General features: G+C 64.3%; 97 protein-coding genes and 1 riboswitch (1 of these 98 only partly in view). Of the genes, 50 read left to right on the top strand and 47 right to left on the bottom strand.

What is annotated here, in order from left to right:
* The 4 genes from HY019_RS20060 to HY019_RS20045 form a co-directional block, all read right to left on the bottom strand.
* Positions 1 to 720 carry the 5' portion of a 1-phosphofructokinase family hexose kinase gene (locus HY019_RS20060; RefSeq protein WP_290695603.1) on the bottom strand. The gene continues 222 nt to the left of window position 1, outside the view, so the window shows 720 of its 942 coding nt (coding positions 1-720); its start codon is at positions 718 to 720; the stop codon falls past the left edge of the window.
* Positions 721 to 730: 10 nt separating this feature from the next.
* Entirely contained in the window at positions 731 to 1,399 is a 669-nt protein-coding gene (locus HY019_RS20055; RefSeq protein WP_290695601.1) for a hypothetical protein, read from the bottom strand.
* Between the two features lie 138 nt (positions 1,400 to 1,537).
* A complete protein-coding gene (locus HY019_RS20050) occupies positions 1,538 to 2,140 on the bottom strand; it encodes a PEP-CTERM sorting domain-containing protein (protein ID WP_290695600.1) in 603 nt (200 codons plus the stop codon).
* Positions 2,141 to 2,325: 185 nt separating this feature from the next.
* Complete coding sequence (locus tag HY019_RS20045; RefSeq protein ID WP_290695598.1) at positions 2,326 to 3,204, bottom strand: NAD(P)-dependent oxidoreductase; 879 nt, start codon at positions 3,202 to 3,204, stop codon at positions 2,326 to 2,328.
* A 255-nt stretch (positions 3,205 to 3,459) separates the two neighbouring features.
* On the opposite strand from HY019_RS20045, the gene HY019_RS20040 reads away from it, so the two are divergent.
* A complete protein-coding gene (locus tag HY019_RS20040) occupies positions 3,460 to 4,458 on the top strand; it encodes a sensor domain-containing diguanylate cyclase (protein WP_290695596.1) in 999 nt (332 codons plus the stop codon).
* A 321-nt stretch (positions 4,459 to 4,779) separates the two neighbouring features.
* On the opposite strand, the gene HY019_RS20035 is transcribed toward HY019_RS20040, so the two are convergent.
* Positions 4,780 to 5,118, bottom strand: a complete 339-nt coding sequence (locus HY019_RS20035; protein WP_290695594.1) for a cell division protein ZapA — start codon at positions 5,116 to 5,118, stop codon at positions 4,780 to 4,782.
* Positions 5,119 to 5,135: 17 nt separating this feature from the next.
* Positions 5,136 to 5,375 carry a hypothetical protein gene (locus HY019_RS20030; protein WP_035039483.1) on the bottom strand — a complete coding sequence of 80 codons (240 nt, stop codon included), beginning with the start codon at positions 5,373 to 5,375 and terminating at the stop codon, positions 5,136 to 5,138.
* A gap of 71 nt (positions 5,376 to 5,446) precedes the next feature.
* Positions 5,447 to 5,706: riboswitch (cobalamin riboswitch) on the top strand.
* 79 nt (positions 5,707 to 5,785) lie between these two features.
* Between HY019_RS20030 and HY019_RS20025 the strand changes: the two genes are divergently transcribed.
* Genes HY019_RS20025 through HY019_RS19955 form a run of 15 tightly spaced genes read left to right on the top strand, consistent with a single transcriptional unit; the run spans position 5,786 to position 21,759 of the window.
* On the top strand, positions 5,786 to 7,762 hold the full coding sequence (locus HY019_RS20025) for a TonB-dependent receptor plug domain-containing protein (protein WP_290695591.1): 1,977 nt from the start codon (positions 5,786 to 5,788) through the stop codon (positions 7,760 to 7,762).
* Positions 7,763 to 7,769: 7 nt separating this feature from the next.
* A complete protein-coding gene (locus tag HY019_RS20020; protein WP_290695589.1) occupies positions 7,770 to 9,647 on the top strand; it encodes a TonB-dependent receptor in 1,878 nt (625 codons plus the stop codon).
* Positions 9,648 to 9,669: 22 nt separating this feature from the next.
* Positions 9,670 to 10,233 (top strand): bifunctional adenosylcobinamide kinase/adenosylcobinamide-phosphate guanylyltransferase, encoded by a 564-nt coding sequence (gene cobU / locus HY019_RS20015; protein ID WP_290695588.1) that lies wholly within the window; start codon positions 9,670 to 9,672, stop codon positions 10,231 to 10,233.
* A 13-nt stretch (positions 10,234 to 10,246) separates the two neighbouring features.
* A complete protein-coding gene (locus HY019_RS20010) occupies positions 10,247 to 11,140 on the top strand; it encodes an ABC transporter substrate-binding protein (protein WP_290695586.1) in 894 nt (297 codons plus the stop codon).
* A 20-nt stretch (positions 11,141 to 11,160) separates the two neighbouring features.
* Positions 11,161 to 12,120: an iron ABC transporter permease gene (locus HY019_RS20005; RefSeq protein WP_290695710.1), complete on the top strand. Its 960-nt coding sequence runs from the start codon at positions 11,161 to 11,163 to the stop codon at positions 12,118 to 12,120.
* Positions 12,117 to 12,908, top strand: coding sequence for an ABC transporter ATP-binding protein (locus tag HY019_RS20000; RefSeq protein WP_290695584.1), 792 nt, complete (start codon positions 12,117 to 12,119; stop codon positions 12,906 to 12,908). The genes HY019_RS20005 and HY019_RS20000 overlap by 4 nt, the downstream gene beginning before the upstream one ends.
* The gene (locus tag HY019_RS19995; RefSeq protein ID WP_290695581.1) at positions 12,901 to 14,214 is read left to right on the top strand and encodes a cobyrinate a,c-diamide synthase; all 1,314 of its coding nucleotides are present in this window, start codon (positions 12,901 to 12,903) and stop codon (positions 14,212 to 14,214) included. The genes HY019_RS20000 and HY019_RS19995 overlap by 8 nt, the downstream gene beginning before the upstream one ends.
* Before the next feature lie 23 nt (positions 14,215 to 14,237).
* Positions 14,238 to 14,807: a cob(I)yrinic acid a,c-diamide adenosyltransferase gene (gene cobO / locus HY019_RS19990; RefSeq protein WP_290695578.1), complete on the top strand. Its 570-nt coding sequence runs from the start codon at positions 14,238 to 14,240 to the stop codon at positions 14,805 to 14,807.
* A gap of 7 nt (positions 14,808 to 14,814) precedes the next feature.
* Positions 14,815 to 15,777, top strand: a complete 963-nt coding sequence (gene cbiB / locus HY019_RS19985) for an adenosylcobinamide-phosphate synthase CbiB (RefSeq protein ID WP_290695576.1) — start codon at positions 14,815 to 14,817, stop codon at positions 15,775 to 15,777.
* The gene (locus HY019_RS19980; RefSeq protein ID WP_290695574.1) at positions 15,777 to 16,853 is read left to right on the top strand and encodes an aminotransferase class I/II-fold pyridoxal phosphate-dependent enzyme; all 1,077 of its coding nucleotides are present in this window, start codon (positions 15,777 to 15,779) and stop codon (positions 16,851 to 16,853) included. The genes cbiB and HY019_RS19980 overlap by 1 nt, the downstream gene beginning before the upstream one ends.
* The gene (locus HY019_RS19975) at positions 16,850 to 18,358 is read left to right on the top strand and encodes a cobyric acid synthase (protein ID WP_290695572.1); all 1,509 of its coding nucleotides are present in this window, start codon (positions 16,850 to 16,852) and stop codon (positions 18,356 to 18,358) included. Before HY019_RS19980 ends, HY019_RS19975 begins: the two co-directional genes overlap by 4 nt.
* Positions 18,355 to 19,173, top strand: coding sequence for an ABC transporter substrate-binding protein (locus tag HY019_RS19970; protein ID WP_290695570.1), 819 nt, complete (start codon positions 18,355 to 18,357; stop codon positions 19,171 to 19,173). The genes HY019_RS19975 and HY019_RS19970 overlap by 4 nt, the downstream gene beginning before the upstream one ends.
* A gap of 20 nt (positions 19,174 to 19,193) precedes the next feature.
* Positions 19,194 to 20,264: a nicotinate-nucleotide--dimethylbenzimidazole phosphoribosyltransferase gene (gene cobT / locus HY019_RS19965; protein WP_290695569.1), complete on the top strand. Its 1,071-nt coding sequence runs from the start codon at positions 19,194 to 19,196 to the stop codon at positions 20,262 to 20,264.
* Between the two features lie 7 nt (positions 20,265 to 20,271).
* Positions 20,272 to 21,141, top strand: coding sequence for an adenosylcobinamide-GDP ribazoletransferase (locus tag HY019_RS19960; protein WP_290695567.1), 870 nt, complete (start codon positions 20,272 to 20,274; stop codon positions 21,139 to 21,141).
* Between the two features lie 15 nt (positions 21,142 to 21,156).
* Positions 21,157 to 21,759 carry a histidine phosphatase family protein gene (locus HY019_RS19955; protein ID WP_290695564.1) on the top strand — a complete coding sequence of 201 codons (603 nt, stop codon included), beginning with the start codon at positions 21,157 to 21,159 and terminating at the stop codon, positions 21,757 to 21,759.
* Positions 21,760 to 21,801: 42 nt separating this feature from the next.
* On the opposite strand, the gene clsB is transcribed toward HY019_RS19955, so the two are convergent.
* The 10 genes from clsB to HY019_RS19905 form a co-directional block, all read right to left on the bottom strand.
* Positions 21,802 to 23,121, bottom strand: coding sequence for a cardiolipin synthase ClsB (gene clsB / locus HY019_RS19950; protein WP_290695562.1), 1,320 nt, complete (start codon positions 23,119 to 23,121; stop codon positions 21,802 to 21,804).
* A 2-nt stretch (positions 23,122 to 23,123) separates the two neighbouring features.
* On the bottom strand, positions 23,124 to 23,933 hold the full coding sequence (locus HY019_RS19945) for an endonuclease/exonuclease/phosphatase family protein (protein ID WP_290695708.1): 810 nt from the start codon (positions 23,931 to 23,933) through the stop codon (positions 23,124 to 23,126).
* A 142-nt stretch (positions 23,934 to 24,075) separates the two neighbouring features.
* Positions 24,076 to 24,543, bottom strand: a complete 468-nt coding sequence (gene nudB, locus HY019_RS19940; protein ID WP_290695559.1) for a dihydroneopterin triphosphate diphosphatase — start codon at positions 24,541 to 24,543, stop codon at positions 24,076 to 24,078.
* The gene (locus HY019_RS19935) at positions 24,540 to 25,355 is read right to left on the bottom strand and encodes a CsgG/HfaB family protein (RefSeq protein ID WP_290695556.1); all 816 of its coding nucleotides are present in this window, start codon (positions 25,353 to 25,355) and stop codon (positions 24,540 to 24,542) included. The genes nudB and HY019_RS19935 overlap by 4 nt, the downstream gene beginning before the upstream one ends.
* Positions 25,356 to 25,478: 123 nt before the next feature.
* Positions 25,479 to 27,278, bottom strand: coding sequence for an aspartate--tRNA ligase (gene aspS / locus HY019_RS19930; RefSeq protein WP_290695553.1), 1,800 nt, complete (start codon positions 27,276 to 27,278; stop codon positions 25,479 to 25,481).
* Between the two features lie 72 nt (positions 27,279 to 27,350).
* The gene (locus tag HY019_RS19925; RefSeq protein ID WP_290695551.1) at positions 27,351 to 28,013 is read right to left on the bottom strand and encodes a DUF502 domain-containing protein; all 663 of its coding nucleotides are present in this window, start codon (positions 28,011 to 28,013) and stop codon (positions 27,351 to 27,353) included.
* Between the two features lie 27 nt (positions 28,014 to 28,040).
* Positions 28,041 to 28,379 (bottom strand): FmdB family zinc ribbon protein, encoded by a 339-nt coding sequence (locus tag HY019_RS19920; RefSeq protein WP_290695549.1) that lies wholly within the window; start codon positions 28,377 to 28,379, stop codon positions 28,041 to 28,043.
* Positions 28,380 to 28,487: 108 nt separating this feature from the next.
* Positions 28,488 to 29,936 (bottom strand): sodium:solute symporter family protein, encoded by a 1,449-nt coding sequence (locus HY019_RS19915; protein WP_290695547.1) that lies wholly within the window; start codon positions 29,934 to 29,936, stop codon positions 28,488 to 28,490.
* 170 nt (positions 29,937 to 30,106) lie between these two features.
* Positions 30,107 to 31,669, bottom strand: coding sequence for a ubiquinone biosynthesis regulatory protein kinase UbiB (gene ubiB / locus HY019_RS19910; RefSeq protein ID WP_290695545.1), 1,563 nt, complete (start codon positions 31,667 to 31,669; stop codon positions 30,107 to 30,109).
* 20 nt (positions 31,670 to 31,689) lie between these two features.
* Complete coding sequence (locus tag HY019_RS19905) at positions 31,690 to 32,274, bottom strand: hypothetical protein (protein WP_290695543.1); 585 nt, start codon at positions 32,272 to 32,274, stop codon at positions 31,690 to 31,692.
* A 215-nt stretch (positions 32,275 to 32,489) separates the two neighbouring features.
* Here HY019_RS19905 and HY019_RS19900 point away from each other — a divergent pair, with 215 nt between their 5' ends.
* From HY019_RS19900 to HY019_RS19885, 4 genes are read left to right on the top strand one after another with little or no spacing between them, the layout of a single operon-like run.
* Positions 32,490 to 33,884 carry an undecaprenyl-phosphate glucose phosphotransferase gene (locus HY019_RS19900; protein WP_290695541.1) on the top strand — a complete coding sequence of 465 codons (1,395 nt, stop codon included), beginning with the start codon at positions 32,490 to 32,492 and terminating at the stop codon, positions 33,882 to 33,884.
* Between the two features lie 32 nt (positions 33,885 to 33,916).
* Positions 33,917 to 35,152: a hypothetical protein gene (locus HY019_RS19895; RefSeq protein WP_290695539.1), complete on the top strand. Its 1,236-nt coding sequence runs from the start codon at positions 33,917 to 33,919 to the stop codon at positions 35,150 to 35,152.
* A 15-nt stretch (positions 35,153 to 35,167) separates the two neighbouring features.
* A complete protein-coding gene (galE, locus tag HY019_RS19890) occupies positions 35,168 to 36,199 on the top strand; it encodes a UDP-glucose 4-epimerase GalE (protein ID WP_290695537.1) in 1,032 nt (343 codons plus the stop codon).
* A 52-nt stretch (positions 36,200 to 36,251) separates the two neighbouring features.
* Positions 36,252 to 37,706: a mannose-1-phosphate guanylyltransferase/mannose-6-phosphate isomerase gene (locus HY019_RS19885; protein WP_290695535.1), complete on the top strand. Its 1,455-nt coding sequence runs from the start codon at positions 36,252 to 36,254 to the stop codon at positions 37,704 to 37,706.
* An 841-nt stretch (positions 37,707 to 38,547) separates the two neighbouring features.
* On the opposite strand, the gene HY019_RS19880 is transcribed toward HY019_RS19885, so the two are convergent.
* The 3 genes from HY019_RS19880 to HY019_RS19870 all read right to left on the bottom strand — a co-directional run bounded on the left by HY019_RS19880 (position 38,548) and on the right by HY019_RS19870 (position 42,042).
* A complete protein-coding gene (locus HY019_RS19880) occupies positions 38,548 to 39,285 on the bottom strand; it encodes an HAD-IA family hydrolase (RefSeq protein WP_290695534.1) in 738 nt (245 codons plus the stop codon).
* Entirely contained in the window at positions 39,261 to 39,968 is a 708-nt protein-coding gene (ubiG, locus tag HY019_RS19875; RefSeq protein ID WP_290695532.1) for a bifunctional 2-polyprenyl-6-hydroxyphenol methylase/3-demethylubiquinol 3-O-methyltransferase UbiG, read from the bottom strand. Before ubiG ends, HY019_RS19880 begins: the two co-directional genes overlap by 25 nt.
* Before the next feature lie 109 nt (positions 39,969 to 40,077).
* Complete coding sequence (locus HY019_RS19870) at positions 40,078 to 42,042, bottom strand: sigma-54-dependent Fis family transcriptional regulator (protein WP_290695530.1); 1,965 nt, start codon at positions 42,040 to 42,042, stop codon at positions 40,078 to 40,080.
* A gap of 343 nt (positions 42,043 to 42,385) precedes the next feature.
* On the opposite strand from HY019_RS19870, the gene adh reads away from it, so the two are divergent.
* From adh to HY019_RS19855, 3 genes are all read left to right on the top strand, one after another.
* Entirely contained in the window at positions 42,386 to 43,906 is a 1,521-nt protein-coding gene (gene adh, locus HY019_RS19865) for an aldehyde dehydrogenase (protein ID WP_290695528.1), read from the top strand.
* A 335-nt stretch (positions 43,907 to 44,241) separates the two neighbouring features.
* Positions 44,242 to 44,868: a hypothetical protein gene (locus HY019_RS19860; RefSeq protein ID WP_290695526.1), complete on the top strand. Its 627-nt coding sequence runs from the start codon at positions 44,242 to 44,244 to the stop codon at positions 44,866 to 44,868.
* 110 nt (positions 44,869 to 44,978) lie between these two features.
* On the top strand, positions 44,979 to 45,332 hold the full coding sequence (locus HY019_RS19855; protein ID WP_290695524.1) for an ArsC family reductase: 354 nt from the start codon (positions 44,979 to 44,981) through the stop codon (positions 45,330 to 45,332).
* Positions 45,333 to 45,372: 40 nt separating this feature from the next.
* Here the strand turns inward: HY019_RS19855 and HY019_RS19850 are convergent, their stop codons facing one another.
* Both HY019_RS19850 and HY019_RS19845 read right to left on the bottom strand, forming a co-directional pair.
* A complete protein-coding gene (locus HY019_RS19850; protein ID WP_290695522.1) occupies positions 45,373 to 46,281 on the bottom strand; it encodes a triacylglycerol lipase in 909 nt (302 codons plus the stop codon).
* A 92-nt stretch (positions 46,282 to 46,373) separates the two neighbouring features.
* Entirely contained in the window at positions 46,374 to 47,522 is a 1,149-nt protein-coding gene (locus tag HY019_RS19845) for a DNA alkylation repair protein (protein WP_290695520.1), read from the bottom strand.
* A 128-nt stretch (positions 47,523 to 47,650) separates the two neighbouring features.
* Between HY019_RS19845 and HY019_RS19840 the strand changes: the two genes are divergently transcribed.
* The gene (locus HY019_RS19840; protein WP_290695518.1) at positions 47,651 to 49,096 is read left to right on the top strand and encodes a hypothetical protein; all 1,446 of its coding nucleotides are present in this window, start codon (positions 47,651 to 47,653) and stop codon (positions 49,094 to 49,096) included.
* A 25-nt stretch (positions 49,097 to 49,121) separates the two neighbouring features.
* Here HY019_RS19840 and acnA read toward each other — a convergent pair whose 3' ends face one another.
* Entirely contained in the window at positions 49,122 to 51,854 is a 2,733-nt protein-coding gene (gene acnA, locus HY019_RS19835) for an aconitate hydratase AcnA (RefSeq protein ID WP_290695516.1), read from the bottom strand.
* A gap of 165 nt (positions 51,855 to 52,019) precedes the next feature.
* On the opposite strand from acnA, the gene HY019_RS19830 reads away from it, so the two are divergent.
* A complete protein-coding gene (locus HY019_RS19830; protein WP_290695514.1) occupies positions 52,020 to 52,976 on the top strand; it encodes a bile acid:sodium symporter family protein in 957 nt (318 codons plus the stop codon).
* Between the two features lie 13 nt (positions 52,977 to 52,989).
* Here HY019_RS19830 and HY019_RS19825 read toward each other — a convergent pair whose 3' ends face one another.
* Positions 52,990 to 54,549 carry a PAS domain-containing methyl-accepting chemotaxis protein gene (locus HY019_RS19825; RefSeq protein ID WP_290695512.1) on the bottom strand — a complete coding sequence of 520 codons (1,560 nt, stop codon included), beginning with the start codon at positions 54,547 to 54,549 and terminating at the stop codon, positions 52,990 to 52,992.
* Between the two features lie 125 nt (positions 54,550 to 54,674).
* On the opposite strand from HY019_RS19825, the gene HY019_RS19820 reads away from it, so the two are divergent.
* Entirely contained in the window at positions 54,675 to 55,373 is a 699-nt protein-coding gene (locus HY019_RS19820; RefSeq protein WP_363302797.1) for an RluA family pseudouridine synthase, read from the top strand.
* Between the two features lie 41 nt (positions 55,374 to 55,414).
* Here HY019_RS19820 and HY019_RS19815 read toward each other — a convergent pair whose 3' ends face one another.
* From HY019_RS19815 to HY019_RS19805, 3 genes are read right to left on the bottom strand one after another with little or no spacing between them, the layout of a single operon-like run.
* A complete protein-coding gene (locus HY019_RS19815; protein WP_290695510.1) occupies positions 55,415 to 55,945 on the bottom strand; it encodes a cytochrome b/b6 domain-containing protein in 531 nt (176 codons plus the stop codon).
* A complete protein-coding gene (locus tag HY019_RS19810) occupies positions 55,945 to 56,217 on the bottom strand; it encodes a PepSY domain-containing protein (protein ID WP_290695508.1) in 273 nt (90 codons plus the stop codon). The genes HY019_RS19815 and HY019_RS19810 overlap by 1 nt, the downstream gene beginning before the upstream one ends.
* 26 nt (positions 56,218 to 56,243) lie before the next feature.
* Complete coding sequence (locus tag HY019_RS19805; RefSeq protein WP_290695506.1) at positions 56,244 to 59,672, bottom strand: response regulator; 3,429 nt, start codon at positions 59,670 to 59,672, stop codon at positions 56,244 to 56,246.
* A gap of 260 nt (positions 59,673 to 59,932) precedes the next feature.
* Here HY019_RS19805 and HY019_RS19800 point away from each other — a divergent pair, with 260 nt between their 5' ends.
* Positions 59,933 to 61,054: a beta-ketoacyl-ACP synthase III gene (locus HY019_RS19800; protein ID WP_290695504.1), complete on the top strand. Its 1,122-nt coding sequence runs from the start codon at positions 59,933 to 59,935 to the stop codon at positions 61,052 to 61,054.
* A 3-nt stretch (positions 61,055 to 61,057) separates the two neighbouring features.
* On the opposite strand, the gene HY019_RS19795 is transcribed toward HY019_RS19800, so the two are convergent.
* From HY019_RS19795 to HY019_RS19785, 3 genes are all read right to left on the bottom strand, one after another.
* A complete protein-coding gene (locus HY019_RS19795) occupies positions 61,058 to 63,100 on the bottom strand; it encodes an ATP-binding protein (RefSeq protein ID WP_290695502.1) in 2,043 nt (680 codons plus the stop codon).
* Complete coding sequence (locus HY019_RS19790) at positions 63,097 to 63,612, bottom strand: YfiR family protein (protein ID WP_290695499.1); 516 nt, start codon at positions 63,610 to 63,612, stop codon at positions 63,097 to 63,099. The genes HY019_RS19795 and HY019_RS19790 overlap by 4 nt, the downstream gene beginning before the upstream one ends.
* Positions 63,613 to 63,683: 71 nt before the next feature.
* The gene (locus HY019_RS19785; RefSeq protein ID WP_290695497.1) at positions 63,684 to 65,582 is read right to left on the bottom strand and encodes a TonB-dependent receptor; all 1,899 of its coding nucleotides are present in this window, start codon (positions 65,580 to 65,582) and stop codon (positions 63,684 to 63,686) included.
* A gap of 166 nt (positions 65,583 to 65,748) precedes the next feature.
* Between HY019_RS19785 and sbcB the strand changes: the two genes are divergently transcribed.
* Together sbcB and HY019_RS19775 are read left to right on the top strand one after the other, a co-directional pair.
* A complete protein-coding gene (gene sbcB / locus HY019_RS19780) occupies positions 65,749 to 67,200 on the top strand; it encodes an exodeoxyribonuclease I (RefSeq protein WP_290695494.1) in 1,452 nt (483 codons plus the stop codon).
* 25 nt (positions 67,201 to 67,225) lie between these two features.
* The gene (locus HY019_RS19775; protein ID WP_290695491.1) at positions 67,226 to 67,810 is read left to right on the top strand and encodes a M48 family metallopeptidase; all 585 of its coding nucleotides are present in this window, start codon (positions 67,226 to 67,228) and stop codon (positions 67,808 to 67,810) included.
* Here the strand turns inward: HY019_RS19775 and HY019_RS19770 are convergent.
* A complete protein-coding gene (locus HY019_RS19770) occupies positions 67,767 to 68,588 on the bottom strand; it encodes an alpha/beta hydrolase (RefSeq protein WP_290695488.1) in 822 nt (273 codons plus the stop codon). The two genes, HY019_RS19775 and HY019_RS19770, sit on opposite strands and share 44 nt — an antisense overlap.
* Positions 68,589 to 68,693: 105 nt before the next feature.
* Here HY019_RS19770 and HY019_RS19765 point away from each other — a divergent pair, with 105 nt between their 5' ends.
* Positions 68,694 to 69,212, top strand: coding sequence for a helix-turn-helix domain-containing protein (locus HY019_RS19765; RefSeq protein WP_290695485.1), 519 nt, complete (start codon positions 68,694 to 68,696; stop codon positions 69,210 to 69,212).
* 54 nt (positions 69,213 to 69,266) lie between these two features.
* Here HY019_RS19765 and HY019_RS19760 read toward each other — a convergent pair whose 3' ends face one another.
* The 4 genes from HY019_RS19760 to HY019_RS19745 form a co-directional block, all read right to left on the bottom strand.
* Positions 69,267 to 70,157 (bottom strand): NAD-dependent epimerase/dehydratase family protein, encoded by an 891-nt coding sequence (locus HY019_RS19760; protein WP_290695482.1) that lies wholly within the window; start codon positions 70,155 to 70,157, stop codon positions 69,267 to 69,269.
* Between the two features lie 135 nt (positions 70,158 to 70,292).
* On the bottom strand, positions 70,293 to 72,674 hold the full coding sequence (locus HY019_RS19755; RefSeq protein WP_290695479.1) for a PBP1A family penicillin-binding protein: 2,382 nt from the start codon (positions 72,672 to 72,674) through the stop codon (positions 70,293 to 70,295).
* A 181-nt stretch (positions 72,675 to 72,855) separates the two neighbouring features.
* Positions 72,856 to 75,447, bottom strand: coding sequence for a bifunctional aconitate hydratase 2/2-methylisocitrate dehydratase (gene acnB / locus HY019_RS19750; protein ID WP_290695476.1), 2,592 nt, complete (start codon positions 75,445 to 75,447; stop codon positions 72,856 to 72,858).
* 288 nt (positions 75,448 to 75,735) lie between these two features.
* A complete protein-coding gene (locus HY019_RS19745) occupies positions 75,736 to 76,272 on the bottom strand; it encodes a hypothetical protein (protein WP_290695475.1) in 537 nt (178 codons plus the stop codon).
* 233 nt (positions 76,273 to 76,505) lie between these two features.
* On the opposite strand from HY019_RS19745, the gene HY019_RS19740 reads away from it, so the two are divergent.
* The 5 genes from HY019_RS19740 to HY019_RS19720 all read left to right on the top strand — a co-directional run bounded on the left by HY019_RS19740 (position 76,506) and on the right by HY019_RS19720 (position 82,000).
* A complete protein-coding gene (locus HY019_RS19740) occupies positions 76,506 to 77,198 on the top strand; it encodes a response regulator transcription factor (RefSeq protein WP_290695473.1) in 693 nt (230 codons plus the stop codon).
* A gap of 67 nt (positions 77,199 to 77,265) precedes the next feature.
* The gene (locus HY019_RS19735; protein ID WP_290695472.1) at positions 77,266 to 79,131 is read left to right on the top strand and encodes an ATP-binding protein; all 1,866 of its coding nucleotides are present in this window, start codon (positions 77,266 to 77,268) and stop codon (positions 79,129 to 79,131) included.
* A 188-nt stretch (positions 79,132 to 79,319) separates the two neighbouring features.
* On the top strand, positions 79,320 to 80,051 hold the full coding sequence (locus HY019_RS19730) for a PEP-CTERM sorting domain-containing protein (protein WP_290695469.1): 732 nt from the start codon (positions 79,320 to 79,322) through the stop codon (positions 80,049 to 80,051).
* A gap of 99 nt (positions 80,052 to 80,150) precedes the next feature.
* Positions 80,151 to 80,936 (top strand): PEP-CTERM sorting domain-containing protein, encoded by a 786-nt coding sequence (locus HY019_RS19725; RefSeq protein ID WP_290695468.1) that lies wholly within the window; start codon positions 80,151 to 80,153, stop codon positions 80,934 to 80,936.
* The gene (locus HY019_RS19720; RefSeq protein ID WP_290695466.1) at positions 80,933 to 82,000 is read left to right on the top strand and encodes an OmpW family outer membrane protein; all 1,068 of its coding nucleotides are present in this window, start codon (positions 80,933 to 80,935) and stop codon (positions 81,998 to 82,000) included. The genes HY019_RS19725 and HY019_RS19720 overlap by 4 nt, the downstream gene beginning before the upstream one ends.
* A gap of 13 nt (positions 82,001 to 82,013) precedes the next feature.
* Here HY019_RS19720 and prpF read toward each other — a convergent pair whose 3' ends face one another.
* From prpF to HY019_RS19685, 7 genes are all read right to left on the bottom strand, one after another.
* Positions 82,014 to 83,201, bottom strand: a complete 1,188-nt coding sequence (gene prpF, locus HY019_RS19715) for a 2-methylaconitate cis-trans isomerase PrpF (protein WP_290695464.1) — start codon at positions 83,199 to 83,201, stop codon at positions 82,014 to 82,016.
* A 139-nt stretch (positions 83,202 to 83,340) separates the two neighbouring features.
* A complete protein-coding gene (acnD, locus tag HY019_RS19710) occupies positions 83,341 to 85,953 on the bottom strand; it encodes a Fe/S-dependent 2-methylisocitrate dehydratase AcnD (RefSeq protein ID WP_290695462.1) in 2,613 nt (870 codons plus the stop codon).
* 197 nt (positions 85,954 to 86,150) lie between these two features.
* Complete coding sequence (prpC, locus tag HY019_RS19705; RefSeq protein WP_290695459.1) at positions 86,151 to 87,314, bottom strand: 2-methylcitrate synthase; 1,164 nt, start codon at positions 87,312 to 87,314, stop codon at positions 86,151 to 86,153.
* A gap of 51 nt (positions 87,315 to 87,365) precedes the next feature.
* Positions 87,366 to 88,250: a methylisocitrate lyase gene (gene prpB, locus HY019_RS19700; protein WP_035039537.1), complete on the bottom strand. Its 885-nt coding sequence runs from the start codon at positions 88,248 to 88,250 to the stop codon at positions 87,366 to 87,368.
* Between the two features lie 269 nt (positions 88,251 to 88,519).
* Entirely contained in the window at positions 88,520 to 89,179 is a 660-nt protein-coding gene (locus HY019_RS19695; RefSeq protein ID WP_290695456.1) for a cytochrome b/b6 domain-containing protein, read from the bottom strand.
* Between the two features lie 26 nt (positions 89,180 to 89,205).
* Positions 89,206 to 89,658, bottom strand: coding sequence for a cytochrome c (locus HY019_RS19690; RefSeq protein WP_290695455.1), 453 nt, complete (start codon positions 89,656 to 89,658; stop codon positions 89,206 to 89,208).
* A gap of 10 nt (positions 89,659 to 89,668) precedes the next feature.
* Complete coding sequence (locus tag HY019_RS19685) at positions 89,669 to 90,700, bottom strand: hypothetical protein (protein ID WP_290695453.1); 1,032 nt, start codon at positions 90,698 to 90,700, stop codon at positions 89,669 to 89,671.
* A gap of 255 nt (positions 90,701 to 90,955) precedes the next feature.
* On the opposite strand from HY019_RS19685, the gene HY019_RS19680 reads away from it, so the two are divergent.
* The 6 genes from HY019_RS19680 to prpR all read left to right on the top strand — a co-directional run bounded on the left by HY019_RS19680 (position 90,956) and on the right by prpR (position 100,353).
* Positions 90,956 to 91,780 (top strand): response regulator transcription factor, encoded by an 825-nt coding sequence (locus HY019_RS19680; protein WP_290695452.1) that lies wholly within the window; start codon positions 90,956 to 90,958, stop codon positions 91,778 to 91,780.
* Positions 91,781 to 91,843: 63 nt separating this feature from the next.
* On the top strand, positions 91,844 to 92,209 hold the full coding sequence (locus HY019_RS19675) for a response regulator (RefSeq protein WP_290695449.1): 366 nt from the start codon (positions 91,844 to 91,846) through the stop codon (positions 92,207 to 92,209).
* A gap of 22 nt (positions 92,210 to 92,231) precedes the next feature.
* A complete protein-coding gene (locus tag HY019_RS19670) occupies positions 92,232 to 92,768 on the top strand; it encodes a chemotaxis protein CheW (protein ID WP_290695447.1) in 537 nt (178 codons plus the stop codon).
* Positions 92,769 to 92,776: 8 nt separating this feature from the next.
* Complete coding sequence (locus HY019_RS19665; protein ID WP_290695445.1) at positions 92,777 to 94,594, top strand: methyl-accepting chemotaxis protein; 1,818 nt, start codon at positions 92,777 to 92,779, stop codon at positions 94,592 to 94,594.
* 35 nt (positions 94,595 to 94,629) lie between these two features.
* Positions 94,630 to 98,259, top strand: a complete 3,630-nt coding sequence (locus HY019_RS19660) for a response regulator (protein WP_290695443.1) — start codon at positions 94,630 to 94,632, stop codon at positions 98,257 to 98,259.
* Between the two features lie 69 nt (positions 98,260 to 98,328).
* Positions 98,329 to 100,353 carry a propionate catabolism operon regulatory protein PrpR gene (gene prpR, locus HY019_RS19655; RefSeq protein ID WP_290695441.1) on the top strand — a complete coding sequence of 675 codons (2,025 nt, stop codon included), beginning with the start codon at positions 98,329 to 98,331 and terminating at the stop codon, positions 100,351 to 100,353.
* 1 nt (position 100,354) lies between these two features.
* Here prpR and HY019_RS19650 read toward each other — a convergent pair whose 3' ends face one another.
* The gene (locus HY019_RS19650) at positions 100,355 to 100,735 is read right to left on the bottom strand and encodes a hypothetical protein (RefSeq protein WP_290695439.1); all 381 of its coding nucleotides are present in this window, start codon (positions 100,733 to 100,735) and stop codon (positions 100,355 to 100,357) included.
* A 50-nt stretch (positions 100,736 to 100,785) separates the two neighbouring features.
* Between HY019_RS19650 and HY019_RS19645 the strand changes: the two genes are divergently transcribed.
* Positions 100,786 to 101,097: a YkgJ family cysteine cluster protein gene (locus HY019_RS19645; RefSeq protein WP_290695438.1), complete on the top strand. Its 312-nt coding sequence runs from the start codon at positions 100,786 to 100,788 to the stop codon at positions 101,095 to 101,097.
* Between the two features lie 201 nt (positions 101,098 to 101,298).
* The gene (locus HY019_RS19640; protein WP_290695437.1) at positions 101,299 to 102,843 is read left to right on the top strand and encodes a methyl-accepting chemotaxis protein; all 1,545 of its coding nucleotides are present in this window, start codon (positions 101,299 to 101,301) and stop codon (positions 102,841 to 102,843) included.
* Here HY019_RS19640 and HY019_RS19635 read toward each other — a convergent pair whose 3' ends face one another.
* Positions 102,844 to 103,860: an aldolase/citrate lyase family protein gene (locus tag HY019_RS19635; protein WP_290695436.1), complete on the bottom strand. Its 1,017-nt coding sequence runs from the start codon at positions 103,858 to 103,860 to the stop codon at positions 102,844 to 102,846.
* Positions 103,861 to 104,056: 196 nt separating this feature from the next.
* Positions 104,057 to 105,043, bottom strand: a complete 987-nt coding sequence (locus HY019_RS19630) for a malate dehydrogenase (RefSeq protein ID WP_290695433.1) — start codon at positions 105,041 to 105,043, stop codon at positions 104,057 to 104,059.
* A 359-nt stretch (positions 105,044 to 105,402) separates the two neighbouring features.
* Here HY019_RS19630 and HY019_RS19625 point away from each other — a divergent pair, with 359 nt between their 5' ends.
* From HY019_RS19625 to gltA, 7 genes are all read left to right on the top strand, one after another.
* Entirely contained in the window at positions 105,403 to 106,146 is a 744-nt protein-coding gene (locus tag HY019_RS19625) for a GntR family transcriptional regulator (RefSeq protein ID WP_290695704.1), read from the top strand.
* Positions 106,147 to 106,293: 147 nt separating this feature from the next.
* Entirely contained in the window at positions 106,294 to 106,731 is a 438-nt protein-coding gene (gene sdhC / locus HY019_RS19620) for a succinate dehydrogenase, cytochrome b556 subunit (protein ID WP_290695431.1), read from the top strand.
* A 30-nt stretch (positions 106,732 to 106,761) separates the two neighbouring features.
* Positions 106,762 to 107,124 (top strand): succinate dehydrogenase, hydrophobic membrane anchor protein, encoded by a 363-nt coding sequence (gene sdhD, locus HY019_RS19615; protein WP_290695430.1) that lies wholly within the window; start codon positions 106,762 to 106,764, stop codon positions 107,122 to 107,124.
* Positions 107,125 to 107,128: 4 nt separating this feature from the next.
* A complete protein-coding gene (sdhA, locus tag HY019_RS19610; RefSeq protein ID WP_290695429.1) occupies positions 107,129 to 108,901 on the top strand; it encodes a succinate dehydrogenase flavoprotein subunit in 1,773 nt (590 codons plus the stop codon).
* A 31-nt stretch (positions 108,902 to 108,932) separates the two neighbouring features.
* Positions 108,933 to 109,643 (top strand): succinate dehydrogenase iron-sulfur subunit, encoded by a 711-nt coding sequence (locus HY019_RS19605; RefSeq protein ID WP_290695428.1) that lies wholly within the window; start codon positions 108,933 to 108,935, stop codon positions 109,641 to 109,643.
* A 68-nt stretch (positions 109,644 to 109,711) separates the two neighbouring features.
* Positions 109,712 to 110,002 (top strand): succinate dehydrogenase assembly factor 2, encoded by a 291-nt coding sequence (locus HY019_RS19600; protein WP_290695425.1) that lies wholly within the window; start codon positions 109,712 to 109,714, stop codon positions 110,000 to 110,002.
* A gap of 125 nt (positions 110,003 to 110,127) precedes the next feature.
* The gene (gltA, locus tag HY019_RS19595) at positions 110,128 to 111,438 is read left to right on the top strand and encodes a citrate synthase (protein ID WP_290695422.1); all 1,311 of its coding nucleotides are present in this window, start codon (positions 110,128 to 110,130) and stop codon (positions 111,436 to 111,438) included.
* A 100-nt stretch (positions 111,439 to 111,538) separates the two neighbouring features.
* Here the strand turns inward: gltA and HY019_RS19590 are convergent, their stop codons facing one another.
* The 3 genes from HY019_RS19590 to HY019_RS19580 all read right to left on the bottom strand — a co-directional run.
* The gene (locus tag HY019_RS19590) at positions 111,539 to 113,014 is read right to left on the bottom strand and encodes an ATP-binding protein (protein ID WP_290695420.1); all 1,476 of its coding nucleotides are present in this window, start codon (positions 113,012 to 113,014) and stop codon (positions 111,539 to 111,541) included.
* Entirely contained in the window at positions 113,011 to 113,937 is a 927-nt protein-coding gene (locus HY019_RS19585) for a hypothetical protein (RefSeq protein ID WP_290695417.1), read from the bottom strand. The genes HY019_RS19590 and HY019_RS19585 overlap by 4 nt, the downstream gene beginning before the upstream one ends.
* Before the next feature lie 39 nt (positions 113,938 to 113,976).
* Positions 113,977 to 115,017: TonB-dependent receptor (locus HY019_RS19580; RefSeq protein WP_290695415.1), on the bottom strand; the 1,041-nt coding region annotated here is incomplete at its 5' end.

Genomic DNA, 115,017 nt, shown 5'->3' with positions numbered 1-115,017 from the left:
CCAGGCTTGTGTGGCCGACACCAGCAGTGCACCGTCTTCACCCAGCGACAGGGCCACGATCTCGGCCTGCCCTTGTGCAATCAGGGCCCTTGAGGCCGTGCACCAGTCGGCTTCGGTGTTCAAGGGGCGGCCGGTCAGCTCACGCAATTCGCGCAGGCTGGGTTTGATCAGGTAGATGCCGCCGGCCTGCAATGCCGCGCTCAAAGCCGGCCCGGACGTGTCGAGCACCATCTGGCAACCTTGGGCGCGCACTTGCTTGGCGACCTGGGCGTAGAAATCATCGGGGATGCCGGGGGGCAGGCTGCCGCTGGCGATCACATGGCGGGCCGATGAGGCCAGGTCGGCAAGCTGGCGCAGGCTGGTGGCGCCTTCGTCCGGGCTCAGGGTAGGGCCGGGCAGCACAAACCTGAAGTCCTGCTGGCTGCCGGTTTCATGCACGGAGAAGCTCTCGCGCGTTTCGCCCGCGATGTCGATGGCCTGTGCAGGGATCTGTTCGGCTTGCAGCAAAGCCCGCAGCACCTGGCCTGTGACCCCGCCCGCGGTGTAGAGCGCGAGCACATCGCCACCCAGCCGGTGGATGACCCGTGCCACGTTGATGCCGCCGCCACCTGGGTGGGTCTGGGCGGCCGCGCAGCGCAGCTTGTGATTGGGAACAACCTTGTCAATCGACGTGTAGATGTCGATCGCGGGGTTCATCGTCAGGGTCAGGATGTCGGCCATGAGGCGCAGTTTATTTCGCTCCTGGCGATTTGGTGCCGATATCGGGGCGCAGGGCCTTGAGCATGTCTGCTGGCACTGTGCCTTGCAAGACACAACCGAAGCGGGTCAGCGAGGGGTCTTTGTCATCGGCCTCGATGCGCAGGATGCGTTCGACCGCGTCTGGCGAGGATTCGGCACCGCCCGGCGTCATGACCTTCTGCCAGCCATTGGCCACCTGCGCCGGGTCCCACAACTCGGTGCGCGTGTACGCCTGGCCATCCTGCAACAGGCGCTCCTTGTCCCAGATCAGGTGCTGGGTGGCTTTGATGACCGTTTGCGTGTCAGCTCGCAGCAAGAAGCCCCAGGCGATGAAGCTGTCGTCTGCGCTCAGGCGCATGTGAGCATCGAAATAGCCCAGTACGTCCAGTTGGTCGATGGGCAGCGGCGCGCTGAAGCGGCGCACGCTGTGCTCGGGGGCGGTGCGGTCAGCGACTTTGAAATAGGCCAGCTCGGCGCCTTTGATGGTGAAGTGCGGGTTGGCTGACAACTCGCCCGCATGGCGTTGCAAGCTGGCGAAGAAGCGGCCATCGCAGCGCGACAGCTCGGCCAGGATGCTGTCCGGCGCTGGCGCGCTGCCTGCACATGCTGCGGTGGCCCACGCCACCATGGACAGGATGGATACGGATTTCGTCAACTTCATCGAAAGGGCCTGTGTGCTGGTTCGGGTATCGCGGGCCGTCAATTGGACAATGAATATGTGTCGCTGCGTTGTCAGGCTGGCCGGAAATGATGAAGGCGGGCCGCACCGTTGCAGCCCGCCTTCATGTGGTGGGGGCGATCAGTGGTGGCGGCGCTGGCGCTTTGCACCGACAGCCACGGCGGCCAGGCCCAGCAGCATCAGGCCATAGGTGCCGGGCTCGGGTACGGCCGCAAAGGACTCGGGCTTGGCCCAGACGCTGCCATTGTTGAAGTCCAGGCGCAGATCGGTCCAGTCTGCACCGCCGGGATTGGCGGTGGCCGAGGCGAAGTCATTCAGCGCGGAGGCCACATCTGGCGAGGTCTTGTCGGTAAAGAGGTTGAACGACAAGAAGTTGAGGGTGTCGTTGCGCATGGAAACGGGCCAGATGTTGATGGCATTCAGGCCCGAACCCGTGGCAGACAGGTAACCCTGGGCATCGGACGTTTCGCCATGGAAGCTGAAGTTGACGACGGCACCGGAGAAAAAGCCAGGGATGGTCGTATCAGAGGGGGTCTGTGTGTCGATGGTGTAGTCCACCGTGAGGGTGCTGCCCAGACTGACGTAGTCCGGCAGCGCATCCTCGGCAGCTTGCTTGTAGGCCGTGGCGGTCAGGCGCCAGGTCTGCAGTTCGGCGTGGGCCTGAACGGCGAGGGTACTGGCCGCGGCCACGAGGGCCCATTTCAATGTGCTGATGTGACGCATGTTCACTCCTTGATTTGTGGTGGTGGATGCGTTGTCGCTCGCCTAGGCGAGGGCAACGATGTGGCTGCATCGAGGCAAGCCACGGGCCATCGTACAAGTCGCCTTCCCGATGGGGGAGCCCCCGGAATCAAGGATATTGTTGAACGTTAGGCATGTGCGCCACAGTTGCGCTGCTCAAGCGGCGATCAAGGCTGCTGACGGCGCTGCAGTTCCCGGTAAAGCCCGGACTGGTCCAGCTCGGCAAAGCCATGCTCGGCAGCGTCCTCGTACAGGGCGGCCAGGTGGCGGGTGATGGGGGCGTCAAAACCCAGGCCGGCCGAGGTGTGCAGGGCATTGCGCAAATCCTTGAGCTGGATGGCCAGTGAGCCGCGCTTGGCAAAGTCCCCCTCGACCATGCGCAGGCCATGCACCTCCAGAATGCGGCTTTCGGCAAAACCGCCTCGCAAGGCCTGGCGAACGCGTGCGGGGTCGGCGCCACCGCGTTCGGCCATCAGCAGGGCCTCGGCCACTGCGCCGATGGTGATGCCCACGATCATCTGGTTAGCCAGTTTGGTCAGTTGGCCCGCGCCGGCCGGGCCCACATGCACGGGGCGCCCCAGCACTTCCAGAACGGGCCTGGCGCGTTCAAAGTCGGCTTCAAGGCCGCCTGCCATGATCGCCAGGGTGCCGGCTTCGGCGCCCACCGTGCCGCCCGAAACCGGGGCGTCCAGGGTTTGCACCCCCTGCTGGGCCAGCTTGCTGGCGTGCTGCTGAGCCTGCTCGGGCAGGATGGAGCTCATGTCGATCACCAGGGTGCCGGGCCTCAGGGTGGTAGCGGCACCGGGCAAGGCCGGGTTGAACAGCACGTCTTCGACCACGCCGCCGTGCTCCAGCATGGTGATGACGATGTCGGCCTGCGCCACGGCTTGGGCGGGGGTGTGGGCCACCCTGGCGCCGTCGGCAATCAGGGCGTCTGCCTTGGCCCGTGTGCGGTTCCAGACCGTCAGCGGGGAGCCGGCAGCCAGAAGGCGGCGGGCCATCGGGGTGCCCATCAGGCCGCAGCCCAGCAGGCTGATCTGAGTCATGTTGGTCGTCATGGTGAAGTCTGAAAGTGGGGTGTTCTGGTCACGGTTGGTGACCGGTTGCTGTGGTTTGCTTGCAAATACGGGGGGTCAAGCTTCGGCGCGTGTGCGAAAAACCGCATATGTCGCAGAAACTCGGTGCACATCCCTTGTTTGAAGGACAGCCAGGCAAGTTATTTTCGGCGAACATTCGATGACTTATGCTTGGCAACAGGGAGGGCCGGGTGCCGGTCGACTCCATAAAACAATCCAACTCATATGGCCCAAACCACAGAAGCTGACACGCTCCAGAGCGTGGCCTTGAATCAGAAGGTCTTGCATGCGCTGGACCAACTGGGGTTGGCGGTGCTGGTCAAGGACGTGGCCAGTGGCCGGTACGACGTGGCCAATGAAGCCGCAGCCAGGTTGCTGGGCCTGACGGATCGCCATGTCGTGGGGGCGGTGGATGCCGAACTCTTTGACGCGACCCAGGCCGTGGCCTTGCGTGCGGCAGACCAGCAAGCTCAGGCTGCGCCTGATGGCGTGCGGGCCGAACACAAGCTGGAGCTCAGCACGGGGCGCCACGAGTTCGTGACCTGGCGCCAGGCCTTCACTGATGAGGCCAGCGGTGGCAGCAAGCTCCTGTCTGTCTGGCAGGACGTGACCGAATCCCGCCGCCGCGAAACCCAGTTGCAGACGGCACTGGCCCAGCTGGAGCAGCAACAAAAAGCCAATGACTCACTGCGCCGCGATGTGGAGGACAACCAGGTCCGCGATGCCGTGTCCGGTCTGTATCACCGCGCGCACTTCGAAGAGCAGTTGCGCCGCGAGGCCGATCTGTCCAGCCGCGAGCAGCGCGAATTCGCCCTGGTGTCGGTGTCCATCGACAACATTGACGAAATCCGCCGCATGCACAGCGTCGAGGGCTGCGAGCGCGTGGTCGAGGCGCTGGGCCGTTTGCTGCGCGCCAACACCCGTGCCATGGACTCCCCATGCCGCCTGGGCGGTGACCGATTTGTCGTTTTGCTGTCCGGTGTGGGCCTGGCCACGGCACACTCCAGGATGGAGCAGTTGCGCCGCCAATGCGCGCAACACATCGTGCCTTACAACGGCCAGCAGATCCCGTTCACGGTGGCCATGGGTGTGGCCAGCTTCCCGCATACCGCCGGTGGCATCGACGAGCTCATGCGCAGTGCAGACCGCGCCATGGCTTCTGCGCGTGAGAAGGGTGGCAATCGCATCGTGCTGGCCAGCATCCAGTTCGTGCCGGCCAACTGATCAACTCAAGCACAAAAGAAAACGGCCAGATCCCGAGAGGGGTCTGGCCGTTTTGCATGAATCAAAGGCCCGCCGCAGACTGGTTGCCGCATTCCTGAACCCAGGTGGATTCAGGTGGGCGAGGTCAGTTGCACTTCGGGTTCATCTGACGCGAGACGATCACACCAGCACAACGATATTCCAAGCCCTGGCTCTAAGAGCATCGGTTCAAGGAAATAAAAACAACCACGAACGCGACGGACGATTTCATTCTACGTGCTCTCGCCGGATTTGGTTGTGCAAATACGCCGTCTTGAGGGGCTTCTTGACAAGATCGCCTGATCAGATCAAGTGGCCGTCGCTGTCGAGCGCCTGGTCCAGCCTGTTGATCAGCTTGTCGATGTATTCGGCGGTGGGCAGCGCCGGGTCATCGTTGGCAGCTTGGGCGTGTTTGGCGGGTGTGCTTTTGGCCTGTTCTGTGGGCCGCTCCGTCAACATATAGGCCAGGTTGAGCGCGGCCAGCACGGCAATGCGCTCGCGCGCCTTGAGCTTGCCGCTGTCACGGATGGCGCACATCTCGCGGTCCACCTGGTGCACGGCCTCTTTCAGGCGCTCTTCACCACCTTCCGGGCAACCCAGCAGGTAGCTCTGGCCCATGATGGAAACTTCAATCTGCTTCATGCGTGTGGGGCCTCGTGTCAGGCGTCAGGGTGGGCGCTGCCGTCGTGGCCATCGCCCGCTTCGCCCGGGTGCTGGGGCAACTTGTCGATCAGGGCATCGATGCGGGCGCGGGCCGCAGCCAGGCGTGCGCGAAGCGAGTCGCGCTCCTGCGTGGCCACGACCACCTGCTGCTCCAGCAGGGCATTGGTGCGGCGCAGTTCTTCGTGGCGCAACAGCAGGCGCTCGATACGGTCCGTGAGTTCGTCGATTCTGGACATGGGCTGATCGTGGTACCCACCCGGTTCGGAGGGGCCTTGTGGCTCTACAGCAGAACAATCATTGTAGGCGCCTTACAATGCGCCCCGTTGGTGCTCGCACTGGGGTTCGCCCGGTGCAGTTAAACGGGAAGCAGGAAGACTGCCGCGTCACGCATGTTCACGCATTTGCCGATGACGCCGGTCTGACCTGCGCTGCCCCCGCAACGGTCGGCGATCGAGTCTTCACGGGCTCAGCTTGCGTTCTCAACCACTGGTCACCTGAAAGCGACTGGGAAGGTTTCGCAAGCCGCATCGCCTAGCCCGGATACCGGCCGACAAGGGGCCCGGCGTCGCTCTTCGAGCGTTGCCAGGCCATATCGCCCAATGCCTGCGGGGACGCTGGCAGGGGCTCTTGTCCTGTCTGATTCATCATGTTGTTTTTGAACTCGGTGCGCGTGGCACCCGGGGTGCGTTCGGCTTTGGCCGTGGCGTGTGGTTTGGCTTTGTCTGGCGCCGGGATGGCGCAGGCGCAGGAAGCGGTTGAGCCGGTGGTGGTGACCGCCAGCCGCATGCCGCAGTTGCTGCAAACCGCGCCCATCGGGGCGACGGTGATCACGGCCGAGCAGATCCAGCGATCGGGTGTGGCCGACGTCAACGAGGCCATTCGCAAGCTCGCTGGCGTGGCCTCGACATCCGATCTCAGCAACGGCCGGGAAAACGTGCTGGACTTGCGCGGCTTTGGTGCCACGGCCAGCCAGAACATGGTGGTGCTGCTCGACGGCATCAGGCTGAGCGAGAACGAAGGGGTGGCGGCTCGCCTGACTTCCATCCCCCTGGATCTTGTCGACCGCATCGAGATCGTGCGCGGGGGAAGCAGCGTGTTGTGGGGTGAGGGCGCCTCGTCGGGCGTCATCAACGTCATCCTCAAGACGGGACAGGGTGATGTCAGCCGTGCGCGCATCAGTGCGGCTGTCGAGAGCTTTGGCGGGCAAGAGCTGCAGGCCGATGGCCGATGGGGCCTGGGGCCGGTGGCGCTGGACGCCTCCTTCAAGCGCGTGCGCAGCAACGGCTTTCGTGACAATGGCAGCTACAAGCAGGATGCGATGGCTGTCGGGGTGCAATGGCAACAAGCCGCGTGGCGTGGCGGTTTGCGCCTGATGCAGGAATATGAAGCATCGCGCTTGCCTGGCTCCTTGCTTTACTCAGGCTTCAAGGCCAACCCGCGTGCCACGATCACCCCTCAGGACGACGCCAGCAATCAGGAGACGCGTTTGCTGGGTAACCTTGCGCATCAATGGGGCGTCTGGAGCCTGCAGATGGATGCCGGCTATCGTGAGCGGCAGCCCAGCTACCAGTACGTGTCGTTTGGCTCACCGAAGGTGGTGGGGCATACGACGCAAAACCAGCTCACGCCTCGACTGGTCTATACCAGTGCGCTGTGGGGTGCCGATGTCAAGGCCTTGATGGGTCTGGACTGGCAGCAGTGGTCCTTCGACAAGACCGGTAGCGATGGCCTGGAGACGGGCAGCCAGAACAACCGTGCCTTCTTCGTGCAGACCGATGTTCACCTGCCCACACAGACTCGCGTGAGCGTGGGCTGGCGTGAAGAGCGTGTGCGCAAAGAAGGGGACTTTCCTGGCGATGTGGCGTGGGGCATGCTGCCTGTGAGCTACGACCGCCGAGACAAGCTGCATGCCGGTGAGCTGGGCGTCAGCCAGACCGTGGTGCCCGGTTGGGACGTCTACGGGCGCCTGGCCTCGTCGTACCGTCTGGCCAACGTGGACGACAACAGGACGACGCCTTCACAGGGGCCCCTGTTGCCGCAGCAGAACACCGACCGTGAGTTGGGGGTGAAGTGGATGAGCGGTGGCGATGGCGCCACCCTGCGGTTCTTCAGCCAGAAGACGGTCCATGAAATCGCCTTCGACAGCGTGCTGTATGCGAATGCCAATCTGGACCCGACGCGTCGGGCCGGTACCGAGATCGAGGGCCACTGGAGCCCGGTCAAGGCGTTGACGCTGGCCGCCACCTGGCAGCAATTGACGGCCCGCTTCCGAGCCGGTGCGAATGCTGGCAAGGAAATGACGCAGGTCGCACCGCACACGGCCACCGCCCGCGTGACCTATCGCATCAACGACCAGCACACGCTGGAGCTGGGCATGCAGTATCTGGCGTCGTCCCGTTATGTCGGTGACGAGGACAATCTGTGTGCGATGCGTGTGCCGTCTTCCACGTTGCTGGACGCCCGTTACGCCTGGACGGACCGCGTCTGGACCATTGCCTTGTCGGGCGCCAATCTGGCTGACAAGAAGGGCTTCAACTATGGCTCCACCTACCTGTGTGGCGAGCCCTATGTGTATCCGTATGCCGGCCGCAGTGTGAAGCTGTCTGCCTCTCGCCAGTTCTGAGGTCGCCATGAACAAACTGACTTCGGCGCGCCTGGCGCGGGGATGCATGGCGCCCGGATCTCTGGCATGGACCCTGGCCTTGCTTGGCGTGTCGGCCATGGCCCAGACGCAGGGATGGGTGGAGCCCACGGTGGTGACGGCCACGCGAGAGCCGCAATCCATCAGCCGCGTGTTGGCGGATGTGTCCTACATCGGCCGCGATGAGATCGAACGCCAGGGTGGCAGCACGGCCGTGGCCGATCTGCTCAAGAACCTGCCCGGGTTCGAGCTGGCGCGCAATGGCGGGCCCGCGTCGACCAGCAGCGTGTTCCTGCGGGGGGCCGAGACGCGCCATGTGCTGGTGCTGATCGATGGCGTGCGCGTGGACACCCAGTCTGCGTCGGGTGGTGCAAGCTGGGAGGCCATCCCGCTGGCGCAGATCGACCACATTGAAGTGGTGCGTGGGCCGGCCAGCGCCATCTATGGCTCCGATGCCGTGGCGGGCGTCGTGCAGATCTTCACCCGCAAGGGGCAGGGGCCGCTCACTCTGGACATGGGCGTGGGCCTGGGTTCTCGGGGGCTGGTGTCAAGCGATGGCCAACTGGCGGGCTCAAGCGGAGCCTGGTCCTACAGCGTCGGGTTGGCCATGGAGCGCTCCAGCGGCTTTGGTGCGCGCAGCAATGCCGTGCCCCGCACCGTGGCTGCCGATGATGATGGCTATCGCAATGGCAGTGCCAGTGCGCGTGTGGCGTATGCGGTCAAGCCGGGTCACAGTGTCAGCCTCAGCGCCTTGCGCCAGCACACCAACAGTGGTTATGACGCCAAGGTCAACTCCAGTGCGGACGACCGCTCCATCCGGGATCTGGACAGTGCGGCGCTGGCCTGGACGGCCCAGTGGCTGCAAGACTGGCGCAGCACCCTCACGCTGGGGCAGTCGCGTGACCGCTATGAGACCCGCCCTGCCGTGTATGCCGCGCAGACAGAGGCGCAGAACGCCGCCTGGGCCAACCAGCTGGTTTGGGGTGAGCACACCTGGCATGCCACGCTGGAGGGCCGCCAGGATCGTCTGCTCAACTCGGGTCTGACAAGTTCTGCGGTCAAGGGCGAGGGCACGCGTCGCGATGGCGCGCTGGGCCTGGGGTACGAGTGGCAGTACGAAGCCTATGCCTTGCAGTCCGCGATCCGCGAAGACCATGACAGTGCTTTCGGCACGCATGTCACGGGCTCGCTGGCAGGTGGTCTGGCGCTCAACGCGCAATGGCGCCTGCGTGCATCGTGGGGTACGGCGTTCAGGGCACCAACCCTCTATCAGCGTTATTCAAGCTATGGGCAGGCCAATCTGCTGCCCGAGTTTTCGAGAACGTCTGAGCTGGGGTTGCAGTACCACGAGGGGGCTACCCAGTGGGGTGTCACAGCCTATAACAGCCATGTGCGAGACCTCATCCAGTTCGATGCACCTGGCGTGTGTGCGGACACCAGGAACTGCTATCGCAATGTGGGCCAGGCGCAGTTGCAGGGGCTGGAGTTGACCGGCGAGGTGTCCGTGGTGAACGTGCGGCTGAGCGGTTCGGCCAGCATCGATGCCCCCAAGAACACGCAAAAGGACCTGATGCTGGCGCGGCGGGCAAGGCAACACGCCAGTTTGCGCGCCGAGACCTTGTGGGCGCAGTGGAACGTGGGTGTGCAGATGCTGACGTCCGGCAAGCGTTACGATGATGCGGCCAATCTGACGGTGTTGGGCGGTTACACGACCTGGGGTGTGGATGCCCAGACGTCCATCAGCCCTCAGTTCAAGCTGATACTGCGTGCCGACAACCTGACGGACAAACGCTATCAGACTGCACTCAACTACGAGTCTGCGCCGCGGACCGTCTTCCTTGGCCTGCGCTGGACGCCAGCGTATTGATCCGCAGTTGGAGTCGCGTCTCATGTCCGGAGCACATCACCTCATCGTCGGCGGCCAGCGCAGCGGCAAGTCCGGTCATGCCGAGCGTCTGGCGCGGCAATGGCTGGGTACGTCCGCGGGCCATTCGGTGACGGTGGTGGCCACGGCCTTGGCCTGGGACGACGAGATGCGCGCACGCATTGCGCGGCACCAGGCCGATCGGCCCGCCGGCATGCAGACCATCGAGGAGCCCTTGCAGTTGAGCCGCGTGCTGCGCGAGCAGGCTCGGCCCGGTCGGCTCTTGCTGGTGGACTGCCTCACGCTGTGGCTCACCAACTGGTTGATGCCGGCGCAAGGGCAGGCCGATCTGGCGGCCTGGCGCGTCGAGCTCCAGGCGGTGCTGGACACCTTGGTGAACCTGCCATCCCCGGTGGTGTTCGTGTCCAACGAGGTGGGCTGGGGCGTGATCCCGTTGTCCAGCGAGGTGCGTGCTTTTGTCGACGAACTGGGCTGGCTCAACCAGGCCGTGGCCGAGCGTTGTGGTCAACTCACCTTGATGGTGGCCGGCCAGCCCTGGAGCCGGCCCGTGAGCCCGCCGTCAACATGAGGGATACCGGTTGATGTCCTTGCTGAAGAAAGTGCTGAAGGCCGTGTTGGCCGCGCTGCTGTTTGTGTGGGCCTTGCTGACCCAGGCAGCCGTGACGGTGACCGACGACCGTGGTGTGGCGGTGAGCCTGCCCGCGCCACCCCAGCGCATCGTGACCTTGCTGCCATCGCTCACCGAAACGGTGTGCGAGCTGGGTGCGTGCGGGCGCATCGTGGGCACAGACCGCTATTCCAATTTCCCGGCTTCGGTGCGCGGCGTGGCCAAGACAGGCGGGTTGGACGATGCCAATGTGGAAATGATCGTGGCGCTCAAGCCCGACGTCGTGCTGCTGGCCCTGTCCTCACGCGTGACGGACAGGCTGGAAAGCCTGGGGCTGCGCGTGGTGGCCCTGGAGCCCAAGACCTATGAAGACGTGCGCCGCGTGGCGGGCAAGGTGGCGCAGGTGTTGGGTGTGGCTGCTGAAGGTGAGCGCCTTTGGCAACGCCTGGATGCGCAAGTCAATGACGCTGCCGCCAGCGTGCCGCCCCTGGCCAAGGGCCTGACGGTTTATTACGAGGTGGACAGCGCCCCTTATGCAGCGGGTGAATCCTCGTTCATTGGCCATACGCTGAAACGGCTGGGTGCTGTCAACATCGTGCCGAACAAGCTGGGGCCCTTTCCCAAGCTCAACCCGGAGTACATCGTGCGGGCCAATCCGCAGGTGATCATGGTGTCGGCCAAAAGTGCACTTGGCCTGCCTGCTCGGCCAGGCTGGGATCGCATCAGCGCCGTGCGCGACAAGCGCGTGTGCAGCTTCAGCCCGGATCAGGGCGACGTGTTGTCGCGCCCGGGGCCTCGCATGGGTGAAGCCGCGCGCATCATGGCGCAGTGCCTGCGTGACGCCGTGGCAACGGGAGGCTCGCGTTGAAGGCGACATCGGGTTTCATCATGCTGCTGGCGGCTACCCTGGGCTTGATGCTGCTGGGCGTGGCGGTGGGCAGCACCGGTTGGTCGCCACCGTGGTCGGCGGGCGGTGACGCGCTGGCCCGGCAGATCATGTGGGATCTGCGGGCGCCACGTTGCCTGGGCGCCTGGTTGGCTGGAGCCTTGCTGGGGCTGGGTGGTGCGGTGGGGCAAGGCCTGTTCCGCAACCCCCTGGCCGATCCCTATCTGCTGGGCAGTTCATCGGGTGCCGCTTTGGGTGTGGCCTGCTTCCTGGCCTTGGTGGGCGTGAGCCCCACCTCCACGCTCTTGTTGATCAGGCTGGGCATCACGGGGGCAGCCTTCGTGGGGGCCGTGGCCGCGGTCATGCTGACGCTGGTGCTGGCACGCGGTGTCGAGCACACCTTGAGGCTGTTGCTGGCCGGTGTGGTGGTGGGTGTCGTGTTGGGCGCCATCAGTGCGCTGACCATGTTGATGGTGCCGGACATCATGCGCGCCATGCAGGCCTTCATGCTGGGCACCACCGGGTTCCTGGGCTGGAGCAGTGTGATGCTGCTGTGGCCGGTGCTCCTGTTGACGCTGCTGGTGGCCTGGTCTGCCAGCCGCGCGCTGGACGCCATCAGCCTGGGTGACGCGGCCGCGCGCAGCCTGGGTGTGCGTTTGAACGTGGTGCGGGCCGGGCTGGTTGGGGCGCTGGCGCTGGCCACCGGTACGGCCGTGGCCCAGGCGGGCTTGATCTCCTTTGTCGGGCTGGTGGCCCCCCATCTGGTGCGCAGCCGTGTGCAGAGCACCCATGGGCCTTTGCTGCTGCTGTCCGCGCTCACTGGAGGGGTGTTGCTGCTGGCGGCCGACATCCTGGCCCGTTGGGCGCTGGCGCCGCAGGAGTTGCCTGTCGGCGTGTTGACGGCTGTGCTGGGTGGCGGCTATTTGCTGTGGCGCATGCGCCGCATGGGCGGTGCTGCATGAGCATCCTGCAAGCAGATATCCGGTCGGTCAGGTTGTCGGGCCAACCCATCTTGCACGACGTGCAACTGCGCTTGTCGCCAGGCGCCTGGACGGCGGTGGTGGGCCCCAATGGTGCGGGCAAGTCGACGCTCTTGCGCACCCTGGCCGGCCTGCAGGCCTGCGAGGGCAGCGTGCAACTGCAAGGGCGCGCCTGCGCGGATTGGCCAGCCAAGGAGCGTGCCCGCACCCTGGCATGGCTGGGGCAGGCAGAAGGCGGCGCAGATGACCTGCGCGCCAGCGATGTGGTCATGCTCGGGCGCTTGCCCCATCAATCCTGGCTGGCACCGCCCAGCGAGGCCGACCATGTCGCCGTGGAGCAGGCCATGCAGCAGACGCAGTGCTGGCCCTGGCGCCACCGGCTGATGGGTCAGCTGTCTGGCGGTGAACGCCAGCGCGTCTTGCTGGCACGGGCGCTGTGTGTGCAGGCCCGCATCTTGATGATGGACGAACCCTTGGCCCACCTCGACCCCCCGCATCAAGCCGACTGGCTTGGCATCGTGCGCGGGCTGCGTCAGGGTGGCACCACCATCGTGAGTGTGCTGCATGAGCTGAACATGGCCCTGCACGCCGATGAGCTGATCATCATGAACCAGGGCCGCATCCTGCACCATGGCGCGGCCCATGACGAAGCCACGCAGGCCGCCTTGGTCAGGGTGTTTGACCAGCGCATTCAATTGCATCGGGTTGCGGGGCAGTGGGTGGCCTTGCCCTGTGCGGCCCCCGGTTTGACGGGAGACCAGAATGCTTGATCAGATCGTGCACTGCCCGGCCATGCTGGTGAGTGCGCCAGCATCGGGACAGGGCAAGACCACGGCCACCGCGGCTTTGGCGCGCTGGCACCGCCAGCAAGGGCGCCGCGTGCGCGTGTTCAAGACCGGCCCGGATTTCCTGGACCCGATGATGCTGGCGCAAGCCAGCGGGCAAGCGGTCTACCAGCTTGATCTGTGGATGGGCGGCGAGGCGCATTGCCGCGAACTGCTCTGGCAGGCCGCACAGGAATCCGACCTGATCCTGGTTGAAGGTGTGATGGGCCTGTTCGATGGCATGAGCTCCAGCGCCGATCTGGCCATGAAGTTGGGCCTGCCCGTCATGGCCGTGATCGATGGTTCGGCCATGGCGCAAACCTTCGGGGCCATCGCCTATGGGCTCGGGCACTACCGCCCCGGGCTGCAACTGGCCGGCGTGCTGGCCAACCGCGTGGGCAGTGACACGCACGCCCAGATGCTCAAAGACAGTCTGCCCGAGGGCATGAAGTGGTTTGGCGCCTTGCCACGTGACGAGGCCATGGGCATGCCCTCGCGCCACCTTGGTTTGGTGCAGGCAGCAGAAGTGGCCGACCTGGATGCCCGGCTGGACCGGGCTGCGCAGGCACTGGGCCGGCTGAACCCCGACATGCCGCAAGCCGTGGCATTCGAGCGCATGGCCTTGCCCGATGCACAGCGTGTGCCCGGGCGCTTGCTGGACGGCGTGAAGGTGGCCGTGGCCCGTGACGAAGCCTTTGCGTTTCTGTACCACGCCAACGTCGACACCTTGCAGGCCATGGGGGCCGAGCTGTGCTTCTTCTCGCCGCTGCATGAGCAGGCCTTGCCCGAGGCCGATGCACTGTACCTGCCAGGCGGCTACCCGGAGTTGCACCTGCAGGCCCTGGCTGCCAACGAGCCCATGCGGCAGGCCATTTCAGCCCACCATGCGCAAGGCAAACCCCTGGTGGCCGAATGCGGCGGCATGCTGGCCTTGCTTGATGGCTTGACCGACCATGAGGGCCAGCGCATGCCCTTGTGGGGGATCCTGCCCGGCGAAGCGGCCATGCAAAAGCGCCTGGTCAACCTGGGCATGCATGGCGCCGATCTGCCGCAAGGCGCGGTGCGCGGCCACACCTTTCACCATGCCCGCATGAGTTCACCCTTGACGCCCGCCTTGCAGACCACGGCGCAGCGTTTCAATGGCCAGCCTGAAGCCATCTATCAGGAGGGGCGTCTTCATGCCTCCTTCCTGCACATGTACTTCCCCTCCAATCCACTCGCTGTGGCGGGCCTGTTCGGCCCCGCGCGCTGACGCACCTTCCAACGGAGTCCCTCATGGAAATCGAAAAGCCCCCCGTCGACCGTCAGGTCGAGAAGCCCGCAGGTGACCGACGCGGCCTGATCCTGATCAACACCGGTGACGGCAAGGGCAAGAGCACCGCGGCCTTCGGCCTGGCCTTGCGCGCCCATGGCCGGGGCAAGGCCGTCAAGATCTACCAGTTCATGAAGGTGCCCAGCGCCCGCTTTGGCGAACACCGCGTGTTCGAGCAACTGGGCGTGCCCATTGAAGGTCTGGGGGATGGCTTCAGCTGGAAGAGCAAGGACCTGGAGCACTCTGGCCAGCTGGCACGCGAAGGCTGGGAGCGTGCAGCCGCCACCATCACCGCGGGCGAACATTTCCTGGTGGTGCTCGATGAGATCACCTACCCCTTGCGATACGGCTGGCTGGATCTGGAGGCTGTGCTGAAGGTGCTGCGTGAGCGCCCCTCGCACGTCAACGTGGTGCTGACGGGCCGGGGCGCCCCCCAGGAGCTGATTGACCTGGCCGACACCGTGACCGAGATGACACTGATCAAGCATCATTACAACGCCGGCGTGCCGGCGCAACGCGGCATCGAGGACTGACGGGCACATGGCCTGGATCCTGGCTTGCATGCTGGCCGTGCTGGTGGCCTTGTGGGTGGACCGCCTTTGGGGCGAGCCGCCTGCATGGGTGCACCCCGTGGTGGTCATGGGGCGCTACCTGGGTTTGATGGGGCCGGCTTTGACACACCTGCCTGCGCCGCTGGCCCTGCTGGGTGGCGCCATGGCCTGGTGCCTGGGGGCCTGCCTGGTGACGGCCGTCGGGTTGGCCATGGAGTTGGGCTGGCACTGGCTGGTGTCCACGCTGGCCTGGCCCGCATGGGCCTCCGCCATCCTGGCCGGCCTGGGGCTGGGCTTGTTGCTCAAGCCCTTTCTGGCGTGGCGCATGCTGCGTGACGAGGTTCACCAGGTCGAGCAAGCGCTGGGCCAGTCGCTGCAGGCCGGGCAGACGCAGTTGCGGCGCCTGGTAAGCCGCGATGTCCATCAACTGGATGACGTGGGCGTGCGTGAAAGCGCCATCGAGTCGCTGGCTGAGAACCTCAACGACTCCCTGGTCGCGCCCTTGTTCTGGTTCGCCTTGCTGGGCCTGCCTGGCGCGGCGCTCTACCGTTTTGCCAACACGGCCGATGCGATGTGGGGCCACCGCGGCCCTTATGAATGGGCCGGCAAATGGGCCGCGAAGCTGGACGACCTCTTGTCCTGGCTGCCCGCGCGCCTGACGGCCTTGCTCTTGTGTGCGGCGGCGGGGTGCTGGCCAGGTCTTGCGCGCATGCGCGCCCAGGCCCGGCTCACGCCTTCACCCAATGGTGGCTGGCCCATGGGCGCCATGGCCTTGCTCCTGGGCGTGAGCCTGCGCAAGCCCGGGGCCTATGCCTTGAACGAACAGGCGGGCGCACCGCTGGCCAGGCACACGCAGGCGGCCTTGCTCATGGCCGGCCGCGCTGCCTGGCTGGCGGCGCTGGTGAGCGCGTTGGTGCAGGCGGTGCCCCTGGTCATCGGGTGGGGGCGCTGATGGTGTCGGCATTGAACCTGCACGTGCATGGTGGCCAGGACGATGGCCCACCCATTGAGTGGGACTTCTCCAGCAACGCCAACGCGGTGCCCCTGCCCGCGGACTTGCTGGCGCGCTTGCTGACCGCAGACAGGCGCCTCTACCCCGAGCCCACCTACGCCAGTGTGCGCCAGGCCCTGGCGCAATGGCATGGTGTGGACGCGGCGCGCATCGTGCCCACGGCCGGCAGCAGCGAGGGCATTCGCCGCCTCACGCTTGCGGCCTTCCTGGCCGGGTATCGCCAAGTCTGCGTGCCCGAGCCTGCTTATGGTGATTACCGCACGGCCGCGCTGGCGCTGGGCATGAACGTGCAGCCGATGGCGCACTACCCCGATCTCATCCTGCAAGGCCCCGTGTTGCTGTGGTTGTGCGAGCCCTGCAACCCGACGGGTAGCAGCTTGCCTGCGGACTTCTGGTCTGCCTTGGCCCACGCGCAGCGCATGCACCCCGGTTTGATCGTGGCACTGGACCGTGCCTACGAGCCCTTGCGCTTGCAGGGCCATGACCCCGTTCCTGTAGCGTGCGCCGAGCGTTGCTGGCAGCTGTATTCGCCCAACAAAGCCTTGGGCCTGACGGGGGTCAGGGCAGGGTGGATGCTGGCACCCGTTGCTGACCAGGCTGGCCTGCTGCCTTCCCTGCAGCATCTCGCGCCGAGTTGGGTCTTGTCCGCAGAAGGGGTGAGCTTGCTGACCCAATGGCCGAGCGCGGCCGTGCAGGACTGGCTGGCACGGGCGCATGACACCCTGCGTGAAGGCCTGCGCCGGCAACAAGCTGCCTTGGTCGAGCGAGCTTGGGTTCATCAAGCCACTTGCACCAACTTCGTGGTCAGCCGCCACCCCTTGCTGGACGCGGCTGATCTGCATGACCTGAACACCTTCCTGCGGGCGCAGGGCCTCAAATGGCGTGATGCGGCCAACCTTGGCCTGCCTGGATGGGTGCGCTGGCGTGTGCATCAGCCGCAGGCGCAAGCGGCCTTGCTGAAGGCCCTGGACCAATGGATGGCCTTGCGCAAGCAGCCCAGCAGGAGTGCCGCATGAGCGCCAGAGCCGTGATGGTGCTGGGCACCACCAGCGGGGCCGGCAAGAGCTGGTTGACCACGGCCTTGTGCCGCTGGTATGCCCGACAAGGGTTCAAGGTGGCGCCCTTCAAGGCGCAGAACATGAGCAACAACGCGCGCGTGGTGCCCGGTCTGCAGGGGCGCATGGGCGAGATCGGCAGCGCCCAGTATTTCCAGGCGCTGGCTGCCGGCATCGGCCCCGATGTGCGCATGAACCCCATCCTGCTCAAACCCGAGAAGGACACGGCCAGCCAGGTCGTGGTCATGGGCGAGGTGCGACCCGACCTGCAAAGCGTGCCCTGGCGTGAACGCAGTGAGCAACTGTGGCCCCACGCGCAAGCCGGGCTCCAGGCGCTGATGGCCGACCACGAGGTGGTGGTGATCGAAGGGGCGGGCTCGCCAGCCGAGATCAACCTGCACAGCAGTGACTACGTCAACATGCGCACCGCGCTGGCAGCGCAGGCGGCTTGCCTGCTGGTCACCGACATCGACCGGGGCGGCGCCTTTGCCCATCTGTACGGGACGCACCAACTGCTGCCCGCGCACGAGCGCGCCTTGATCAAGGGCTTTGTGCTCAACCGCTTCCGCGGCGATGCCAGCCTGCTTGCGCCCGGGCCTCAGCAACTGCAGGACCTCACCGGCGTGCCCACGCTGGCGGTCTTGCCCATGTGGCGCGGCCATGGCCTGCCCGAAGAAGACGGCGTGTTCGATGACGCCGCCACCGGGCCGGCCCAGCAGCATGATCGCCATGGCCAGCGCATCCTGCGTGTGGCCGTGCTGGCCTACCCCCGCATCAGCAACCTCGACGAGTTCCAGCCCTTGCGTTCGGCCTCGCATGTGCGCCTGGTCTGGGCACGTCAGCCCGCTGACCTGGACTGCGCCGACTGGGTGATCCTGCCGGGCTCCAAACACACCCGCTCTGATCTGGCCTGGTTGCGCGCGCAAGGCCTGGACCACGCCATCGCTGGTCATGTGCAGCGGGGCGGGGCGGTGCTGGGCATTTGCGGTGGCCTGCAAATGCTGGGGCAGACCTTGTCCGACCCCGATGGCATCGAGTCGAACGAAGACCCGCCGAGCGGCGAAATGCCTGGCCTGGGTCTGTTGGATGTCCGTACGCGCTTTGACGCCAGCAAGCTGCTGCAGGACACCGCCGCGCAATTCGTGCCGGGCATGCCTGGCGCCTGGTCTGCCTTGTCCGGTGTGCCGACCCGCGGCTACGAAATCCACCACGGGCGCACCCAGGCCGTCTCGTCGCGCGCCCATCCCGTCTTGCTGGATGGCCATGGCCATGCGCTGGGCTGGCAGCAAGGCCAGGTGCTGGGCCTGTATCTGCACGGCTTGTTCGAGTCCGAGCCGGTCTTGCGGGCCTTGCTGGGCAGCCAGGTGCCTGTGCTGTCCCAGGTGTTCGAGGGCCTGGCCGACTATGTCGAGCGGCACTTTGAGCCCGGTGCCTTGATGTCTTTGTTGAAAGCCCCCCAATCGTGAACCTTGCCCCATCCCCGCAACGCATTGCCAGCCTGTCCACCGAGGCGGTGGACATCCTTTATCGACTGGGTGTGCAAGACCGTCTGGTCGGCATCTCCGGCTTCACGGTCTACCCGCCACAAGCCCGCGAAAGCAAGCCCAAGATCAGCGGCTTCAAGACCGGCAAGCTGGACAAGATCCTGTCGGTGACGCCCGATCTGGTCATCGGCTACTCGCACGTTCAACGCAAGTTGCTTGATGAGGTCGAGGCGGCTGGCGTGCAGACCTTGTGCTTTCACCACCGCACATTGGCCGGCATCAACGACATGGTCCGCACCCTGGGCGAGGTGGTGGGTGAGCCCGAGAAGGCCCGCGACCTCATCGCTCATCTGGATGGCATCAAGGCCCGCGTGGCCCAGGCCGCAGCGCGCCTGCCTTTCCAGCCCCGCGTCTACTTCGAGGAATGGCACTCGCCTTTGACATGCGGTATCCAGTGGGTGAGCGAGCTCATCAGCCTGGCCGGCGGGGTGGACGTCTTTGCCGAGATCGCGCCCCGAGATCCCTTCAGCGCACGGGCCGTGACGGCAGAGCAGATCCTGGCGGCACGCCCTCAGGTGATCCTGGGCTCGTGGTGTGGCCAGCGCTTCGACGTGGATCAGGTGCAGGCTCGCCCCGGCTTTGCCGAGCTCCATGCCCTGATGCGCGATGTGCCTTCTTCCGACATCCTGGCGCCAGGGCCTGCGGCCATCGAGTGCGGCCTGGTCGCGGTGCTGTCCGCGCTGGCCACCTGCGCGGGCACGACCTTGCAGGGCCTGGGCTTTGAACAGACAACTTGAGCCAACGAAAGCAAAACAACATGACACAGACACACGGTCCCCTCAACGATTTGAACAACACGGGACTGGCCCAGAAGCTGCAGCATCTGATCGACCACAAGACCAAGCCCCTGGGCGCACTCGGCCAGCTTGAAACACTGGGCCGGCAGCTGGGCCTGATCCAGTCCAGGCTCGACCCGCATTTGGTGCAGCCTCAGATGGTGGTGTTCGCGGGCGACCATGGCCTGGCCGCGCGCGGCGTGTCCGCCTACCCGAGCGACGTGACCTGGCAGATGGTCGAGAACTTCCTGGCTGGTGGTGCCGCCGTCAGCGTGCTGGCGCGCCAGCATGGCCTGGCCCTGACCGTGGTGGACGCGGGTGTGGCCCATGATTTCGCACCGCGTGCCGGCCTGCAGATCCGCAAGGTGGCACCCGGCACCGCCGACAGTTCGCGCCAGGCCGCCATGAGCGCACAGCAGTGCGAGCAGGCCATGGCACACGGCAAGGAGGTGATCCGCAGCCTGCCAGGCAACACCGTGCTGCTGGGCGAAATGGGCATCGGCAACACATCGAGCGCCACCTTGCTGATGGCCCGCTTGCTGGGCGAGCCTTTGCTGGCTTGCGCCGGGCGTGGCACGGGGCTGGACGATGCCGCCTACCAGCGCAAGCTGGATGTGCTGCGGGAGGTGCTCTCGCTGCATGTCGATGCGGTGTCGCCCATGGCAACGCTGGCCGCATTTGGTGGCTTCGAGATCGCGATGATGGTGGGTGCCATCCTGCAGGCCGCGGCCGAGAACCGCGTGATCGTCGTCGATGGCTTCATCACCAGCAGTGCCGTGCTGGTCGCGTCGAGGCTGCAGCCCTTGGTGCTGCAGCGTTGCGTGTTTGCGCACCAGTCCGATGAGTCCGGCCATGCCTTGTTGCTCAAGCACCTCCACGCTAAACCTTTGCTCAAGCTCCATCTGCGCCTGGGCGAGGGCTCCGGTGCCGCATTGGCCTGGCCCCTGTTGGAGTCGGCCTGCCGCATCCTGCGGGAGATGGCCAGCTTTGAGGTCGCAGGGGTGAGCAACTCGGATCACGACGCCGGGCAACGCCCCGCAGACGAGGCATGATGCGGGCATGAAAGCCTTGCTGCATGAACTCCGCCTGAGCCTGATCGCCCTGCAGTTCCTCACGCGGGTGCCGGTGCCAGGCTGGGTGGGTTTCGAGCCGGCCTGGTTGCAAGGTTGCCTGCGCTACTTCCCCTTGGTGGGTGCACTGGTGGGCCTGGCGGGTGCACTGGTGCTGGCTGCCACCGCCTTCTGGTGGCCACCGGTGGTGGCGGTCGTGCTGAGCATGGCCTTCACCGTGTGGCTCACGGGCGGCTTTCATGAAGACGGGCTGGCCGATACCTGCGATGGGCTGGGGGGCGCGGTCAGCCGCGAGCGTGCGTTGACCATCATGAAGGACTCGCGCCTGGGCTCCTACGGCGCATTGGGCCTGATCCTCATGCTGATCCTCAAAGCCACGGTGCTGGCCTCGCTGGCCACACCTTTGCTCAATGAACTCGACAGCGCCGAGTCCAGCCACGTCAGGCAGGTTCTGCTGGCCTGGACCATGATGGCCCTGGTCTGGTGCCATGCAGCCTCGCGCCTGGTGCCGGTCTGCCTCATCCGTTTCCTGCCCTATGCCGGTGATCTGGACCATGCCAAGGCCAAGCCGCTGGCCATGCAGGTGTCCTGGCTCAACCTGCTGGGCGCTGTCATGATGACGGGTGCCGTGGCGGGGCTGATGTGGTTGTGGTTCGGCTTCACGGCCTGGCCTGCCGGGACCTTGCTGGCCGCCTTGATGAAGTCGACGCTGGCGATGGCGCTGGGTGCGGCCTTCTGCGCCCGCTGGTTCAGCAAGCGCCTGGGCGGCTTCACGGGGGACACGCTGGGCGCCAGCCAGCAGATCACCGAGGTGCTGGGCCTGATGGCCTGGCTCGCTGTGGTGCACCCTGTGGCCTGATGGCGAGTGCTGTCGATGACGATGACGCCCGAGCTTGACAGCTTGCCGCCGCAACCCAGCGCCTGCTGGGTCTGGCGCCATCCGCGCCCGCGCGATGTGGCCGGGCGCTGCATCGGCCAGACCGATGTGCCCATCGACAAACGCAAGGCCAAACGCCTGGCGCACCGCATCCGCCAGCAGGCGCGTCGGCATGGCTTACCTCACGTGATCCACACCTCGCCGCTGGGGCGCTGCGCTGCGGTCGGGTGGGTGCTGCGCACCTGGGGCTGGCGCCACCACATCGATCCAGCCTTGCAGGAGATGGACTTCGGTGATTGGGATGGCCGCCCATGGTCGACCATCGAGCATGCAGAGGTGGACGCCTGGTGCGGCGACTTCCTTCACCATGCACCGGGCGGTGGCGAGAGCCTGGCCGACCTGTTCCGTCGGGTAGGGGATTGGGCTGCCCGCGCACGCCTGTCGCGCAGCGGGCTTGCTGACGGCCCCCAGCTCGTGGTCGGCCACGCAGGGTGGATGCTGACGCTGGCGTGGCTGAGTACCCGATCAGATCGCCCCACCCGGGCGGTGCAATGGCCCGCACCCCCGGCTTACGGGCAGTGCCGTCAGTTCAGCTTGTGAAGCGGCCCAGCGCCTGGCACCGACGCTGCGCCCGGTACGCACTCAATAACGCCCAGCCGCCCCGGCCAGCCGCAGATAGGCCTTGGCCAACTGGCGCACAAAGCCGCGCCGCAGGCGTGTGATCCAGCGCGAAGAGGTGGCCTCTGCCTGAAGGATTTCACGGCTTTGGGCAAAGTCCACGCTCAATGCGCCCGACAGTGAACGCACAAACGCCCGGTCCTTGATGATGAGGTTGGCCTCCAGGTTCAGCACCAGCGACAAGGGGTCGAGGTTGGACGAGCCGACCGTGGCCCACTCGTCGTCCACGCACAGCACCTTGGCATGCAGAAAGGCCGGCTGGTACTCGAAGATGCGCACGCCTTGCTGCTGCATCTCACCGTACAGCACGCGTGCGGCCAGGCCGGCGATCTGGAAGTCCAGCTTGCCTTGCAGCAGCAGGCGCACGGCTACCCCCCGCGCCGCAGCCGCGCGCAGCGCCAGCCGGATCGGGCGACGAGGGTAGAAGTAGGGCGTGACGATGTCGATGCGCTGGCGGGCCCGGTTGATGGCTTGCAGCGCCGATTGCTCGATGGTGCGCCGTTGACGCAGGTTGTCGCGCAGCACAAAAGCACTGCGCATGGGCACATGCAGCGCCGCACCGTGCGCCAGCTTGCCTTGCTCACGCGGGTTCAGCCGCATGCGGGCCTGCTGCACCCAGTGCCTCAGGCGCTTGAGCTTGTGCTTGTCCTGCATGAGGTGGCTGAGGTCGTCACGCCAGTCCCGGCCGAATTGCGCGCGGGTCCACACCGCCTTGATGGTGTGCAGCATCGGCGTGATCACAGGGCCTTGTGCCTGAACCGCATAGTCCAGGCGCGGCAGGTCCGACCAACCGTGCGTGAGGTCATAGTGGTCGTCGATCAGGTTGATGCCGCCCACAAAGGCATGCTCGTCGTCGACCACGCACAGCTTCATGTGCATGCGCCGCCACTGGCTGGTATCCAGCAGTCCCCACAGCCTGTGCATGGGGCGATAGATGGCCAGCTTCACGCCGGCCTTCTCCAGCTCGTGCCACATGCTCTGCGGTGCCTCACCGGAGCCAAAGCCATCGACCACCAGGTGCACATGGACACCGCGCCGCGCCGCGCGTTTGAGCGATTGCAGCACGCCACCGCTTTGCCCCAGTGGCGACACGATGTAGAGCGCCAGCCACACGCTGCTGCGCGCCCGGTCGATGCAGTCGCTCAAGGCGGGAAACAGCTCCTTGCCACCACGCAGGAGCTTGACCTGGTTGCCACCCGTGAACACCGGCTTGCGCTGGGCATACCAGGCCAGCCTTCTGAGCGACTCATCCGCCTCCTTGTCCGGGGATGCTTTGTCGCGCATGATCAGGACGCCAGATCCAGCTCCACCACCAGCGGCAAATGGTCAGACAGCCGGGCCCAGGCACCTCCTCGCGGCACCATGATGGACTGGCAGTGCATGCCCCGTGTGTAGACGCGGTCCAGCGCCAGCACGGGCACCAGCGAGGGGAAGGTGGGGGTGCGCTCGGCATCACCCACACTGGCGCGCTTCATGCCCGCTGACTCCAGGATGGCGTCGAGCTTCTCGTTCCAGTCGTTGAAGTCGCCCGCGATCACGACGGGCACGCCCGGCGGGATGTGCTCCTGCACCAGTTGCGCCAGACGTTCGGCCTGCCTGACGCGGCTGGCGTGGATCAGGCCAAGGTGCACCACCACCACATGGATCTCCACGCCACGCCAGTGAACCGACACATGCAGGAAGCCGCGTTGCTCGAAACGGTGGTCAGAGACGTCATGGTGCCCGATGTGGCCCAGTGGCCAGCGCGCCAGCAGGGCATTGCCATGCTCGCCGTTCTTGGTGACCGCATTGGTGCGGTAGGCCACCTCATAGCCTTCCGGCGCCAGGTACTCGGCTTGCGGCACATTGGGCCAGCACAGTGGGCCAAAGTCGGTCCTGGAGAAACGCTGCGCGTCGGTATGGTGAAAGCGCCGCACCTCCTGCAGGCAGACGATGTCGGCGTCCATGGCCTCCACCGCCAGCCCCAGGTTGTGGATTTCCAGGCGCTTGGTGGGCCCCAGCCCCCGCACACCTTTGTGGATGTTGTACGTGGCCACACGCAGGCTCCTGGAGGACAGCGTGGACGGCGGCAGCAAGGAGGACTGGAGCGGATTCAGCACGGCAATGTTCGGCAGCGAAACAAGGGCAACCCTATGGTGTCAAAGATAACCGCATCTGCGGGGCTTTGAGCGCTGTTTCAAGCGGGGGCTTTCCCCGTCTGCTTGCCTGTTTGACCTGCCGCAGCAGGCCTGGCAGACCTCACCGAGGGGTGATGCGCTGGGGCAACTGCAAGATGGCCTCGGCGTTGGATGGCGAAAAACAACGGTCGGCCGCCTCCTGGTAGGGCAACCAGACGTACTGGGTGTGCTCGCGAGGCGCCAGGGTGATGGGGGTGCCGTGCGGGACACGCAGGCCAAAGACGCGCTCGGTGTTGTGGGTCACGCCGGGGGCATAACGGTGGCGCCACACCGGGTAGATCTCGTAAACGTTCTCCACGGCCCAGTCGGCCAGGGCGGGCTTGGGCACCTCGGGCGCGCCCACCACGATGCCGGTTTCTTCCCGCACCTCACGGATGGCGGTTTCCACCCAGGGCTCGTCCAGCGTGTCCTTGGAGCCGGTCACGCTTTGCCAGAAGCCGGGTTGCTTGGCGCGCTCGATCAGCAAGACATCCAGCTCTGGCGTGTAGATCACCACCAGCACCGATTCGGGGATCTTGTGGGGCGTCATTTCCGTGTGGCCACGGCGGGGGGCAAGGTTTTGGCTTGCAGTTCGCGCACCTGCACCACCAGCTTGTTGTGCGCGTCCAGGAAGGCCGCGGCGATCACCTTGCCTTCATTGGTGTTGCTCCACCCCAGGCCGGCACCGCCGCCCAGCTTGGTGACCAGCAGGCCGCCCAGGCCCAGGTCGGTGGTGCGCGCCGAGCCCGTGGCGGCGGCCAGTTGTTCGGTGGTTTCGTTGTCGGTCAGCAGCAGGGCCACCTGGGCTTCTTTCAGCTTGACCTGCTCCAGCAGGCCCGCCAGCCCGGCGATGTCACGCAGCACCGGGATGCTGGCGATGACGCCGGCTATGCCGCGCCCCGCCTCCTGCTCGCTGAAGGTCAGGCTGGGGATGATGGTGTACTGCGCCTCATAGCCCTTGCCTTTGTGCACCGTGCTGTCGGCGCGCACGATGCCGGCCTCCTTCAATTGCGACTCCTGCATGGTGTTGCGCAGGCCGGCCGCGCGATCAACCACCCGAAAGCACCCACTTTGCTGTGCCAGCAATTTGATGAGCGGCACAGGCGAGGCGGGCAACTGGTAGTGCGAGCTCATGGTGTAGCCATCGGGGTTCTCGGCCAGGGCCAGCGTGGCCACGGGGCTGTCGCACTTCACCAGCGAGGCGTCTGCGCCTTGCGCACCTTTGGGGCCCGCCGAGCCGCTGACCACCGAGCCGCCGTTGCCGAGCTCGGTCGACGATTGCGGGGTCTTGTCCTTGCAGCCGGCCAGGCCCAGCCCCAGAGCCAAGGAAGAAATCAACAAAGCGGAGGTGGCGGCGCGCATGGTGGTCGATCCTGAGAATGTGATGCTGTAAATGACAACGGGCCACCGTTTGGGTGGCCCGCAGGAGTTTACGCAAGAGGCCGCACGGATCAACCGCCCCTCTTGGGTGTCCTTGTAGGTGACTTAAGCCGCTGGCGTCGTCGCCCCTGCGTTGCGCAGGCGGATGTGCAACTCGCGCAGTTGCTTCTCGTCGACCAGCGACGGGGCACCGGTCAGCAGACACTGGGCTCGCTGCGTCTTGGGGAAGGCGATCACGTCGCGGATCGACTCGGCCTTGGTCATCAGCGTGACCAGGCGATCCAGGCCGAAGGCCAGGCCACCGTGCGGGGGCGCACCGTACTGCAGCGCATCCAGCAGGAAGCCAAACTTGACCTTGGCGTCTTCGTCGGTGATGTTCAGGGCCTTGAACACCTTGGACTGCACCTCGGCGCGGTGGATACGGATCGAGCCGCCACCCAGTTCCCAGCCGTTGAGCACCATGTCGTAGGCCTTGGCAATGCACTTGCCCGGATCGGTGTCCATGTAGTCTTCGTGACCATCCTTCGGGGCGGTGAAGGGGTGGTGCACGGCGTTCCAGCGTTCGCCGTCGTCGTCGTACTCGAACATCGGGAAGTCCACCACCCACAGCGGGGCCCAGCGGTCTTCGAACAGGCCGGCCTTCTTGCCGAAGTCGGAGTGACCGACCTTCAGGCGCAGCGCGCCGATGGCGTCGTTGACGATCTTTTCCTTGTCGGCGCCGAAGAAGATCAAGTCGCCGTCCTTGGCGCCGGTGCGCTCCAGGATCTTGGCAATGGCCGCGTCGTGCAGGTTCTTGACGATGGGCGATTGCAGGCCCTCGCGGCCCTTCGCAACTTCGTTGACCTTGATCCAGGCCAGGCCCTTGGCACCGTAGATCTTGACGAACTCGGTGTAGGCGTCAATTTCACCGCGGGACATGGTGCCGCCACCGGGCACGCACAGGGCCACCACGCGGCCGCCCTTGGTCGTGGCGGGGGTGGAGAAGACCTTGAAGTCCACATCGGCCATCACGTCGGTCAGCTCGGTGAACTCCAGCTTGACGCGCAGGTCAGGCTTGTCGGAGCCAAAGCGGTGCATCGCGTCGGCGTACTTCATGACCGGGTACACGCCCAGGTCCACATTCAACGCCTTCATGAAGACGTGGCGGATCATGCCTTCGAACATGTCACGGATTTCCTGCTCGGTCAGGAAGCTCGTTTCAATATCGATCTGGGTGAATTCGGGCTGGCGATCGGCGCGCAGGTCTTCGTCGCGGAAGCACTTGGTGATCTGGTAGTAGCGGTCAAAGCCGGCCACCATCAGCAGCTGTTTGAACAACTGGGGCGACTGGGGCAGGGCGAAGAACGCGCCATCGTGCACGCGCGAGGGCACCAGGTAGTCGCGGGCCCCTTCGGGTGTGGACTTGGTCAGCATCGGGGTTTCGATGTCGACAAAGCCGTGCTCGTCCAGGAACTTGCGCGCTTCCATGGCCACGCGGTAGCGCAGCATCAGGTTCTTTTGCATGTAGGGACGACGCAGGTCCAGCACGCGGTGCGTCAGGCGGGTCGTCTCAGACAGGTTTTCGTCGTCGATCTGGAAGGGAGGCGTCACGGAAGCGTTCAGCACTTCCAGCGTGTGGCCCAGCACCTCGATCTTGCCGCTGGTCAGGCCAGCGTTTTCGGTGCCGGCGGGGCGGGCGCGCACAACGCCGGTCACCTTCAGGCAGAACTCGTTGCGCACGTCTTCGGCGATCTTGAAGGAATCGGCACGGTCGGGGTCGAACACCACCTGCACCAGACCTTCGCGGTCGCGCATGTCAATGAAGATCACGCCGCCGTGGTCGCGGCGACGGTGGGCCCAGCCCATCAGCGTCACGGTCTGGCCCATCAGCGCTTCGCTGACCAGACCACAGTAAGTGGTGCGCATTGTTGGTTTTCTCCGAGATGAGGGTCACGCGGCCCACGCATTGTGCGCAGGCCCGAAACCCTCGATTGTCGTTCAGGATTGGGTCGTTGGCGTGACCGGAGGCAAACTGCCCGGCGCGGCCGAAGGCGGCGGGGCCACCACACCCATGGAAATGATGTACTTGAGCGCCTCGTCCACCGACATGTGCAGGGCCACGACGTCGGCGCGCGGCACCATCAGCATGAAGCCGGAGGTCGGGTTGGGCGTGGTGGGCACATACAGCGTCACCATGTCGGCGGGCAGGTGCTGCGCCACTTCGCCGCTGGGCTTGCCAGTCACGAAAGCGATCGTCCAGGAGCCGGCACGGGGGTATTGCACCAGCACCGCCTCACGGAAGGCCTGGCCGCTGCTGGAAAACAGCGTGTCGGACACCTGCTTGACCGAGGTGTAGATGCTCTTGACGATGGGGATGTTGGAGAACATCCGGTTCGACTGGTTGAGGATCCACTGGCCGGCCATATTGGTCACGGCCACGCCGGTCAGCCACAGGGCCGTCACGACGACGATGACGCTCAGGCCGGGGATGTTGCGCAGGTCCTGCAGCAGGGGGCGCAGGCTTTCGGGCAGCACCGTCTGGGCTGCGACGACCACCCAGGCAAACACGCCATCGAGCGTGCCGACGACGTTCATCAGCACCCAGATGGTGATGGCCAGCGGCAACCAGACGAGCAGCCCGGTAAGGATGTATTTCTTCACATGGTGCCTTGTGTTGGGGGCTTGGCGTCAGTGGCAGGCGCAGGATGTGCCGCAACCGCCGGCGGCCGTGTCGCCGCCCGAAGAGGATGAAGACGACGAGGACGCGCCGCTGTCGGATGCAGCCGCCGCCGTTGCCGTGGATGCGGCAGCCGCGCCGGCGGCCGGGGCGCTGGTGCCACCCGAGCCACCCCGGAAGTCGGTGACATACCAGCCCGAGCCCTTGAGCTGGAAGCCGGCGGCGGTGATCTGTTTCTTGAAGGACTCGGCGCCACAAGCAGGGCAGGTGGTCAGCACCGGGTCAGAGATCTTTTGCAAGACATCCTTGACGTGACCACAGGACTCGCAGCGGTAAGCGTAAATCGGCATGTGAAAACCTCGGGCAATCCCGTGAAGACGCCATTCTAGTTGGGGCGCAGGCCTGCCGTTTCAAGAGCAGGCCAAGTCCTGCCCCATGAACACGGGTTGGCGGCGATTTCAGGCCATGTGGGCTTCGCGGGCGCGGTGGTCGGGAACCACCTGCGGCAGCAGGGAGCCCAGCACCATGCCGGCCAGCGCGGCGATCAGGCCGGCCAACTGCCCCGGGAACAACTCGCCCCAGGCGCTGTTGGCCAGGAACAATGCCCACACACCAATGCCCCCCGCGATGGACAGGATGGCGCCTTGTGTGGTGGCGCGGCCCCAGTACAGGCCAAACGTCAGTGGCACGAAGGCGCCCACCAGGGTGACCTGGTAAGCCGAGGACACCAGGTCATAAATGGCCGTGCCCTGCATCTTGATGGCGTAGGTCAGCACCAGCGCCGTGAAGACCAGGATGGTGATCCGCAGCGACAGCAGCACCTGGCGGTCGCTCATGCCGGGATGGATGTTCTTGAGGATGTTCTCGACAAAGCTGGTCGAGGGCGCCAGCAGGGTGGCCGACGACGTCGACTTGATGGCCGACACCAGGGCGCCGAAGAAGAAGATCTGGGCGATCAGCGGCATCTTGGTCAGGATCAGGGTGGGCAGCACCTTCTGCGGGTCATTGGCCAGCAGCTCCTTGGTCTCGGCCGGCATGATGATCAGCGACGAGGCCACGATGAACATGGGCACGAAGGCAAAGGCCAGGTAGCTGAAGCCACCGATCATGGCGCCATTGCGGGCCGTCTGGCTGTCTTTGGCCGACATCACGCGCTGGAACACGTCCTGCTGCGGGATCGAGCCCAGCATCATGGTCACGGCCGTGCCGATGAAGAAGATCCAGCCCTTGGGCGTGGCTTCCGGCAGGATCTTGAACCACTCGTTGGCCTTGGCCATGTCCAGCACCTTGTCGGCGCCACCGGCCTGGTGGCCGGCCATCACGGCGATCAGGGACAGGCCCACGACCAGCACGATCATCTGGATGAAGTCCGTCCAGGCCACGGCCAGCATGCCGCCGATCAGCACGTAGACCAGCACCAGCGAGGTCCCGATGATCATGCCGGTGGCCGGTGCAATGGCCCCACCCGACAGCACCGAGAACACCAGGCCCAGGGCCGTGATCTGCGCGGCCACCCAGCCCAGGTAGCTCAGGATGATGGCGATGGAGCAGAAAATTTCAACGCCTTCGCCAAAACGGTGGCGGTAGAAGTCACCGATGGTGAGCAAGCTCATCTTGTACAGGCGCGAGGCGAAGAAGGCGCCCACCAGCACCAGGCACATCGAGGCGCCAAACGGGTCTTCCACCACGGCGTTCAGCCCGCCTTGCACGAACTTGGCAGGGATGCCCATCACCGTTTCGGCGCCGAACCAGGTGGCAAACGTCGTGGTGATCACCATGGCCAGCGGCAGGCTGCGGCCGGCGATGGCGAAGTCCGTGGTGCTCTTGATGCGGGTGCCAGCGTAGATGCCGATGCCCATCGTGCCGACGAGATACAGGATCACAAACGCAAGCAAGGTGGTGTTCATGTCAGCAGTCTTTTCGCTCGGGGTTGTCGCCAATGGGGCGAGACAGGGCGGAACGGGATGATTGGGGACGATTTGGGCGCGGGGCGCAGTTTAGTGCCTGCCAGGCAGGCCGCGGGCCCTGGCGGCGTCACCACGCTGCACCCCCCTCAGCCTGGGGGGCCCCCGGCCTGTCAGAACCAGCCCAGGGCGTGCATCCGTGCCACGAATTGCGCGGCCACCAGGCCCATCACGAAGCCGAAGCCCACCCACAGGATGGCCGACAGCGTGCGGTTGGTGCGGCGCTGCTCCAGCAGGATGGCTTGCAGGTCGCGGCGCAGGCCCGCGTCGCCTTGCTGCAAGTTGCGGTGCACCAGGCGGGGCAACTCGGGCAGCAATTTGGCGTAGCGGGGTGCCTCGCGCTTGAAGCGCTCGAACAGGCCACGGATGCCGACTTGCTCGTGCATCCAGCGTTCCAGGAAGGGCTTGGCCGTGCTCCACAGGTCCAGATCGGGGTCGAGCTCGCGGCCCAGGCCCTCCACGTTCAGCAGCGTCTTTTGCAGCAGCACCAGCTGGGGCTGGATCTCGACGTTGAAGCGCCGCGAGATCTGGAACAGGCGCAACAGCACCTGGCCCAGCGAGATTTCCTTGATCGGCCGGTCGAAGTAGGGCTCGCACACCGTGCGCACCGCGCCTTCGAGTTCGTCGATGCGGGTATTGGCCGGCACCCAGCCGCTTTCGATGTGCAGCTCGGCCACGCGCTTGTAGTCGCGGTGGAAGAAGGCCACGAAGTTCTGCGCCAGGTAGTCCTTGTCGACCTCGGTGAGCGTGCCGATGATGCCGAAGTCCAGCGCGATGTAGCGCCCGAATGTCACCGGGTCCAGGCTGACCTGGATGTTGCCCGGGTGCATGTCGGCGTGGAAGAAGCCGTCGCGGAAGACCTGGGTGAAGAAGATGGTGACCCCATCGCGCGCCAGCTTCTTGATGTCCACGCCGGCTTCGCGCAGGCGCTGCATCTGGCTGATGGGCACGCCCTTCATGCGCTCCATCACCATGACGGTGGGCGTGCAGTAGTCCCAGATCATCTCGGGCACCAGCACCAGGTCCAGCCCCTGCATGTTGCGGCGCAGTTGCGCGGCGTTGGCGGCCTCGCGCACCAGGTCCAGCTCATCGTGCAGGTGTTTGTCGAACTCGGCGACCACCTCACGAGGCTTGAGGCGGCGGCCATCGGCCCAGATGCGCTCGACCCAGCCGGCCAGCGTGCGCATCAAGGCCAGGTCATCGTCGATGACGTTGAGCATGCCCGGGCGCAGCACCTTGACCGCCACTTCGCGGCCATCGTGTAGCACGGCGAAGTGCACCTGCGCCACCGACGCACTGGCGATCGGGTCGGCGTCGAACTGCTTGAACACCGCGGCGATCGGGCGGCCCAGGGCTTTTTCAACCAGCTTGATCGACTCGTCGCTGGGGAAAGGCGGGACGCGGTCTTGCAGTTTGGCCAGCTCGTCGGCCACGTCGGCGGGCAGCAGGTCGCGCCGGGTGGACAGCATCTGCCCGAATTTGACAAAGATGGGCCCCAGGCGCTCCAGGGCCATGCGCAGCCGCTGGCCGCGTGGTGCGTTCAGCCTGCGGCCAAAGGACAGCACGCGCGCCAGTGCACTGAGGCCAGGCCGGCGCAGGCTGTCCAGGAACAGCCCGTCCAGGCCATAGCGCAGGGCGATCAGGCCAATGAAGGCAGGGCGAAACAGCGCGCGCATTGGCTAGCGGTCAGCCGACATCAACGCGGGCTGCCCGGGCGGGTGCCGGACTGCGGGCGCCAGCGCTGCAGGCTTTGCTTGATGCTCTCGCCGACGGTGCGCAGCATTTCGGCCGGTGCCGTGCCCATCCAGCGGGCGATGTCGTCCTGGATGTCCCAGCGCAGGTTTTTCATCATCCAGGAGGCCACTTCTGCCAGAGCCGCGTCGCCTTCGATGGCCACCTCGGGGCGCTCGCCCTTCAAAGCCTGCCGCGCCATGGTGAGCGGGTCAGCCAGTCGGACGGTGAGGGTCAATCCGTTAGGAGTTGTGACAGTCGTGTCCGTGTTTTCCGGCGAATTGGGGGTGTCGACGGCCTCGAACAGGCCCGCAGGCGTGATCACGAAGCGCCAGGGCGAAGGCTGGCCGCCACCGGCCGGCAGCACGCGCGCCAGGAAGCCGGGCAGCGAGGGGCTGAAGGACGAATCCCAGCGTATATCGATCGTGCGGCCTGCGTGCGCCTGCAGCTTGGCGGTGGCCACGGGTTCGCTCGACACGATGTGGTTGAGCAGCAGGGTCAGTCGCGGCAGGGCGAACTGACCGATCCAGGAAAGCGGGTGAGGTGCCATCCCGCGATTGTAGGGGCCCCCCGACAACCCTTAGGAACTCTTGTCCCACAGGGCGAGTCCGAGTCTGGCTGTCACAGTTTTTGGTCCACAATGTCTGGCCGGCCTTTTGCTTGAGGCTCTTTCGTTCGTCACGAGATCATCTGTCACGACCTTTGCGCCCCTGCGGCGAAAAGGTCGTGGTGTTTTCCGGGGCTTGGGGTGAGCCCCTGGTGTACATGTTCAATAACCGCAACTACAACCGCACGTTTTTCAACGCTCCGCAATCGGTGACATCGTTCGTGGCGGCTTTCCTTGAGCCGTCCATCACCGTGGCATCCCTGCTGGGCGCACTCGCTTATTTCGATGAGCCGGTGATGCGTGCGTCCATGGCACTGTGCCTTCTGGTGTTTGCGCTGACCTTTCCAGGCCGCAACCGCTTCACCGATTCGCGCCTGGAAGCGGGTGTCGACATCGTCAGCTCCTGGGTGTCCATGTTGGCCATCCTCTGGTTGTGCGGGTACGCCACCAACAGCCTGCAGTTTTTCGACTTCAATGTGATGCTGGCCTGGGCGGTGCTCACCCCCCTCTACCAGTGGGTGGCTGTGCTGATCGGCAAGGTCATCATCAAGCACCGGGTCTCGCAACCCAATGCCAAGCGCCGCGCCATCGTGGTGGGCGCCGGCCCCCTGGGCGGCAAGGTCGCGCGCGCCCTGCAGAGCAACCCGGACCAGAGCACCGAGTTCATTGGCTACTTCGACGACCGCACCGACAGCCGCGTGCTGCCCGAGGCCGTGAGCATGCGCCTGGGCGGCCTGCGTGACGTGGCCAACTACGTCTATGCGCATGGCGTGCAGGAGGTCTACATCACCTTGCCGCTGGGTTCGCAGCCCCGTATCGTCGAGTTGCTGGAGGCGGTGCAGGGCACCACGGCCTCGCTGTACTTCGTGCCGGATGTGTTCGGCATCAGCATCATCCAGGGCCGCCTGCAAGACATGAACGGCGTACCGGTGGTGGGCATCTGCGAAACCCCGTTCACGGGCACCAACGAGCTGGTCAAGCGCCTGTCGGACATCGCGCTGGCCAGCATCATCCTGGTGTTGATCTCGCCCATCCTGCTGGCGCTGGCCATTGGCGTGAAGCTGAGCTCGCCCGGGCCGGTGATCTTCAAGCAGCGCCGCAACGGCCTGGACGGCGAAGAGATCATCGTCTACAAGTTTCGCTCCATGCGTTCGCTGGACAACGGCACGGTGGTCAAGCAGGCCACCAAGGGCGACCCACGCATCACGCCGTTTGGCGCCTTCATCCGCAAGACCTCGCTGGATGAACTACCCCAGTTCATCAACGTGTTGCAAGGCCGCATGAGCATTGTCGGGCCGCGTCCGCATGCGGTGGCCCACAACGAGGAATACCGCCGCCTGATCAAGGCCTACATGGTGCGCCACAAGGTGCGCCCCGGCATCACCGGCTGGGCCCAGGTCAATGGCCTGCGCGGCGAGACAGAAACCATCGAGAAGATGCAGGCGCGGGTCGAGTACGACCTGGAATACCTGCGCAACTGGTCATTGGGCCTGGATCTGCAGATCATCATCCGCACGATCCGCCTGGTGATTTTTGACCGTAACGCATATTGAGAGGAGCTGAGGTGCACGCTAAACGATCCATCATGTCCTTGCGGCCCGTTGCGGCAGCTGTGTTGAGCCTGGGTGTGCTCGCTTCTGGCCATGCGGTGGCTGGTGAGGACACCACACCTTTGTCTCTTACTGTTTCTCACCAGATCATGAGGGACAGTAATTTTTCGAAGAACGAAAGTGGGCAGAGTGAAACGGTTAACACAACCAGCGCACAGCTGGGTTTGAACAAGGCCTATGGCAGGCAGAATTACAGCTTGAACGCGCGTGTCGACGCCAATCGATATGCCAACAATGACCAGTTGAACAATGACGGCAAGAACGTCACGGCAGAGCTGAGTTCCGAAGTGCTTTCGAATTGGATTGTGCGCGTCAATGGTATATATGATGAAAATTTGAACCAGATTCAAAACAACGATGCTGGCAGTCGACTGGTCAAGAATTTGAGAAAGTACCGTGATGGGGGGCTTACCGTTCAGTATGGGAATGGTGGTACCTGGGCCCTCGTGGGATCATATGATGCGAATAATGTCAGCTACGAAGCGCAGCCCTTGAATGATGCCAAGCAGCACACCAATGGGCTGAAGTTGGTGTACTACAGTTCGGATGTGTTGAACTTCGGTCTTGGCGGGCGGCGCGTATCTACCAACTACGTGAATCGGGCAGATTTGGTTCAGACCGACAAGAACATTGACTTTTCAGTGAATTGGCGTGCAACCGGGTTGAGCAATTTGTCTGCTGTACTGACCCGTCGGTCTACAGACTACAGCGACGCGCAGTACGCGTCGTCGACGGGGTGGGGCGGTCAGTTGGGGTGGGACTACACACCTGGAGGGCTGATGTCTTATGGCCTGAATATGTCGCGCTCAATTGGGTCGGATCGTCAAAATACAAATTATGTCTTTGCGTCGACGCCGATTGTCAGCCTTGCGGATACCATCGCCACAACGGCGACTGCAGACGCCCGTTTGCAGGCCACAGCAAAATTGCTTTTTACTACGTCCTATACATTGACGCAGTACAAGCAGGATAATTCTTATACAGGCTTGGATAACTCGCTGAAGAGTTCAAGCTTGGGGCGTAGTTTCTCGGTGGGTGGGTCTTATCAGGTGCTCCGATCGTTGAAGGGTGCGTGCTCTTACACAAAATACAGTCAAACCAAGCAAGAGTCTAGGAATCTATTCGGCGATCCGTACCTGATTCGGCCTCAATACGATGGTCATGCATTCTCGTGTAATGCCAACTTCACGATTGACTCATTCAATTTCTAAATGGACGAGTAAGCTGTGGCCTGCATCCTGTTGACCGGCGCGACCGGCTATATCGGCTCCCACACCTGGCTGGCCCTGCAAGACGCCGGCTTTGATGTCGTTGGTGTGGACAGCCTGGTCAACAGCTCCATCCGCGTGCTGGATCGCCTGGAAACCATCGGCGGCCGCAAGCCGGTGTTCATCCAGGGCGATGTGCGTGACCAGGTCGTGATGGACCGGTGCTTCGAGGTGGGTCAGGCTCAGTTCGGTGGCATCCAGGCGGTGGTGCACTTCGCGGCCCTCAAGGCCGTGGGCGAATCGGTCGAGCGGCCACTGGACTATTTCGAGAACAACCTGGGTGGTTTGCTGGCGGTGTGCCAGGCCATGAAGCGCCACGGGGTGTTCAAGCTCGTGTTCAGTTCATCGGCCACGGTGTACGGCAAGCCCGAGCGCCTGCCCATCACCGAAGACGCGCCCCTGCGCGTGACCAACCCCTATGGCCAGACCAAGCTGCTGGGCGAGGAAATGCTGCGTGAGCTGGAGCGCTGCGATGCCAACTGGCACGTGGCCTACCTGCGCTATTTCAACCCGGTGGGCGCGCATCACAGTGGGCTCATCGGCGAAGACCCGCGTGGCGTGCCCAACAACCTGATGCCTTACGTCGCGCAGGTGGCCATCGGCAAACGTCAGCACCTCAATGTGTTCGGCAACGACTACAACACGCCCGATGGCACGGGCGTGCGTGACTACATCCACGTGTGTGATCTGGCCGAAGGCCATGTGGCCGCACTGCGCTACCTGGCCGACAAGGGCCAGTCGCTGACGGTCAACCTGGGCACAGGGCAGGGCTACAGCGTGGTGGAGCTGGCGCAGGCTTACGGCAAGGCCGCCGACCGCGAGATCCCGCTGGTGTTCGCGCCCCGCCGGCCGGGCGATGTGGACGCCTGTTATGCGGACCCCCGTCACGCATTTGAAACGATGGGCTGGAAAGCGAGCCGAGGTCTGGAGCAGATGTGCGTAGACTCGTGGCGCTGGCAGTCCACCAACCCCAACGGATTTGAAGGTTGAGCCAGGGGGCGCCGCCCCTTGATCCGCTCGCCAATTTAGTGATGGTTTGACTATGAAATACGCTTTGCTTCCCGTGATCATGGCCGGTGGTTCCGGCACCCGCCTGTGGCCGCTGTCGCGTGCGCTGTACCCCAAGCAGTTCCTGGTGCTGCAAGGCAACCAGAGCCTGTTCCAGCAGGCGCACCTGCGTTTGCAGGCCCTGGGTGCGGATGACATCGAGGTCAGCAAGCCCTGCGTGGTGGGCAACGAGGAGCACCGCTTCCTGGTGCTGGACCAGCTGCGCGAGTTGAAGGGTGAGCCTTCTTCGCTGCTGCTGGAGCCCGTGGGCCGCAACACCGCGCCCGCCGTGACCCTGGCTGCCTTGCAGGCCACGGCCGATGGCGCCGACCCCATCCTGGTGGTCACACCCGCTGACCAGACCGTCACCAATGAAGCGGCCTACACTGCAGCACTGCAGACCGCCGTGCGTGCCGCGGCCAATGGCGACATCGTCATCCTGGGCATCACGCCGGATCGCCCCGAAACCGGCTTTGGTTATATCCGCACGGGTGCCACCGACGCCAATGGCGCACGCGCCGTGGCCGCTTTCGTCGAGAAGCCCAACCTGGAAACGGCCAAGTCCTATGTGGCCGATGGCGGCTATTTCTGGAACAGCGGCATGTTCGTGATGAAGGCATCACGCTGGCTCGCAGCGCTGGAGCACTTCCGTCCCGACATCGCCAAGGCCACGCGCGAGTCCTTCGCGGTGCGCACAACCGACGCGCAGTTCGTGCGTCCGGGCAAGGCCGAGTTCGCCACCGTGCCGTCCGAGTCGGTGGACTATGCCGTGATGGAGCAGTGCCCGTCGCACCCCGAGAGTGGTTTCGTGGTGCGCATGGTGCCGCTGGATGCGGGCTGGTCTGACCTGGGGGCCTGGGATGCCGTGTGGCAGGTCAGCGAGCACGACGAGAAGGGCAATGCCTCGCAAGGCGACGCGCTGTTCCAGAACAGCAGCAATACCCTGGTGCATGCCACGAGCCGCCTGGTGGCCGCTGTGGGCCTGGACAACGTGGTTGTGGTGGAAACGCCGGATGCCGTGCTGGTGGCCGACCGCAACAGCAGCCAGGACGTCAAGAAGATCGTGTCGACGCTGGACAGCAAGTCCCGCACGGAAGGCACGCTGCACCGTCGTGTGCACCGCCCCTGGGGCTGGTATGACTCGATCGACTCGGGCCCGCGCTTTCAGGTCAAGCGCATCATGGTCAAGCCCAAGGCATCATTGAGCCTGCAGATGCACCACCACCGCGCCGAGCATTGGATCGTGGTGAGCGGCACGGCCGAGGTCACCAATGGCGACAAGGTGCTGATGCTGTCAGAGAACCAGTCCACCTACATCCCTCTGGGCACGGTGCACCGCCTGGTCAACCCGGGCACGATCCCGCTGGAGATCATCGAGGTGCAGTCGGGCAGCTACCTGGGTGAAGATGACATCGTGCGCTTCCAGGACAACTATGGGCGTTCGGCCTGATTGCTCGGTTTTTTTGCAGATTTGGTTCTGCGTGAATGAAGAAGCCACCGTTTGATGCGGTGGCTTTTTCATGTGTGGGTTGAGGCGCTTTGTCGGGGGGCGCGGGGCGGCCAAAGGCTGAGTTGGCGTGCGGCTGGGCTTCATGTTGACGGTCCTGCCTGCGGCAGGACTGCCCTGTGCTGCTCGTGCCAAGGTGGCGCTGGCGAACTCGCTACAGGGCTTGCAGCCCCTGCGCTCGAACAACGCCAGCGAGTCAGATCACGAAGCGCACTGCGTGCGCCCACCTTGCCACTGCGCTGCTCGGCGTCACCAAGGCGCCCCACCGCACACCACCTCAGCCTTTGGCCGCCCCGCTTGCGCGTCGCCACGGCTGCGGGTGGGCGCAATGGGCGAAGCGGCGCGCGGTGAGTGCATGTGCATGTGCGAGGGGTGGCGGTATCAACAAAGCCTGATTCGTCGATTAGTCAGGACCGGAGCCTGGGCATGCCACGAGCGAGGCGGAAAAGGGCTGAGTCGGCATCTGGCTGGGCGCCTTGTTGGCGCCGAGAAGCACAGCAAGGAAGTGGGCACGCGCAGCGTGCTTCGTACTCAAACTCGCCGGGGTTGTTCGAGCGTAAGGGCCGTGGGCCCTGCAGCGAGTTCCCCGGCGCCACTTCCTTGCGCGCATCGCAGGGCAGTCCCGCTTGCAAAGCGGGACCGTCAACATGAAGCCTGGACGGATGCTGGCTCAGCCCCCGCCTCGCGCTCCCTCGACAAAGCGCGCCTTCTCACGCACGAGACACGCACGCGCGAAACCAGCATCAGGCACCGTTGACGACGATGCCCCCACCAGCCATCAACCTCAAGCAGGCAAGTGCGCCAGCAAATCCAGCGGTTGCGCCACGATCACGTCAGCGCCCCACTCACTGATGTCACCGTTGTGCCCGATATAACCCCATTGCGCCGCCGCACTGGGCATCGCAGCCGCCTGCGCCACCTGGATGTCACGCAGGTCATCACCCACATACAGCACCGACGCGGGCGGCACGCCCATCTCTTCACATGCTGTGAGCAAGGGCAGTGGGTGCGGCTTGGCATGGGCGGTGCTGTCGCCGCTGATGATGACCGCGGCGTCTTCGCGCAGGCCCAGGCCCTCCATCACCGGCAAGGTGAAGCGGTGGGGTTTGTTGGTGACGATGCCCCACTTCAAACCGCGCGCGCTCAACTCGTAAAGCAGCTCGCTCATGCCATCGAACAGGACCGTGGTGTCGGCCAGGCAGCGCATGTAGGCGTCGAGAAACGCCAGTCGCAGCGGTTCGAATTCAGGATCGCCGGGGTGGATGTCCAGCCCCACGCCAATGAGGCCCCGGGCACCTGCCGAGGCATAAGGGCGCAGCACGTCCAGCGGCAGCGGATCGAGCCCGCGGGCCACGCGCAACTGGTTCAGCGCACCACCCAGATCGCCCGCGGTATCGGCCAGGGTGCCGTCCAGATCGAACAGCACCGCGGTGGGCGGGCAGGCCCAGCGGATCGCGTTGAGCTTGAAGGAAGCCGACAGGCTCGTGCCGCCGCCCATCACGAGGCCAGGGGCTTGCGGCAAGCCACCAGGTAGTTCACGCTGGTGTCGCCCGACAGCCAGTAGCGGCGGGTGATCGGGTTGTATTCCATGCCCTTGAACTGAACCAGGTCCAGGCCGGCTTCGCGGATCCAGCGGGCCAGCTCGGCCGGGCGGATGAAGCGTGCGAACTCGTGCGTGCCCTTGGGCAGCAGCTTGAGCATGTACTCTGCACCCACGATGGCAAACAGGAAGGCCTTGGGGTTGCGGTTGATGGTGGAGAAGAACACCCAGCCGCCCGGCTTGGCCATGTCAAAGCAGGCCTGCACGATGGACGAGGGGTCGGGCACGTGTTCCAGCATCTCCATGCAGGTGATCACATCGAAGTGGCCGGGTTGCTCGGCGGCCAGGGCCTCGGCGGCCACACTGCGGTAGTCGATGTTGGCGACGCCGGCTTCCATGGCGTGCAGCTGGGCAACCTTCAGCGGTTTGTCGGCCAGGTCCACACCCAGCACATTGGCGCTTTTGCGGGCCATGGATTCAGCCAGGATGCCGCCGCCGCAGCCCACGTCCACCACGTTCTTGCCCTTGATGGCGGCCAACTGGTCGATCCAGTCCAGGCGCAGGGGGTTGATCTCGTGCAGGGGGCGGAATTCGCTTTCCGGGTCCCACCACTTGTGGGCCAGATCGCTGAATTTGGCGAGTTCTTGGGGGTCGGCGTTCGTCATGCCCGAGATGCTACCCAAATGCGGGCCGGGATCACGCCTGTGCGGGGAATTCTTCGCCGTTTTTTGATCCTGACCAGGGGCTGACGCACCGTGATGCTGCCCGTGGCCTTCAGGCGCCCGCTTGTTTGAGGCGGCGGTAGAGCGTGTTGCGGCTGATGCCCAGGCGGCGGGCCGCTTCGGACATGTTGCCCTGGGTGGCGTCGATGACCTGCTGGATGGCCTGATCGGACAGGCGGCGCAGGTTGGCTTCAGCGACCGGGGTGGCAAGCATGGGTGAGCCGGGCAGGGGGGATGTGGCGCTCGCAGGCTCCCTGGCTGCCCTCAGATCCTGGGCCATGTCCTCGGGCAGGTGGTGCCAGTCCAGGGTGTGTTCGTCCGGGTCCAGCAAGGCGCAGACGGTGCGCAGCAGGCTGTGCAACTGGCGCAGGTTGCCGGGCCATGGGTAGCGGCTCATGGCGGCCATGAGGCCGGGGTGGATGGCCTGCACAGGCGCGCGTTTCATGTCGGACGCGAGCTGATCCAGCATGCCCAGCACCACGCCTTCGAAGTCCTGGCGCTCGCGCAGGGCGGGCAGGGTGACGGTCAGGCCGTTGAGGCGGTAGTACAGGTCTTCGCGGAAGGTTCCGGCGGCGATGGCCTCGCGCAGCTTGTGGTGCGTGGCGCAGACCAGCACGAAGTCAACCGGCTGGGGCTTGCTGCCGCCCAGGGGCATGACCACCTTGTCCTGCAGCACGCGCAGCAGGCGAGCTTGCAGGGCCAAGGGCATGTCGCCGATTTCATCGAGGAAGAGCGTGCCGCCGTCGGCCTCGCGGATGCGGCCGGGCGAGCCTTCACGGCGCGCGCCGGTGAAGGCGCCGCCCACGTAGCCGAACAGTTCGGCTTCGATCAGGGTTTCGGGCAGGGCCGCGCAGTTGACGGCCACAAAGGGCTTGTGGGCGCGCTCGCCTTCGGCATGCAGGGCTCGCGCGAACACTTCCTTGCCGCTGCCCGATTCGCCCTGCACCAGCACGGCGATGCCCTGGGCCTGCACGCGACGGGCGCGGATCAGGGCCTCTTGCAGGCGCGGGTCTTGTTCAGGGGCACGGGCCGGCGCGGTGGAGGTGGGCGGCGTGGCAGACGTGCGCCGCACCGCGCTGCCCGACAGGTTCAGCACCGGGCGCTGGCGCGGGTCCATGCGGCCAAACAAGGGGCGGTCACCAGGTGTGTGCAGGCGCATGACCTTGCCCGGCGGCATCAGCCGGCTCTGGATGCCGGTCAACTGGTCCAGCGTACCGGCGCCGATGCGGGATTCGTCCAGACCCAGCCACTGCTGGGCCAAGGCGTTGGCGCCCACCACCCAGCCGTCGTCGGACAGGGCAATCAGGCCTTCGCCCACAGCACCCAGGCCTTCGGCGAGGTGGTGCAGGCGCAGGATCTGGTCGCGGCTGTGGCGGGCGTGGAAGAGCCGGTCTTCGATCATGCGGGCCGCCGAGCGCACCAGCGCAAAGGTGTGAGGGTGGTGGGCGCGCTGGTCGCCCGAGATATCGAGCACGCCTTGCAGCCGGCCCGCCGAGGTCAGCACGGGGGCGGCCGAGCAGGTGAGGAAGCTGTTGCGCTCCAGATAGTGCTCGGCACCGTGGATGACGACGGGCCGCTGGTCGGCCAGGGCGGTGCCGATGGCGTTGGTGCCGCGGTCGGCCTCATGCCAGAGGGCGCCGGGGCGCAGCGAGACGCGGTCGGCGCGGCTCATGAAGTCGGTGTCGCCCAGGCTGTGCAGCAGCAGGCCGCGCGAATCGGACAGCACCACGAGGTTGCCGCTGCCGCGCATCTGGTCAAAGACGAACTCCATCACCGGGCGTGCGTGCGCCAGGAAGTCGTGCTGCCTGTCCAGGGCGATGCGCAGATCGGGCGCGCTGCAGACGGGTTGCTCGGTGGCCAGGTCGATGGGGCTGAGACCGGCGTGGTGGCTGCGCTGCCAGGAGCGGCTCAAGGCCTCGTCCACCATGCCCTGGGGGACTTCGCCGTGCTCCAGCATCCAGCGCCGGGCTTGCTGAAGCTCGGTGGCGGATTGGTGGTGCACGAGGCGTTGGGGCATGGGCGGGTGATATGTGAGCGGCAACCTGGGCAGTATCGCCCCGGCCAAGGGGGGCGACACCCGTAGTCACCCTGTGTCATTTTGGGACAGTGTGCACTTGTGGCGCAACAAGGCTGACACAGGGGTGACAGCTTGGGCAGCGCGTGAAAAACCGGGTGCTGTGCTCGGGCAAAGCCAATGCTGGCCAGGGCTGGCGGCGCATTCGGGTGGTGGGGGTGGGCAGGGCCAGATCAGGATGAACCCCAGATGGCACAAGCCGTGCGCTGTAGATGGCACGACCCTGGCCGCACAACGGCCTGGCATGTGTGAACCGTGAAGTGAACCGTGAACCAGGAGACCTGACATGATCTACGCCCTCCCCGGAGCAGCCGGCGCCCCCGTGGCTTTCAAGAAGTGCTATGACAACTTCATCAACGGCAAGTTCGTGCCGCCCGTCAGTGGCCAGTACTTCGATGTGATCACGCCCATCAATGGCCTGGTGTTCACGCAAGCGGCGCGCTCCAACGAGGCGGACGTGGAACTGGCCCTGGATGCCGCGCATGCCGCATCGGCCAAATGGGGGGCCACCTCACCGACCGAGCGCGCCAACATCCTGCTCAAGATCGCCGACCGCCTCGAGCAGAACCTGGAAAAGCTGGCCTACGCCGAGACCATCGACAACGGCAAGCCCATCCGCGAAACGCTCAACGCCGACATCCCGTTGGCGGTGGACCACTTCCGCTACTTTGCCGGTTGCCTGCGCGCCCAGGAAGGCTCGCTCAGCGAGATCGACGGCAACACCATTGCCTACCACTTCCACGAGCCCCTGGGCGTGGTCGGCCAGATCATCCCCTGGAACTTCCCCATCCTGATGGCCGCGTGGAAGCTGGCCCCCGCGCTGGGCGCCGGCAACTGCGTGGTGCTCAAGCCGGCCGAGTCCACGCCCGTGAGCATCATGGTGCTGACCGAGTTGATCGCCGACTTGCTGCCCCCTGGCGTGCTCAACATCATCAATGGCTATGGGCGTGAAGCCGGCATGCCTTTGGCCTCCAGCCGCCGCATCGCCAAGATCGCGTTCACGGGCTCGACCGCCACGGGCCGTGTGATCGCCCAGGCAGCGGCCACCAACCTGATCCCGGCCACGCTGGAGCTGGGCGGCAAAAGCCCCAACATCTTTTTCGACGATGTCATGGCCGAGGACGACGCCTTTCTGGACAAGGCGATTGAAGGCATGGTGCTGTTCGCTTTCAACCAGGGTGAGGTCTGCACTTGCCCCTCGCGTGCGCTGATCCAGGAGTCGATCTACGACCGCTTCATCGAGCGCGCCGTCAAGCGCGTGGCGGCCATCAAGCAGGGCAGCCCGCTGGACACCGAGACCATGATGGGCGCGCAGGCCTCGTCCATGCAGATGGACAAGATCATGTCTTACCTCGCTGTGGGCAAGAGCGAAGGCGCACAGGTGCTGATCGGTGGCGACAAGGCCAACCTGGGTGGCGAGTTGAGCGGCGGCTACTACGTGCAACCCACGCTGTTCAAGGGCCATAACAAGATGCGCATCTTCCAGGAAGAGATCTTTGGCCCGGTGCTGGCCGTGACCACCTTCAAGAACGAGCAGGAAGCCCTGGAGATCGCCAATGACACGCCTTATGGCCTCGGTGCAGGTGTTTGGACACGCGATGGCAGCCGCGCTTACCGATTTGGCCGTGGTATTCAAGCTGGCCGTGTGTGGACCAATTGCTACCACGCTTACCCGGCGCACGCCACGTTCGGCGGCTACAAGGAATCGGGCATCGGCCGTGAGACCCACAAGATGATGCTGGACCACTACCAGCAGACCAAGAACCTGCTGGTCAGCTACGACCCCAACAAGCTGGGCTTCTTCTGATGCTGGCCGGCTGACAGAACAACGTCTTCATGTTGTGCTGGGCCGGGATGTTCTGTCGCTTCCAAAAGAGGTGTCGGGGCTTCCCGGGCAGGCCTGTGACCAACGGGCCTGGGCCAGCGGTGGCGGTGAGCCGATCCTCTCCACATCACTCAAGGTAATCCGCGACTTTCAGGGGGCTTCGTGCTCCCTGTTTTTTTGGGGCAGGCTGATTGTGTGGATGTTGTGCGGATGTCCGGGATGCAGGTGTGTGGACCCCCCTCAAGTCAGCGGAGGACGCGTCCCAAAAACCGGGGGAAAATGTAAGCCTTAGACAACAACCATCAGGGACTGATGTAATGAAAAAGCTGACTGCCATCGTTCTCGCCATGTCTCTTGTATCCGGCGCCGCGCATGCCGCACTGGTCAAGACTGGCAACGTGATCTATGACGAATCGACAGGCCTGGACTGGCTGGAGCTGACGGCTTCGACCGGGCAAAGCTACAACTCCCTGGTCGGTGAGCTGGCCAACACCAGCTCTGCCCTGTATGGGTACCAGCTGGCGGCTGTGAGCGACGTCAAGACCCTTTTCAACAACCAGGGCTACACGGGCGACTTTTATAACGAAGTCTCTGATGGTGCATCGCGCGCAGCCGTGTCGACGATCTTCAACGCGTTTGGTCAGACCGGCACCAACTGCTGCGCACGCGGCGACGGCATGCTCCTGAATGAAGACGGCGGCAATGTGAGCTGGCTCTTCTACCTTCCCACCGCGTATTCTGGCAATGCTTCCCTGGTGCGTGTACTGGACAACTGGTTCACGCCTGAAGACCAGTACTGGAAAGACACGCCAGAGAACAAGATGGGTGGCTGGCTGGTGAAGACGCACACGCCTGCCGTGCCTGAAGCGGACGCCTCCTTGATGGCCGCATTCGGGGCGCTCGTCGCCTTGGTCGGACTCAAGAAGAAGTCCAAGACCCGATAAGACAGCGCGCGATATGACAGCGCAGGCCTCGGTGATTCGAGGCCTTTTTTTATGGGGTGCTCGCCTTGTGACACAGTTGAGCCTGAAGTCGAACAAGGAGTCCCTGTCACATGAGCACCGTCGTCTACGGCATCCCCAACTGCAACACCGTCAAGAAGGCCCGCACCTGGCTGGACGAGCAGGGCCTGGCCTACACCTTCCACGACTACAAGAAGCAGGGCGTGCCCGCCGACAGGCTGGACGCGTGGATCAAGGCGGTGGGCTGGGAGGTGCTTGTCAACCGGCAGGGCACAACCTGGCGCAAGTTTGACGATGCGACCAAGGTCGGTGTGGTGGACGCCACCAGCGCCAAGGCCTTGATGCAGGCCAACGCGAGCGTGATCAAGCGCCCGGTGGTCGAGCTGAACGGCAAGGTGGTCTGCGTGGGCTTTGACGAAGCCAAGCTGGCTACGTTGAAGGCCTGATTGACACCTTGCGCGATCAAGTTGCTGGCTAATTGGCGATTCAACGGCCCAGCAGCTTCAAGCGGTTGGCCTGGCTCAGGTAGAACTGAACAGGGTCAGGTGCGCCTTTGCCGATCAGGCCGAAGATGTGGTTCATCTCGTCGATGTGGTTCCAGGGGTAGTCGTCACGGATGACCTTGCCCAGGTGGGCGCCACAGGCGATCACGGCGCCGTCACTGGGCTCGTCGGTCTGCTGCATGGCCAGGTCGGAGATGTCCCAGGCATTGGTCTTGATGCCCTGGCCGGATGCCGAGAAGTAATAGATGCCCTTGACCAGGTTGGCGCCCTGGCCGCAGTAGGTGGCAGGCAGGCCAGCCGGGAAGCGCACGGCGTAGTCGTCCAGCTCGGCCTTGATGTTCAGCGCGGTGGCGTCTTGCGGCAGGCTCTGGTGCCCGGAGATCCAGGCCACGAAGCTGCCTGCAAACTGCACCAGCGAGCCGTAGTTGGCCACGAAGGACGTGATGTTGCTGTTGGCTGCCTGCGCGTCGGTCATGATGGCCGGGCCGGCCATGGTGGTCACGCTGGCGACCAGATCAGGCGCCACGCCGGCCACGTAGCGGATGGTCGGGCCACCCTGGCTGTGGCCGATCAGGTTGAACTTCTTGATGCCGTCGGCGGCAGCCCATTGCTTCATCTGCTGCAGCAATTGTTCGCCGCGCACCGAGCTGGAGTTGACCTCGGACACGGCCGCCACATAGACCTTGGCGCCGTTTTTGCGCAAGGTGTCAGGCACCTGGTAGAAGTAGTCGACACCCAGGATGTCCTTGAAGCCCATGAAGCCGTGGACCAGGACGATGGGGTATCTGGTGGCCGCGTAGGTGGTGTCGGTGGTGGCGGCCTGGGTGCCCAGGCTGGTGAATGTGCCGATCACGCCAGCGGCGGCGATCAGGATGGCGCGGAGCAGACGCATGGTGTCAACCTCACATAGTTATGTAGGGTAACAATCATGCAAAACGAATGACTTCCGTTCAATGGTGGATACCATTAACCAGAATGAGGGGTTCAACGCATCAGCAAGAACGGCGTGAGCCCGTGCACCGCCCCGTTGACCTGGATGTCCAGGGCATGCGGGCCGGGGTAGTAGCGCCGCGTGCTGACGGGCTTGAGTGCGTGCACCTTTTGCCAGACCAGCTTCTCGCCGGGTTGCAGCGTCAGGCGCTTGCCTTTGAAGGTCTTGGGTGAGGTCTCACCGTTGGCCTTGAGGTGGTGCACGCGGTAGTCCAGCTCCAGCGCTTGCGGGGCTTGGCCGTGTGCGAGCAGCGTCACCTGGATGGTCAAGGCCTCGCCCACGACCACGCGGCGCTTGTCCACCGTCACCTTGATGTCGCCTTCAAAGGCCTGGCCCAACCCCCATGCCGACAGCACCTCCACATGGGCGCTCTTGATCAGCGAGCGGCTGGCGTGCCTGAGCAACCTGCGGCGGGTGTCGGGGGCATCTGGCAGGTGCGTGTTCAACCAGGTGACCAGCAGGTCAGGGTGGTCCTTGGCGATGTCGTTGAGGTGGTTGGCCACGCTGCGGCGCACGTACTCGCTGGGGTCGTCCTGCAAGCGATGCAACAGGGGCAGTGTGGGGCTGGGGTCCTGCACCAGCGCTTGCAGGCGTTGCCCCCAGGGCAGGCGCGGGCGGCTGCCTTCGCTGACGAGGCGGCGCACATGGGCGCTGGGGTCATCAAGCCAGCGAGACAAGGTCGCGAAGGTCAGCTTGGGGTGTTCGATGATGAAGGGGCGGATGGCGAACTCGGCGGTGAAGCGCTGCGTGATCGCATGCAAGGCCTTCAGTGCGCGCTCGGGGTGCGCCAGCCCTTGGCGTGCCACGTACTCGCCAAACGACCACAGCGCCCAGCCTGCCAGGCCCGTGTCATCGGTCTGGAGGGCGCCCAGCTCCTTGTCCGGATCGTGGCCGATATGGGGCCGGGGGACGTGCTTGAGGCTGGCTTCCAGTTGGTCGGCGGCCTGCTCGAAGTGCGTGGGCAGGGTCGCGTGCAGGGCGCGCGCGAGGTGGATGGCGCGGTCCTTGAACGCCAGGGCATCCAGGCCATCCAGTGCGAGCTGCTCGAAGCGCTGGCGCTTGAACGACGAATCGGCGCGCTTGAGATGGTGGCCCATCTGGCGCACGACATCCGTGTTGATGAGGTTCTTGAATGGTTCCATGCGAGCCAGTATGCACGTGCATGATCAAGGTCAAGCGTGGGTGTGGGGGATGGCGATCTAGGGATGGCTGCTGTCATGTGGCCTGCCTAGACTGGGCTCATCGTCAATAGCGGGGCAAGTGACACACCATGGCTACATCCAGGAAAACATCCAAGGCAGACAAGGGCGCGGGCAAGCTCGCAGTGGCCACCAAGCTGGCAGACCCGCTGAAGCTGGCTGGCATGAAGGCCGTGATCGAGGATGCACGCAAGGCGGCCATCTCGATCAGCAAGGGGCCGGCTGACCCCACGAACTACACCACCTTTGTCAACCGACTCAAGGCTGTTCAGGGCAAGTTCCCGCCTTTGTATGAACAGTCTTACGTGGCCCCTTTCATCAAGACCATCGTGGGCCTGGGCGCCACCAGGTTCAACAAGATCTTGTCCAGTGACCCTGATCGCGAAAGCACGGCGGGCCTCATGTTCGATCTGGGGCAGGCCATTCTTCAGCATGGCGAGGGCTTCCTCAAAGCCGAGACGCGTGGGTTCCAGGAGTTCATCTCCGACCTGTACGACGGCTTTCTCAGTGCCGAAGACCGGCGCGGTGTGAAAGCACCTGACCTGGGTGTGGTCCCACCGCTGGCCAAATGGGGCAACCCCGAGGCCGGCCCCTACACCTGGCCCATTGATGCGGCCAAATCCTTCCATGTGGGCGCGGCCGTGGTCAACATGCCGCCGGCCAATGCCGATCGAGGTCTGATTGCCTGGGCAGCCTTGGGCCACGAAACCGCAGGCCACGACATCCTGCATGCAGACAAAGGCTTGCAGTCCGAACTGGCCGAGAACTTGCGGATCAACCTGGCCTCGCTGGGACATGGCCTGGGCGACTATTGGGCCACGCGCATCGACGAGACCGCGTCAGACGTCATGGGCATTCTCAACCTGGGGCCCGCAGCGGCCATCGGGCTGATCGCCTACTTCCGCGGCCTGGGCGCGGCCTTTGGCCAGCCACCCAAGCTGCGCAGCGATGGGCCCGATGACGACCCGCATCCTGCCGACATCGTGCGGGGCTACCTGGCCGCCGAGGTGGTGGCCTTGCTGAGTTTTGCTGGCCACACGGCCTGGTCCAAGCTGATTGCAGCCGAGACAGAGAAGGACCGTGAGACCATCGTGCTCGCAGGTGAAACCATCCCGCCTTCGGTTGCCCGCAAGGCCGCCAAGATCGTGGCCAAGACCCTGGTCAAAGGCAAGGCCAAGGCGCTGGAGTTCCATGCCCTGGGCGATATCCAGGGCTGGGCCGATTCGGACGAGGCCATCTTGCAGGCCATGCGCGTGCCACTGCGTGACGGCAAGCCGCTGCCCCCCACACCGGGTGGCAAGAAGCTGTATGCCGCGCACCTGGTGTCGGCTGCGGTGATGGAGGCCTTGGCCACAGGGCAGAACATCTCGGTCTTGCAGGCCAATCTGATCGCGCAACTCAACAAGCTGCACGATGCCAACCCGGCCTGGGGCCCCTTGTTCGTGGCTCACCCAGGCCAGATGCGGCGCGACTACTTCATGCCCGAGGCGCTGCGCCAGCTCAAGCGCGTGGCTTGATGCGGCCAGCGCCGCTGGTGGTCGATCAGGCCGCCAGCAACTGGCGCAGCACGAAGGGCAGGATGCCGCCGTGCTGGTAGTAGCTCACCTCGATGGGCGTGTCGATGCGCAGCAGGACCTGGACCTCGGTCTGGTTGCCATCGGCCCGTTCGATGATGAGCTTCGCATCGGCTTGCGGCTTGATCTCGCCACCCAGGTCGATGCTGATCAGCTCGTCACCCTTGAGCCCCAGCGACTGCCATGAGTCTGCGCCCTTGAACTGCAGCGGCAGCACGCCCATGCCCACCAGGTTGGAGCGGTGGATGCGCTCGAAGCTGCGCGCCACCACGGCCTTGATGCCCAGCAGCTGCGTGCCTTTGGCCGCCCAGTCGCGGCTGGAGCCTGTGCCGTACTCCTCGCCGCCGAAGATCACTGTGGGCGTGCCCTGGGCGATGTACTTCATGGCGGCGTCGTAGATGAACATCTTCTCGTTGCCCGGCTGGAACAGGGTCAGGCCACCTTCTTCGCGGTTGCCTTCGGCGTTCACCGGCAGCATCAGGTTCTTGATGCGCACGTTGGCGAAGGTGCCGCGCATCATCACCTCGTGGTTGCCGCGTCGCGAGCCATAGCTGTTGAAGTCGGCTTTCTGCACACCATGCTCGATCAGGTACTGGCCAGCGGGGGAGGCCTCCTTGATGGAGCCGGCCGGCGAGATGTGGTCGGTGGTGATGGAGTCCCCGAACAGGGCCATGATGCGGGCCTTGTCCACGCCCAGCTTGATGGCCTTGGGTGCCTGCTCAAAGTCATCGAAGAAAGGCGGTTTGGCGATGTAGCTGCTCTTGGGCCAGGTGTAGACCTGCCCCTTGACGCCTTTGGTCTGCTCCCACAGCTTGCCGGGCTTGGTCTTTACCTTGGCGTAGTTTTCCTTGAAGGCCTTGCCGTCCATGGCGTATTTCAGCAGCTTGTAGATCTCGTCGCTGCTGGGCCAGATGTCACCCAGGTAGACATCTTTGCCGCCCTTGCCCTTGCCAACCGGCTCGGTCATCAGGTCCCGCGTGACGTTGCCGGCAATCGCGTAGGCCACCACCAGCGGCGGGCTGGCCAGGAAGTTGGCCTTCAGATTGGGGTGGATGCGGGCTTCGAAATTGCGGTTGCCCGACAGCACCGCCGCGCACACCAGGTCATTGCTGGTGATGACCTCGTTGATCTCGGGCGTGAGGTCGCCCGCATTGCCGATGCAGGTGGTGCAGCCATAGGCGGCCACGTTGAAGCCCAGTTTTTCCAGGTAGGGCAGCAGGCCGGCTTTCTCCAGGTACTCGGTGACGATGCGCGAGCCAGGGGCCAGCGAGGTCTTGACGTGCGGCTTGACCTTCAGGCCCGCCTCCACGGCCTTCTTGGCCAGCAGGCCGGCTGCCAGCAGCACGCTGGGGTTGGAGGTGTTGGTGCAGGAGGTGATGGCCGCGATCAGCACGTCGCCGTTCTTGATGTCGACGCCGTTGGCGGTGGTGAAGGTCTTGCCCAGCTTGTCGGCTGGCTGGTTGAAACCGTTGTCGGCAATCGGTTTGCTGAACAGTTCGGTGAAGGCCTTGCTCAGGTTGGTGATCTCGATGCGGTCTTGCGGGCGCTTGGGGCCGGCCAGCGAAGGGGCCACTTGCCCCAAGTCCAGCTTGACGACGCTGGAGTAGTTGATGTCGCCACTCTTGGGCACGCCGTAGAGTTGTTGCGCCTTGAAGTAGGCCTCGAACGCCGCGATCTCGTCCTTGGTGCGGCCCGTGCCCTTGAAGTAGTCGATGGTCTTGTCGTCCACCGGGAAAAAGCCCATGGTGGCGCCGTACTCGGGCGCCATGTTGGCGATGGTTGCGCGGTCGGGCAGGGCCAGGGACGCCGTGCCCTCGCCATAGAACTCCACGAACTTGCCCACCACCTTCTGCTTGCGCAGGATCTCGGTGATGGTCAGCACCAGGTCGGTGGCGGTCACGCCTTCGCGCAGGCGGCCGGTCAACTCCATGCCCACCACATCGGGCGTCAGGAAGTACACGGGCTGGCCCAGCATGCCGGCTTCGGCTTCGATGCCGCCCACGCCCCAGCCCACCACACCGATGCCGTTGATCATGGTGGTGTGGCTGTCGGTGCCCACCAGCGTGTCAGGGTAGGCGACCTTGTCCTTGGTCAGGTGCACGCCGCGCGCCAGGTACTCCAGGTTGACCTGGTGCACGATGCCAAAGCCCGGGGGCACCACGCCAAAGGTGTCAAAGGCCTGCATGCCCCACTTCATGAACTCGTAGCGCTCGGCATTGCGCTCGAACTCGATCCGCATGTTGAGGTCAAGGGACTTCTTGGTGCCGTAGTGGTCGATCATCACGGAGTGGTCCACCACCAGGTCCACCGGCACCAGGGGCTCGATGCGCTTGGGGGCCTTGCCCAGGCCCTCGGCCACGTTGCGCATGGCGGCCAGGTCGGCCAGCAGCGGTACGCCGGTGAAGTCCTGCAGCACCACGCGGGCCACCACGAAGGGGATCTCGTCGGTGCGCTCGGCATTGGGCTGCCAGTTGGCCAACTGGGCCACATGCTCAGGCGTGACCTTGTGGCCATCGCAATTGCGCAGCACCGACTCCAGCACGATGCGGATCGACACCGGCAGCTTGTTGACATTGGGGTGGAGCTTGGCCAGCTCCGGCAAGGAGTAGTACTGCAGCGATTTGCCGGACGCCGTCTTGAAGGACTTCAGGGTCTGCGCAAAGGCGTGCTGCGGGGTGCTTGCCTTGGAAGCTTTGGCCATGGATGGTTCTCCGTCTGCAATGGTTGGTGGATGCGACAAAACTTCATTTTGGCAGCAAGCCCGGGCGCGCGACAATACGCGGCGAGTGGCCATGCCACGTACACAGGATCCATGTTGGTGTTAAAAAAATACAGTCGACAAACCGGCGCGGCCGATTGGTTTTTGATGGCCATGGTCGGGGCCGTCTTGCTGGCCTCCTTCGCCCCGCAATGGGGCCGCAGTGAGGGCGTGCTGCACCTGGGCCAGGTCACCGACGTGGGTGTCTTCCTGCTGTTTTTCCTGCATGGCATGGGCTTGTCCACCGACAGCCTGAAAACCGGCGCAAGCCGCTGGAAGCTGCATGTGCTGGTGCAAGCCTGCACCTATGTCCTGTTTCCCCTGTGGTGGGGGCTGCTTTACGTGTCCCTGGGCCGCTGGTTGCCGCATGACCTGGCCATGGGCTTTTTCTATCTGGCGGTGCTGCCCTCGACGGTGTCGTCCTCGGTGGCGATGACGGCGCTGGCGCGTGGCCATGTGGCCGCGGCCGTGCTCAATGCCACCTTGTCGACCTTGCTGGGTGTGTTCATCACGCCCTTGCTGGTCAGCCTGGTGATGAGCGGGCAGGGGCATGAGCTGGATGTGGGGCACACCATGCTCAAGGTGGCGCAACAGCTGCTGCTGCCATTTGTCATCGGGCACCTGCTGCGGCCCTGGCTGTCAGGCTGGTTCACGCGCATCAAGCCCATCACCACGGTGTTCGATCGCGGCGTGATCGTGCTGCTGGTGTGGTCAGCCTTCAGCGATTCAGTGGCCGATGGGCTGTGGACGCGTCATGGCCCCTGGCTGCTGGCGCAGGCTATTGTGGGTGCAGCCATCTTCCTCATGCCCATGCTGTGGGTGACACGCCGTGCCGCACGCGCCCTGGGCTTTGAGGTGGAGGACGAGATCGTGGCTGTGTTCTGCGGCTCCAAGAAGACGCTGGCTTCGGGCATGCCCATGGCCAAGCTGCTGTTTGGTGGCAATGCGGCCATGGGCGTGCTGATCCTGCCCATCATGCTCTACCACCAGTTGCAGTTGTTCGTGTGCGCGGTGATGGCGCGGCGCTATGCCGCGCGTGAGGCGCGGACCATCGTCTCCAGTTGAGACAGGCGCTGCGTCAGCTCACTCGGAACACCTGCGCTGCGCGCACCAGGGTCTGCGCCTGGCGCTGAAGCGATTGGGCCGCGACGGCCGCTTCTTCGACCAGGCTGGCGTTTTGCTGCGTGGCGCTGTCGATCTGGCTGATGGACTGGTTGACGCTGGCGATGTCGTCGGACTGCTCGGCCGTTGCGGCCGTGATGCCCTGGATCAGCTGCGTGACTTGCGAGACGGCTTCGACCACCCGGTTGATGGTCTCCCCGGCGGCCTCTACCTGGCGGGTGCCGTCACCCACTTGCTCGACCGATGAGCTGATCAGGCCACGGATCTCCTTGGCGGCCTGCGAGCTGCGGCGTGCCAGCGAGCGCACCTCGGCGGCCACCACGGCAAAGCCCCGGCCTTGTTCGCCGGCGCGTGCGGCTTCCACCGCCGCGTTGAGCGCCAGGATATTGGTCTGGAACGCAATGCTTTCGATCAGCTGGGTGATCTCGCTCATGCGCTGGGATGAGCCCTGGATGCCTTGCATGGCCTCGATCACCTGGCTGACCGCCTGGCCGCCTTGTTCGGCCGCGGCCGAGGTGTTCTCGCTGACCTGGGCTACTTCGCGCGCGGTGTCGGCCGTCTGTTTGACGTTGCTGGTCAGCATGGACATGGCGGCCGTGGTGCGCTCCAGACTGCCTGCCTGCGTGTCGGTGCGGGCGGACAGGTTGTGGTTGCCCTGGGCGATGTTGCCGATGGCCAGCTGGATGCCATCGGTTTCGCAGCGCACGTCGTTCACGAAGGCCCGGGTGTTGAGGTTGGCCTGACGCAGGCCGCGCATCAGCATGCCGACCTGGTCGGTGCGGTCCGACCAGATGTCCTGGGTCAGGTCGCCCGCCGACATGCTGTTGATGAAGCGGATGGCTTCGTTCAAGGGCTGGGTCACCGTGAGGTCAAGCAGCTTGACCATGGCCAGTGACAGGGCCGCACCGACCGCCAGTTGGGCCCAGGGCAGGATGTGTGCGGGCAGGCCCAGCCAGGATGGGATCAGCATCATGGGCAGGATGAGCGCCATCGCGATGCCGACGCGGCCCGTGAGGTGGACGCGACCGAACTTGCCAAACAGGTCCCGCATGCCGAAGTAGCGCACGCGGCCTGCATGCAGCTTGAAGCGGGGCTTGACCAGCGCACGTTGCGAGATCAGCGCTTGGTAGAGCGATTGGGCGGCGTCGATCTGCTCGCGCGTGGGCTTGGTCCGCACCGACAGGTAGCCGATGGGCTTGCCATGGCTTAGCAGCGGTGTCACATGGGCTTGCACCCAGTAGTGGTCGCCGTTTTTGCGGCGGTTCTGGACGGTGGCCGTCCAGGAGCGGCCATAACCAATGGTGCGCCACATGTCCTTGAAGGCTTCCTCGGGCATGTCCGGGTGGCGGATGAGGTTGTGGGCCTGCCCGATGAGTTCGTCTTGCGTGTAGCCGCTCACGCGGGTGAAGGCGGCATTGCAATGGGTGATGATGCCTTGCTTGTCCGTCATGGACACCAGCATCTCTTCGCCGGGATAGTCATACTCTTGCCCCGATACGGGCAGGTTGAGCCGCATGTCTCGTCCTCCGGCGGGCGGGATTAGACTCGGCCCAATCTGGCCAGAATCCCCACGCGCCTAATGTGGAATCACTTCGTCTTTCGGCGTTATTGTCCTTGTGTTGAGTCATTTATGAGTCGCGTATGAACGATATGCGCGGCGCGAGTGCGCCATCTTTCACGCCGGATGTCATTTATTGCCCGCCGCCAGACCTGGGGCTGGACTTGGTGTTCCTGGACGAAGCCATGCTGGTGCTCAACAAGCCTGCGGGTTTGCTGTCCGTGCCGGGGCGGGGTGAGGGGCGCGAGGACTGCATGATCAGCCGGGCTGCTCGCCGGTATGACGATGCCATGATCGTGCACCGGCTGGACATGGCCACCTCGGGGATGCTGGTGCTGGCGCGCGGCCAGGCCATGCAGCGTGCCTTGAGCATGCTGTTTCAGGACCGGCATGTCAGCAAGCGTTATGTGGCGCTGGTCCATGGCCTGCTGGCCTGTGACGAGGGCGAGGTGGGCTTGCCGCTGATCACGGACTGGCCCAATCGGCCCATGCAGATGGTGTGTCACGAGCGGGGCAAGCCTTCGCTGACCCGCTACCGTGTGCTGTCGAGAGACGCAGCCCTGAATCAGACAAGGGTGGAGCTGGAGCCGGTCACGGGCCGCTCGCACCAGTTGCGCGTGCACATGCTGGCGCTCGGCCACCCGATCGTGGGCGACCCGCTCTATGGCGATCAGGTGGTGCAGGCCGCCTGGCCGCGCCTGATGCTGCATGCCAGCCGGTTGACCTTGCCGCATCCGGTGAGCCGGGCTGAGCAGGTGTTCGAGAGCGCGGCACCTTTTTAGGCCGCGTGCAGGCCGCATGCAGCCCGCCCGGCCAACCGGATTCAAAGCCTGGGCTTGCGCCCGGTGACCATGGCCTTGGCCAGGTTCTCTTGCTGCAGCCAACTCATCACCAGCACGCCGGCCCAATGGCCCAGCACGCAGGCTTGCAGCGCCCAGGCCAGGTACTCGTGCGTATTGATCAGCCAGTCTTCGCCCCACCAGGCGTCCAGTTGCGTCATCCAGCCGGTGACGGCCAGCGCCAGCACCAGTGCCCACAGCAGCAAGGCCATGAGCATGCCGACCGGGTTGTGCCCCAGCGTGCGGTGCACCTGGCGCTGCCTGAGTTCGTGCAGATGCTGCCTGATAGCGACCCAGGACGGCAGCCCCAGGTGCGCTGCGTCATCGCGGGCCCGGCTCAGGCCGTAGATCACCCGCAGCAGCACCGCACCTGCGGCCACATAGCCTGCGTAGCGGTGCACAGGCCCGGTGTCATTGAACAGGTTGAACAGCACGATGGCGGCCACCAGCCAGTGGCTCAGGCGCACGACAACGCCCCAGACCAGCACCGTGCCGGCCTCTTCCCGCTTGGGCATCACTTCTCGATTTCAGCCTTGACGATGTCCAGCGTCTTGGTGTCGAAGTAGATCTCGACCTTTTTGCCGTCCTTGTTCCAGCCGTAGATCTCGTAGCACTGGCCTTCGACCTTGAACTTGCGGATCTTGTAGCCCTGTTCTTCCAGCTTGGCGCGGGCGTCGCCCTCCTTGACCCATTCGGACTTCGGGTGGGCTGGGCAATTGGCGCTGGCCAGGGCAGTCAGGGGGAGGGCGGCCAAGCCCAGGACGAGGGTCGCGGTCAGATGTTTCATTCAGATGCTCCTAAGAATCATTCGCATTAAGGTGCGATTCTCGCACGATGCGCGACCTCAATCCAGCGCGAAATGACCTGGTACATCTGATTCACGTCAAGCGGTTTGGGCACGTGGTCGTTCATGCCGACAGCGAGGGCGCGCTCCCGGTCGCTGACCAGGGCACTGGCGGTCATGGCAATGATGGGCAGGTGTTTCCAGCGCGCATCACGGCGGATGTGCTCGGTGGTGGTGTAGCCGTCCATGTGGGGCATCTGGCAGTCCATCAGCACGCAATCGAAGGCGTTGGGGCTGGCTTGCAGTTGGCTCAGCGCTTCGTAGCCATCCTGCGCGATGGTGACTTGCGCGCCAGCGCGGGCCAGCAGCTCCCGGGCCAGCTCCTGGTTGAGAGGCTGGTCTTCGACCAGCAACACGTTCACACCGGTGAGATCGGGCACCTGGGCCTTGGGCGGTTCCGGCTGGCGCAGCGTGAGCGTCTGTTGGGGGCTTGTGCCGTGCGTCATGGCCCGTGTCAGGCTGTCGAACAGCGTGGAGGGTGTGACGGGTTTGGTCAGGATGTCGGCCAGCGGGATGTCCTGGGCGGCCTTCATGGCATCGGCCCGGTTGAAGGCCGTGACCAGCAGGATGCAGGGGTTGTCGTCCGGGAAGCGCTCGTGCGCCAGTTCGTGGATGTGCCTGGCGCAGGTGATGCCGTCCATGCCGGGCATCTTCCAGTCCAGCATGATGCAGTCGTACGGCGCATCAGCCTGTTGCAGGTGCGCCAGCGCTTCTTCGCCGCCACCGGCAAAGTCCACGCTCAGGCCCAAGGTGCCGGCCATCTGGCCCAGCACCTGGCGGGCGTCAGGGTTGTCGTCGACCAGCAGCACGTGCTTGCCACGCCAGTCCTCGCTGGCCAGCGCCATGGGCAAGGACCGTGCGGGCAGGCTCATGCGCAGCGTGAAGTGGAAGGTCGAGCCTTTGTGGAGTTCGCTGTCGACCCACAGCCGCCCGCCCATGCGTTCGGTGAGCTGGCGGGAGATGGTCAAGCCCAGGCCGGTGCCGCCAAAGCGCCGGGTGGTGGAGGCGTCCACCTGGCTGAAAGGTTGGAACAGCTTGCCTTGCTGGTCCGGGCTCATGCCCATGCCTGTGTCGCGCACCCAGCCATGCAGGACGATGTCCTGCCCGCTGCGATGCTGGACTTCCAGGCCGATGGTCACGCTGCCCTTGTCGGTGAACTTGATGGCGTTCGAGCCGAGGTTGACCAGGATCTGACGCAAGCGCGTCGGGTCGCCCATCAGGCGCGTGGGCAGATCGGGCGGGGCGGTGAACAGCAGCTCCAGCCCCTTGCGCTCGGCGGGCAGGCCCAGCACGTCCGACACATGGGTGAGCACGTCCTGCAGGTCGAAGTCGATGCACTCCAGCTCCAGGTGGCCGGCCTCGATCTTGGACATGTCCAACACGTCGTTGATGATCTGCAGCAGGTTGTTGGCCGCCTGGTGGGCCTTGACCACGTACTGGCGCAGCTTGTCGGGCGGCGCGTCATCCAGCGCCAGGTGGGTCATGCCGATGATGGCGTTCATCGGGGTGCGGATCTCGTGGCTCATATTGGCCAGGAAGGCCGATTTGGCCCGGGTGGTTTCCTGCGCGGCCTTGCTGGCTGAACGCAGCGCCTCTTCGGTCTGCTTGCGCGCGGTCACATCGTCCACGATGGCGAAGTACAGGTCCTTGTCCTCATGGCTCAGGGACAGCAGCATCACCTCGGCGTCAAAGGGCTGCTGGTCCAGCCGGCACAGGCGCCACTCGATGCGCCCTGGCTGAAGGCCGTCACGGGCGCTGTCCAGCAACTGTTCGGCCAGCACCTGGCTGGATTCGCCATTGGCTTGCTTGGGCTGGGACAGGGGGGCGAGCCAGGGGCGCAGACCCTGCAACTGCTCGAAGCGTTCTGCGCCGAACAGGCTCAAGGTGGCGGGGTTGCAGCGCAGGATGCCCTTTTCCCTGTGGAAGAACAGGAAGGCCGAGGTCGCATGGTTGAAGACCGCATCAAAGCGCAGCTCGGCCTGGCGTCGGTCTGTCACATCCAGCCAGTAGCCGTCGTACACCTGACCGCCATCGGGCGTGCTGGCCACGGCACTGTTGACGCTGATCCAGTGCTTGTGAGATTGCGCGTCCACCTCGAACTCGACGGGGGTGGTGGGCGGGTGTGTCGGCGTCTGCTCATGGGGGCCCCATGCAAAAGCCGGGTTGGCTTTCAGGGTGGCCTCGTCCAGGCCGAAAAGCTGGCTCACGCCTGCGCCGATGTAGGCGAACTTGCCCCGCCCGGACGGCGACACCCGGTAGCGGAACAGCGTCAGTGGCAAGGCGCGCGTCATGTCCAGGGTTTCACGGCGCACCTGCTCGACCGCGTCCTGCCGCTCCAGCCTTCTCAGATAGGCCCAGATGATGAGCCAGCCCAAGCCCATGGCCAAGGCCGCGCCGACGGCAGTGGAGGCTCCGATGGCACTTTCGGCTGCCAGGGGCGTCAGCACCCACAGCGTGTAGGGATAGCCGGTGAGCTGGCGCGTCAGGGCCAGGTAGCGCTGGCGGCCGATCTCCATGCCCGGTTGCGTGTTCTTGCCATCGTCGATCGGGATGGGCTTCCAGCCCAGCGGCTTGGGCATGTTCAGGTAAGCGCCCTCCATCTGCCTTTCCCTGCCCGCCAGGGAGGGCGCGCCGGGCACCTGCTGCAAGGCGGACTCGGGCTGGTTGCCGGCGACGATCACGCCGTTGGCATCGACGATGTACAGGTAACGCCCCGTGGTGTCGGTGAACAGCCGGGCCATGGACGCAGGGTCCGTCTTGAGGATGAGCACGCCCAGTGCCCGCGTGCCGTCATCAATGCGGGCCGAGAAGTTGAAGCCTGGCTTGTGGCTGACGCGCCCCATCACGAACTGAAAGCCCGCGCCGGTTTCCATGGCGTCGATGAAGTAATCGCGGATGTGGAAGTTGTGGCCGATGGTCGAGTAGCGAGGGTCGAGGTAAGCGTTGTCTGCCACCGTGGTGCCGTAGGCGTTTTGCAGGTAGGCCTGGCGGATCTGGAAGTTCCTGACGATGCCATCGAGTTGCTGGCTCATCTTCTGCACGGCGGGGTTCGCGGTGAGGGTCTCGCGCAGGCGTTTGGGATCGATGGCCCTCGATTCGGCGGTATCCGGGGCGATGTTCTGGCGCAGAAAGCCGATGAAGGAGGCCTCTCTTGCCAGAACCTGCCCCAGCGCAGCCAGCGACCGGAAGTGGTTTTCGACGTTGTCCTGCAGGCTGTTCAGACGCACGTTGGCGTTGTTGACCGCCTCCTGCCTGAAGGCGTGGGTGCGGTATTGGTCCACCCAGACGGCACCGACCAGGACGGCGGCTGTCCAGGCCAGCGCGGCCATGAGCAGCCTGCGTCGCAAGGGGTTGATGTCGGGTGCCTCGACCGGGAACGCCTGGTCTGTCTGGGTCATCGGGGTCTCTCCAGCTTGCTGAGCCCAAGATGATCGGTACCGCGGGGCTCCCGCCTGCCAGCTCTCACCGGCATCATTGGTTTTCTAACAGAGTCGCCATGCAATGGGCAACCTGGATCGCACAGCAAGCCTGTGACAAGCAAGGGATGGCGTGCTTTGACCACAGGCGCCAGGTGCATTTTCAGCGTGCCAAATGGGCTGAACCGGGCGCAGCGGGCGCTCATGGCAGAATCTCCGTTTTTCGTCAGAGACCGGATGCCATGACTGCAGTTGTCATCAGCGGTACTGGGCTGTACCAGCCGCCCCATACCATCACCAACGCCGAGCTGGTCGAATCGTTCAACGCCTACGTTGACCTCTACAACGCCGAGCACGCCGCAGAAATCGAAGCCGGTACGCTGACGGCGCTGACCCACTCCAGTGCCGAGTTCATCGAAAAAGCGTCGGGCATCAAGCAGCGCTACGTGATGGACAAGGACGGCATCCTTGATCCCAAGCGCATGTACCCCCGCTTGCAGCCGCGCTCGGACGACCAACTGTCCATCCTGGCTGAAATCGGTGTCGAGGCCGCCAAAAAGGCCATGGCCGCCGCCGGCAAGACCGGTGCCGACATCGACGCCGTGATCTGCTCGTGCTCCAACCTGCAGCGCGCCTACCCGGCCATCGCTATCGAGATCCAGAACGCCATTGGCGCCCGGGGTTATGGCTATGACATGAACGTGGCCTGCTCGGCAGCCACCTTTGGCCTGGAGCAGGCGGTCAACGCGATCAAGTCTGGCTCGGCCAGTTGCGTGCTGGTGATCAACCCCGAGATCACCTCCGGCCACCAGGAGTGGAAGGACCGGGACTGCCACTTTATCTTCGGTGATGTGGCCACGGCCACCATCGTCGAGCGCGCGGACACGGCCACCTCGGCCGAGCAGTGGGAAGTGCTGGGCTCCAAGCTGGCCACCCAGTTCTCCAACAACATCCGCAACAACTTCGGCTACCTCAACCGCAGCGAAGACAGCGACCCCAAGGCCCGTGACAAGACCTTCCGCCAGGAAGGCCGCAAGGTCTTCAAGGAAGTGGTGCCCATCGCGGCCGCCCACATCGAGTCGCAACTGGCCCCGCTGGGCCTGGAGCCCACGGCCGTGCGCCGCTACTGGCTGCACCAGGCCAATCTGTCGATGAACCAGCTGATCGTCAAGAAGCTGATCAACGCGGAAGTCACCCCCGACACGGCGCCGCTGATCCTGGACGAGTTCGCCAACACCTCATCGGCTGGCTCCATCATTGCCTTCCACAAGTACCGCGCCGATCTGGCCAAGGGCGATGTGGGCGTGATCTGCTCTTTTGGTGCAGGTTATTCGGTGGGCAGCGTGGTGGTGCGCAAGCGCTGAGCTTCACGGCCGATTTGAGGGTGTTGGGTTTGACGGCGCGGGTGCGCCGCTCAACGCTGCTTCAACGGCGTCGATCAGTTCCCTGACGTCGATCGGTTTGGTGAGGTAGCGGAAGAAGCCTCTTTGCAAGCCCTTCCTGATGGCGTCAGGCATCGCATGGGCCGTGAGCGCGATGACGGGTATGCCGCTTGTTCTCGGGTCCAGCCGCAAGATGTCCAGGGCCTGAGCACCGTCCATGCCGGGCAGGTTGTTGTCCATCAGGATCACCTCAGGCAGGTGGGCCTGAGCCATCTCGATACCCAATCGGGCGTCGGGTGCCGAGATCAGGTGCCAGTCGGCTCGTGCGCTCAAGATTTCCTGCACCAGTCGCAGGCTGGCCGGGTTGTCCTCCACGTACAGCAAGGTGCTGCGGCCGGGGGGCGCTGCTTGTGGCGGGTGGTCGTTACCGGCCGGTGTCACCAGTGCGGGTACCACGAGCGGCGCCCGCGGAGGGGCTGCAGGCAACTCCAGCCAGAAAACGCTGCCCATGCCCACCGTGCTGGTCACGCCCATTTCGCCGTTCATCAACTCGATCAGCCGGCGCGTGACGACCAGACCAATGCCAGTGCCCTCGATGGTGCTGGCTTCCTGCCCCAGGCGGTTGAATGGTTGGAACAACATGCTGACTTGCTCCGGGGTGAGGCCCATGCCCGTATCCTGAACCGCGACGCGGATGCACTGGTTCTGGGTGGCGACGCACTCCACTACCACGGCGCCCGCATCCCGGTTGTATTTGATCGCGTTGGACAGCAGGTTCAGCATGATCTGCTTGAACCGCATGCGGTCTGCCACCACACACAAGCCGTGCGGTGGCGGAAACAGCAAACGGATGCCGCGTTGCTCGCACAAGGGCTCGACCATGTTCTTGCAATCGGCCAGCACGTCGTCCAACTCGACAGGCTCCAGCGACACGCTCAGCTTGCCCGACTCGATCTGCGCCAGGTTCAGGATCTCGTTGATGAGCTCCAGCAGATGCCGACCGGCCCGGACGATGTGCTCCGTGTACTGCTGCCTTTGATCGGGCGTGGTCGCGAAAGCCTCGGAAGTGAGCAGCTGGCCAAAGCCGATGATCGCGTTCAAGGGCGTGCGCAGCTCGTGGCTCATGCTGGAGAGGAACTCCGACTTGGCCTGATTGGCGCTTTCAGCGGCCTGCCGGGCGCGCTCCAGTTCGGTGTTGGAGGCTGCCAGTTGCAAGGTGCGCTCTTGCACGCGTTGCTCCAGCTCCTGGTTCAGGCGCATGACCTCTTGCTGAACCAGACGCCGCTCTTCAACCTCCTGCGCCTTGTCCTTGTTCGAGATTTCCAGCTCGTTGGTACGCCGTTCGATCTCGTTGAGCATGTCGTTGAAAGACTCGACCAGCACCCCTACTTCGTCGTCGCTGATCTTGTCCGCACGTCGGGAATAGGAGCCTTCTTGCACCACCTCGCGGGCCACTTCGGCGATGGCCAGCACCGGCCTTGTGACAATGCGCTGCAGCCACCACGACACCAGGAACGCCACCAACATGGACGCGGTGATGACAATGGCGGCAATGCCGGCGTATTGGCCGATGCGGTCAAACAGTGCGTAGTCTGTGCGCAGGTAGATCGTGCCGAGGATCTCGTCGTTCTCCACGATGCGCTTGAACACCATCAGCTTGCGGTCAACGATCTGCACGCCCTCGTCACCTGGCAGCTTGGGTAGGGTGTGGGGCTCGCCTGGCGCCAGGTAGCTGGCGAACAGTGCGCCGTTGGCGTTGTAGATGGCGGCGGCACGCACCTTGGTCAGGCGCAGGAAGTGCAGGTTTTCCCGTGCCATTCGTGCGTCGTTGAAGCTCAGGGCAGGAGCGGTGGTGCGGCCCAGCAGTTCAGCCTGGGCGCCCATGTCTTCGATCCAGCTCTCATGGTAGGTGCGCAGGTCATAGGCCACCATGGCGCCCAGCGCCACGATCAGGGCCACCAGTGTCGTGGCCATCATGACGATGACAAGGCGAATGCTGAGTGAGTGGGCGCCGATGCGTGGCCTCATGAAGCCCTCCTCACCACCTTGCGGGCCACGCTCAAGAGGCGTGCACTGATCTTCAGGTTGTTCTGCTCGGCGGGCACGGGCGCGATGTCGAAGCGGACCTTATCCTGCTCCAGCACGAAGTTGATCATGCTGCCGGAGTCAAGGCCTCGCTCGGCTTCGGTCACGATCAGGATCGATTGCCCTTTTGTGGCAGCCAGGATATCGGGCAGCGTAGATGTCTCTGCTCCCATGATGAAGGCGATCTGCACGCCCGTCAGGGACGCGCCTCGTCGTACTCTGTGGACCTCAACCGGTCGGCCATTTACATTGCGGCCCGCCGTGGTCTGCTCCAGGACATCGGCGAAGGCATCCGCGCCCATGACGGCAATGACGAAAGGGCTATCAGCTTTTTCGAAAGCCTGGTTGGGCCATGCCACATAGGCGCCAAATTTGTACAAGAAGGCGGCTTTGACCTGCGCTTCGATGGGTTGGGCGGCCAGTTGGGCTGCACCGTCCGCGATGTGTGTCAACAAGGCAAGCGTCAGCAACAGGCCGAACCAGCCCCGGTGCCCTCGCCGTGGCTTTGATGATGGGGCGTGAGGGTTCAGAACCACATGACAGCCTGTAGGGAAACGCCGGGGCCGATTTCCGATCGGGTTGTGACGGAGGTGTACTCACCGTGCGAGGTACCCAGCAGATTGCGCCCGGTGATGGACAGCTCCAGGTTCGTGCGCACATGCCAGCCCCAGCGAAGGTCAAAGGCCAGATAGCCCGGGACATACGGGTTGTTCAGCATCGATACATGCCTGAGCGTGGCGTCGAATTCGTGGCCATGCGGCCCGTCCCAGGATGAGCGCAGCAACCATGTCTGCGCTGGATCCTTGCCTCGGGCAGCGGCCAGGCCCGCCCGGTCGGTGCTGTCGGCGGCCAATGCAAAGCGCTGATACAGGCCAGAAAAGCCTGCCGACAAGCGCCAGTCCGATGTCGGCTGGTAGCTGCCCCAGGCCTCCAGGCCATTGATCGCCGCGCGCATCCTGCCCGAAAAAATCAGGTAGTTGCGTGTGGCGCTCAACTCCTGCGTGTGCAGGTTGTCATACAGCGAGCGATACCAGCTCAAGGACACGCTGCTTTGGGGTGTGGGTTGCCCTCGGTAGCCAATCTCGAACACCCGCGCGACCTCGGCATCGACGCCGGGGCCACCTGCCAGCAGGTAGGGCGGGTTGGCCACAAGGCTGGGGATATAGGGGTCTCGGTCCAGACGGGAGGGGGCCCGCACGGTGCGTGACAAGGCCGTCCACAAGAGGTGATCGGCGGCGGGTTTCCAAGCCAGGCGGGCATTGGGCAGCCACTCAACCCCGGTGTAGTCATTGCTCTCCAGCCGGGCCCCCAGCGTCAGGCGCAGGCTGGGCGACAGCGTGATGTCATTTTGCGCAAAGAGACTGGTCCAGGTCTGATTGACGTCAGCGGGCAGGAAGGCGAAGTTGACGCTGGTGTTGTCCACGCGATCCTGGCCAAGCCGGTATTGCCCGCCCAGAACCCACGCTTGCTTTTCTTCGCGAGGCAGCGCGTATTGAAACTGGACATCGGTGATGTCCAGTTTTTCGGAGAAGGTGGGGGGCACGACGCGTTCGGTGTGGTCGACATACGCCTGCACATTGAATTCGCTGCCATCGTCAAGCTTGCGTGTCCAGCGGGCCAGAAGATGCCCGCCCTTGGTCTCAATATTGCGTAGCGTGAAAGGCCTGCCACTGATGACAATACTGCCAGGCAGTGGCTGGCCGTGGTCCCCCCGGTACAGCGAGCCTTCCATCGTGACCTGACTGCGGGCTCGCTCCCAGTCGGCGCGAAACCCCACTTGGCTCATCTGGCCGGCATCGTCCACATCCCGGCCATTTGCCAGCTGTGTATGGTTCAGGTTGAAGTGCCTTGAGTAGATACGGTAGCTGCCATCGCCATCCAGGTCGCCGCCATATCTGGCTGACACATTGCTGCCTCGGTTGCCGGTATTGCCCACAAGCAGGCTGCCTGTTGTATCCACCGCGGAGCGCGTGATCACATTGATGACGCCATTGACCGCGTTGACACCCCAAAGTGTGCCGCCTGGCCCGCTGATGACCTCGATTCGTTCAACATCCTGCAACAGCACATCCTGTACATCCCAGAACACGCCGGCAAACAGGGGGGTATAGACCGATCGCCCGTCGATCAACACCAGTAGCTTGTTGGACGAGGTGCCACTGAAGCCCCGGGCACTGATCGAATAACCACTGTTGCTGATCTGCGCCACATTCAGGTTGGGCGCCAGGCGCAGCGCGTCTGGCAGATTGCTCGCGCCTGAGCGCCTGATGTCGTCGGCGGTGATCACGAAGACGGACGCCGCGGCATCTGACAACGGCTCGGGCCGTTTGGATGCCGAGGTGATTTCGACGTTGCTCAACTCCTCCAGGCTCATGTCGGCCAGGCTGAGGTTGGTGGTCGGCCCTGCCAGGGCTGTACTTGACAAAGCGCATACCCATGCAAGGTATGGCTTGCGAATTGGCCAGGACGTGGCGCGGACCATGCAAACTCCTGTAGGTATGCCACCGGGATCGTGAGACATGATCCTCCCTGGCTTGCCTCGGGAAGGCAATTCCCTTGGTTACCATAGGCTCTTGATCCTGGCGATTTCCATGAACGATTACACCTTTTACTGGCACGACTACGAGACCTTCGGCAAAGTGGCCCGGCGCGACCGGCCCTCTCAGTTCGCTGGTGTGCGCACCGATGCCGACCTCAACGAGATCGGCGCGCCGCTCATGCAGTACTGCCAGCCCTCGCCGGATTACCTGCCCGACCCGGAAGCCTGCCTGCTCACCGGCATCCTGCCGCAGACCTGCCTGGAGCGGGGCGTGCCCGAGCACCGCTTTGCCGATGCCATCGAGCGCGAGCTGGCCCAACCCAACACGGTGGGCGTGGGCTACAACACCATTCGCTTCGACGACGAAGTGACGCGCCACCTGTTCTGGCGCAACCTGATCGACCCGTATGCACGCGAATGGCAAAACGGCTGTGGCCGCTGGGACCTGCTCGATGTGGTGCGCTGCACCTGGGCCTTGCGCCCCGAAGGCATCAACTGGCCCAAGCATGAAGACGGCCGCCCCTCGTTCAAGCTGGAGCACCTGACGGCCGCCAATGGCCTGAGCCATGAGGCCGCGCACGATGCGCTGTCTGACGTGCGCGCCACGGTGGGTCTGGCACGCCTGATCAAGCACGCGCAGCCCAAGCTGTGGGACTTCTGCCTGAAGCTGCGCAAGAAGGACGCGGTGCTGGCCGAGGCCGGGCTGGACAAGCCGCGCTGGAGCTGGAAGCCATTCCTGCACATCTCGGGCATGTTCAGCCACGAGCGCGGCTGCATGGCGCTGGTGTATCCGCTGGCCCAGCACCCCAGCAACAAGAACGAGATCCTGGTGTGGGACCTGGCCCACGACCCCACCGAGCTGTTCGGCATGAGCGCGGCCGACATCCGCCTGCGCATGTTCAGCAAGACGGCCGATCTGCCCGAGGGCGTGACACGCCTGCCCGTCAAGAGCGTGCACATCAACAAGTCGCCCATCGTGATCGGCAACCTCAAGATCCTCAGCCCGGCCTTGATCACCAAATGGGGGCTGGACCTGGACAAGGCCATGGCGCATGCCGAGATCGCCGCAGAGCGCGCATCCAGCATGGATGGCATCTGGGCCGAGCTGTACAACCGTGCCGACAGCCGCACCGAGGTGGACGTGGACGAAGATCTGTACGGTGGTTTTGTGGGCAACGAAGACCGCCGTGTGCTGCAACGACTGCGTGGCCTGTCGCCAGCCCAACTGGCCGAGCGTGCGCCGGGCTTTGTGGACGAGCGCCTGGAAGAAGTGCTCTTTCGCTACCGCGCGCGCAACTTCCCTGACACCTTGAGCGAAGCCGAGCAGGCACGCTGGCATGAGTTGCGTGTGGCCCGCCTGCATGAGGGGCAAGGTGGTGGCCTGTCGCTGGCTGCCTTCTTCGAACGCATTGATGCCTTGAGCGAGGCGTTGAGCGAAGACGACGAGCGTGGTCAGGACATCCTGGGCGCGCTGTATGACTATGCCGAGCAGATCGCACCGTAAGCCAACCGGGGATACGTCGGGTGGCTTGGCCAGGCCCGGCGTGCAGACGCTGGTGCCGGTGATCCGCAGTGCACCCACGCACCTGCGTTACCTGAGCGGCTACCCGCCGCATCTGCTCCAGCAGGTGCAGCAGTTGATCGACGAGGGCAAGCTGGCTGACACGCTGGCGCGCCGTTACCCGGAGCGCCACGAGGTCAAGTCAGATGCGGCCTTGTACGAGTACGTGATGGACCTCAAGGCCCGCTACATGCGCAATGCCGACCAGCTCAGCAAGGTGGCCTACGACAACAAGCTCAAGGTGATCACGCACGCGCTGGGTACGCACACGGCCGTGTCACGCGTGCAGGGTGGCAAGCTCAAGGCCAAGCGCGAGATCCGCGTGGCCAGCCTGTTCCGCGAGGTGGCGCCCGAGTTCCTGCGCATGATCGTGGTGCACGAGCTGGCGCACCTGAAAGAGAAGGCTCATGACAAGGCCTTCTACCAGCTGTGCACGCACATGGAGCCCTGCTACCACCAGTACGAGTTCGATCTGCGCCTGTACCTGGTCGCGCAGGATCTGGCCAGGCTCAAGCCTGACGCGCCATCGCCGTCTGCGCCGCCGGCTGCATGATCCGCTGCCAGTGCGCCTGCAGGCTGGGCACCACGCGCTCGGCATCGGTGACCACGGACATGTGGCCCAGACCAGGCATGGTCTCCACCAGCGCCTGATCATTGACGCGGGCCAGGCGGCGTGTCATCTCACGCGCGGGCAGCCGGGTGTGTTCGCCATGGACCAGCGTCAGGGGCTGCTCGACGCGGAAGTCCTCGAAGCGGCGCGGCAGGCTGCCGATCAGGTTCACCTCCTGCGACATCTTCCAGCCGAAGGCGCGCATCGGGGCTTTCACCTTGTCGGGCATGAAGGACCAGGCGCCGGGGCCATTCCAGTAGTTGATGAAGGCTTCCAGCCACTCGTCGCTGCCGCCTTGTTCGGCCTTGGTGAAGACGCTGCCGGGGCCGTACATGGTGCGCATCTCGACACCCAGTTCACCGTCGAGTTCGTCCTGCACCTGGCGCAGCGAGCCAAACATCACCGGCTCATACAGCCACAGTGATTTGACGGGCAGATCCCGCTCCAGCGTCAATAGCAGAGCCAGCAGGCCGCCATACGAGTGGGCCACCAGATGCAGGCCACTGGTGTCCGACGGGATCTGCTTGCGGATGTGCGCCAGATCCATGTCCATCGTGAACGGGGTGCCGGCTGGCATCAGGTCGTCAGGGGCGTAACCCCGGTTCACCACCGCCAGGCTGCGCATGCCCTCGGGCACCGTGCCCATCAGGCGCTTCCACATGAAGGGCCCCATGCCGGTGGAGTGGATGAACAGGGCGGTGTCTGGCGTAGGTTGGGTCATGAATCGTCTCCGGAATTTACTTGCATAAAGCAAGTAGTTGGGTCAGTATAGGAACGAAACGCCTTGCCTGCAAGCAACCCCTTTTTTCTGTCCTCGAAAGGCCCCATGCGCCGCACCTCGTTTGCCAAGATGAGCTGTTCCATCGCCCGCACGCTGGAGCTGGTGGGCGACTGGTGGACCTTCCTGATCGTGCGCGAGGCGTTTTTCGGCAGCCGAAAGTTCGTTGAGTTCGAGAAGGTGCTGGGCATCGCGCCCAATGTGCTCACGCAGCGCCTGGCCAAGCTGGTGGACGGCGGCATCCTGGTGGTCGAGGCCACCAGTGCGAGCGGCAAGGCCTTGTCCTACCGGCTCAGCCCCAAGGGCCGCGATCTGTTCCCGGTGCTGGTGGCCATGCTGCAATGGGGCGACAAGCACGCCAGCGCGCCCAAAGGCCCGCCGGTGCGCATCGTGGAGCGCCGCACCGGCCAGGAGATCGCGCCCATGCTGCTGCGCTCGGCCAGCGGCGAGGCGCTGGATGTGTCCGAGGTGATGCCGGTGCCAGGGCCTGGGGCCGGGCAGGCGGTGCGCAACCGCATGGCGGAGATTGCCGAGCTGGCTGATGCTCGCCGATCAGGCGAGAGGTGAGCCGTCAGTTCCACCATGGCGACGGAAGCGGGCAGTTTCCGCCACTTCATGCGCTCAATGCCATGAGGTCGTCACCAGATCCTGGTGCCCGATGGGGCGACGCCCCAATACCTCGGTGAAAGCCTCAGCTGGTGCCACGTTGTCTTGATCCAGCAGGGACAGCGTCTCCGTGCAGAAGGGCATGGCCGGGATCTGGTCGCCGATGCGGGCGCTCAATGTGGTCATGAAGCCGGGCAAGGGCATGACCAGGGCTTTGCTCTTGCCGAGTTGCTGGCGCAGGCTGCCGATGAAGTCAGCCATGCTCAAGGGCGTGGGGCCGACGCAAGGCAAGACGCCTGTCAGCGTGCGTGCCTCGCTCAGCAAGCGGGCAATGGCCAGGGCCAGATCGCCCACGGCCACCGGCTGGATGCGGGCCTTGATCATGGCTTGCGGCAACAGCAGCGCCGGCAACTGAGCCAGGCCCATGAACAGCTTGCTGCTGTCACCTTGGGCACCAAACACGATGCTGGGGCGCAGCACGACGCCATCGAGCTGACCTTGCTCGGTGAGGCCCAGCAGATGCCGGTCTGCTGCGAGCTTGGTCTGGGCGTAGGCGGTGTCACTGCCCTCGATACCCAGCGCAGAGACATGGATCACGCGTCGCACACCGGCTTGCGCGCAGGCCGTGTACAGGGCCTTGGGCACCTCGGCGTGCACGACCTGGATGGGGCGTTGGCGGGTATCACGCAGCACGCCCACCGCATTGACCACAGCATCCACGCCCTTGAGCCGGGCCAGCCAGACCGCAGGGTTGGTGTCGCGGCTGAAGTCAACAGCGATGGCCTGGTCGTCATCACCCCGGCTGGCCGGCGAGCGCGTGGGGATGACCCGATGCCCGGCGGCGATCAGCGCCTTGGTGATGTTGTGGCCGATGAAGCCGGATGAACCACACAGCAGGATGTTCATGATGGGGCCTCCTAAGTGCTCAGCATCAGCAAGAGAGTGCCACATCCGACCAGCAAGTTGACCCTGCGGCCCCGCCATTTGGTGCCATCTACGGCCTTGTACCGGAGTTGCCGCACCTTGACCTGCTGTTGTAAATCACGGGTGGATGTCAGGGAACAGCGACTGATCCAGCCCTTTTTGCGCACCCGTTGCCAACCCGGGCTCGGACGCCGCAGAGGCCGCGCTCGGGGGCGTCGGGATCAGCGAGCGGTTGATGACCTGGTCGTCCAGGCCCAGCGAAGTGATGAAGCCGCCGTTGGCCCACTCGGCGTAGCGCCAGTCGGTGTCGCTGCGCATCAGGCCGTCGCCGGGCGGGCTGATCTCTTTCACTGGTTCATGCGCCAGTGCGGTCGCCATGAAGTTGATCCAGGTCGGCAGGGCCAGCGAGGCGCCCGAGCTGTGGTTGCCCAGTGATTGCGGCTTGTCATAGCCCACCCAGACCACCGCAACCAGATTGGGTTGGAAGCCCGCGAACCAGGCGTCGACCACATCGTTGGTGGTGCCGGTCTTGCCGTAGATGTCGGGGCGCTTGAGCTGGGCCTGCGCGCGTGCGGCGGTGCCACTGCGCGCGACCTCCTGCAGCAGCGATGCGGTCATGTAGGTATTGCGGGCCGGGACGGTGCGCTGGCTTTCGTCCACGGTGGCGGGGGGCGCTTCGAACACCGTCTTGCCGTCGACATCGGTGATGCGCTTGATCACCACGGGCGTCACCTTCAAGCCGCCATTGGCGATGACCGCGTAGGCGCTGGCCAGTTGCATGGGCGTGGTCGAGCCGGCGCCCAATGCCAGGGTCAGGTTGTTGGGCTGCTTGTCGACATCAAAGCCGTAGCGGCCGGTCCACTCGCGTGCGGCATCGGGGCCCATCAATTGCACCAGGCGGATGCTGACCAGGTTCTTGGAGCGGGCCAGGGCCTCGCGCAGGGTGATCGGGCCGTCGGCGCTGCCATCGGCGTTTTGTGGGTTCCAGTCACCCAGCCCACTGAGGGGGGCGTCGTTGACGATGGTCTCGGGCATGACGCCGTTTTCCATCGCGGCGGCATACAGGAAGGGCTTGTAGCTGGAGCCAGGCTGGCGCCAACCCTGGGTCACGTGGTTGAACTGGTTGGCGCGGAAGTCAAAGCCGCCCACCAGGGCATGGACTTCGCCGTCATGCGGGTTGATGGCCACGAGGGCGCTCTCGGCTTCGGGCCATTGCGTGAGCGTCCAGTCCTTGCCTTGCTGCAGCACGCGCACCACGGCGCCACGCTGGATGCGCAGCTTGGCGCTGGCCTTGGGGGACAAACCGGGCTGCGCCTGACGCAGGCCCTTGCCGGTGATGGTGATCACTTCACCGGATGCCAGCACCGTCACCACGCGCTGCCGTGAGGCCTCGGTCACGATGGCGATCTTCAGGGTCTCGTCGTCGTTGTAATCGGCCAGGGCCTGCGATACGGCCGGGTCGGTGTCTTCCAGGCTGTTGTCAAGTTCTTCCTGCTCTTCGGGGCCGCGCCAGGCTTGCTGCAACTCGCGGTCGATCAGGGTCTTGCGCACGGCCTTGTAGGCGGCTTGCTGCTCGTTGGCGCGCAGGGTGGTGATCACCTTCATGCCGGTGCTGTAGGCCGCCTCGCCATAGCGCGCGAACACCTGGGCGCGGGCCATTTCGGCGACGAACTCGGCATGCACTTCAACCTCGCCGGGCGCGCGCACGCTGAGCTTTTCGGCCTTGGCGGCGGCGTACTGGGTGTCATCGACCACGCCTTGGGCATGCATGCGCATCAAGGCCACCAGTTGCCGGGCGCGGGCCCGCTCCGGGTTGCGGATGGGGTTCACGTTGGCGGGGTTCTGGGGCAGGCCCGCCAGCATCGCGCATTCGGCGGCAGACAGCGCGCTCAAGGGCTTGCCAAAGTAGGTCTGGGCCGCTTCTGCAAAACCATAGGCGCGTGCACCCAGGTAGATCTGGTTCATGTAGAGCTCCAGGATCTGGTTCTTGCTCAGTTCATGCTCGATCTTCAAGGACAGCATGGCCTCCTTGAGCTTGCGGCTCAGCGTCTTTTCACGTGTGAGGAAGAAGGTGCGGGCCACCTGCTGCGTGATGGTGGAGGCACCTTGCGTGCGCCCGCCCGTGACGTTGGACAGCACCGCGCGCAATACCCCGACCACGTCGATGCCCGGGTGCTCGTAAAAGCGCGCGTCCTCAACGGCCAGCAGGCTGTCGCGCATCAGCTTGGGGATCTGGTCAAAGTGCTGGTATTGGCGCTTTTCGTTGCCAAAACCACCGATCTCGACGCCATCGGCCGTGTAGACGCGCAGGGGTTGCTTGGGTTGGTAGTGCGCCAGGCTGCTGGTGTCGGGCAACTGGGGGTAGAGCACGGCGATCGAGCCCAGCAGGATCAGCAGGCCGATCACGGCGCCACCAGCGCCCAGCCACATCAGCTTTTTCAAGAGAGGGCCCCTCGTGATGCGGGCCAACACAGAGACATCTTCGATCTTCTCGGACATGCAAGATCCTATGGGCGCGGCTGGCGTCAGGCCAGTCAGAGCCGTGGATTATCAGGCCTGGGTTGCCATGGTCGTGACAAACGGTGAGCATCAAAAAAGCCCGCCAGGTTTCCCGGGCGGGCTTTGGTGTGGCCCCTGATCCAACAACCGTTGTCGATCAGGTCAGGGGGCACATTCAAGATCAGGCGTTCACCGTCTTGGCGGTTTCCACGTACTCTTCAATCTGGTTGAAGTTCATGTACTTGTAGATCTTGTCGGCATCCTTGGCGACCACACCGACTTCAGCCAGGTACTCGGCAGGCGTTGGCAGCTTGCCCAGCTTCGATGCCACAGCAGTCAGCTCGGCCGAGCCCAGGAACACGTTGGTGTTCTTGCCCAGGCGGTTGGGGAAGTTCCGGGTCGACGTGGAGATACAGGTCGAGCCTTCCTTGATCTGAGCCTGGTTACCCATGCACAGCGAGCAGCCGGGCATTTCGGTACGGGCGCCAGCGGTGCCGAAGGTGTTGTAGAAGCCTTCCTTGGTCAGCTCGGCCGCGTCCATCTTGGTGGGCGGTGCCACCCACAGACGCACCGGGATGTCCTTCTTGCCTTCCAGCAGCTTGCCGGCGGCACGGAAGTGACCGATGTTGGTCATGCAAGAGCCGATGAAGGCCTCGTCGATCTTGGTGCCAGCGACTTCAGACAGGAACTTGGCGTCGTCCGGGTCGTTCGGGCAGCAGACGATGGGCTCCTTGATGTCGGCCAGATCGATCTCGATCACGGCAGCGTACTCGGCATCCTTGTCGGCTTCCAGCAGGGTTTGGTTGGCCAACCAGGCTTCCTGGGCTTCGATACGGCGCTGCAGGGTGCGGGCATCGGCGTAACCGTCGGCGATCATGTTCTTCATCAGAACGATGTTCGACTTCAGGTACTCGGCCACAGGCTCCTTGTTCAGCTTGATGGTGCAACCCGCAGCGGAACGCTCAGCCGAAGCGTCGGACAGCTCGAACGCTTGCTCGACCTTCAGGTCTGGCAGGCCTTCGATTTCCAGCACGCGGCCCGAGAAGATGTTCTTCTTGCCGGCCTTGGCCACGGTCAGCAGACCAGCCTTGATGGCGTACAGGGGGATGGCATGCACCAGGTCACGCAGGGTGATGCCAGGCTGCATGGTGCCCTTGAAGCGCACCAGCACCGACTCAGGCATGTCCAGAGGCATCACGCCGGTGGCAGCGCCGAAGGCAACCAGGCCCGAACCAGCGGGGAAGGAGATGCCGATGGGGAAGCGGGTGTGCGAGTCGCCACCGGTGCCGACGGTGTCGGGCAGCAGCAGGCGGTTCAGCCACGAGTGGATCACGCCGTCGCCAGGACGCAGGGCCACGCCGCCGCGGTTGCTGATGAAGGCAGGCAGCTCGCGGTGCATCTTCACGTCCACGGGCTTGGGATAAGCGGCCGTGTGGCAGAACGATTGCATGACCAGGTCAGCCGAGAAGCCCAGGCAAGCCAGGTCCTTCAGCTCGTCACGGGTCATCGGGCCGGTGGTGTCTTGCGAACCAACGGTGGTCATCTTGGGCTCGCAGTACGTGCCAGGACGCACGCCTTGGCCTTCAGGCAGGCCCACAGCGCGGCCAACCATCTTCTGAGCCAGGGTGAAGCCCTTGCCGCTGTCCTTCGGTGCCTGGGGCAGACGGAACAGGGTGGAAGCGCTCAAGCCCAGGAACTCACGGGCCTTGCCGGTCAGCGAGCGGCCGATGATCAGGTTGATGCGGCCGCCGGCGCGGACTTCGTCCAGCAGCACTTGCGACTTCAGCTCGAAGTTGGCAGCCACGGCGCCGTTCTTCTCGATCTTGCCGTCATAGGGGTAGATGTCGATGACATCGCCCATTTCGAAAGCGGTCACGTCCACTTCGATCGGCAGGGAGCCGGAGTCTTCCTGCGTGTTGAAGAAGATGGGGGCGATCTTGCCGCCCAGGGTCACGCCGCCAAAGCGCTTGTTGGGCACGAAGGGGATGTCTTCGCCGGTAGCCCAGATCACGCTGTTGGTGGCCGACTTGCGGGAAGAACCGGTGCCGACCACGTCGCCCACGTAGGCAACCAGGTTGCCCTTCTTCTTCAGGTCTTCGATGAACTGCATCGGGCCGCGCTTGCCGTCTTCTTCGGGCTTGAAGGCCGCGTCAGGACGGGTGTTCTTGAGCATCGCCAGATAGTGCATCGGGATGTCAGGGCGGCTCCATGCGTCAGGCGCAGGCGACAGGTCGTCGGTGTTGGTTTCGCCAGGCACCTTGAACACGGTCACGGTGATTTTCTTGGCGACTTCAGGGCGGGTGGTGAACCACTCGGCGTCAGCCCAGGATTGCATCACGGCCTTGGCGTTGGCATTGCCAGCCTTGACCAGCTCGGCGACGTCGTGGAACGCGTCGAACATCAGCAGGGTCTTCTTCAGGGCTTCAGCGGCCACGCCACCGACTTCAGCGTCAGACAGCAGGTCGATCAGGGGTTTGACGTTGTAGCCGCCCACCATGGTGCCCAGCAGCTCGGTGGCCTTGGCCTTGGAGATCAGCTTGGTGACGACATCGCCGTGGGCCACGGCCGACAGGAAGGAGGCCTTGACCTTGGCAGCGTCGTCCACGCCCGGGGGCACGCGGTGCGTCAGCAGGTCCAGCAGGAAGGCGTCTTCGCCAGCGGGCGGGTTCTTGATCAACTCGATCAGCTCAGCAACTTGGCTGGCAGACAGGGCAAGAGGGGGGATGCCCAGCGCGGCGCGCTCGGCAACGTGTTGGCGATAGGCTTGCAACATGGTGTTCACCTGGAGTGGATGGGGCAAAACGCTGGAGACGCGCGCCCTGCCGAATCACCATCGTGGGGCACAAACGGGGCAGACAACGCGTCGCGATCACAGGGAAATGCAATTTCCGTGCAGCCTTTGATTATCGCGCACGAGAGGGCTTTCCGACGAGCCCCCAGGGGGAATTGTTCGCGTAAACAGGGGGGGAGGTGCCGGTTCGTCGCAACGGAGCGGGCCAAAAAGCAAAGCCCGGGGCGTTCCCGGGCTTTGTTTGAGGGCTTTTCAGCGAACTTGGGGTGCTTACTGGGCGCCAGCCGGTGCTTCAAACAGCGCGGGACGAGGCGGTTGTTTGGCCATTTCGGCTTCAGCTGCACGCTGCACTTCGTGCACGCAGCCGTCCACCATGCGACGGCCGGCCTTCACGTCCATCAGCATGGACTTGGTCAGGATCTGGATCAGCAGGGCGGCGCCCTTGACGTCTTCCAGGCGGATGGCGCCTGTGTTGGACAGAACCGGCTTCATCACCCAGGACTGGTTGCCCAGCTTGAGGTTGAAGTAGCCCTTGTTGCGGTCATTGCGGTCAACCGACACGCGCTTGCCGAATTCGCACTCGTAGCGACCGATCAGCACGCGGTCGGCGGCCAGCAGTTGCTCGGGCGAGGCCTCGGGCAGGGGTTGGAACTTCTCGGCCAGGATCTTCTTGGAGGCGCGGGTTTCAGCATGCGCCAGCTGGGGGCCGAAAGTGGCGGCCACCATGCCCAGCACCATGCCGGCGGACAGGGCCAGGGTGCGGATGCGTTGATAGCGCTGGATTCTGCGGGTAGCGGTCTTCGTCATGGCGGGGGCCTTACTCCATCGGGGCATTGGGGGCGATCGAGAGCGATCGGGCGGCGGTTCGCAAAAAACCGGTCGCGGCGGGAGGATCTTGCCATCTTTCGGCGCGGGCGGTGAGTCCGAAAAAGCCGCTTTTGGATGTCAAACGCGTCAGATTGTGTCCAAGTGCTAGGTGTAAACCGCATCGCACAAATGTGCGATGGCGCCAGGCCGCGCGATGTCTCGATAATTGGGACATGCGAAAAAAAATGGGGTTGGTGGAGGACGATGACCGGGTGCGGCGCCGCTTCGCCCATGCGATCGGCCGTTCTCACGAGTTCGAGCTGTGGTTCGAGACCGGCTCGATGCTGAGCGCATTGGAGTGGATGAGCCAATGCCCACCCGATGCCTGGCCTTCGCTGTGGCTGGTGGACTTGGGCCTGCCCGATGGCAGCGGGCTGAGCGTGATCCGGCACGCGCTGGCCCTGCACCCCCAGACGCAGGTGATGGTGGTGTCGATGTTCGGCGATGAAAGCAAGGTGCTCGATTGCATCGATGCGGGCGCCATGGGCTACATCCTCAAGGGGCAGGGCGACGAAGACATCCTGTTGCACATTGAGGATCTGCTCCATGGTGGCTCGCCCATGTCGCCCATCATCGCGCGCCAGGTGCTCAGCCGTTTCCGCATGGCGCGCGAAGTGCAGCGGCCTGGGCGCAAGTCCTCAGGCTTCGGCGATGCGCTGGCCGATCCTTATCTGACGGCCAGGGAGCTGGATGTGCTCGACTGGATCGCACGCGGCTATTCGTACGAAGAGGTGGCCGCGAACCTGCAGGTTGCCCTCAACACGATCCGCCACCATGTGCGCGGCATCTACGCCAAGCTGGGGGTGCACACCAAGGTGGATGCCATCAACGAGGCGCGCCGCCGGCGCTGGCTGGACGCCTCATGACGGGCTGACCATGATGATGCGGTGGTGCTGGCAGTTGGGGCTTGCATGGCTCTTGATGGGGTGGGGGTTGGCGCACGGACAGGGCCAGGCCTTGCCCGGGCCAGCCGACCAAGTCTGGCTGCTGGACCACGCGGAGCGGGCGCCAGGTGTGGTCGTCACTGATGCCGATGACGCGCGACAGGGCCCGGGTTGGCAGACGGTTGGCCTGCCAGACTCATGGCGGCTGGATGGCCGATCGGGTACCTGGACCTACCGCTTGCGCCTGCCGACCTGTGGGCCCGGCGTGGCGGGGGCTTGCCTGGCCCCCCGTCCTGGCTCGGCCTTGTGGATCCCGCGGGTGGGGTGCGGCGTGGCGCTGTGGGTCAATGGCCAGCCCGTGCTTCGCCTGGCCGAGGTCAATGGGCCTGAGCAGGGGCAGGGCAGGGACCTGGACCGTGGCAAGCGCCCGATCATGCTGACCATGGCGCCTTCGCTGCTGCGCGACGCACGGCCAGGCCTGGACAACGATGTGCGCCTGGTGGTGTCCAGCCCTTTGGCGCGTTTGGGTGGCTTGTCGCGCCTGTGGGTGGGTACGGAGGCATCCCTGAATGCGCGGCATGTGCTGCGCGATGTCTTTCTCACGGGCAGCGCCGTGACCACCCTGAGCACCTCCGCCTTGTTGACGCTGGCCGGTTTGTGGGTGGCCTGGCGCATCAGGTCCGAGGCATGGCTGTTTGCGATGGTCAGCCTCTTGTGGGGCTTGCGTGAAGGCTTGTGGTTGATGGGGTATCGCTTCATGCCGGGGGACCTGGTCGCCGCGCTGGGTGATCTGACATCCGGTGCGGCTTTGCTTGTGGCGTGCTTGACCTTGCCGCCCTTGCTTGGCGAGCGGGCCCCCATCTGGTGCCGCCTGATCGTGGGCGCACTGGCCTTGTTGCCGGTGTTGATCTGGTGGCGGGTTTCCCATTCAGAGGCCGAAGCGGGTTCTCTGGTGACGGGGTGGTTCTACATGGCCCATGCGCTTGGGCTGTGGGGCTCGGTGATCTCCATCGCCTCGGTGTGGCGCAAGCCTTCCTGGCCCAGCGCCTTGATCCTGCTGGGCTGCATGGGGACGGCCGTCATCGCCGGGCTGGAAAACTGGCACGACAAGCAATCCCTGGATCCGCTCAGCTTTGAGCACCTGCGTCTGGCCCCGCTCATGGCTTTGAGCGCCTTGTTCGTGGCCTGTGTGTTTGTTTATGTGCGTGTGAGCGCGGCGCTGGCACTCGAAGGGCGCCACAAGGAGGCCTTGCAGCAAGAGGTTGCGGCGCAGCGGCAAGAGCTGGAAGCCTTGCATGCGCGTGAACGCCAGCGTGCGCAGACCGAGGCCGTCATCGATGAGCGTGCCCGCATCGTGCGCGACATGCACGATGGCCTGGGCTCCCAGTTGGTGGGCATGTTGTCGACGGTGGAGTCTGGCACCTTCACCCGAGACGAGTTGCTCGATGAGCTCAACGAGGCCTTGAATCAAATGCGCCTGACCATCGACTCGCTGGAGCCGATTGGTGAAGACCTGTCCAGCCTGCTGGGCCAGTTGCGCTTCAGGCTGGATGCGCGCTTGCGCAAGGCCGGGTTCAAGGTGATGTGGGAGGTGGCCCCGCTGCCTGCGGATGCGCATCTGAGCGCCTCGCACATCAACCATCTGCAGCGCTTGTTGTACGAAACCTTCTCGAACGTCATCAAGCACTCTGGTGCGGGCAGTGTCTGGGTGCATGCCAGCCACGACGAAACCTCCCGCACGAACAGGATCGTGATACGTGACGACGGCCGAGGTTTTGAAGCAGGGCGGCCGGGAGGCCGGGGGCTGCGCAACCTGGCGCATCGCGCAGCGCAACTGGGTGCTGACCTGGAGGTGCGATCGCGCCCCGGCGAGGGCACGCAGGTTTCCTTGAGTTGGGCGGTCAAGGCGATGTGAGCGGCCATCAGGGCATGTGATCTCACGTGTCCTGCGTGCATGCCACATGCGCATCACGTGCGCCCCGCATGGACATGCGATCACGTCCGTCCGAATGGTCTTGCCGACGCTGCTTGGGCACGATGGATCCCAGGCGTGAACAAGGTGTTCACGACCGATCTGTCGATGTTCAAACTTAGGAGAGACTCATGAAACTTTCGCGTTGGAAGATGCTGGCGTGCGCCGCAGCGGTGTCACTGGCTACAGGGGCACATGCCGCGGGCCCTGACTATGAATTCAAGGATGGCGGGGCGGTGCTGACCTTCACGACCGATTCCCTGGCGGCCCTCAACACCGCCGGTGTGACGGTGTCTGGCGTGGCGCCGGCCACCTTCGATGGCAGCAAGATCACCTTGACGTCCACCAACGACCTGGTGAGTTGGGACAGTGGCTACAACGTCACCTCGATGACCGGCTTGGGTGGCTTTCGCCTGACCTCGTCGACCACGCAGGGTGCGAAGGTGGACCTGTCCAACGTCACCATGGACGCTTCAGGGACCGTCTATGCCGATGTGGTCACGAACTCGTTCACCAGCCCCTTCAGCAGCTACGTGGGCAAGACGGTGAACCACATGGCTTTGTTCACGGGCTCCTTGGTTGGTGATACGAACATCGTGTCGTCCAACCTGCACGTGGGTGTCACGCTCAAGGACCTCAAGCTGACCTCGACGGCCATCCCGACCCTGGGCGATGCACTGGGTGTGCCGGCCTTCATCCAGACGGCCTTGTTCCCCTCGCTGAACTTCGGCCAGACGACCCTGACGGGCAACTTCGCGCTGGTGTCCACACCCGCTGTGCCGGAGCCCTCGACCTGGATGCTGATGGCAGGGGGCTTGATGGGGCTCTCCGCCGTGGCACGCCGGCGTCGCCTGATGCATTGAGGCTTCGGCCGGGCTCTTCATTGCATGAAGAGTTTCTCTTGTCTGCTTCCACTTTTCATGCGGCCGCGGTGGCGGCCGCCTTTTTTTCAGGGGGATGCAATGAACCACATTGCTTTGCGCCGCGCTTTGGCGTGGCTGAGCCTGAGCGTGGGCCTGTCGGGCGCCGTGCCAGCCGCGTTTGCCTCACCGATCACGCTCGACACCACCTGGCTGGATGCCAATGGGCGCCTGACCTTGACGACCGATGCCCGCCAGACCCTGGCGCTCACCGGCATCGACATGAGCGTGGGCGGCAAGGCCACGACCTTGGGCGAGGGCGTGTTCAACCTGCCCATTTCGCAGATCACCGCCGACGTCAAGCTGTTGCCACCCAGCCTGACCATGCAGCTTGCACAGGCCAAGGGCTCTTCGCTGGATTTTGCCAACACGCTCACTCAGGCCAAGGCCAGCCTGACTGACCTGAGCATGGACTTCAACTCGCACCTGGTCTATGGCGATGTGCTCAGCGCCGCCGGCAAGTCCAGGTTGTCGCTGTTCACCTTCGATGTCACCGCGCCCCTGACCTTCAGCCTCAAGGGCGGGATCTCGGTGAACATGACCCTGGGCAATCTGCACTTCACCGATGAAGGCGCGACGAGTTTTGTGCGTGCGCTGGGCGTGCCGGACTTCCTGGCGCCGGTGCTTCAGCAGGTGGACTTCGGTGCCATCGATGCGCGCGTGGTGCCGTGGTTCAGGACGGCCGTTGTCGCCAGCGTGCCGGAGCCGTCTTCAGGCCTGCTGTGGGCTTTGGGCTTGGCGATGGCTGCGTTGATGGTGCGCAAGAGGGCCGGCTCGGGTGCCCGCCGGAATGCCCTGCACATGGCCTTGCCGGGAGCCCACCGATGAGGCTGTACCGGCTCCGTTTGTTCAGGGGCGTGATGCTGGGTGCCACGCTGGCAATGGCTTGCACCTTGCCAGCCCAGGCACAAGCACCACTGGCCCATCTGGGCGAGCCGCTTGATCTGAAACCGGCCAAGCGGATGTACTGGCGGGCAGGCTACACCCGCGTGCGGCCCAATGACCGTTCGTCAGACAGCCAGGATCTCAATGGGGCGATCATGCGCTATGGCGACGAGTTCACGCCCGGCCTGAGCCCGCAATACGCACAGGCACTGGCCTTGTTGTCCAGCAACATCCTGCGGGATCACCCGGACGATGCCGCCAGCCAGGGCCTGGGCATGCCCACCGGCGCGACGGTGAAATCAGGTGGCGGCGGTGGGCTCACCTTGTCGGTGGGGCGTTACCTGGATGAGGACCGCAAGTGGGCCATGGAGGCCTATGTGCTGGGGCAGCCATTTGTGGCCTCGGTGCGCGGTGCGGGCCGCATTGGTGGGCAAGGGGCCGACAGCGTGGACCTGGGTGAGGTCATCCGCACCAAGATGCTGGGGCCGATCGCCTATGGCAAGTACCTCTTTGGCGACAAGGCAGACCGCTTGCGATTCTCGGCAGGGTTGGGTGCGGCCTACATCGTCTTCTTTGACACCAAGGTGTCGGACAGCCTGTCGAACTATGCTGGTGGGCGCACCACGGCGAGCATCAAGAATGCCTTTGGGCCGGGCGCATTTCTCGGGGCCGATTGGCGCTTCAATGAGCCCTGGAGCATGAGCCTGACGCTGGGTTATCTGAAGTTGCGCACCGAGTCCACGGTGACCACGCAGACCGACCCCGATGTGGTGGCCAGCAGCCCGGCCTTGCTGCAGTCCGCGCGGGACATCGGCAGCAACACGCTGACGGCCGTGCAGATCATCAATGGCAGCACCTTCCACACGCAGGATCTGGTGCCGGGCATCGCCCAGGAGCTGGCCCTGGCCCGAACGGGGCAGCGCAACAACCTGGGCAGCTACCAGCGCAAGATCAGCACCCAGCTGGACCCGTGGTTGCTGACCTTGAGCATCGGCAGGGACTTCTAGGCCGGCCTGGCGCTCAGAAGGTGTCGCCGGGCACTCGCACCCAGCCATCCATCAGGATGCGGGCGCTGCGGCTCATGATGGCCTTGGTGACCGTCCATTGGCCGTTCACCAGCTTGGCCTGGGCGCCGACACGCAGGGTGCCGGAGGGGTGACCGAAGCGCACCGCCTCACGTTCGCTGCCACCGGCTGCCAGGTTGACCAGCGTGCCGGGGATGGCCGCGGCCGTGCCGATGGCCACCGCACAGGTGCCCATCATGGCGTGGTGCAGCTTGCCCATGGACAGCGCGCGCACCAGCAGGTCCACGTCGGTGGCCTCAATGGTCTTGCCGCTGGAGGCCTTGTAGGCCGTGGGCGGCGCCACGAAGGCGATCTTGGGCGTGTGCTGGCGGGTGGCGGCTTCTTCAGGCGTCTTGATCAGGCCCATGCGCAGGGCACCGGCCACGCGGATGGCCTCGAAGCGCTTGAGGGCCTCGGGGTCGGTGTTGATCTGCTCGCGCAGTTCAGTGCCGGTGTAGCCGATGTCCTGGGCGTTGACGAACACGGTGGGGATGCCGGCCGTGATCATCGTGGCCTTGAATGTGCCGATGCCCGGGACTTCCAGGTCGTCCACCAGGTTGCCGGTGGGGAACATCGAGCCGCCTTCATCGCCATCGTCAGACGGATCCATGAACTCCAGCACGATCTCGGCGGCAGGGAAGGTCACGCCATCGAGCTCGAAGTCACCGGTCTCCTGCACCTGGCCGTTGGTCACGGGCACGTGGGCAATGATGGTCTTCTTGATGTTGGCTTGCCAGATGCGGACCACGCAAGTGCCGTTATCAGGGACGCGCGAGGGGTCGATCAAGCCCGCGTGGATGGCGAAGGCGCCGGCTGCCGTGGACAGGTTGCCGCAGTTGCCCGACCAGTCCACAAAGGCCTTGTCGATGGCGACCTGGCCATAGAGATAGTCCACATCGTGATCGGGCACGCTGGACTTGGACAGGATCACGCACTTGGAGGTGGAGGACGTGGCCCCGCCCATGCCGTCGATGTGAGCGGCATAGGGGTCAGGGCTGCCGATCACGCGCATGAACAGCTTGTCGCGTGCCTCGCCAGGCAGCTGGCAGGCGGCAGGCAGGTCTTGCAGGCGGAAGAACACGCCCTTGCTGGTGCCACCACGGATGTAGGTGGCGGGGATCTTGATTTGAGCTGGATGGGCCATGCTGAGTACCTTCATTTCATCAAACACGCAGACGCTCGCAGACCACGATCCTGATCCAGCGGACGCCCACGGATCTGGCTCTGCCAGTCCGTAGGCGTCGCCCCCTTGAGGGGGAGCGCCGAAGGCGCTTCGGGGGTGGTCAACGGTTAGCTGCAAGGAAATCTTGTGCAAAGCGCTGCAGCACGCCGCCCGCCTGGTACACCGACACCTCTTCCGCCGTGTCCAGGCGGCAGGTCATCGGCACCTTCACCACTTCGCCATTCTTGCGGGTGATGACCAGGTTCAGGTCGGCGCGGGGCTTGAGGTCGCCTTCCACGTCATAGGTCTCGGTGCCGTCCAGGTTCAGCGTCAGGCGGTTGGTGCCGGGCTTGAACTCCAGGGGCATCACGCCCATGCCGATCAGGTTGGTGCGGTGGATGCGCTCGAAGCCTTCGGCGGCAATCGCCTCGACACCCGCCAGGCGCACGCCCTTGGCAGCCCAGTCACGCGAGGAGCCTTGGCCGTAGTCGGCGCCGGCCACGATGATCAGCGGCTGCTTGCGGTCGTAGTAGGTTTCCATGGCTTCCCACATGCGCACGACCTTGCCTTCGGGCTCGATGCGGGCCAGCGAGCCGGCCTTCACCTTGCCATCGGCGTCACGCACCATCTCGTTCTTGAGCGTGGGGTTCGCAAACGTCGCGCGCATGGCGGTGAGGTGGTCGCCACGGTGGGTGGCGTAGGAGTTGAAGTCCTCCTCGGGCAGGCCCATCTTGTGCAGGTACTCACCAGCGGCCGAGTTCATCAGGATCGCGTTGGAAGGCGACAGGTGATCGGTGGTGATGTTGTCCGGCAGGATGGCCAGGGGGCGCATGCCCTTGAGCGTGCGCGGGTTGGCGGCCAGGGCGCCCACACCTTCCGTGTCCCAGTAAGGCGGGCGGCGGATGTAGGTGGACTGCGGGCGCCAGTCGTACTGCGGGCTCACCTTCACGCCCTTGTCGGCCTGGATGGCGAACATGGGCTCGTACACGGCGCGGAACATCTCGGGCTTCACCGAGGCCTTGACGATGGCGTCGATCTCTTCATCCGAAGGCCAGATGTCCTTGAGGCGGATTTCCTTGCCATCCACCACCGCCAGCACATCGTTTTCGATGTCGAAGCGCACAGTGCTGGCAATGGCGTAGGCCACCACCAGCGGGGGCGAGGCCAGGAAGGCCTGCTTGGCATAGGGGTGGATGCGGCCGTCGAAGTTGCGGTTGCCCGACAGCACGGCGGTGGCGTACAGGTCGCGGTCAACGATTTCCTTCTGGATGACCGGGTCCAGCGCGCCAGACATGCCGTTGCAGGTGGTGCAGGCAAAGGCCACGATGCCAAAACCCAGCTTCTCCAGGTCGCCCAGCAGATTGGCTTCCTTCAGATACAGCTCCACCGCCTTCGAGCCAGGGGCCAGCGAAGACTTCACCCAGGGCTTGCGCGTCAGGCCCAGCTTGTTGGCGTTGCGGGCCAGCAGGGCGGCCGCGATCACGTTGCGTGGGTTGGAGGTGTTGGTACAGCTGGTGATGGCGGCAATGATCACGGCGCCATCGGGCATGGTGCCTTCGTTGGCGGCAGGCATGGCCCACTTGCCGGCGATGCCCTTGGCAGCCAGGTCGCTCGTGGCCACGCGGGCATGCGGGTTCGAGGGGCCGGCCATGTTGCGCACGACGGTGGACAGGTCGAACGTCAGGTCGCGTTCGTACACGGCATTGGCCAGGCTGTCAGACCACAAGCCAGCCACCTTGGCATAGGTCTCGACCAGCTTGACTTGTTCAGCTTCGCGGCCCGTCAGCGTCAGGTAGTCCAGCGTTTGCTGGTCGATGCTGAACATGGCGGCGGTGGCACCGTATTCGGGCGCCATGTTCGAGATGGTGGCGCGGTCGCCGATCGTCAGCTTGGCAGCGCCTTCGCCGTAGAACTCCAGGTAGGCATCCACGACCTTGGACTTGCGCAGGAACTCGGTCAGCGCCAGCACCACGTCGGTGGCGGTGATGCCGGGTTGGCGTTGGCCGGTCAGCTTCACGCCGACGATTTCAGGCAGACGCATCCACGAGGCGCGGCCCAGCATCACGTTCTCGGCTTCCAGGCCGCCCACGCCAATGGCGATCACGCCCAGCGCGTCCACGTGCGGCGTGTGCGAATCGGTGCCCACGCAGGTGTCGGGGTAAGCCAGGCCCTTGTCGTTGTGGATCACGGGGGACATCTTCTCCAGATTGATCTGGTGCATGATGCCGTTGCCCGCAGGGATCACGTCCACATTGGCAAAGGCATTCTTGGTCCACTCGATGAAGTGGAAGCGGTCTTCGTTGCGGCGCTCTTCGATGTCGCGGTTCTTCTGGAAGGCTTGCGGGTCGAAGCCACCGCACTCCACAGCCAGCGAGTGGTCCACGATCAGCTGCACGGGCACCACCGGGTTCACCTTGGCGGGGTCGCCGCCTTCCTTGGCGATGGCATCACGCAGGCCGGCCAGGTCCACCAGGGCGGTCTGGCCCAGGATGTCGTGGCAGGCCACGCGCGCAGGGAACCAGGGGAAGTCAAGGTCACGCTTGCGGTCGATCAGCTGGGTCAGGCATTCGTTGATGATGGCCGGGTCCGCCTTGCGCACGATGTTTTCGGCGTGCACGCGCGAGGTGTAGGGCAGGGTGGCCCAGGCGCCTGGCTTGATCGCTTCAACGGCAGCTTGGGTGTCGAAGTAGTCCAGCGATGTGCCGGGCAGGTTCTTGCGGAATTGGGTGTTCATGGCGGGCAGCGACGAATGTATGTGAGGGCCAGGCAGGCAGCTTGGCTACCAAGCTTGAAGCCTGGGCGACGCGAGCATCAAAGCGCACATCAGAGCGCATGATGCGCTTGCAAGGCGTCAAGGTCTACAAGGGAAAAAGGCGCCACATCACGACGAATCACGCGTCGGCAATGTGGCGCCCTGGTTTGGCTCAAGGATTACTTGCGGTCCTTGATCGGCACGAACTTCTGGTCTTCAGGGCCGGTGTAGTTGGCCGATGGGCGGATGATCTTGCCGTCAATGCGTTGTTCGATCACGTGGGCCGACCAGCCGCTGGTGCGGGCGATCACGAACAGCGGGGTGAACATCGCGGTGGGCACGCCCATCATGTGGTAGCTCACGGCCGAGAACCAGTCCAGGTTGGGGAACATCTTCTTGATTTCCCACATCACCGACTCCAGGCGGGCGGCGATGTCGTACATCTTCATGTTGCTCTGCTCTTTGGACAGGTCTTCCGCCACCTTCTTGATGACCACATTGCGGGGGTCGCTCACGGTGTAGACGGGGTGACCGAAGCCGATCACGACTTCCTTCTTCTCGACGCGGGCGCGGATGTCGGCCTCGGCTTCATCGGCGTTGTCGTAGCGCTTCTGGATCTCGAAGGCCACTTCGTTGGCGCCGCCGTGCTTGGGGCCACGCAGGGCGCCGATGCCACCGGTGATGGCAGAGAACATGTCCGAGCCCGTGCCGGCCACCACGCGCGAGGTGAAGGTCGAGGCGTTGAACTCGTGCTCTGCGTACAGGATCAGCGAGGTGTGCATGGCGCGCACCCAGCTGTCACGGGGCTTCTCGCCGTGCAGCAGGTGCAGGAAGTGGCCGCCGATGGAGTCGTCATCGGTTTCCACGTCGATGCGCTTGCCGTTGTGGCTGTAGTGGTACCAGTACAGCAGCATTGAACCCAGCGAGGCCATCAGCTTGTCGGCGATGTCGCGGGCGCCGGGGTGGTTGTGGTCGTCCTTCTCGGGCTGCAGGCAACCCAGCACGGACACGCCGGTGCGCATCACGTCCATCGGGTGGGCCGACGGGGGCAGTTGCTCCAGCGCGGTCTTCAGGCCGGCGGGGATGCCGCGCAGCGACTTCAGCTTGGCCTTGTAGCCAGCCAGTTCGGCCACGGTGGGCAGCTTGCCGTGCACCAGCAGGTGGGCGATTTCTTCGAATTCACAGGTGGTGGCGACGTCCAGGATGTCGTAGCCACGGTAGGCCAGGTCGTTACCCGTGCGGCCAACGGTACACAGGGCCGTGTTGCCGGCGGCAGTGCCCGACAGGGCAACGGACTTCTTGGGCTTGAAACCGGGGGTGGTTGTTTCGGGGGTGGCGCTCATTGAGAGAGTCTCCTGGCTGAAAGTGGAAGCAGTCGGTTGGAACGGTCGGGATTACTTTTTGGCGGCAAACAGCGCGTCCAGCTTGCCCTCAAAGGCGTGGTAGCCGATGCGGTCGTACAGCTCTTCGCGGGTCTGCATGATGTCCACCACATTCTTCTGGTGGCCATCGCGTCGAATCGCAGTGTAAACAGCCTCGGCGGCCTTGTTCATGGCACGGAAGGCGCTCAAGGGGTAGAGCACCATGCCCACACCGGTGGGGCGCAGCTCGTCCACGCTGAACAGCGGGGTCTTGCCGAATTCGGTGATGTTGGCCAGCACGGGCACCTTCACGGCCTTGACGAATTTCTCGTAGGTGGGCAGGTCGTAGGCGGCTTCGGCAAAGATGCCGTCGGCGCCGGCTTCGACGCAGGCGATGGCACGCTCGATGGCAGCGTCCACGCCGTGCACCTGGATGGCGTCGGTGCGGGCGATCAGGAAGAAGTCCTTGTCGGTCTTGGCATCAGCGGCGGCCTTGACGCGGTCCACCATTTCTTCGGTGGTGACGATTTCCTTGCCGGGGCGATGGCCACAGCGCTTGGCGCCAACCTGGTCTTCGATGTGGCAAGCAGCGGCGCCGGCCTTGATCAGGCTCTTGACGGTGCGCTCGATGTTGAAGGCCGAGGGGCCGAAGCCGGTGTCGATGTCGACCAGCAGGGGCAGGTCGCACACATCGGTGATGCGGCGGGTGTCGGTCAGGACGTCGTCCAGGGTGTTGATGCCCAGGTCGGGCAGGCCCAGCGAGCCAGCGGCCACGCCGCCACCCGAGAGGTAGATCGCACGGTAGCCCGCGCGCTTGGCCAGCAAAGCATGGTTGGCGTTGATCGCGCCGATGATTTGCAGCGGGGATTCTTCCGCGAGGGCTTGGCGGAATCGTGCGCCAGGGGTCAGGGTGGCCATGTCAGATCTCCAACTTGAAAAAGCAGCGAGGTATGCCAGGCATGAAATGCAACGCCTGTGCCAGCGGGTCGTCACGGTGTTGCAGGCCCGTGAGTGGCTGCTGCAACTGGTTGATTTTGCTTGAGAAACGGGAGTCAGCACAGCTGGCGCTGCATTTCTTGTGGCGTTTCAGTGTTTCTGTAGTGAAACATTTTGCGCCGCAACTGAAACGCGTTCATGAAACGCGAACCTGAAACACGGCGATGAAACAACCGCGCCTGAAACAGCCTTCACAGGCTGGTGAGGTAGCCGACGGTTGCTGCGCAGGCCAGAAAGCAGAGCAGGGCGCGTGCCCAGAGGCCCCAGCCATCGTTGACCGCGTCACTTGCCCTGGCGGGCGCCTTGTCGCCGCTGACCATGGGCCAGATCAAGTTGATGCGGCGGCGCAGGCGGTAATACGCGATGGCGCACAGGTGCAGGCCGACCAGGGCATAGATCACATTGGCACCCACCTGGGCGTGCAGCGTGCTGATCTGCTCGGACAAGCCTTGATCGACGAACTTGGCCAAGGGGCCTTGCGCGGCGATGTCGTCGCTGGCGAACAGGCCTGAGCCCGTCTGCAGCAGGACCACGGCGAGCATGGCCAGCACCGACAGGGCGCCCAGCGGGTTGTGGCCAGGTGTGGCCTCATCCGGTGCCGTGCGGCCGCGCAGATAGGCGAGGATCACCGAGGGGCCGCGGACAAAACTGGCAAAGCGCGCGTGGCGGGTGCCGATCAGCCCCCAGATCACCCGAAAGCCGACCAGGCTCAGCGCCAAATAGCCAAAACGGAAGTGCCAGGCCATGGCTGTGCCGCCCAGGTACTGGGTGACCAGCGCCCCCGAAATGGCCAATACCAGCAACCAGTGAAACAGGCGCGTGGGTAAATCCCATATTCTGACTTTGCTCATGGTGCCTTGTTCACTGGTTCAGTTATTCAACGGTTGCGAAAACCCTCGTGACAGGATTTGCAGCTTTGTGCCGTCTGGTTGAAGGCGGCACGAATATTATTCAAGTCGCCTGACCGGGTGGCCTCCGATAATTTCCGGGTGGATGATTTAAGGTCGTCCATTTTCTGCTTGAATTGCGCGGCATCCTGCCAGACCTCGGGTTTGGCTTTGGATGGCGCCGCATCGGATCCCGGTGGGAATGCCGCTTCCATTTGCGCGGCCATCATTTCCATGATGGCGGCATCCTGGTTGCTGACAAGCTTGTCAAAAGGCCGGTCGCCTTTGGCCATGCTGCCAATTCGCTGGCTGTGGAAACTCATGACCTGAAAGGCCGCCTGCCGGTATTTGATGGCGTCGGCCGGCCGCGAGAAGGCTGTTTGGGCCAGGCTGCCCTGGCTTGCCAAAATAGCCAACAGGAAAGTGCAAATTCTGAAGACCATGGTGTACCTGTCAATGTGAATTGGCTTGTTGTAACTCCCAGTTGCGGGCGGTGTTCACGACTTTTTCAAATTCGCCACCTTTTTCAAGCAACACCTTCATGAGCGAGGCATCGAGTTCTTTCTCTACGCCCAGGTCGTCCAGCGGCATTTTCTTTTCCCGCACGGATTTCAGCACGCGCTGGATTTCCCCTGCGGCATGGGCGGGAGATTGCAACAAGACCAGGCGTTTCATTTTTTCCGGATTGTTGGGCACATGGCAGGACAGGCACTGAGACTCGCGCAGCGCGATGGCGAAGTCCCGGTAGGTCTTGTCCAGTTGCGGCTTGTAGGGGTTGTCGCTTCGGTACAGGCCGTCAAACAACGTCACCGCGGGCTGTGTCTGGCCCTTGGCATCGGTCCATAACCACTGGCCATCGAAGGCGGGTGGGGTGGCCTTGCTGCTCGTCACGCCCGCCACGGGGTCGCCAGCTGCCGAGAACTGGATGGCGCGGATCCTGGCTGTGTACGGGTCAATCCAGAGCAGGATGGTGTGGGCATTTTCATAAACCGACCACTTGTTGGCGTCGTGCCAGAAGGGGTAGGGGAATTGACCCGGCTGCAGGCGGTTTCTGAAGGCTGTGTTCAGACTGGCCTGGTAGAGTTTTTCTTTTTCGTTGAAGCTGACCTTGAATTGCCCATTGAACATGAACAAGGGCAGGTACAGGCCCGAAAGGATGTCTGGCGAGAACTGTGTCAGGTGGGTTTCCTTGAGGGGCAGGCTGGCATCGTTTTGACGGCCCCATAAAATAACGGGCTGCACCATCATCTGTTTGACCAGGGACTGGTTGAACAGGAATTTCTTGCAACTCTCAAATGCCGCCTGGTTATCCGGGTCGGAAATAGGGCAGTTTTTCTGTAACTGCTCTGCCATGGGTTGAATGGCTTGTTCTATCTGGGTTTGATTCACCCTGTCGGCCGCCCAGGCCATCTGCGTGCCCGCGCAAAAGTGCAAAAGCAGCGTGCACTTCGCGAGAATATGAAAAATCGATGCTGATCGCCCCATGAGCTGCTCCTGACGAGTTCGTGCTGGATCTTCTCATATGCCGATGCCTATTCGGGTAGCTTGCACTTGTGAGTATTTGCAACGTCGTTCCGTTACGTGCAGTTATTCATATATTGAATCCCACAAGGCCTGTGCATTCGGCGCAGAATCAATTTCACGCTGCTGATGCGACCGGGCCTGGCTTCATGGCCATGCAAGCACGCGGCCAAATCCGAGTTGAGGGTGAGTGAGTGGTTGAAAGCCGAGAGGACTGGTATGGACAGGCGTGACATCAAAGTGGCCGTTTACACGACGCAGCAGCGCGATATCCGCGTGATTGGCATCGTGCTCACCCACATCAAGAGTGCGAACTACAGTTTTACCGTGGTGCCCCCTGGCGCCGCCGAGATCGACGTGGCACTGGTCGATGCCAATGACCCCCACATGCTCTTGCAGCTGACGCAGGCCATGCACAGCCGCCCGCAATTGCAGGTGCTGCACCTGGTCAAGGAATTGGGGCAGGCCGGCAAGCGCACCGAGCTGGCCTCCTACCAGCTGATGATGCAGCTGCTGCCCACCCTGGAAGGGCTGGTGGCCCAGGCGGCCACACCGGGCGCCACACCAGCACCCGTGAAGGCACCGGAGAAGATCATTTCGGTGCTGCCCAAGAAGCTGCGCGCTCTGGTGGTGGACGACAGCCAGACGGTGCGCACGCAACTGGCCAATGTGATGAACCGCATCGGGATGGCCTGCGACATCGCCGATGGCGCCCGTGCCGCGCTGATGCAGCTGTCCAGCCGCCATTACGACCTCATCTATGTGGACGTCATGATGCCGGACATGGACGGCTACTCGCTGACCCGCGAGATCAAGCGCGACCGCAAGAACAAGGCGCCGGTCATCATCCTGACGAGCCAGTCGTCGCCCTTTGACCGGGCCCGCGGTGCGCTGGCCGGCTGCGACATCTTCCTGACCAAGCCGGTGGGCATGAAGCAGTTCTACGCCGCCACCACCAAGGCCTTGCGCAAATCGCTGGCCGTGGATGACCTCAGCGAGTGGATTCAGGACCCCTGCGTGGTGGCGCCGCCCGCGCACGTCTGAGTCGCCTGCTTGCGCACTCCCCATTCAATTTCTTGACTGTTCCTAGCTGAAAGAGGCTTCGCGATGATCGCCAACAAAGCACTGGTTGTGGATGACTCGACCACCGATCTGTCCAATCTGAAGGCCATCCTGCAGGACGCGGGTTGGCTGGTGAACACCGCCACCAATGGCGTGCAGGCGCTGGAGCGTGCCCGCATGGACCGCCCCAGCATCATCTTCCTGGACATCGTCATGCCGCAGCTCGATGGTTATGGCACCAGCCGCGCCTTGGCCGAAGACCCCGCCACCAAAGGCATCCCTGTGGTGTTCGTGTCGACCAAGAACACGCGCGCCGACCAGGTGTGGGCCCGGGCACAAGGCGGCAAGGCCCTGATCAGCAAACCCTTTCATGCCGACCAGATCGTGGACGCGCTGAAGTTCGCGGCTTGAAGGCACAGGCCCCTATATGCACATGGACAGCACGCCAGCATTGCGCGATAGCGCCAGCGTCAACGGTGAATTGCGTTATGGCTTTGTGGTGGGCGGTCTGCGCCTGGTGCCCGCGCAGCGCGTGCTGACGGAGATGATCGCGCAGGCCCGCATCTTCCCGGTGCCCAGATCGGCGCCGGGGCTGGCCGGTGTCACCAACCTGCGCGGCACCATCGTGCCCCTGCTGGACCGCCGTGAAGCCAGGCGGGGCGCACCCAGCATCCAGCCCTTCACCCACCGTGCGCTGGTGTTCGACCGGGACGACAGCCGGGTGGGGCTGCTGCTCGACACGCAACCCGAGTTGCTGAGCCTGATGCCCGCACCGGACGACACGCCCTGGCCTGCTTCGACCCTGAGCGCTTTTCTGACACGGCCCTGGGCTCAGGCCGATCAAAACGGGCAGATCTGGTGGGAGTTCAACCACCGGGCTGCATTCGAATCCCTGGCGCGTGGCGCCAGTCAAGCAGATGTTCCCCGCGCCGAAACCATCGGTGTCGACATGGAAGAGGTGATCGCATGAAGGCCAGCATGAAGCTCAATATCCGTCAGAAGCTGTTGATCGGCTTTGCCTTGCTCCTGGCCGCGCTGGTCGGGGTCGGCGGTTACGCCATCTTGCAGCTCAATGAGCTGGAGCAGACCATCAAGCGCACCCAGGGCAAGGAAGCCCTGCTGGGCCGGGCCAACTCGGCGCTCTGGGCCTTGCGCTACAGCTTGCCGCAGTACCTGGCGCTGGACAACCCGGCCGCGCGACAGAAGATCATCGACGAGCAGCCCGGCCTGTGGAAGGTCGTGGAAGACAACCTCAAGATCTACGGCGAAAGCGCGGGCCTGTCACCTGAAGAAGCGGTGCGCCACAAGGCCTTGACCGGCGGTTTCCCTGCCTACAAGCAGCGTCGCGCAGAGTGGTTCGACCTGGTCACCAAAGGCCAGTTCGAAGAGGCCGCCGAATGGCGCAAGAAGTACACCACCCCCACAGGTGCGGCCACCATCAAGGCCTTCGGTGAGTTGCTGGACATCACCGTCAAGAACGACGCCATCAAGCGGGACAAGCAGTTCCAGGCGCTGGCGGTGGCCAAGCAGGTGATGGCCGGTGTGGTGGGCGCGGCCTTCTTGCTGGGCATGCTGGCAGCCTTTGTGGTGGTGCGCTCGCTCACGCAGCCCATCAAGACGCTGATGTCGGCGCTGGCCCGGCTCACGGCAGGAGACTACACGGCCCGCGCCCATCTGGGCAGCCAGGATGAACTGGGCCTGCTGGGTAACGCGCTGGACAAGCTGCTGGACGAGCGCCTGGAGGGCTTGAGCAAGCAGGCCAAGGAAAGCGAGCAGATCAGCAACTCGGTGGTCGAGATCATGCAGGCCATGGGCCAGGTGGCGGCCACCAAGGACCTGTCCATCCAGGTGCCTGTGACCGAAGACGTGACCGGTGCCATTGGTGATGCCATGAACATGCTCACCAGCGAAACGGCCAAGGTGCTGGGCAATGTGAGCCATGTTTCTCAGAACGTATCCCGAGCTACCATGGAAGTGAAGCACAACGCCGACACCGCCATGGCCGCGGCTTCGCAAGGCCAGCAGGAAGTGGAGTCGGCTGCCCGTGAGCTGTCGCAAGCAGCGCTCACGCTGACCGAGATGGCCCACATGGCCGGCAAGGCCAACGAATCGGCCGAAGCCGCCGTGCGCACCACGCGCCAGGCCCTGGCCACGGTGGACAAGACCGTGGTCGGTATCAACGAGTCGCGTGATCTGATCCGTGAAACGGAAAAGCGCATCAAGCGCCTGGGCGAACGTTCGCAAGAGATCACCCAGGTCGTGGGCCTGATCAACTCGATCGCCGAACGCACCGGTATCCTGGCGCTCAATGCCTCGATGCAGGCCACGGCAGCTGGGGACGCGGGGCGAGGCTTTGCCATCGTGGCCGATGAAGTCAAGCGCATGTCCGAGAACGCGCGGGAGGCCACCCGGGAGATCTCGACCCTGGTCATGTCCATCCAGTCTGAAACCACCGAGACCGTGCTGGCCATGAACAACGCCATCACCCGCGTGGTCGATGTGTCCCGCCTGGCTGACCAGGCCGGCACCGAGATGATGGGCACCCAGCAGGCCACGGACGCGCTGGCCAGCAGCGTGCGCACCATTGCGGCGGCATCCATGGAGCAGGCGCGTTCCGGCCAGACCCTGCAGGCCCGGGCCCAGACCATCCAGCAAGCCACCCGGGACACCACACGCCAGCTCACGCAGCAAAACGAGGTGACCACCAAGCTGGTGAGCTATGCCCAGGCCCTGGTGCGCGAGGTGTCTGTCTTCAAGCTGCCGAACCGGCTGGCTGCTGACGGCCGTCGCAGCTGATCGCGGTCGCTGTGCACAAGCGGGAGTACCCCCACATGCCTGACGCCACCTTGCGTGAGAACCTGGAGCCCGTGCTGTTCGACCTGTTCGACCGCGCGGCCAATGTGCAGGCATGCGGCGACGCCGTGGTCTTGCTGGCTTATCACCAACAGGTGTTCGAGCTGGAGCGTGTGGCCAAGCAGCAAGGGCTGTTCGGCCTGGGCTATGTGTGCATGCTGGTCGAAAGCGGGCTCATCAAGCTGGTGGCCCAGGAGGCGCTGGCCACGCAGGATGCCCGCGAGGCCCTGGCCGCCTGGCCCGCGCTGGTGCTCAGCGAACTCTTCAGTGCCTCGGCCTGCGATGAGGCCTTGTCCTGGCAGATGCTGCACCAGCTGCGTGCCTACGACTGGTTTCCCGACATCTCGACCCCTCATGTGGCCCTGGTGGAGACGCGCCTGGCCGAAGACCGTGCCCGGCTCAATGCGGCAGGCGAAGCGGATGTGGCTGATGAGGCCATCCACTCGATCGCCGTGACCCAGCCCATGCCGCTGGACGAGCCCGCCTTGCATGAGAACGATGAAGAGGCGCTGGGTGTGGAGCACATTGACCTGGAGGCGCTGACGCCTGCACAGGCACCTGCTCTTTCCCCTGAGTCCGTTCCCGAACCCATTCCCGAACCTGTGCAGGAACTCGAACAGGAACCCGTGCAGGAACGTGCGCAAGAGCCGGAGGCCGCGCACGAGCCGGTGCCTGAACCAACGCTCGAAGCCGAGCCGGCGCACCAAGAGGCCATGTTGCTCGACGATGACGCTGATGGTGCCCCGGTTGCCGAGGGTTGCGTCACGCAGGAGGAGCTGGCCATGCTCAGCGACGCCATGGCCGCCTTGCGCGACGACCTGAGCCTCGCCATCGCAGACCCCGAGGCCATGCAGCACGTCGACGTGGCCCTGGAGGCCCAGCTCGAGCAGCTGCAGAACATCGTGAACGCCGCCAACCTGGTGGGCATGACGGGCCTGCGCCAGGTGCTGGAAGTGGCGCTCATCAACACGGCCGCGCTGCAGGCCGAGGCCAGCCCGCCCACCGATGCGCAAGTGGTCCTATTGCTGCAATGGCCTGAACTGGCGATGGCCTACCTGCAATCGCCCAACGACCTGGGTCGCGCACAGGCCTTGACTGCCCTGTTCATGGACCCGGGCTGGGCCATGCCTGCCGAAGCCGAAAGCATCCCGGACTGGCTGGCCGAACTGGTGTCCGTCAAGGTGATCCGTGCGCGTGCCAGCGAAGGGCGCCCCGAGCAGGCCCTGCCCGAGCACGTGGACATCAGCGCACCCGCCGACATCGACCGCAAGGTGCTCGACAGCCTGCTTCAGGAGTTGCCGCCTCACGCCCAAGCCTTCTCCGAGCTGGTGCAACGCCTGGCCCACGGCGGCACCCTGGATGATGCCGAGCAAGCGCGCCGCGTGGCCCACACGCTCAAGGGCGCCGCCAACACCGTGGGCATCAAGGGCGTGGCAAACCTGACCCATGCCCTGGAAGACATCCTCGTGGCCTTTGGCCGCGAAGCGCGCTTGCCACCCCCCGCGGTGTGCGACACCCTGGTCGAGGCCGCAGACTGCCTTGAGGCGATGAGCGAGGCCTTGCTGCAAGGCGACGCTGCGCCCCCCGAAAGCCTGGCCGTGCACCAGAAGGTGCTGAACTGGGCCAACCTCATCGACCAGGACGGCCTGCCTGAAGCGCTCGCAGCCAGCCCTGACACGGATCTGGCCAGCCAGGCGAACCTGGCGCAGCCCGAACCCATCGCCCCGATGGCGCCCATCGCATCCCAAGCGCCCGCTGCAGCCACGCAACCCGTGCTGGCTTTCGCCGAAGCCGAGCCGGAGGCCACCGAAACCTATTTGCGCGTGCCCACCTCGCTGATCGATGCCTTGCTCAAGCTGGCCGGTGAAAGCAGCATCGTCACCTCGCAGATCCAGGATCGCGTCAAGCACCTGAGCGACAACATCAACGCGCTGCGCGCCGGCTCCCGCCACTTCGGCCAGCTGTCGGCCGACCTGGAACAACTGGTCGACGTGCGTGGCCTGGCCATGCTGGGCGGCCACACCGGCGAGCTTGATGCGCTGGAGATGGACCAGTACAACGAGCTGCACATGCTCTCGCGCCGCATCGTCGAGTCCGGTGCCGACAGCCGCGAGTTCGTGCGCAGCTTCGAGCGCGACATCACCGGCCTGCGCGACCTGATCGCCGAAAAAGAGCGCATGCAGCTGGAGATCCAGCGCTGCATCCAGCGCACCCGCATGGTCGACGTGGCCAGCGTGGTGCCGCGCCTGCAGCGCACGGTTCGCCAGGCTGCCCGCGTGCTGGGGCGCTCGGTGGCCTTGAAGGTGCAGGGCGAGCAGACCATGGTCGACACCGAGTTGCTGGACCGCATCATCGATCCGCTGATGCACGTGCTGCGCAACGCCGTGGACCATGGCATCGAGCCGGCAGAGGTGCGCCTCGCGCAGGGCAAACAGCCCGAAGGCCAGATCACCCTGAGCTTCAAGAGCGAGGGCAACAACGTGGCCGTGTGCTGCGAAGACGATGGCGCCGGGCTGGACCTGGCCGCCATTCGCCAGCGTGCCCTTGCCGTGGGCCTGATCCAGCCAGACGCCGTGCTCAGCGAAGCCGAAGTCATGCGCCTGATCCTGGTGCCCGGTTTTTCAACACGCACGCAGGCTACGCAGATCTCGGGCCGTGGCATCGGCATGGACGTGGTGCAGCGCGCCGTGCTGGACTTGCGCGGCACGCTGGAGATGGGGGCCACGCCAGGGCAGGGCAGCCACTTTGACATGCACTTCCCAGTGAGCATGAGCACCTTGCAGGTGATGCTGACCCGCTCGGACGAACACCTGCTGGCCATCTCGGTGCGCGGTGTGGAGCAGATCCTGCCGGCACGCGAAGAGCTGGAAACCACCGCCGACGGCGCCTTGTTCTACCTGATGCAGGGCGAGCGCTTGCCCGCCGTGCGCCTGGAGCGCCTGCTGGGCCTGCCTGATCGGGCCTTGCAACGCCCCGGCGTGATCGAGGTGGCCATGGTCATCCGCGACGAATTCCGCCAGCACCGCGTCATCATCGTGCCCGAGCTGTTCGAGTCACGCACCGTGGTGGTCAAGCCCTTCCACGCCATGATGGCCCGCACCCTGGGTGTGGATGGTGCCACCATCCTGGGTGACGGCGCTGTGGCCTCGGTGCTGGATTTGCCCGATCTGCTGCGCGGCTACCAGGCCAGCGCCCAGCCCGCCGTGAGCGAGATGGTGCAGCAGGCCCATAACCGGCTGCCCGTGTGCCTGGTGGTGGACGACTCGGTCAGCGTGCGCCGCACCATGGAGCAACTGATGCACGACTCGGGCTACGAGGTGCTGACCGCGCGGGATGGTGTGGACGCCCTGGGCGTGGTCCAGAGCCGTGCGCCCGACATCGTGCTGGTCGACCTGGAAATGCCCCGCATGAACGGCCTGGAGCTGACCAGCGCCTTGCGCAACCGCCTGGCGACCAAGGCCACCCCTGTGGTGATGATCACCTCGCGTTTCACCGACAAGCACCGCCAGCTGGCCAGCGACGCCGGGGTCAACGCCTTCCTCACCAAACCCTATTCGGAAGACCTGTTGCTCAACACCATGGATGGCCTGTTGCGCAGCGCCGCTTGAACGGTTTGTTTCAAATGTGAAACAATGGCCTGAAACGCCATCAGGCCCTTTCAGCGGGCCCGTCAAACCGTGCCGCCCGCCCGCCATCCGCCCATCACGTCCGTCCTCGCGCCCTCCAGCTTGCCGCACATCGTGGCGGTGGGCTTCAAGCGCATCAACAAGATGCTGCAGGAGCTGGCGCCGGACTTTGCCGACCGCGCCTCGGTGGACGTGCTGGACGTGGGCTTCGAGCAGGCCGTCAGCCGCATTCGTGACATGCAGGCCCAGCGCCCCATTGATGTCGTGGTGTCGGCGGGCTCCAATGGCGCCTACCTGCGCCAGCATCTGGACATGCCGGTGGTGCTGGTCAAAGTCGGCGGCTTCGATGTGATGCAGGCCCTGGCCGTGGCCCGGCGTGTGTCCTCCAGCGTCGGCCTGGTGACATATGAAGGCATGGCGCCTGACCTCGCGCCATTCGCCGAACTGCTCGACATGGGCCTGGTGCAACGCACCTACCGCACCGAAGAAGACGCCCAGGCTTGCGTGCTGGCGCTCAAGAACATGGGCGTGCAGGCCGTGGTGGGGCCGGGGCTGGTGGCCGACATGGCCGATCAGCACGGGCTGACCGGCGTGTTCCTGTACTCGGCCGACGCCGTGCGCGAAGCCCTGGAAGACGCGGTGGAGGTGGCGCGCGCCTCGCGCATCGAACTGGCCAAGCGTGAGCGCCTCAACACCATCCTGGCTCAACTGAGCGACGGCGTGATCGCGGTAGACCAGCAAGAGCGCATCCAGACGCTCAACCCGGCCATGGCGCAATGGCTGGGCATCGCCGCATCAGACTGGTTGGGCCGCAAGCTCACCGATGTCTGCCCGGAGCTCAGCCTGCAAGGCACCTTGAGGCTGGGCCTGCAGGAGCTGGAGAAGATCGAGCGCGTCAAGGGCAAGGCCCTGATCGCCAACCGCATGCCCATCGTCGAGCAAGGCGTGCTGACTGGCGCCGTGCTCAGCTGCCAGGACCCGATCAGCATCCAGCGGGTGGACCGCCACATCCGCACGCGCATCAAGCCCCATGCCCAGGGCACACGCTATGAGCTCAGCCAGTTCCTGGGCGAGAGCCCGGCTGTGCTGCACATCAGGCAGGTGGCCCAGCGCTGCGCGCGTAGCCAGGCCACCGTCTTGCTGATTGGTGAAAGCGGCACCGGCAAGGAACTGATCGCGCAAGGCATCCACATGGCCAGCGACCGGCGCGATATGCCCTTTGTGGCCGTCAACTGCGCCGCCATGTCCGAGACCTTGCTGGAAAGCGAGCTGTTCGGCTATGAAGAGGGCGCTTTCACTGGCGCGCGCAAAGGCGGCAAGATCGGCCTGTTCGAGGCGGCCCACAACGGCACGCTCTTTCTGGACGAGGTCGGCGAGATGCCGGTGTCCCTGCAGACCAGGTTGCTGCGTGTCCTGCAAGAGCGCGAGGTGCTGCGCGTGGGGGCCACCGAGCCCACGCCCGTCAATGTGCGCGTGATCGCTGCCACGCACCGGGATCTCAAGGAGCAGGTCGACCGGGGCTTGTTCCGGCTGGACCTGTACTACCGCCTCAACATCCTGCGCGTGGACGTGCCGCCCTTGCGCGAGCGCCTGCAGGACATCGCCCCCATCGCCCACGCCTTGCAACGCAAGCTGTGCCAGCGGCTGGGCCTGGATGTGCGCACCACCTCAGGCCTGATCGACGCACTGGTCGAGCGGGCGCAAGGCTACGACTGGCCCGGCAACGTGCGCGAGCTGGAAAACCTGATCGAGCGCGTCACGGCCTATGCCGGCTCGCTGCCGGGTGCGCAGGCCGTTGATGCCCGCCAGGCCGCGTCCTTCCTGGCGGCGGTCGTGCCGGAGTTGTTCGCGCAGCAAGCCGGCCCCCGCGAGGTGAAGGCGCTGTCGGCTGCGGGCACGTCAACGCCCGTGGGCGCGGCCAACGCCAATCAGCAATTGCGGCAGACCCAGCGGCAGGCAGAGCACGCCGAGATCATGCGGGTCCTGGCCGCTTGTGGTGGCGACCGCGCATTGGCCAGCCAGCAGTTGGGCATCAGCCGCACCACCTTGTGGCGCAAGCTCAAGGAAGGGGCCTGACTCAGCAGGCGTAGGACTCGATGAAGCGCGCGTCGGCCGTGGGCACGCAGTGCGCCGACGCGGCCTCGATGAGCAGCGTGCTGCCATTGCGAAACTGCAGGCTGAGCTGGACAGGTCCCTCACTGACCCACGGCAGGGGCAACTGCCTGGACACGCCGCTGCCCAGGCGACATGTCCCTTCCGAAATGCTGCCGATGCAATCCGACACCGGCCCCGTCAGCTGGGCCTGCACAAACACCAGCTCCAGCGGCTTGAGGAAACCTGATAGGCCTGCACGCTCGACGGCCGCTGCCGTCAAAGTGATGCGGGCTGCCTGGCCTGCAGCACCCGGCGGGGTGACCTGCAGGACTTCGGAGTTGTGCCAGAAGAGGATGTCGCTCATGCGCGTACGATAGCCTCCCTGCCAAGCCATGGTGTGCAAGAGGTCACCGCATGAAGACCGAGTTCGATTGCCAGCAATGTGGCGCGTGTTGCGCCTTTTTCCGGGTGTCCTTCTACTGGGGCGAGGCCGATGACGCCCCCGGCGGGACCGTGCCCGTGGCGCTGACAGAGGCCTTTGCCCCACTGCGCCGCTGCATGCAGGGCACCAACAGCAAGCAGCCACGCTGTGTGGCGCTGGGGGGGCGGGTGGGGCAACAGGTGGCCTGCGGCATCTACGAACACCGCTCGAGCACCTGCCATGAGCTGATGCCAGGCGACGAAAAATGCCTGCGGGCGCGCCAGCACCACGGGCTGCCGGTCTGAGCCCTGTTTCCGCACGACCCTGACGACAGCTGGGCCAAGCATTTGGCGAAGACCCGAAAAACCACTCAAATGGGGTCCAAATCGGTACTTTTCGGCACAAGGGCTCAGGTTCACGCAGTTGGCTCCGATATGACGAAGATCAACAGTGGTTGAAGCCGTATGCGCTCCCGGCTTGGCGGGCGCCCCAAGGATGTCGAGATCATGGTGAGTCTCCATCAATTCAAGCTCGGGCAGCGTCTCTGGTTGGGATTTGGTCTGGTGTTGTTGCTGACGGCGATCATGGCGGCGGTGGGTTGGACCCGCCTGTCGGCCACGATCGATGACATTGACGACAACGCAAAAGTGCAGGAGCGCGCCACGGCTGCGCTGAAGTGGGAAAGCCTCACCCTGCTCAACGTCAACCGTACCTTGGCCATCGCCGAGGCGGGTGGCATTGCCGACGTCAAGGCGCACTTCTCGCCCTTGATCAAGGAAACCTCGGCGCAGATCAGCGCCATCCAGAAGGATCTGGAAGCCAGTGCGTCTACGGCCGATGAGAAGGCCCGCTTCGAGGACATCGCTGCCAAGCGCAAGGTGTATGTCACCGCACGCGACTCCATCTTCTCCTTCCTGGAAATGGAAGACCCGGGTGCCAAGGAGGCGCTCAAGAGCCAGCTCTTGCCCGCGGCCACGCGCTACATCACCGCCATCAACGACTACCAGCGCGCCCAACGCAAGATCGCGGACGAGGCGTCGGTGAACACCCATGCCCACGTCTCGATGGCCAAGATCGTGATGATGCTGCTGGCGCTGGTCTGCCTGGTGCTGGGTTCGAGTTGTGCCTGGGTCATGGCGCGTTCGGTCACCGTGCCTTTGCGCAAGGTGGTCGCGGCCACGAAAATCATCGCCAGTGGCGACCTGTCTCACCGCGTCGAGATGGAGGGCCGTGACGAGCTGTGCGAGTTGTGCCACAGCCTGGAAGACATGCAGGTGTCCTTGCGCTCGATCGTGGGCGAGGTGCGTCAATCGACGGACTCGATCACGGTGGCCAGCGATGAAGTCGCCATGGGCAGCCAGGATCTGTCCAGCCGCACCGAGCAGGCGGCATCCAGCCTGCAGGAAACCGCCTCCACGATGGAGGAGATATCCGGCACCATCCGCAACACCGCCGACGCCGCCCGCATGGCCAATCAACTGGCTGCAGGCGCGGCAGAGGCCGCCAGCCGAGGTGGCACCGTCGTGTCGCAAGTGGTGTCGACCATGGACGAGATCACCCAGAGTTCGCGCCGCATCGTGGACATCATCGGTGTGATCGATGGCATCGCCTTCCAGACCAACATCCTGGCCTTGAACGCCGCTGTGGAAGCCGCCCGGGCAGGCGAGCAGGGCCGAGGCTTTGCCGTGGTGGCCGGTGAGGTGCGGGCCCTGGCCCAACGCGCAGCCGGTGCTGCCAAGGAAATCAAGGTGCTGATCAGCGCATCCAGCGAGCGGGTCGACGCGGGCGCCACACTGGTCAACGATGCCGGCACCTCCATGGCCGCGATCGTGGACTCGGTGCAGCGCGTCACCGACATCATCGGCGAGATCACCTCGGCATCGACCCAACAGTCGGAAGGCATCAGCCAGGTCAATACCGCGGTGACCCAGCTCGACAGCATGACGCAGCAAAACGCCGCGCTGGTCGAGCAATCCGCTGCAGCGGCTGAAAGCCTGAAGGATCAGGCCGCCAAGCTCGCCGAGGTGGTATCGGTGTTCAAGCTGTCCTGATCAGGACGGGAAGAAAGCTTCTTCGATCTCGATCGGCAGGGGCTGCCCCGTCAGCCAGGCGCGCTCCAGCACATACCAGTAATGGCGGTAGCTGGCACGGTCATGCAGCGTGCCTCGGTGCGAGATGGGTGCCCAGTGCGCGGCCTGTGCATCCTGCAGGATCTCGATGGCGTCATCGACCTCGGCCGTGACCGGTGCAAAGGCGTCCAGGATCACGCGGATCTGATCGGGGTGGATGCTCCACATGCGCGTGTAGCCCAGCTCGCGGGCGGCCCGGCCGGCAGCGGTGCCCAAAGCGCGCTTGTCCTTGAATTCGGTGACCACGCAGTGCGAGGGCGTGATGCCCGCCGCATGGCAGGCCGCAGAGATTTCCAGCTTCGCCCGCACCACCAGCGGGTGCTCGAACTGGCCGGTGGCTGACATGGCCGATGCGGGCACGGCGCCGCGGTGGTCGGACACGAAATCCATCAGCCCAAAAGACAAGGACTCGACCCCCGGCAGGCTGGCGATCTCGCCGACTTCCTGCAGGGCCTTGTGCGTTTCAATCAGCACATGCACGGGCACGATGTGGCCCACGCCATGTTTGAGTCGCGAGGCCTTGATGGCTTCCACAGCGCGCTGCGCTTCCGTGGCGTTGGCCACCTTGGGGACCATGAGGTAGGCCAGGCGGTCACCGGCTTTCCTGATCAGCGTATCGACATCGTCTTCAAAGCGGCGGTGGCTGGGGGCGTGCACGCGGGCGCCCACGCGGCCCCAGGCGTTGTCGGGGCTGTTGAGCAATTCGGTCACGAGCTCGGCCTGCTCGTGCTCCCCACCCACGGGGGCGCCGTCTTCCAGGTCCAGGGTCACGTCGAACACGGCGCGGCCGGTTTCCTGCGCCATTTCCGTTTGCAGTGCCAGGCTCTTGCGCATGCGGGCTTCCACGCCAGCATAGTGGTCACAGACGGGCAGGGGGGCAGGGCGGGGTTCGGACCCGAACAGGGCCTGGCGGGGGTGGATGGCGGTCAGGTTGGACATGTTGTGGCTGGCTTGCTGAGCGTGCACGTGCGCGGGTGTATGCGTGATGCAGCAAGTCTCGCGCAATTGCGTGTGCCGTGTACAGATCAACCCTGCACAAGCCCAATAAAAAACCGGCTCCGCCGCGAGGCAGAAGCCGGTTTTTCTTTGCGCATGCAGCGCATCACGCCAAGGGCGTCATGCGCTCAGGGCCGCATCACAGCAGGTGCTTGACGCCGTCTTGTTCGCCTTGCAGCTCAGCCAGGGTCTTGTTGATGCACTCTTGCGAGAAGGCATCGATTTCCAGACCTTCGACGATCTTGTACTCGCCGTTGTTGGTGATCACGGGGAAGCCGAACACGATGCCGGCGGGGATGCCGTATTCGCCGTTCGAAGGCACGCCCATGGTGACCCATTCGCCGTTGGAGCCCAGGGCCCAGTCACGGATGTGGTCGATGGCGGCGTTGGCAGCCGAAGCGGCCGACGACAGGCCGCGAGCGGCGATGATGGCAGCGCCGCGCTTGCCCACGGTCGGCAGGAAGGTGTCAGCGTTCCAGACCTGGTCGTTGATCAGGTCCTTGATGGACTTGCCGTTCACGGACGCGAAGCGGTAGTCAGCGTACATGGTGGGCGAGTGGTTGCCCCACACGGTCAGCTTGCGGATGTCGCCAACCTTGGTGCCGGTCTTGGCAGCCAGCTGCGAAGCAGCGCGGTTGTGGTCCAGGCGCAGCATGGCGGTGAAGTTCTTGGCAGGCAGATCCGGAGCCGACTTCATGGCGATGTAGGCATTGGTGTTGGCGGGGTTGCCGACAACCAGCACCTTCACGTTGCGCGAAGCCACAGCGTTCAGTGCCTTGCCTTGGGCCGTGAAGATCTGGGCGTTGGCGGCCAGCAGGTCAGCGCGTTCCATGCCGGGGCCACGGGGGCGGGCGCCAACCAGCAGCGCGTAGTCGGTGTCCTTGAAGGCTTGCAGGGGGTCAGAGTGGGCTTCGATGCCGGCCAGCAGGGGGAAGGCGCAGTCTTCGAGTTCCATGATCACGCCCTTCAGCGCGTTCTGGGCCTTCTCGTCGGGGATTTCCAGCAGTTGCAGGATGACGGGTTGGTCCTTGCCCAGCATTTCGCCAGAGGCGATGCGGAACAACAGGGCGTAACCAATTTGGCCAGCGGCGCCGGTGACGGCGACGCGAACGGGTGCTTTGCTCATGTGCAACTCCGAAAAGGAAGTGAGAGGGGAAGGGTTAGAGGCAACCCTAAATTGTAGCGGCGCGCGGGAGTCTAGGACGATCACCCCACAACGTCAATATCTTATGTCTTATATAAGACATCTTTCATCCTACTTCTGGACTTTGCCGGGCACTTGTGGTGCAATCACGCCCGGCCCGGGTTTTATCCGGCGCGGGTCGGTCGGCCTCTCCATTCGAGAGGGGTCGCCAGCCCCGATCTCACCCCTGATCGACTCCAACCTAGACCAACGCTGTGGTGCCTTCCTCGCCATCAACTGCTGCTTCTGATGCCGTGGCGTCCGCCGTTGGCACGGGTGCATCTGGCGGGGGCGGTGGTGGTGTGGCGGGTGGCGCGGCGCAAGGGCCTTCCTTCAGTCCGCTCTATCAGCAGATCAAATCCCTGATCCTGCGCAGCCTGCAGTCAGGCGAATGGCGTCCCGGCGAGGCCATTCCCAGCGAGATCGAACTGGCCGCCCGCTTCAAGGTCAGCCAGGGCACCGTTCGCAAGGCCGTCGACGAACTGGCCTCTGAAAACCTCCTCATGCGCCGCCAGGGCAAGGGCACCTTCGTGGCCACCCATGCCGAAGAGCAGGTTCAATACCGTTTCCTGCGCCTGGCGCCCGATCAGCCTGCGGCCTTGCCCGGCTCGGCCCACCGTGAATTCCTGGACTGCCGCCGCTTGCGTGCGCCCGTGGATGTGGCGCGTGCCCTCCAGATGAAAGCCGGCGAGATGGTGGTCGAGGTGCGGCGTGTGCTGCACTTCTCCGGCCAACCCGTGGTGCTGGACGACATCTGGCTGCCCGGCCACATGTTCAAGGGCCTGACGGCCGATCGCCTCAGCGAATACCGTGGTCCGATGTATGGCCTTTTCGAAACCGAGTTCGGTGTGCGCATGATCCGCGCTGAAGAAAAGCTGCGCGCCGTGGCCGCCGATGAGGCCGATGCCCAGCAGCTTGAAGTGGCGCCTGGCACGCCCTTGTTGAGCGTGGAGCGGCTGTCGTTCACCTACGGGGACCAGCCCGTTGAGCTGCGTCGTGGCCTCTACCGCACCGATCACCACTATTACCGCAATGAATTGAGCTGACGACCAATTTATTGACCTTGTTCACGCAAAGCATGTGTCTGTCATGTGGATGACCACAAGCTGAGCGAGTTCGTCGGGCTGGGGATTGCCCTAAAATCCCGGATTCTCTTGACAGATTTTTGACGCTCGGCAGGAGCCTTTAACAACATGGCTGACAACGCGAAAACCCCACGCCCCGTCTTCCGGAACATCCACGTGACTGACATCGTCAGCTACCGCCTGCCTCCGGCGGGGATCGTCTCGATCCTCCACCGTATCAGCGGCGCGATCATGTTCCTGTTGATGCCCTTCATCATCTGGATGTTCGACACGAGCGTCTCGACCGAGATCTCCTACGATCAGTTCACCGCCGTGTTCTCGGGCGGTTGCGCTGGCGGCTTGATCCCGGGCTGGTTCTTCAAGCTGATCGCCCTGGGCCTGATCTGGGCCTACCTGGTGCACTTCATCGCTGGTGTGCGCCACCTGATCATGGACGCCACGCACCGCGTCAGCAAAGAGCAGGGTCACTCCACAGCTGTGGTCACGCTGGCACTGAGCTCCGGTCTCACCGTCGTGCTGGCCGCCAAGCTGTTCGGCCTGTTCTGATTCAAGTTTCGACCGCAGGAAACAACAACCATGTCTCAAAACTACGGAACCAAGCGCATCGTCTCCGGTGCGCACTATGGTCTGCGTGACTGGCTCGCGCAGCGCGTCACTGCCGTGCTGATGGCCCTGTTCACCATCGCACTGCTGGCGCAAGTGATCATCGGCGAGCCTGTCAGCTACTACAAGTGGGCTGGCATCTTCTCGCAACAATGGATGAAGACGCTGACCTTCGTGGTCATCCTGGCCATGCTCTACCACGTGTGGGTGGGCGTGCGCGACATCTTCATGGACTACATCAAGCCGGTTGGCATCCGCCTGGGCCTGCAAGTGTTTGCCATCGTGTGGCTGGTTGGTTGCGCCGGCTGGGCCATCCAAGTGCTGTGGAGACTGTAAAAAAATGAGCGCTACTTCCCTTCCTACCCGCAAGTTTGACGTCGTGATCGTCGGGGCCGGCGGCTCTGGCATGCGCGCGTCGCTGCAACTGTCTCTGGCTGGCCTGAACGTGGCCGTGCTGTCCAAGGTCTTCCCCACCCGTTCGCACACGGTGGCTGCCCAAGGCGGCATCGGTGCCTCGCTGGGCAACATGTCCGAAGACAACTGGCACTATCACTTCTTCGACACCATCAAGGGCTCTGACTACCTGGGCGACCAGGACGCCATCGAGTTCATGTGCCGTGAAGCGCCCAAGGTCGTGTACGAGCTGGAACACTTCGGCATGCCCTTTGACCGCAATGCCGACGGCACCATCTACCAGCGCCCGTTCGGCGGCCACACCGCCAACTACGGTGAAAAGCCCGTGCAACGCGCTTGCGCTGCGGCTGACCGTACCGGCCACGCGCTGCTGCACACGCTGTACCAGCAAAACGTCAAGGCCCGCACCCAGTTCTTCGTGGAATGGATGGCCCTTGACCTGATCCGTGACGCCGAAGGCGACGTGGTTGGCGTGACCGCCCTGGAAATGGAAACCGGCGACGTGCACGTGCTGCACGCCAAGACCGTGCTGTTCGCCACCGGTGGCGCCGGCCGCATCTTCCAGGCTTCCACCAATGCCTTCATCAACACCGGTGACGGCCTGGGCATGGCGGCGCGCGCTGGCATCCCGCTGGAAGACATGGAGTTCTGGCAGTTCCACCCCACCGGCGTGGCCGGCGCGGGCGTGCTGCTGACCGAAGGCTGCCGTGGCGAAGGCGCCATCCTGCGCAACGCCAATGGCGAGCGCTTCATGGAGCGTTACGCCCCAACGCTGAAGGACCTGGCCCCGCGTGACTTCGTGTCCCGCTCGATGGACCAGGAAATCAAGGAAGGCCGTGGCTGTGGTCCCAACAAGGACTACGTCCTGCTGGACATGACCCACCTGGGCGCCGACACCATCATGAAGCGCCTGCCTTCGGTGTTCGAGATTGGCCATAACTTCGCCAACGTCGACATCACCAAGGAGCCGATCCCCGTGGTGCCCACCATCCACTATCAGATGGGCGGTATCCCCACGAACGTGCATGGTCAGGTCGTGGTGCCTGCCAACGGCAAGCCCAACGAAATCATCAACGGTCTGTACGCCGTGGGTGAGTGCTCCTGCGTGTCGGTGCATGGCGCCAACCGCCTGGGCACCAACTCTCTGCTGGACCTGGTTGTGTTCGGTCGTGCAGCCGGCAACCACATTGTCGAGTTCGCCAGCAAGACCAAGTCGCACAAGCCCCTGCCCAAGGATGCCGCCGACTACACGATGTCGCGCCTGGCTCGCCTGGACGGCGCCAAGAATGGCGAGTACTCGCAAGACGTGGCCAACGAAATCCGCGCGACGATGCAAAAGCACGCTGGTGTGTTCCGTACGCAGAAGTCCATGGACGAAGGCGTGCAGCGCATCGCTGCGGTGCGCGAGCGCGTGAAGTCGATCGGCCTGAAGGACAACTCCAAGGTCTTCAACACCGCCCGCATCGAAGCCCTGGAAGTCGACAACCTGATCGAAGCCGCTCAAGCCACCATGGTGGCCGCTGCTGCCCGTCCGGAAAGCCGTGGCGCCCACGCCCACGACGACTTCCCCAACCGTGACGACGCCAACTGGATGAAGCACTCGCTGTGGTACTCCGAAGGCAACCGTCTGGACTACAAGCCGGTGAACCTGACTCCCCTGACGGTGGAATCGGTGCCCCCGAAGGTCCGTACGTTCTGATCTCGTAGCGACCGTTCATCAGGAATCGAATATGAGCACCCAAAAGCGCACTTTCCAAATCTACCGCTACGATCCGGACAAGGATGCCAAGCCCTACATGCAGACCATCGAGATCGAACTCGACGGTCACGAGCGCATGCTGCTGGACGCCCTGGTCAAGCTCAAGGCCGTGGACCCGACCCTGTCGTTCCGCCGTTCCTGCCGTGAAGGCGTGTGCGGCTCGGACGCCATGAACATCAACGGCAAGAACGGTCTGGCCTGTCTGACCAACATGCGCACGCTGCCTGGCGTGATCGTGCTCAAGCCGCTGCCTGGTCTGCCCGTTGTCCGCGACCTGATCGTGGACATGACCCAGTTCTTCAAGCAGTACAACTCCATCAAGCCGTACCTCATCAACGACACGCTGCCGCCCGAAAAAGAGCGTCTGCAGTCGCCTGAAGAGCGTGAAGAGCTCGACGGCCTGTACGAGTGCATCCTGTGCGCCAGCTGCTCGACCAGCTGCCCCAGCTTCTGGTGGAACCCCGACAAGTTCGTGGGCCCTGCCGGCTTGCTGCAGGCCTACCGCTTCATCGCCGACAGCCGCGACGAAGGCACGGCCGAGCGCCTGGACAACCTGGAAGACCCCTATCGTCTGTTCCGTTGCCACACCATCATGAACTGCGTGGATGTCTGCCCGAAGGGTCTGAATCCCACGAAGGCCATTGGCAAGATCAAGGAACTGATGGTGCGTCGCGCCGTCTGATTGCGGCCTTCAGGCACGATCAACACGCGACCCCAAACTGTCTTCAGACCTCAAGAAAAGCCGACCCGATGACCAGCACCAGCCCCGTTGCCGACCAGACACCCGATGCGGATGTGCTGCGGCGCCTGCGCTGGCGTTGCCGTCGGGGGCTGCTTGAAAACGATTTGTTCATCGACAAGTTTTTCGAGCAGCACGGCGAAAGCCTGACAACTGGCCTGGTCCAGGGCTTGCTTCAGTTGATGGACCTGTCTGACAATGATCTGCTGGATCTGCTTTTGGCCCGAAAAGAGCCCGAAGGCGAGCTGGTAAATCAGGACGTCATGCAGGTGCTGTCGATGATGCGGGTTGCCAAGGCTTAGCTGTCAGGCTTGCTCCCCTCAGTTAAATGGCTGGGGGATGTGGACTAAGACCCATAATGCCGGCTTAGGATTTATCCCTAGTCACCGATTTTTTCCCCACACAAGACCGATCCCTAGGAGTGCTCATGACACCGTCCGACGTGAAAGCCACCCTGTCGTTTTCTGACGGCAGCCCCAGCATGGAACTGCCCATTTACAAGGGTTCTGTCGGCCCGGATGTGATTGACATCCGCAAGCTGTACGGCCAGACCGGCAAGTTCACCTACGACCCCGGCTTCCTGTCTACTGCATCGTGCAACTCGACCATCACCTATATCGATGGCGACAAGGGCGAACTGCTGTACCGTGGCTTCCCCATCGAGCAGCTGGCCACCAACTGCGATTTCCTGGAAACCTGCTACCTGCTGCTGAACGGCGAACTGCCCAATGTGTCGCAGAAGGATGAGTTCGTCGCCCGCGTGTCCAACCACACGATGGTCAACGAGCAGATGCAGTTCTTCCTGCGCGGTTTCCGCCGTGATGCTCACCCGATGGCCGTGATGACCGGTCTGGTGGGTGCCCTGTCGGCCTTCTATCACGACAGCACCGACATCAACAACCCCGAGCACCGTCAGATCGCCGCGATCCGCCTGATCGCCAAGATGCCCACGCTCGTGGCCATGGCTTACAAGTACTCGATCGGCCAGCCGTTCATCTACCCGAAGAACGACCTGTCGTACACCGAGAACTTCATGCGCATGATGTTCGCCACGCCTTGCGCTGACTACAAGGTCAACGACGTGCTGGTTCGCGCCATGGACCGCATCTTCATCCTGCACGCTGACCACGAGCAGAACGCTTCGACCTCGACCGTGCGTCTGTGCGGTTCGTCCGGCACCAACCCGTTTGCCGCCATCGCTGCTGGCGTGGCCTGCCTGTGGGGCCCGGCTCACGGCGGCGCCAACGAAGCTGCCCTGAACATGCTGGAAGACATCCAGCGCAATGGTGGCGTCGAGAAGATCGGCGAGTTCATCTCGCAGGTGAAGGACAAGAACTCCAACGTCAAGTTGATGGGCTTCGGTCACCGCGTGTACAAGAACTACGACCCACGCGCCAAGCTGATGCGTGAAACCTGCCACGAAGTGCTGACGGAACTGGGCCTGCAAAACGACCCGATGTTCAAGCTGGCCATGGCCCTGGAAAAGATCGCCCTGGAAGACGATTACTTCGTGTCGCGCAAGCTGTACCCGAACGTCGACTTCTACTCCGGCATCGTCCAGCGCGCCATCGGCATCCCCGTGCAGCTGTTCACCGCCATCTTCGCCCTGGCACGTACCGTGGGCTGGATCGCTCAGCTGAACGAAATGATCGGCGACCCCGAGTACAAGATCGGCCGCCCCCGTCAGCTGTTCGTGGGTTCGCCCAAGCGCGACGTCAAGCCCATCGGCCAACGCTGATCTGCGGCTGACCGCACCTGAACAAAACCCCGGCTTGCCGGGGTTTTTTCTTGCCTGCGTGATGGCGCGGGCGCTGAGTGTGGCCTTGGAGCCGTCCTGCTCAGCTTGCTTTGTCGATCACAAGGGGCAGGGTCACGTAGATGGTGGTGCCTTGCCCTCTGGGTGAAGAGATGCACAACTCACCCCCGACAGCGGCCACGCGTTCACGCATGCCGATCAGACCCAGGCCCGACTGGTTCGAGGCGCTGGTGTCAAAGCCTTTGCCGTTGTCCTTGATTTCGATGCTCATCTGTTGCTGGTCCTGGCTCAGACCCAGGTGGACAGACACCTGTGTGGCATCGGCGTGCTTGACGATGTTGTTGAGGGCTTCCTGCGCCACCCGGTAGGCCGGCATGGCCAGATCCCCCGGGATCTCGGTCAGTCCCAGGTCCTCGCTGAAGGCAAAACGGCAGCGCGGATGCACCTTGTCATAACCGCGGACCATTTCTTCTACCGCGCCGGCCAGGCCCAGCGTGTCGATCACTTCAGGCCGCAGGCTCTTGACGATGTCGCGGGTGCTGGCATAGAGCGACTCGGCGGTGGCCGCGATGCGGCGGGCCCCTTTGGCCGTGTCGTCATCGCCACTGGCCTGCGCCTTGGCGACCAGGGCGGCCGCCTCCAGGCGAACGGAGATCAAGGCCGCGCCCAGGTGGTCGTGGATGTCGAGTGCCACCCGCCTGCGGTCCTCTTCGACGCGCGCATTGCTGTGCGTGATCAGGCGCCGCTTCTCGGCGTCGGCCTGTTGAATGCGCTTGACGGCTTCCTGCAGTTCCTTGGTGCGGCTGATCACCTGTTGTTCCAGCTCGTGGCGCGCAGCGTCGAGCGTGTCCGCCATTTGCAGGATGGTTCTTTGCAGCTCGCCCAGTTCTCCGGGGCGGTCGGCCTCCAGTGTCACGTCGAAGTGCCCGGTCCGAATGGACCGCAGCGCGCCCATCACGGAGCCCAGGGTCTGGCGCAGGCGCCCAGCCAGCCACATCCCGATCAGGCAACTGGCAATGGCTGCGCCCAGGACCAACGCACACGCCAGCATCAAGGCATGGCGTCGCGCCTCGAAGATGGGCGTGGCCGAAACCGTGACGCGCACGTGGCCCACGGTGCGCAAGGTGGTGTCGGTGCGTGGCTGCACGCCGGTGCTGGAGGGCGGCTCGAACTGGTCGGTGTCGGGCAGCGACTCGATGCGCACGGGCATGTCGTAAACGCTGGACTGCGTGAAGGGCCGGGTCTGGCACTCCGATGCCATGACCCTGTGCTGCACGTTCGAGATCGAGATGCACACGATGCTGGGGTCAGCGTGCAGCACCTGGTGCAAGGTGGTGCGCAGGTAGTCCACATTGCCTGAAACCAGGCCGTACTGGCTGCTTTGAGACAGCGCCGTGGCGATCAGGCGGCCACGCTCGGCCACGTCCCGGTGAACGTCGCCTTGGGCCGTGACGTACAAGGTGCCGGTCACGGCGATGAACATCAGGCTGGCCGGCAACACCGCCACCGCCAGCAAGCGGGCGGCAATGCCCCAGCTTCGCCAGAAGCGCCATTTCATCCTGATCTCCCAGGTGGGTGCACGCCCAGTGCTCGCACCTTGTCGGTGATGACGATGCCCAGTGAGCGGGCGACGTTTTCGTTGATGGCCACCCGCCAGTAGCGTGGGAATCTGGGCTCGGGCAGGGCCTCAGTGCCTGAGGCCAGTCCGTCGATCAGCTCGGCCAGGTCGGCCACGACATCGTCCACATCGGGGTAGGCCGAGGCCAGCGTGCCGGCGGCCACGGTGGCGGCAGAAAAGCCCACCACCGGCATGCCGCGCCGGTAGGTCGATTCCAAGACGGAGCGCAGCGTATCGGGGGTGTAGAGCGTGCTGTCGGGCACGGCCAGCAGGACCTGGGCGCCAGCGAGCCCGTTGAGCGCGCGAGCCGGGTCCTGGCTGGGGTCGGCCTTGATGACCAGGATCTCCAGGCCGAACTGTTGTGCAGCCTGCCGCAGGGACTTTTCCAGGTAGGCCGTGGCGTCCGACAGCAGCACACCCACCGTCACCTTGCGCTCGAACAGGGCGGCAATCAGCTGCAACTGCGCGCCGGGTGAAGCGTCTGCGTAGATGGCCGTGGTGGTGGGCTCGCGGGGTGCACCGGCGACCAGGCGCCGGTAGGCCTGGCTGGATGTCAGCACCGAAACCAGTGGGGCATGCAGGTCAGCGCTCAGTGCCCGGCGCAGGGCGGCAGGGCCCAGCGCGACGACGGGCCCTGTGCCTTTGCGCGTATCCCATGCGGCGGGGTCCGACTCGGCGGCCAGTGCCGGGTAACGCGATCGAAGCGCCTGCAGGATCTGGCGTTGCGCATTCGGATCGGCCGCGGTGATGACGCGCAGTTCCTTGCTTGCCGACCTGGCCAGCAGCGGCACGGCGCCCAGGCCCAGCAACAGGCACAAGGTGCGTCTGCGCAGGGGCTTGAAGGGCGGTGGCGGGGTATGCACGTCAGGTGTCCGCTGGGGCGTGGTGATGGCCGATGGGACTTAGAACGCCACACGGACCGTGCCGTGCAGACTGAGCCGGTCGTTGTAGCTCGATTGGTAGGCGCCAACGCTGTAGAGATAGGTGTTGATGACAGGGGTATGCAGGTAGCTCATCACCAGGGTGGACGAGCTGGGCAGGGCGCCCAACTGGAAGGTGTGTGATGCGCTCAGATCGGTCCGTGCGTAGCGTCTTTCTGTGTACCCATTGCCTGTTGAGCCGTAGCTTGCCAGCGACAGTCGCCAGTCATTGGTCAACGCATGGGAGAGGCCCAGCCCGCCACTGTGGCGTGAGTACTGGGCACGCTCCACGGGCGTGCTGGCCTGGCGGTTGAGCAGGAAGGCGTAGCTCAACCAGCTTGACCAACGCGGGGCAAAGTCCCAGTTGAGCTGGGTTTCCGCGCCGGTCAGGCGCACGTGTCCGGAGTTGGATATCGTCAGGGACTCCAGGGCCGTGGCGGCCGACATCAGTTGGGTCAGCCGATCGTCGAAAACGCGCGAGTCCAGGGTTAGGCCTGCGCTGCGGGCCATCAGCAGATAACCCAGCTCCAGCGAGGTGATGCGCTCTTCAGCCAGATTCGGGTTGCCGTCATAGAAATGAAAGCGACCGGTGGTGGAGCCCATGACTGTGGGGCTCAGCCCGGTGACGGTCTCGGTCCAGTTGCTCTTGACCTCGGCCAGATCCGGGGTGCGCGTGCCTTGCGAGTACACGGCGCGCAAGGACTGGCTCTCGCTGAGGTGGTAGTTCACGGCCACGCGCGGCGAGAAGGTGCTGCGCCCCAGCGAGTTGGATTCGCCGTAGCCGCCGAGGTTGAAGGTCGTGGTGGGCGTAGGGCGGTATTCGGCGTGGCCAAACAGCCAGCGCACCGTGTTGCCCACCTTGCCGTCGAAATAGGTTGCGCTGTCGGCTGACTGGTAACGCAGCCCCATGCCGCCCACCAGCCGCAGCGCCTCCGACACCACATAGGTGTCCTGGACTTCGAGCTGCGTGCGGGTCTCGACCATGTTCTGGTTGGTGGCGCCGCAGGCCGTTTGAAAGCCACC

Origin of the sequence: Aquabacterium sp. (genome assembly GCF_016195855.1) — a bacterium.
Lineage (GTDB): Bacteria > Pseudomonadota > Gammaproteobacteria > Burkholderiales > Burkholderiaceae_C > Aquabacterium.
The sequence above is the reverse complement of the archived record's forward strand: the minus strand, read 5'-3'. Positions and strand labels throughout refer to the sequence as shown.

Bases quoted from the DNA above. Each gene is read 5' to 3' on its own strand.
- HY019_RS20055 (WP_290695601.1), bottom strand. From the start codon at position 1,399: ATGAAGTTGACGAAATCCGTATCCATCCTGTCCATGGTGGCGTGGGCC.
- HY019_RS20050 (WP_290695600.1), bottom strand. From the start codon at position 2,140: ATGCGTCACATCAGCACATTGAAATGGGCCCTCGTGGCCGCGGCCAGT.
- HY019_RS20045 (WP_290695598.1), bottom strand. From the start codon at position 3,204: ATGACTCAGATCAGCCTGCTGGGCTGCGGCCTGATGGGCACCCCGATG.
- HY019_RS20040 (WP_290695596.1), top strand. From the start codon at position 3,460: ATGGCCCAAACCACAGAAGCTGACACGCTCCAGAGCGTGGCCTTGAAT.
- HY019_RS20035 (WP_290695594.1), bottom strand. From the start codon at position 5,118: ATGAAGCAGATTGAAGTTTCCATCATGGGCCAGAGCTACCTGCTGGGT.
- HY019_RS20030 (WP_035039483.1), bottom strand. From the start codon at position 5,375: ATGTCCAGAATCGACGAACTCACGGACCGTATCGAGCGCCTGCTGTTG.
- HY019_RS20025 (WP_290695591.1), top strand. From the start codon at position 5,786: ATGTTGTTTTTGAACTCGGTGCGCGTGGCACCCGGGGTGCGTTCGGCT.
- HY019_RS20020 (WP_290695589.1), top strand. From the start codon at position 7,770: ATGAACAAACTGACTTCGGCGCGCCTGGCGCGGGGATGCATGGCGCCC.
- cobU (WP_290695588.1), top strand. From the start codon at position 9,670: ATGTCCGGAGCACATCACCTCATCGTCGGCGGCCAGCGCAGCGGCAAG.
- HY019_RS20010 (WP_290695586.1), top strand. From the start codon at position 10,247: ATGTCCTTGCTGAAGAAAGTGCTGAAGGCCGTGTTGGCCGCGCTGCTG.
- HY019_RS20005 (WP_290695710.1), top strand. From the start codon at position 11,161: ATGCTGCTGGCGGCTACCCTGGGCTTGATGCTGCTGGGCGTGGCGGTG.
- HY019_RS20000 (WP_290695584.1), top strand. From the start codon at position 12,117: ATGAGCATCCTGCAAGCAGATATCCGGTCGGTCAGGTTGTCGGGCCAA.
- HY019_RS19995 (WP_290695581.1), top strand. From the start codon at position 12,901: ATGCTTGATCAGATCGTGCACTGCCCGGCCATGCTGGTGAGTGCGCCA.
- cobO (WP_290695578.1), top strand. From the start codon at position 14,238: ATGGAAATCGAAAAGCCCCCCGTCGACCGTCAGGTCGAGAAGCCCGCA.
- cbiB (WP_290695576.1), top strand. From the start codon at position 14,815: ATGGCCTGGATCCTGGCTTGCATGCTGGCCGTGCTGGTGGCCTTGTGG.
- HY019_RS19980 (WP_290695574.1), top strand. From the start codon at position 15,777: ATGGTGTCGGCATTGAACCTGCACGTGCATGGTGGCCAGGACGATGGC.
- HY019_RS19975 (WP_290695572.1), top strand. From the start codon at position 16,850: ATGAGCGCCAGAGCCGTGATGGTGCTGGGCACCACCAGCGGGGCCGGC.
- cobT (WP_290695569.1), top strand. From the start codon at position 19,194: ATGACACAGACACACGGTCCCCTCAACGATTTGAACAACACGGGACTG.
- HY019_RS19960 (WP_290695567.1), top strand. From the start codon at position 20,272: ATGAAAGCCTTGCTGCATGAACTCCGCCTGAGCCTGATCGCCCTGCAG.
- HY019_RS19955 (WP_290695564.1), top strand. From the start codon at position 21,157: ATGACGATGACGCCCGAGCTTGACAGCTTGCCGCCGCAACCCAGCGCC.
- clsB (WP_290695562.1), bottom strand. From the start codon at position 23,121: ATGCGCGACAAAGCATCCCCGGACAAGGAGGCGGATGAGTCGCTCAGA.
- nudB (WP_290695559.1), bottom strand. From the start codon at position 24,543: ATGACGCCCCACAAGATCCCCGAATCGGTGCTGGTGGTGATCTACACG.
- HY019_RS19935 (WP_290695556.1), bottom strand. From the start codon at position 25,355: ATGCGCGCCGCCACCTCCGCTTTGTTGATTTCTTCCTTGGCTCTGGGG.
- aspS (WP_290695553.1), bottom strand. From the start codon at position 27,278: ATGCGCACCACTTACTGTGGTCTGGTCAGCGAAGCGCTGATGGGCCAG.
- HY019_RS19920 (WP_290695549.1), bottom strand. From the start codon at position 28,379: ATGCCGATTTACGCTTACCGCTGCGAGTCCTGTGGTCACGTCAAGGAT.
- HY019_RS19915 (WP_290695547.1), bottom strand. From the start codon at position 29,936: ATGAACACCACCTTGCTTGCGTTTGTGATCCTGTATCTCGTCGGCACG.
- ubiB (WP_290695545.1), bottom strand. From the start codon at position 31,669: ATGCGCGCGCTGTTTCGCCCTGCCTTCATTGGCCTGATCGCCCTGCGC.
- HY019_RS19905 (WP_290695543.1), bottom strand. From the start codon at position 32,274: ATGGCACCTCACCCGCTTTCCTGGATCGGTCAGTTCGCCCTGCCGCGA.
- HY019_RS19900 (WP_290695541.1), top strand. From the start codon at position 32,490: ATGTTCAATAACCGCAACTACAACCGCACGTTTTTCAACGCTCCGCAA.
- HY019_RS19895 (WP_290695539.1), top strand. From the start codon at position 33,917: ATGTCCTTGCGGCCCGTTGCGGCAGCTGTGTTGAGCCTGGGTGTGCTC.
- HY019_RS19885 (WP_290695535.1), top strand. From the start codon at position 36,252: ATGAAATACGCTTTGCTTCCCGTGATCATGGCCGGTGGTTCCGGCACC.
- ubiG (WP_290695532.1), bottom strand. From the start codon at position 39,968: ATGACGAACGCCGACCCCCAAGAACTCGCCAAATTCAGCGATCTGGCC.
- HY019_RS19870 (WP_290695530.1), bottom strand. From the start codon at position 42,042: ATGCCCCAACGCCTCGTGCACCACCAATCCGCCACCGAGCTTCAGCAA.
- adh (WP_290695528.1), top strand. From the start codon at position 42,386: ATGATCTACGCCCTCCCCGGAGCAGCCGGCGCCCCCGTGGCTTTCAAG.
- HY019_RS19860 (WP_290695526.1), top strand. From the start codon at position 44,242: ATGAAAAAGCTGACTGCCATCGTTCTCGCCATGTCTCTTGTATCCGGC.
- HY019_RS19855 (WP_290695524.1), top strand. From the start codon at position 44,979: ATGAGCACCGTCGTCTACGGCATCCCCAACTGCAACACCGTCAAGAAG.
- HY019_RS19850 (WP_290695522.1), bottom strand. From the start codon at position 46,281: ATGCGTCTGCTCCGCGCCATCCTGATCGCCGCCGCTGGCGTGATCGGC.
- HY019_RS19845 (WP_290695520.1), bottom strand. From the start codon at position 47,522: ATGGAACCATTCAAGAACCTCATCAACACGGATGTCGTGCGCCAGATG.
- HY019_RS19840 (WP_290695518.1), top strand. From the start codon at position 47,651: ATGGCTACATCCAGGAAAACATCCAAGGCAGACAAGGGCGCGGGCAAG.
- acnA (WP_290695516.1), bottom strand. From the start codon at position 51,854: ATGGCCAAAGCTTCCAAGGCAAGCACCCCGCAGCACGCCTTTGCGCAG.
- HY019_RS19830 (WP_290695514.1), top strand. From the start codon at position 52,020: ATGGCCATGGTCGGGGCCGTCTTGCTGGCCTCCTTCGCCCCGCAATGG.
- HY019_RS19825 (WP_290695512.1), bottom strand. From the start codon at position 54,549: ATGCGGCTCAACCTGCCCGTATCGGGGCAAGAGTATGACTATCCCGGC.
- HY019_RS19820 (WP_363302797.1), top strand. From the start codon at position 54,675: ATGAACGATATGCGCGGCGCGAGTGCGCCATCTTTCACGCCGGATGTC.
- HY019_RS19815 (WP_290695510.1), bottom strand. From the start codon at position 55,945: ATGCCCAAGCGGGAAGAGGCCGGCACGGTGCTGGTCTGGGGCGTTGTC.
- HY019_RS19810 (WP_290695508.1), bottom strand. From the start codon at position 56,217: ATGAAACATCTGACCGCGACCCTCGTCCTGGGCTTGGCCGCCCTCCCC.
- HY019_RS19805 (WP_290695506.1), bottom strand. From the start codon at position 59,672: ATGACCCAGACAGACCAGGCGTTCCCGGTCGAGGCACCCGACATCAAC.
- HY019_RS19800 (WP_290695504.1), top strand. From the start codon at position 59,933: ATGACTGCAGTTGTCATCAGCGGTACTGGGCTGTACCAGCCGCCCCAT.
- HY019_RS19795 (WP_290695502.1), bottom strand. From the start codon at position 63,100: ATGAGGCCACGCATCGGCGCCCACTCACTCAGCATTCGCCTTGTCATC.
- sbcB (WP_290695494.1), top strand. From the start codon at position 65,749: ATGAACGATTACACCTTTTACTGGCACGACTACGAGACCTTCGGCAAA.
- HY019_RS19770 (WP_290695488.1), bottom strand. From the start codon at position 68,588: ATGACCCAACCTACGCCAGACACCGCCCTGTTCATCCACTCCACCGGC.
- HY019_RS19765 (WP_290695485.1), top strand. From the start codon at position 68,694: ATGCGCCGCACCTCGTTTGCCAAGATGAGCTGTTCCATCGCCCGCACG.
- HY019_RS19760 (WP_290695482.1), bottom strand. From the start codon at position 70,157: ATGAACATCCTGCTGTGTGGTTCATCCGGCTTCATCGGCCACAACATC.
- HY019_RS19755 (WP_290695479.1), bottom strand. From the start codon at position 72,674: ATGTCCGAGAAGATCGAAGATGTCTCTGTGTTGGCCCGCATCACGAGG.
- acnB (WP_290695476.1), bottom strand. From the start codon at position 75,447: ATGTTGCAAGCCTATCGCCAACACGTTGCCGAGCGCGCCGCGCTGGGC.
- HY019_RS19745 (WP_290695475.1), bottom strand. From the start codon at position 76,272: ATGACGAAGACCGCTACCCGCAGAATCCAGCGCTATCAACGCATCCGC.
- HY019_RS19740 (WP_290695473.1), top strand. From the start codon at position 76,506: ATGCGAAAAAAAATGGGGTTGGTGGAGGACGATGACCGGGTGCGGCGC.
- HY019_RS19730 (WP_290695469.1), top strand. From the start codon at position 79,320: ATGAAACTTTCGCGTTGGAAGATGCTGGCGTGCGCCGCAGCGGTGTCA.
- HY019_RS19725 (WP_290695468.1), top strand. From the start codon at position 80,151: ATGAACCACATTGCTTTGCGCCGCGCTTTGGCGTGGCTGAGCCTGAGC.
- HY019_RS19720 (WP_290695466.1), top strand. From the start codon at position 80,933: ATGAGGCTGTACCGGCTCCGTTTGTTCAGGGGCGTGATGCTGGGTGCC.
- prpF (WP_290695464.1), bottom strand. From the start codon at position 83,201: ATGGCCCATCCAGCTCAAATCAAGATCCCCGCCACCTACATCCGTGGT.
- acnD (WP_290695462.1), bottom strand. From the start codon at position 85,953: ATGAACACCCAATTCCGCAAGAACCTGCCCGGCACATCGCTGGACTAC.
- prpC (WP_290695459.1), bottom strand. From the start codon at position 87,314: ATGAGCGCCACCCCCGAAACAACCACCCCCGGTTTCAAGCCCAAGAAG.
- prpB (WP_035039537.1), bottom strand. From the start codon at position 88,250: ATGGCCACCCTGACCCCTGGCGCACGATTCCGCCAAGCCCTCGCGGAA.
- HY019_RS19695 (WP_290695456.1), bottom strand. From the start codon at position 89,179: ATGAGCAAAGTCAGAATATGGGATTTACCCACGCGCCTGTTTCACTGG.
- HY019_RS19690 (WP_290695455.1), bottom strand. From the start codon at position 89,658: ATGGTCTTCAGAATTTGCACTTTCCTGTTGGCTATTTTGGCAAGCCAG.
- HY019_RS19685 (WP_290695453.1), bottom strand. From the start codon at position 90,700: ATGGGGCGATCAGCATCGATTTTTCATATTCTCGCGAAGTGCACGCTG.
- HY019_RS19680 (WP_290695452.1), top strand. From the start codon at position 90,956: ATGGACAGGCGTGACATCAAAGTGGCCGTTTACACGACGCAGCAGCGC.
- HY019_RS19675 (WP_290695449.1), top strand. From the start codon at position 91,844: ATGATCGCCAACAAAGCACTGGTTGTGGATGACTCGACCACCGATCTG.
- HY019_RS19670 (WP_290695447.1), top strand. From the start codon at position 92,232: ATGGACAGCACGCCAGCATTGCGCGATAGCGCCAGCGTCAACGGTGAA.
- HY019_RS19665 (WP_290695445.1), top strand. From the start codon at position 92,777: ATGAAGCTCAATATCCGTCAGAAGCTGTTGATCGGCTTTGCCTTGCTC.
- HY019_RS19660 (WP_290695443.1), top strand. From the start codon at position 94,630: ATGCCTGACGCCACCTTGCGTGAGAACCTGGAGCCCGTGCTGTTCGAC.
- HY019_RS19650 (WP_290695439.1), bottom strand. From the start codon at position 100,735: ATGAGCGACATCCTCTTCTGGCACAACTCCGAAGTCCTGCAGGTCACC.
- HY019_RS19645 (WP_290695438.1), top strand. From the start codon at position 100,786: ATGAAGACCGAGTTCGATTGCCAGCAATGTGGCGCGTGTTGCGCCTTT.
- HY019_RS19640 (WP_290695437.1), top strand. From the start codon at position 101,299: ATGGTGAGTCTCCATCAATTCAAGCTCGGGCAGCGTCTCTGGTTGGGA.
- HY019_RS19635 (WP_290695436.1), bottom strand. From the start codon at position 103,860: ATGTCCAACCTGACCGCCATCCACCCCCGCCAGGCCCTGTTCGGGTCC.
- HY019_RS19630 (WP_290695433.1), bottom strand. From the start codon at position 105,043: ATGAGCAAAGCACCCGTTCGCGTCGCCGTCACCGGCGCCGCTGGCCAA.
- sdhC (WP_290695431.1), top strand. From the start codon at position 106,294: ATGGCTGACAACGCGAAAACCCCACGCCCCGTCTTCCGGAACATCCAC.
- sdhD (WP_290695430.1), top strand. From the start codon at position 106,762: ATGTCTCAAAACTACGGAACCAAGCGCATCGTCTCCGGTGCGCACTAT.
- sdhA (WP_290695429.1), top strand. From the start codon at position 107,129: ATGAGCGCTACTTCCCTTCCTACCCGCAAGTTTGACGTCGTGATCGTC.
- HY019_RS19605 (WP_290695428.1), top strand. From the start codon at position 108,933: ATGAGCACCCAAAAGCGCACTTTCCAAATCTACCGCTACGATCCGGAC.
- HY019_RS19600 (WP_290695425.1), top strand. From the start codon at position 109,712: ATGACCAGCACCAGCCCCGTTGCCGACCAGACACCCGATGCGGATGTG.
- gltA (WP_290695422.1), top strand. From the start codon at position 110,128: ATGACACCGTCCGACGTGAAAGCCACCCTGTCGTTTTCTGACGGCAGC.
- HY019_RS19590 (WP_290695420.1), bottom strand. From the start codon at position 113,014: ATGAAATGGCGCTTCTGGCGAAGCTGGGGCATTGCCGCCCGCTTGCTG.